This window comes from Rahnella contaminans (genome assembly GCF_011065485.1).
GTDB lineage: Bacteria > Pseudomonadota > Gammaproteobacteria > Enterobacterales > Enterobacteriaceae > Rahnella > Rahnella contaminans.
This window is the reverse complement of record NZ_JAADJS010000009.1, coordinates 1-84,426: the sequence shown is the minus strand read 5'-3', so window position 1 is coordinate 84,426 and position 84,426 is coordinate 1. Positions and strand designations below refer to the sequence as shown.

73 protein-coding genes, 1 tRNA gene and 4 pseudogenes are annotated in these 84,426 nt (G+C 50.8%); 61 read left to right on the top strand and 17 right to left on the bottom strand.

What is annotated here, in order from left to right:
- The 30 genes and pseudogenes from GW579_RS23320 to argG all read left to right on the top strand — a co-directional run.
- A pseudogene (locus GW579_RS23320) lies at positions 1–450 on the top strand (type VI secretion system ATPase TssH); the annotation flags it as partial.
- A 28-nt stretch (positions 451–478) separates the two neighbouring features.
- The gene (locus GW579_RS23315) at positions 479–1,120 is read left to right on the top strand and encodes a hypothetical protein (protein ID WP_165062144.1); all 642 of its coding nucleotides are present in this window, start codon (positions 479–481) and stop codon (positions 1,118–1,120) included.
- 894 nt (positions 1,121–2,014) lie between these two features.
- Positions 2,015–2,743, top strand: a complete 729-nt coding sequence (locus tag GW579_RS23310; protein WP_165062142.1) for a hypothetical protein — start codon at positions 2,015–2,017, stop codon at positions 2,741–2,743.
- A 148-nt stretch (positions 2,744–2,891) separates the two neighbouring features.
- Positions 2,892–3,230 carry a putative T6SS immunity periplasmic lipoprotein gene (locus tag GW579_RS23305; protein WP_165062140.1) on the top strand — a complete coding sequence of 113 codons (339 nt, stop codon included), beginning with the start codon at positions 2,892–2,894 and terminating at the stop codon, positions 3,228–3,230.
- Between the two features lie 88 nt (positions 3,231–3,318).
- Positions 3,319–3,801 carry a contractile injection system protein, VgrG/Pvc8 family gene (locus GW579_RS23300; protein WP_206739031.1) on the top strand — a complete coding sequence of 161 codons (483 nt, stop codon included), beginning with the start codon at positions 3,319–3,321 and terminating at the stop codon, positions 3,799–3,801.
- Positions 3,802–4,097: 296 nt separating this feature from the next.
- On the top strand, positions 4,098–6,581 hold the full coding sequence (locus GW579_RS23295; RefSeq protein ID WP_165062138.1) for a type VI secretion system Vgr family protein: 2,484 nt from the start codon (positions 4,098–4,100) through the stop codon (positions 6,579–6,581).
- 3 nt (positions 6,582–6,584) lie between these two features.
- Positions 6,585–8,204 (top strand): lipase family alpha/beta hydrolase, encoded by a 1,620-nt coding sequence (locus GW579_RS23290; RefSeq protein WP_165062136.1) that lies wholly within the window; start codon positions 6,585–6,587, stop codon positions 8,202–8,204.
- Complete coding sequence (locus GW579_RS23285) at positions 8,197–9,309, top strand: T6SS immunity protein Tli4 family protein (protein WP_165062134.1); 1,113 nt, start codon at positions 8,197–8,199, stop codon at positions 9,307–9,309. The genes GW579_RS23290 and GW579_RS23285 overlap by 8 nt, the downstream gene beginning before the upstream one ends.
- Positions 9,310–9,315: 6 nt before the next feature.
- Positions 9,316–9,405, top strand: a complete 90-nt coding sequence (locus GW579_RS24000) for a T6SS immunity protein Tli4 family protein (RefSeq protein ID WP_165062132.1) — start codon at positions 9,316–9,318, stop codon at positions 9,403–9,405.
- A gap of 291 nt (positions 9,406–9,696) precedes the next feature.
- The gene (locus tag GW579_RS23275) at positions 9,697–9,963 is read left to right on the top strand and encodes a PAAR domain-containing protein (protein WP_165062130.1); all 267 of its coding nucleotides are present in this window, start codon (positions 9,697–9,699) and stop codon (positions 9,961–9,963) included.
- A 2-nt stretch (positions 9,964–9,965) separates the two neighbouring features.
- Positions 9,966–11,090 (top strand): hypothetical protein, encoded by a 1,125-nt coding sequence (locus tag GW579_RS23270; protein WP_165062128.1) that lies wholly within the window; start codon positions 9,966–9,968, stop codon positions 11,088–11,090.
- Positions 11,087–11,350 (top strand): hypothetical protein, encoded by a 264-nt coding sequence (locus tag GW579_RS23865; RefSeq protein ID WP_235937456.1) that lies wholly within the window; start codon positions 11,087–11,089, stop codon positions 11,348–11,350. Before GW579_RS23270 ends, GW579_RS23865 begins: the two co-directional genes overlap by 4 nt.
- Before the next feature lie 66 nt (positions 11,351–11,416).
- Positions 11,417–14,515: pseudogene (locus GW579_RS23265) on the top strand (ImcF-related family protein); the annotation flags it as partial.
- Positions 14,515–16,116, top strand: coding sequence for a type VI secretion system protein TssA (gene tssA / locus GW579_RS23260; protein ID WP_165062126.1), 1,602 nt, complete (start codon positions 14,515–14,517; stop codon positions 16,114–16,116). The pseudogene GW579_RS23265 and the gene tssA, both read left to right, overlap by 1 nt.
- A 33-nt stretch (positions 16,117–16,149) precedes the next feature.
- Entirely contained in the window at positions 16,150–16,635 is a 486-nt protein-coding gene (locus tag GW579_RS23255; RefSeq protein ID WP_165062114.1) for a hypothetical protein, read from the top strand.
- A complete protein-coding gene (locus GW579_RS23250; RefSeq protein ID WP_165062112.1) occupies positions 16,589–17,812 on the top strand; it encodes an esterase/lipase family protein in 1,224 nt (407 codons plus the stop codon). Before GW579_RS23255 ends, GW579_RS23250 begins: the two co-directional genes overlap by 47 nt.
- The gene (locus GW579_RS23245) at positions 17,812–18,915 is read left to right on the top strand and encodes a T6SS immunity protein Tli4 family protein (protein WP_165062110.1); all 1,104 of its coding nucleotides are present in this window, start codon (positions 17,812–17,814) and stop codon (positions 18,913–18,915) included. The genes GW579_RS23250 and GW579_RS23245 overlap by 1 nt, the downstream gene beginning before the upstream one ends.
- Positions 18,916–18,987: 72 nt before the next feature.
- Complete coding sequence (locus GW579_RS23240; protein ID WP_165062108.1) at positions 18,988–19,227, top strand: hypothetical protein; 240 nt, start codon at positions 18,988–18,990, stop codon at positions 19,225–19,227.
- Positions 19,228–19,280: 53 nt separating this feature from the next.
- A pseudogene (locus GW579_RS23995) lies at positions 19,281–19,475 on the top strand (T6SS immunity protein Tli4 family protein); the annotation flags it as partial.
- 475 nt (positions 19,476–19,950) lie between these two features.
- Positions 19,951–20,019, top strand: a pseudogene (locus tag GW579_RS23990) (hypothetical protein); the annotation flags it as partial.
- A gap of 128 nt (positions 20,020–20,147) precedes the next feature.
- Entirely contained in the window at positions 20,148–21,770 is a 1,623-nt protein-coding gene (locus GW579_RS23230; protein WP_235937455.1) for a lipase family alpha/beta hydrolase, read from the top strand.
- A complete protein-coding gene (locus tag GW579_RS23225) occupies positions 21,767–22,870 on the top strand; it encodes a T6SS immunity protein Tli4 family protein (RefSeq protein ID WP_235937454.1) in 1,104 nt (367 codons plus the stop codon). Before GW579_RS23230 ends, GW579_RS23225 begins: the two co-directional genes overlap by 4 nt.
- A 164-nt stretch (positions 22,871–23,034) precedes the next feature.
- Positions 23,035–24,798, top strand: coding sequence for a type VI secretion system baseplate subunit TssF (gene tssF, locus GW579_RS23220; protein WP_152324887.1), 1,764 nt, complete (start codon positions 23,035–23,037; stop codon positions 24,796–24,798).
- Positions 24,762–25,859: a type VI secretion system baseplate subunit TssG gene (tssG, locus tag GW579_RS23215; RefSeq protein ID WP_206739030.1), complete on the top strand. Its 1,098-nt coding sequence runs from the start codon at positions 24,762–24,764 to the stop codon at positions 25,857–25,859. The genes tssF and tssG overlap by 37 nt, the downstream gene beginning before the upstream one ends.
- Positions 25,840–26,376 (top strand): type VI secretion system lipoprotein TssJ, encoded by a 537-nt coding sequence (gene tssJ / locus GW579_RS23210; protein WP_235937453.1) that lies wholly within the window; start codon positions 25,840–25,842, stop codon positions 26,374–26,376. The genes tssG and tssJ overlap by 20 nt, the downstream gene beginning before the upstream one ends.
- Before the next feature lie 2 nt (positions 26,377–26,378).
- Positions 26,379–26,804 (top strand): type VI secretion system baseplate subunit TssE, encoded by a 426-nt coding sequence (gene tssE / locus GW579_RS23205; protein WP_165062102.1) that lies wholly within the window; start codon positions 26,379–26,381, stop codon positions 26,802–26,804.
- 52 nt (positions 26,805–26,856) lie between these two features.
- Positions 26,857–27,327, top strand: coding sequence for a hypothetical protein (locus GW579_RS23200; protein ID WP_165062100.1), 471 nt, complete (start codon positions 26,857–26,859; stop codon positions 27,325–27,327).
- 115 nt (positions 27,328–27,442) lie between these two features.
- Positions 27,443–28,804, top strand: coding sequence for a VasL domain-containing protein (locus tag GW579_RS24030; protein WP_165062098.1), 1,362 nt, complete (start codon positions 27,443–27,445; stop codon positions 28,802–28,804).
- A 371-nt stretch (positions 28,805–29,175) separates the two neighbouring features.
- Positions 29,176–29,727 carry a cysteine hydrolase family protein gene (locus tag GW579_RS23190; RefSeq protein ID WP_268959682.1) on the top strand — a complete coding sequence of 184 codons (552 nt, stop codon included), beginning with the start codon at positions 29,176–29,178 and terminating at the stop codon, positions 29,725–29,727.
- 332 nt (positions 29,728–30,059) lie between these two features.
- Complete coding sequence (argG, locus tag GW579_RS23185) at positions 30,060–31,421, top strand: argininosuccinate synthase (RefSeq protein ID WP_112290320.1); 1,362 nt, start codon at positions 30,060–30,062, stop codon at positions 31,419–31,421.
- Positions 31,422–31,618: 197 nt separating this feature from the next.
- On the opposite strand, the gene GW579_RS23180 is transcribed toward argG, so the two are convergent.
- The 6 genes from GW579_RS23180 to xerD all read right to left on the bottom strand — a co-directional run bounded on the left by GW579_RS23180 (position 31,619) and on the right by xerD (position 38,055).
- Positions 31,619–31,692, bottom strand: a tRNA-Gly gene (locus tag GW579_RS23180).
- A 150-nt stretch (positions 31,693–31,842) separates the two neighbouring features.
- Positions 31,843–33,372: a lysine--tRNA ligase gene (gene lysS / locus GW579_RS23175; RefSeq protein WP_152324881.1), complete on the bottom strand. Its 1,530-nt coding sequence runs from the start codon at positions 33,370–33,372 to the stop codon at positions 31,843–31,845.
- Between the two features lie 9 nt (positions 33,373–33,381).
- A protein-coding gene (prfB, locus tag GW579_RS23170) for a peptide chain release factor 2 (protein WP_152324880.1) occupies positions 33,382–34,480 on the bottom strand; the annotation gives its coding sequence in 2 pieces (ribosomal slippage) (positions 33,382–34,404 and positions 34,406–34,480; 1,098 coding nt in all).
- A gap of 130 nt (positions 34,481–34,610) precedes the next feature.
- Positions 34,611–36,344: a single-stranded-DNA-specific exonuclease RecJ gene (recJ, locus tag GW579_RS23165; RefSeq protein ID WP_152324879.1), complete on the bottom strand. Its 1,734-nt coding sequence runs from the start codon at positions 36,342–36,344 to the stop codon at positions 34,611–34,613.
- Between the two features lie 6 nt (positions 36,345–36,350).
- The gene (gene dsbC, locus GW579_RS23160) at positions 36,351–37,070 is read right to left on the bottom strand and encodes a bifunctional protein-disulfide isomerase/oxidoreductase DsbC (RefSeq protein ID WP_152324903.1); all 720 of its coding nucleotides are present in this window, start codon (positions 37,068–37,070) and stop codon (positions 36,351–36,353) included.
- 25 nt (positions 37,071–37,095) lie between these two features.
- Positions 37,096–38,055: a site-specific tyrosine recombinase XerD gene (xerD, locus tag GW579_RS23155; protein ID WP_165062096.1), complete on the bottom strand. Its 960-nt coding sequence runs from the start codon at positions 38,053–38,055 to the stop codon at positions 37,096–37,098.
- 110 nt (positions 38,056–38,165) lie between these two features.
- On the opposite strand from xerD, the gene fldB reads away from it, so the two are divergent.
- Positions 38,166–38,684: a flavodoxin FldB gene (fldB, locus tag GW579_RS23150; RefSeq protein ID WP_152324877.1), complete on the top strand. Its 519-nt coding sequence runs from the start codon at positions 38,166–38,168 to the stop codon at positions 38,682–38,684.
- A 27-nt stretch (positions 38,685–38,711) separates the two neighbouring features.
- On the opposite strand, the gene GW579_RS23145 is transcribed toward fldB, so the two are convergent.
- Complete coding sequence (locus GW579_RS23145; RefSeq protein WP_152324876.1) at positions 38,712–39,164, bottom strand: protein YgfX; 453 nt, start codon at positions 39,162–39,164, stop codon at positions 38,712–38,714.
- On the bottom strand, positions 39,145–39,411 hold the full coding sequence (sdhE, locus tag GW579_RS23140; RefSeq protein WP_152324902.1) for an FAD assembly factor SdhE: 267 nt from the start codon (positions 39,409–39,411) through the stop codon (positions 39,145–39,147). The genes GW579_RS23145 and sdhE overlap by 20 nt, the downstream gene beginning before the upstream one ends.
- Positions 39,412–39,690: 279 nt before the next feature.
- Between sdhE and ygfZ the strand changes: the two genes are divergently transcribed.
- A complete protein-coding gene (gene ygfZ / locus GW579_RS23135; protein ID WP_165062093.1) occupies positions 39,691–40,683 on the top strand; it encodes a tRNA-modifying protein YgfZ in 993 nt (330 codons plus the stop codon).
- A gap of 75 nt (positions 40,684–40,758) precedes the next feature.
- Here the strand turns inward: ygfZ and GW579_RS23130 are convergent, their stop codons facing one another.
- Positions 40,759–41,289 (bottom strand): class IV adenylate cyclase, encoded by a 531-nt coding sequence (locus GW579_RS23130; RefSeq protein WP_152324874.1) that lies wholly within the window; start codon positions 41,287–41,289, stop codon positions 40,759–40,761.
- A gap of 184 nt (positions 41,290–41,473) precedes the next feature.
- Between GW579_RS23130 and pfkB the strand changes: the two genes are divergently transcribed.
- From pfkB to GW579_RS23115, 3 genes are all read left to right on the top strand, one after another.
- A complete protein-coding gene (gene pfkB, locus GW579_RS23125) occupies positions 41,474–42,418 on the top strand; it encodes a 6-phosphofructokinase II (protein ID WP_165062150.1) in 945 nt (314 codons plus the stop codon).
- Positions 42,419–42,577: 159 nt separating this feature from the next.
- Positions 42,578–43,018 carry a DUF1198 domain-containing protein gene (locus GW579_RS23120; protein WP_152324873.1) on the top strand — a complete coding sequence of 147 codons (441 nt, stop codon included), beginning with the start codon at positions 42,578–42,580 and terminating at the stop codon, positions 43,016–43,018.
- A gap of 125 nt (positions 43,019–43,143) precedes the next feature.
- On the top strand, positions 43,144–44,031 hold the full coding sequence (locus GW579_RS23115; RefSeq protein ID WP_165062091.1) for an AraC family transcriptional regulator: 888 nt from the start codon (positions 43,144–43,146) through the stop codon (positions 44,029–44,031).
- A gap of 63 nt (positions 44,032–44,094) precedes the next feature.
- On the opposite strand, the gene GW579_RS23110 is transcribed toward GW579_RS23115, so the two are convergent.
- Together GW579_RS23110 and GW579_RS23105 are read right to left on the bottom strand one after the other, a co-directional pair.
- Positions 44,095–44,430 carry a DUF2002 family protein gene (locus GW579_RS23110; RefSeq protein WP_152324871.1) on the bottom strand — a complete coding sequence of 112 codons (336 nt, stop codon included), beginning with the start codon at positions 44,428–44,430 and terminating at the stop codon, positions 44,095–44,097.
- A gap of 125 nt (positions 44,431–44,555) precedes the next feature.
- The gene (locus tag GW579_RS23105; RefSeq protein WP_165062089.1) at positions 44,556–45,752 is read right to left on the bottom strand and encodes an MFS transporter; all 1,197 of its coding nucleotides are present in this window, start codon (positions 45,750–45,752) and stop codon (positions 44,556–44,558) included.
- 302 nt (positions 45,753–46,054) lie between these two features.
- On the opposite strand from GW579_RS23105, the gene GW579_RS23100 reads away from it, so the two are divergent.
- A complete protein-coding gene (locus GW579_RS23100) occupies positions 46,055–46,351 on the top strand; it encodes an ElaB/YgaM/YqjD family protein (protein WP_152324869.1) in 297 nt (98 codons plus the stop codon).
- 139 nt (positions 46,352–46,490) lie between these two features.
- Here GW579_RS23100 and mngB read toward each other — a convergent pair whose 3' ends face one another.
- Entirely contained in the window at positions 46,491–49,118 is a 2,628-nt protein-coding gene (gene mngB / locus GW579_RS23095; RefSeq protein WP_165062087.1) for a mannosylglycerate hydrolase, read from the bottom strand.
- 57 nt (positions 49,119–49,175) lie between these two features.
- Entirely contained in the window at positions 49,176–51,104 is a 1,929-nt protein-coding gene (gene mngA, locus GW579_RS23090) for a PTS 2-O-a-mannosyl-D-glycerate transporter subunit IIABC (protein WP_165062085.1), read from the bottom strand.
- 189 nt (positions 51,105–51,293) lie between these two features.
- On the opposite strand from mngA, the gene GW579_RS23085 reads away from it, so the two are divergent.
- Positions 51,294–52,013, top strand: coding sequence for a GntR family transcriptional regulator (locus GW579_RS23085; protein WP_165062083.1), 720 nt, complete (start codon positions 51,294–51,296; stop codon positions 52,011–52,013).
- On the opposite strand, the gene pdxR is transcribed toward GW579_RS23085, so the two are convergent.
- Positions 52,014–53,465 (bottom strand): MocR-like pyridoxine biosynthesis transcription factor PdxR, encoded by a 1,452-nt coding sequence (gene pdxR, locus GW579_RS23080; RefSeq protein ID WP_165062148.1) that lies wholly within the window; start codon positions 53,463–53,465, stop codon positions 52,014–52,016.
- A 135-nt stretch (positions 53,466–53,600) separates the two neighbouring features.
- Here pdxR and GW579_RS23075 point away from each other — a divergent pair, with 135 nt between their 5' ends.
- The 6 genes from GW579_RS23075 to mgrA all read left to right on the top strand — a co-directional run bounded on the left by GW579_RS23075 (position 53,601) and on the right by mgrA (position 59,400).
- Positions 53,601–54,032, top strand: coding sequence for a carboxymuconolactone decarboxylase family protein (locus GW579_RS23075; RefSeq protein ID WP_152324865.1), 432 nt, complete (start codon positions 53,601–53,603; stop codon positions 54,030–54,032).
- Between the two features lie 289 nt (positions 54,033–54,321).
- The gene (gene nrdH, locus GW579_RS23070) at positions 54,322–54,561 is read left to right on the top strand and encodes a glutaredoxin-like protein NrdH (RefSeq protein WP_165062081.1); all 240 of its coding nucleotides are present in this window, start codon (positions 54,322–54,324) and stop codon (positions 54,559–54,561) included.
- A 10-nt stretch (positions 54,562–54,571) separates the two neighbouring features.
- Entirely contained in the window at positions 54,572–54,976 is a 405-nt protein-coding gene (gene nrdI, locus GW579_RS23065; RefSeq protein ID WP_152324864.1) for a class Ib ribonucleoside-diphosphate reductase assembly flavoprotein NrdI, read from the top strand.
- Complete coding sequence (gene nrdE, locus GW579_RS23060; protein ID WP_165062079.1) at positions 54,958–57,120, top strand: class 1b ribonucleoside-diphosphate reductase subunit alpha; 2,163 nt, start codon at positions 54,958–54,960, stop codon at positions 57,118–57,120. The genes nrdI and nrdE overlap by 19 nt, the downstream gene beginning before the upstream one ends.
- 20 nt (positions 57,121–57,140) lie before the next feature.
- Complete coding sequence (gene nrdF / locus GW579_RS23055; protein ID WP_120508967.1) at positions 57,141–58,124, top strand: class 1b ribonucleoside-diphosphate reductase subunit beta; 984 nt, start codon at positions 57,141–57,143, stop codon at positions 58,122–58,124.
- Positions 58,125–58,359: 235 nt separating this feature from the next.
- Positions 58,360–59,400 carry an L-glyceraldehyde 3-phosphate reductase gene (gene mgrA / locus GW579_RS23050; RefSeq protein WP_165062077.1) on the top strand — a complete coding sequence of 347 codons (1,041 nt, stop codon included), beginning with the start codon at positions 58,360–58,362 and terminating at the stop codon, positions 59,398–59,400.
- 51 nt (positions 59,401–59,451) lie between these two features.
- On the opposite strand, the gene GW579_RS23045 is transcribed toward mgrA, so the two are convergent.
- Positions 59,452–60,012: an NlpC/P60 family protein gene (locus GW579_RS23045; RefSeq protein ID WP_165062075.1), complete on the bottom strand. Its 561-nt coding sequence runs from the start codon at positions 60,010–60,012 to the stop codon at positions 59,452–59,454.
- Between the two features lie 191 nt (positions 60,013–60,203).
- Positions 60,204–61,559 carry a 2-hydroxycarboxylate transporter family protein gene (locus tag GW579_RS23040; protein WP_165062073.1) on the bottom strand — a complete coding sequence of 452 codons (1,356 nt, stop codon included), beginning with the start codon at positions 61,557–61,559 and terminating at the stop codon, positions 60,204–60,206.
- A 319-nt stretch (positions 61,560–61,878) separates the two neighbouring features.
- Here GW579_RS23040 and GW579_RS23035 point away from each other — a divergent pair, with 319 nt between their 5' ends.
- The 13 genes from GW579_RS23035 to emrB all read left to right on the top strand — a co-directional run bounded on the left by GW579_RS23035 (position 61,879) and on the right by emrB (position 76,939).
- The gene (locus GW579_RS23035) at positions 61,879–63,531 is read left to right on the top strand and encodes an ATP-binding protein (protein WP_152324859.1); all 1,653 of its coding nucleotides are present in this window, start codon (positions 61,879–61,881) and stop codon (positions 63,529–63,531) included.
- A complete protein-coding gene (locus GW579_RS23030; RefSeq protein WP_152324858.1) occupies positions 63,524–64,237 on the top strand; it encodes a response regulator in 714 nt (237 codons plus the stop codon). The genes GW579_RS23035 and GW579_RS23030 overlap by 8 nt, the downstream gene beginning before the upstream one ends.
- A 589-nt stretch (positions 64,238–64,826) precedes the next feature.
- Positions 64,827–66,023, top strand: a complete 1,197-nt coding sequence (gene proV, locus GW579_RS23025; RefSeq protein WP_165062071.1) for a glycine betaine/L-proline ABC transporter ATP-binding protein ProV — start codon at positions 64,827–64,829, stop codon at positions 66,021–66,023.
- Positions 66,020–67,216: a glycine betaine/L-proline ABC transporter permease ProW gene (gene proW, locus GW579_RS23020; protein WP_152324856.1), complete on the top strand. Its 1,197-nt coding sequence runs from the start codon at positions 66,020–66,022 to the stop codon at positions 67,214–67,216. Before proV ends, proW begins: the two co-directional genes overlap by 4 nt.
- Before the next feature lie 116 nt (positions 67,217–67,332).
- Complete coding sequence (proX, locus tag GW579_RS23015; protein ID WP_152324855.1) at positions 67,333–68,337, top strand: glycine betaine/L-proline ABC transporter substrate-binding protein ProX; 1,005 nt, start codon at positions 67,333–67,335, stop codon at positions 68,335–68,337.
- Between the two features lie 24 nt (positions 68,338–68,361).
- Positions 68,362–69,357 (top strand): glycine betaine/L-proline ABC transporter substrate-binding protein ProX, encoded by a 996-nt coding sequence (proX, locus tag GW579_RS23010; protein WP_152324854.1) that lies wholly within the window; start codon positions 68,362–68,364, stop codon positions 69,355–69,357.
- Positions 69,358–69,554: 197 nt separating this feature from the next.
- Positions 69,555–70,739, top strand: a complete 1,185-nt coding sequence (locus tag GW579_RS23005; RefSeq protein WP_165062069.1) for an MFS transporter — start codon at positions 69,555–69,557, stop codon at positions 70,737–70,739.
- Between the two features lie 175 nt (positions 70,740–70,914).
- On the top strand, positions 70,915–71,676 hold the full coding sequence (locus GW579_RS23000) for an AzlC family ABC transporter permease (protein WP_152324852.1): 762 nt from the start codon (positions 70,915–70,917) through the stop codon (positions 71,674–71,676).
- Positions 71,666–72,010, top strand: coding sequence for an L-valine transporter subunit YgaH (gene ygaH, locus GW579_RS22995; RefSeq protein WP_152324851.1), 345 nt, complete (start codon positions 71,666–71,668; stop codon positions 72,008–72,010). The genes GW579_RS23000 and ygaH overlap by 11 nt, the downstream gene beginning before the upstream one ends.
- A 175-nt stretch (positions 72,011–72,185) precedes the next feature.
- The gene (mprA, locus tag GW579_RS22990; RefSeq protein ID WP_152324850.1) at positions 72,186–72,707 is read left to right on the top strand and encodes a transcriptional repressor MprA; all 522 of its coding nucleotides are present in this window, start codon (positions 72,186–72,188) and stop codon (positions 72,705–72,707) included.
- A 23-nt stretch (positions 72,708–72,730) separates the two neighbouring features.
- Complete coding sequence (locus GW579_RS22985) at positions 72,731–74,185, top strand: efflux transporter outer membrane subunit (RefSeq protein WP_165062067.1); 1,455 nt, start codon at positions 72,731–72,733, stop codon at positions 74,183–74,185.
- A 25-nt stretch (positions 74,186–74,210) separates the two neighbouring features.
- Positions 74,211–75,386, top strand: coding sequence for a multidrug efflux MFS transporter periplasmic adaptor subunit EmrA (emrA, locus tag GW579_RS22980; RefSeq protein WP_152324848.1), 1,176 nt, complete (start codon positions 74,211–74,213; stop codon positions 75,384–75,386).
- A 17-nt stretch (positions 75,387–75,403) separates the two neighbouring features.
- Positions 75,404–76,939, top strand: coding sequence for a multidrug efflux MFS transporter permease subunit EmrB (gene emrB, locus GW579_RS22975; RefSeq protein ID WP_152324847.1), 1,536 nt, complete (start codon positions 75,404–75,406; stop codon positions 76,937–76,939).
- A gap of 90 nt (positions 76,940–77,029) precedes the next feature.
- On the opposite strand, the gene GW579_RS22970 is transcribed toward emrB, so the two are convergent.
- Complete coding sequence (locus tag GW579_RS22970) at positions 77,030–78,133, bottom strand: tRNA/rRNA methyltransferase (RefSeq protein WP_152324846.1); 1,104 nt, start codon at positions 78,131–78,133, stop codon at positions 77,030–77,032.
- Between the two features lie 243 nt (positions 78,134–78,376).
- On the opposite strand from GW579_RS22970, the gene trxC reads away from it, so the two are divergent.
- The 5 genes from trxC to GW579_RS22945 all read left to right on the top strand — a co-directional run bounded on the left by trxC (position 78,377) and on the right by GW579_RS22945 (position 84,231).
- Positions 78,377–78,796 carry a thioredoxin TrxC gene (trxC, locus tag GW579_RS22965; protein WP_152324845.1) on the top strand — a complete coding sequence of 140 codons (420 nt, stop codon included), beginning with the start codon at positions 78,377–78,379 and terminating at the stop codon, positions 78,794–78,796.
- A gap of 129 nt (positions 78,797–78,925) precedes the next feature.
- Positions 78,926–79,630: a tRNA-uridine aminocarboxypropyltransferase gene (locus tag GW579_RS22960; protein WP_152324844.1), complete on the top strand. Its 705-nt coding sequence runs from the start codon at positions 78,926–78,928 to the stop codon at positions 79,628–79,630.
- A 31-nt stretch (positions 79,631–79,661) separates the two neighbouring features.
- On the top strand, positions 79,662–82,382 hold the full coding sequence (locus GW579_RS22955; RefSeq protein WP_165062065.1) for a bifunctional acetate--CoA ligase family protein/GNAT family N-acetyltransferase: 2,721 nt from the start codon (positions 79,662–79,664) through the stop codon (positions 82,380–82,382).
- Positions 82,383–82,469: 87 nt separating this feature from the next.
- On the top strand, positions 82,470–83,822 hold the full coding sequence (pssA, locus tag GW579_RS22950; protein ID WP_420821560.1) for a CDP-diacylglycerol--serine O-phosphatidyltransferase: 1,353 nt from the start codon (positions 82,470–82,472) through the stop codon (positions 83,820–83,822).
- A 61-nt stretch (positions 83,823–83,883) separates the two neighbouring features.
- On the top strand, positions 83,884–84,231 hold the full coding sequence (locus GW579_RS22945) for a YfiM family lipoprotein (RefSeq protein WP_165062063.1): 348 nt from the start codon (positions 83,884–83,886) through the stop codon (positions 84,229–84,231).
- Positions 84,232–84,426: the final 195 nt, after the last annotated feature.

Here is an 84,426-nt window from a genome sequence, read left to right as displayed (position 1 = left end):
ACCGCCAACCTTGGCAGCGACCACATCATGCAGCTGCTGGAGGAACAACCGGAAGCCACTGACAGCGATTTGCAGGAAATGCTGCGCCCTATTCTGCGCGATCACTTCCAGCCCGCGCTGCTCTCCCGTTTCCAGACCCTGATTTACCGCCCGCTCGCGGCAGACGCGCTGCGCACCATTGTTGAGATGAAACTGGCGCAGGTCGCCAGACGCCTGAACAAACATTACGGCCTGCAAACCACCATCGAAGAAAGCCTCTACGACACGCTGGTCGCCGCCTGCCTGCTGCCGGACACCGGCGCGCGTAACATCGACAGCCTGCTCAACCAGCAGATCTTGCCGGTGCTGAGCCAGCAACTGCTGAGCCGCATGAGCGGGCAACAACGCACCACTTCACTGGCACTGGGCTGGGATGAAGAGGAAGGGATTACGCTGGAATTTAGTGAATGAATAGCGCTCTTATTAAAGGATAACAGCTATGGACAGTGCTAAAGATATAGCCAGAGAAATGCTGGATGCAATTAATATAAATAGTTCAGGTTTTTTGGAGGCAGCAACTAAAGGATTTATTTCTTTTCCTGTTGGGCTCGGTTATCTGGGTCGGGACTTTTTTGATACAGAGCACCGAAGAGAAAATCAGGATGATAAATACAGGTTGACCAGATTGATTAAAAAAACAACTTTGAATAAAGAAATCATTGAAATAGTTATTCAGCCCTTCATTGATGATTTCATTTCTCATATTGACATGAACAAACTGGCATCTTTTGCAAAAAACGTAGCAGGAACCCTATCTGGGAAATTTTTATTTTCACAAATCACCGGATATAGTATCGGAAAAGCGATTACATCTCAGGGGCTTGCATCATTTATTTCAGGAGGGGCCGTGGGTGCCCTTTTAGCTATTGGTGCGGAAGCTTCGAGAGCTATATACACATCAAGATATTTACGCGAGAAAAATCAGGCTATGTATACAAAACTGAATCGCATGGGAGACTTGGATCTTCTTTATTATCTCGTTGAAGATATTGTAAAACCTTACGAGAAAGCGTGCGAGATGGCTGAAACAGACCCCGGGAAATTTAATAAAGTTTGTGAATATTATTTTGGCGGCTTATGAGCATCAAAGATTTTTTCCTGATTATTGTTTCACGTTTTGTCGCCGGGGTAGGGATGATGATAGGTACTGCCAGCGTGGTTTATTCTGTCTGGTGCTTCTTTTTTTCTCACAAGCCTTACCATTTACTTTTTGGATGCGCAGGTATTCTGGTCTTTTTCATTGGCTATGGCCTTTATAAATTCGCACTTATTTACATTTATGACGAATGGGATCATTATCACTAGCCAATTATATTACCAGGAAAGCCCCCTGTTTTATTTAACAGGCCAAATTACACTCCCATTAATTACAAAAAAATGGACAGATAACTATCTGTTTCAGATCGAGTTCCAATATTGACTAGAGATCCCATGAGTATAAAAGAGTATTTACGTATTATTATTTCCACTCTTATGGCTGGAGCAGGAATGCTACTGGGACTAATTAGTCCAATTTTCTCCATCTGGAGCATATTTTTTTCCCCTAAGCCTTATCACTTCCTTTTGGGATGCGCGGGTATTATGGCCTTTTTTATTGGCTATGGTCTTTATAAATTCGCACTGACTTATATTTATGACGAGCGAGATCATTATCGCTAACCATTAATATCAACAAAAAAGCATAGCTACTTAATTTAATCTTATTATTTTCGGGGGTAGGTAAATATCCATCTGGGAAATATATCTGAAATGGCAGAGAAAGATAACACAACAGGTCAATACTTGAAATCATTGCGGAGTATTAATTTCTCAATACCCGGGTTCCCTGAAGGGCTGACATTTAGCAGATCCAGAAGAATAAAGGACGTTAATTTCCCAGCAGGAACTACCGTACGTTGCGTTATCAGTTCTTCTGAACCCATAAAAAATAATAAATAATGTCGCCACTCTTCTCCCAATCAAAGGATATAAATCGTTGCAACAAAACTCTACTTTCAAACTTGCCAATACCGTCAGTATTGAAACACTAATACAGCGACTATTACGTATGAACGATGCAAATGAGCATCCTTTTATATTGCAGAAGGATGGCAACGATATAGTTGCATCTTGGAACATTGTCGATGCTAAATGGTTGGAGTTTTTTGGCGCTGGAGGATTAAAAAAGCAATTCGAACTAAGGCTTATTTTTGATGATTTAAATAAAATTGTTAAATACAAAGAAAAATCTAGCGACCTCGAATGGGACGCCAGTATTAAAGCATTTAAGTTCAAGAAATCAGTTCAGTATGGCAAGCGCCTGGAGTTTGATATGGGAGCATCCTGGGGAATGAGGCAAAACGGAACTATTGGGAAAATATATGGCTATAAGTTTAATTCAACCGAAATAACTGATCCGGTTTTCGATGTCATAAAAGACTGCGGCTGGAATATTGATTTATCTGTTCTGGATAAAAAAATCTCTCGCAAAGCCATTCTTTGCGTCGTTATACCTCTAATAGTGGTTGCCTTTATTGCTCTTGGCGCTTTGCTGTTTACTTCTATGAGCGGTGTAAAAGATGCTGCCCGTGCGGAGGTTGATCTGCTTCGCAGCGGAAATGTCATCGAAGCCTATCAGCATAGTTCATCCGAATTACAGTCCAGAATCAGTAACTCAGACTTTCAGCAGATCATTCAATGGAACAACAGGCATCCCTTGTTTTAGACTACTGTTTCTTACGGGATTCAGGATATGTCATATGCCAAAATATTTGGGGAAATAACTTCTCGACTAAAGATGTTTATTACTCGGATGTCGATCTCTTGCGCATATATGAACGTGTTATAGGCTCTTTCCCTTCCCCGGAGGCTTTATGAAATTATTGCCATTGTTGCTGTTCCTACTATTGACAGGATGCCTCGGAGATAGGGTTCCATGGGATATTGCTGATGTAAAACAATCTGATGGCGCAGTATGTATTTATGTGCCAAACATCGGCAAAAACTTTGTTTATGAACGGGTGAAGATACAAAAATCGGGTGAGAAGGAAGAGTTCACTTCTGATTTTAAAGAAAAAACACAAGCGAAAAACACCTGTTTGCCTGCGGTGAATTATAAATTCATTTCTGAAAATGAATACAACGTTAGTTTTTCAGTTTTAGACATGAACAGCGGAGAAAGAAAAGTCTACGCTGCAAATTTCACAGATTAATAACCCTCTAATAATTCATTCACCGAAGGACATGCATTACAGGGAGGCATTTTCCTGTGCCGGGTAATGCAATGCAGAAGGAAGCATCATGAATCTTATTAATACATTAGCCGATGCAGCAAAATCACTTTCCGGAAGTTTGAACCGCTACCGTCTCGATGTTCAGGGTTGTGATGCCTATCTGGATGTAGAATCATTTAACGGACAGGAAAATGTAAGTTCCGGCTATCGCTACAAGATCGACTTCACGAGCAGTGACAAAGATATCAGTGTACAAACAGTGTTAAACCGCAGTACCACGCTCACAATGCAGACGGCCGGGGCTTTAATTCCGGGCATATCTGTACCTCAAGTACAAAAGGTCATTCATGGTGTAGTGACCCACTTTACCCGCCTGTCAGGCTCCGCTGACGAAGCGCATTACCAAATTACTCTTGAACCGTTCTTTACACTTTTAGGTAATCAGAAGCGTTCACATCGATTCTTCCTCAACAAATCAGTTCCGGAAGTGGTGGAACAGAATCCAGCAGAGTTTAATAAAATATGCGGGTATTTTTTGGTGGGTTTATGAATATAAAAATAATGGCAGTGGTCATTGCTTCATACTTTGCCTGCACCCTCGGCTCAACATTTGGCACTATAGGTGTGGCTATTTCTGTTTGGTACTTTATTGTTTTCGATAACGTAAACCGATTTTACTGGGAGGAGCAGGACTTCTGTTAGCTTGTATTGGTTATTGGATCTACCGCCTGTCGTAACAGGTGGGATGACTATTACTAGTCGCCTCTATTACTCAATGCTTATTCATTCTACAAATAAAATGTAATTCTAGAATGCAGGAAATAATAAAGAAAAAAGGATTTCAAAATGACTGGAACCACGCTTAACCGCTATACCCTGACTATTCCATCCTGCCCTCATCTTCTGGACGTAGAGAGTTTTGACGGGCTGGAGCAAATAAGTGAGCTTTATCATTACACGATTAAATTCACAACACTTCATCCTGACCTTACCCCGGAAATGTTACTGAATAAACCCGCCACCCTGAGCATGGGAATTGGTGATCTGTTCAGCCCGACCGAAGGGAAAGTGGTACACGGCGTGGTCACCAGCTTTCAGCGCCTTGCAGGATCCCGCGATCAGGTTCGGTATGAAATTATTGTTAAACCTTTCCTGGCACTTCTGGACAAACAGTTCCGCACCCACCGCTTCTTCGTCAATAAATCCGTGCAGGACGTCGTTGAACAGGTGCTTCAGGAACATGGCCTTAAAGGCTGGGAATATGAGTTTAACCTCAAGCAAACATATCCAAAGCGCGAGCAGATAAACCAGTATCAGGAAAGTGATCTGGCCTTTATCGAGCGCCTGCTTTCCGAAGTGGGGATTTTCTATTTCTTCAGCCTGCAACCTGATACGCAAACCGAAGTGATCCACTTCGCCGACAAGCAAAGCGCTTATGAGTTTGGTAAAACGCTGCCGCTTAACAGCCCGTCGGGCATGAGCGACAGCGGAGCAGAGTCGGTCTGGGGGCTGAACATACAGCAGAATGTAGTGCAGGCCAGCGTCACCGCCAAGGACTACAACTATCGCGAAGCGCAAAAAATACTGCAATCAGCTAAAGCTGATGCAACGCGTGGCGACGATGAAGGGATCAATTATGGAGACGTATATCACTATAAACCCCGCCATCTGGATACCGGCTCGAAGACCGATCCGGCCGCCGAAACCGGTAACTTCGTGGCGCAACTCGACCATGAGCGTTTTTTATCTCAGCAAACATTGATCACCGGCCGCAGCACGGGCTTCGCGCTACACCCCGCCCAGGTGCTCACCGTTATTGATACCACTATCCCGTCCACGTTGCCGGAACAATTGTCTCTGCCGATGGTGGTGATACGCACAGGATTTTTCGCCAGCCGCAAAGATGCGTTGGTAGTAACCCTCGCCGCTGTTCCCTACAGCGAAACTCTCTGCTGGCGTCCTGCCCTAAAGCCGCGCCCAAAAGTCAGCGGAACCATGATGGCTCGCGTCACCAGCGCGAAATCGAACGATATCTACGCCTGGCAGGATGCGTCCGGTTTATACCGTGTCAAATTCGATGCTGACCAGGATGATAAAGCACAGGGTCAGGAAAGCATGCCAGTCCGTCTTGCAAAACCTTATGGTGGCGATGTGTACGGTATTCACTTCCCGCTGATCCAGGGTACCGAAGTGGCGATCGCGTTTCATGACGGTGACCCCGACCGCCCTTATATCGCCCATGCCCTGCACGACTCGCGCCATGTCGATCATGTTACGGAAGCCAATAATACTCGCAACGTTATCCGTACCCCGGCAAATAACAAACTGCGGATGGAAGACAAGCGCGGCGAAGAACACATCAAACTCAGCACCGAGTACGGCGGCAAGACCCAGCTGAATTTGGGGCACAATGTGGATGCCGGGCGAGAAAAACGTGGTGAAGGTGCTGAACTTCGTACAGATAAATGGGTGACCATTCGCGGCGGAGCGGGCGTGTTTATTACTGCAGATCCGCAGTCATCTGCTAGCGGAATAATGCTGGAAATGTCAGCAGCTTTGAGCCAGTTACAACAGGCACAAAGTCTTGCCGAAGCATTAAGCAGTGCGGCAGAAACAGCGAAGGCAGAATTGGGCGATTTGCAAACACAGAAAGCCTTATTGAGTGATGCACTGACTGAACTAAAGAAATCAGCGCTTCTGTTGTCGGCTCCGGAGGGGATCGCACAGACCACGCCAAAATCGCTGCAATTGTCTGCGGGTGAAAACATCGTAGCAACGAGCGGCGGTAATACAGATTTCAGTGTAATGAAAAAACTGACAGTAGCAGCAGGAGAGCGCATTAGTCTCTACGCTCAGAAATTGGGTATAAAACTGTTTGCCAGCAAAGGTAAGGTGGAGATCAAGGCTCAGGGCGATGAAATGACACTTGATGCTCTGAAAGATATTCGTATCAGTAGCAGTGAAGGGAAAATCATAATCAGCGCCAAAAAGGAAATTATCCTAACCAGTGGCGGAGGCTACATCCGTATTGCCGACGGCACAGTGGAATGTGCTGCTCCGGACAAAATAATAGAGCGTGGTGCTGTCTGGCAGAAGTTTGGTGGAAAGAGTATCACTCAGGCTGCACAGGAGTGGGAAAGTGCTGATTTTGCTGTGACGCCGGAAGTCCGCTGGCCGCATGACAATTCACCTGTTGCCGGACAAGCGATCCGTTTAGTAAGCGGGGATGGCACTGAACAGACACTGACTACAGCTTCATCTGGGAGTGCACCACAGCAATCGGGTGTAAACGTGGATTCATTAAAAGCCTATTTACAGGATGAGGAGTAAGAGATGGGGGGTTCATCGAAAAATAATTTTGACTCCGACACGAGCACAGGAAGCGATTTTCAATATTACGGCTTAGAGATGGTTGAAAAGAGAAAGAATGCAAAAACCATCATCTATAAAACCCCTGACCGAGTAATACCGGTAGTTTTTTTGCCGGGCGTTATGGGAAGTAATTTAATGAATAAAGAGATAGATGGTGATTCGATTTGGAGGCTTGATAGTATTCCTAGCACATTTGTTTGGACTACTCGTGGGCCAGCTCAGCGGGGCAAACTGCTCGATCCTTCTAATACTTTTGTCGATCCTCGAGGTGAAGTCCAAGAAGAAAGTATGAAGGAAAGAAGATTATTTGGGTCAAGAAAAGACAGAGGGTGGGGTGAAGTCGGTTATATGAGCTATGGGGAATTTTTGCCGTGGCTTCAAAAAGTACTTAATGATAATGATGAGAAACAGGAAAATCAGCAAACAGGTAATGGGAAATTAACTGCGCGTGAAAAGCTCGAAAACTATAATCTCAATGCTGAAGTTGGTGAAACGAACCTCACCACTGATGAAGTAAATACAAGTTATAAATATCTTTTTCCTGTTCACGCAGCTGGATACAATTGGTTAGCTTCTAATGCAGAATCAGCAACGAATTTGAGTATTCGAATTAAAAAAATAATAAATGATTACAATAGCCGCGGAATGAAGTGTGAGAAAGTTATCTTGGTCACTCATTCCATGGGCGGACTTGTTGCACGACATTATTCAGAAATGTTAAAGGGCAATAATGGTGACAGTTTCGTTTTAGGAATTGTACATGGTGTAATGCCAGACTTGGGATCACCAATGGCATACAAACGAATGAAAATGGGTGAGGCTGGAACGACAGGGTTGGTGATTGGCGCCAATGGTGCGGAGATGACAGCTGTATTAGCAAATGCTCCTGGCCCCTTACAGTTACTACCTGGTGTTAGCTATGGTATGGGGTGGCTACATATTGAAGGAAAAAAAGAACTAGTACCTGAATCAAACCCTTATACTGAGATTTATACCAATCGTACTGCTTGGTGGGCACTTCGGGAGGAAAGATTTATTTCTTCTAACATTGATAATCCCAACCTTATTAATAATGAGTGGTTTTCTTATAAGGACATAATTAATTTTAAAGTAAAATCTTTTATTGAAGAACTTAGTGGTCATTATCATAAGAATACCTATGCTTTTTATGGAAATGATGGGGAAAAATATCCATCTTACGCAGAAGTGTTTTGGAAGGATATTTCCTCAGAAAAAAATTCTAGTTTAGATGATTCGAAGCTAGTCGATGAAGGGGTTATTTTCTATCCAGGAGATATCAATAATCAAACAACAAGATATATCGGTCTAATCACAAAAAATGATGGGAATGTTTATAAAAAATTTGAATTTATGCCACCTAAAGATCCCGGTGATGGCACGGTACCTTTATGTGCGGCCGTCATCCACTCATCCAATCTGAAGTCTCAAATTGGTTTAAGCATAGATCATGAAGGTGCATATAAAAAATTTGGTGACGTGATTGACTCACGATTATTCTCGCTAAGGTCAATCATTAAAATTGCATATGAAGTGAAAAAAACGAGTTTAGCTTATGTTTAATAAAAGAAACACTTCTATCATCCTTATATTAACTGTTTTAATTGCTTTTGTGCTGTGGAGAACTAATAACTCAAAGTCTTCGCTTAAAAAAATTGATTCATCACAGGAAATTGCCGTGGAAAACTTACTAAAGAATACGAAGACCCAATGCATTGGTCGTTATTTAATTGATATCCCTGCATCATTTAGAGTCAACCGAACACCAAGCTATTTTGTAAGTAACACATGGGATGCCGATATTTCTGGAGTCTACGAGTATAACAAGACCTATGTAGCGACACAAAGAATGTATTTTCCAGCATTTATTCAACTTATTCAACGCCGTGAAAAACAATTAAATGAAACCATCACTGTAAATTCTGAAAATATGCCTTTCAAGAAAAATAAATTTGTGTTGACTGATGGGTTGGAAGGCGTGATTTTTGAAAGAAATGAAAACGAGAGTACTGATGACGCCATTAGAGTATTGGAGGCTTATTTTTATAACAATGGTGTTGCAATTAAATTACAAACACAAAGCATTAATGACTCAGCTTCGCGCTATGAAACAGAGCGCGGAAGTGACCTACCAAGAAATAATGTACCCAGAGATATCGAGAAGATTAAGTCTCTTCTCGCCAGAATTAGTGGGCGAAACGAAAGTGAAATCCCAACTAAACCTGGTAACTGTATCCCTGACGCCTTTATCGCAGAAAATGGTATTGAAAAAGAAAATATTTCGATTAATTTGATTAGTGATGAAGTAAAAAACATAAACCTCATGATAAGTTCAGATAATTTCATTAGAGAAAAAAACGGAGTGCTTGATCGCGTCGATGAAATAGCTGAAATCATTAAGCAATCAAAAGGGCGTATTGAAAGAAAAGATTCATTCAAGCGCCATAATCTTTATGCTGAAGAGCTATTAGTGGTAGGTTTACAACAATCGAAGGATGAACCTCGTTACCAATTTGATCTGTACATAAATGAAACAACCACAAGTTATGAAAATCCAAACTTAATTCTGAGTTTAAGCAATGAAGGAAAGCCAGTACCAACTTATAACAAGGAAGAATTAATAGCCTTTTGGGATTCAATTACTCGCACTATCCGATTGCGTAAATAATAAAGAGTGAAGCATTCGCCTTACAATCAGGATGAAATCATCAGCTCCTGGGATGCTATCAGTCAGACATTGCGAGTTAGACCTAGTGTATTCTAATTTTTTAGCCGTGAATCAAAGATAGATTATTTTATTTTCTTGAAAATTACTTAACAAAATTCACATATCGCTATTAATCTTATTTAAAAACTGAATACTATTCGTGGCCATTACTTTGTTTGTTTTTTATCGGGTGTGCAAATCACTCCAACTCAATGATTTAAAAAAACATTATATTACTGGTATGAATCACACCTGTATCGATATTTATTGTTATAGGTTTTAATTTTGTATGGTGGTTAAAATAACTGGTTATGTTTAGGGCCGTCGGTGCTAATAAAGGGGAATTGAATGCTAGGAATCGTTTGTTTAGGTGATGCAACGACTCACGGAGGAAGGGTAGTTACTACCTCCTCTACGATGTTTATTAATGGAGTTCCGGTTGCTCTTGTAGGGGACATGGTCACCTGCCCTGTGCCAGGACATGGGATAAATAAAATTATTGAAGGGGCTCCAGCAGAAATGGAAGAAGGTGTATGTGTTGTTGTCGATAATTGTCTGTGTGCCTGTGGGTGTAAGGTTATCAGTTCTCACCCTGAAAACAGCGTAGAGTCATAATTATGGGCTGGCCTATTCCTGACATTCCTGAAAAATCAGTCATACCCGCACCACGTTATGTTTTTTGGAGCACCGTGCTGGCAATAATGGTGATAAGCGGTTCATTACTGGCTTTGTTTATTGGGCGGTTCAGCACATACGCACCGATACTGCTTTACGGTGTGTTACCTGCTTTTTTGTTGTGGCTTTGCATTATTGGTGTAGTACTTAATCGCCATGATCAATCTGGTGCGTCTGCATATTACTGGCATGAAGAAACAGAGATAACAAAAACGCAGTGGCAGCAATGGAGTCGGGAACAGCTTGCTGTCGTGGGGAATGTTTTACTGACCCCGGAGGCTGAAGGTGTCAACTCAGTTTTAGGGCCACTATCGAAAATCCCGATGTTTCCTCAAAAAGCACGACCACTATGGGGCGAGAAACAGAATTTATCATCACGGCTCAGTATGATTGATGCGCAACTGGAAAAGCAGGCCGATGGATACCGCCAACACTTATATACAGTTTATGTCCTATATTCCTCTGGATTACATCAGGAATCTATTCAATCATCAGTTTTCAAACAATGGCAGCTTATTCCTGAGTTTGTCGCCTCTGTTGATCAAATAAAAGAGCTGAGTTTTGATCATGAAGTTAAAGGTCTTGCCTTGATTTTATGCCTGCAGCACTGGCCTGAAAACAGACCACAGAAATTCAGCGAACTCAATTCTGCCCTATTAATTTGCTCTCCGAGGATTATTCGCGAGCATAAATATTCTCTTCTGGCCGGTTTAGGACGAATGATGCCATTGTCCCCGGATAATCTGCCTGACGATCTCGATATGCTTTTTGATTACAACACACTTAATGTCAATGATGTAGAGCATGTCTGGTTATCGGGTGATACTGAAAATACTTCAGTGGCTGTGTCAATATATGCTGAATCACACCAGTGGGTATTACCTAAAAAGAAACCTGTTCATTACATTGATCTCACTTTTGGCCCGCCGGGAGATCTGACCTTTGGACTGTCATTAAGCATGATGGTCCAAGCTGTAAGAACAACTTCCAGAAACCAACTTGTTATTTCCCAAAAGCCTCACTCTTCAGGCTGGCTATGTCTTATCACCAAGGAATTATTTTCATGAGTGACAAAAAAAAAGGAACGCCACCAGAAAACTACGGATTTTTTGGGTATTTTCTTTTTATTATTGGTCTTATTAGTATTGCTGCATTGTTATTGTTTATTTTTCAGGGGCAATTGAAACAGCATGGTGTTGAACCATCCTTTATCAGAAATATTCTGACTGCTATCTCTTCTGTTTTACTCGTTGGGATTTTGGTGATGAAATATTGGTGGCGGATCAAGCAAAGAGCCGATCATATTTTATTCAGGCCAAAGAAATGAATAGATGAACCGGTTAAAATCGCCACCATCTCAGACAGCAAAATAAATGTTGATATTAAATCATTCTTACGAAAGCATTACGGACGCTTCTGGTTCCGTAAAGTCCGTATTTTACTGCTCACTGGTAGTGCGGCTGATGTGGAGCTACTCACTCCCGGCCTGACGTCACAGTACTGGCAGGAAGACAGCGGCACCGTATTGCTGTGGGGCGGTGATTTAGGTGCACAGGCAGATTCAGCGTGGCTCAGCGCGTTGCGGAGTATCCGCCGCCGTCCGCTGGATGGCGTAGTCTGGGTGACATCTGCGCTGGCTCGAACTACAACTGTCGGTGTGCCTGAAAACAAAAATACGTTATCTGCGGATATGATGGACAGCGTTGCAAAAGCCTTCTCAGCCCGCTTCGAACTTCTGGGCTGGCGGTTGCCGCTGTACGTATGGTCACTGTATTCCAGCATAAAAGATCAGGAAGACCGCATCACGCAGCCCGTGGGTTGTTTGCTCCCTGCCGGATGCAAGCCCGATGAATTAAGCACTCAGCTTGCGGGGCTGATCCCTGTCCTGATTGAACAAGGTACGCAGCAGGTTGGCGCAAAAATCAGTCATTCCTTTTTATTGCAACTGGCAGACCAGTTAGCACATCTGCCGGAGTCAATCGCCGGGCCGCTGGCCGCACTGTTAAATCCGTACCGCCCTTCTCCGCTGACCGGTGTGATGTTCAGCCCTGCGTCAGTCGATGCGAAGCGTTCGGTGAAACACCATTGGGCGAAGGATAACCGCTGGGATTTGTTGATTGGCTCATTGCTTTCACTGCCTGCGGGTCTTGCCCCAAAAAAACTGGGATTTGCCTGGGGTAGATTGCTGGCGATAGTCACAACCGGCGCGATGGTGTTGTGGGGGGCAGGAATGGTGATGGCTTTTATGGTCAATCGCAACATCATCAATACCAGTGAATCACAAGTGAAACTGGCGGCAAATACACAGCAACCTCTTCCTGCACGCCTTCAGTCTCAGCTTGATTTACAACATACGCTGGACAGACTCCAGTTCCGCCAAATCAACGGTACGCCCTGGTATAACCGCTTTGGTATGAGCCAGAATGATACGTTACTGGCAGCACTCTGGCCGCACTACGGCGCAAGCGCTCTGCCTTTGCTGCGCGATGCCACCGCGCAGCATCTCTCGGCGCAGCTTGAGACCCTGACACAGCTTCCACCAAATTCCCCGCTGCGCGAAAAACTGATGCGCCCGGCTTATGACCAGTTGAAAATGTATCTGATGCTGGTACGCCCCGAAAAAATGGATGCCGCATGGTTTAGCAAAACGTTGCTGAGCGACTGGCCGCAACGTACCGGCGTACCGGATGGCGTCTGGCAAGGCAACGGGCCCGCCCTGCTCAATTTTTATGCCCGTAATCTTCCCCGACATCCCAACTGGCGTCTGACGCCCGATGAAAATTTGGTTAATCAGGCGCGCCCCCTTCTGATCCGCATGATGGGCGCGCGCAACAGCGAATCGTCGCTTTATCAGAAGATGCTGAGTCAGGTTGCGCATCAGTATGCCGACATGAGCCTGTCAGATATGACCGGCGATACCGATTCATCACGTATTTTCACCACCGAAGAAGTTGTGCCGGGTATGTTCACCCGCAAAGCCTGGGAAGAATCGGTAAAACCGGCAATTGAAAAAGTGGTCAGTGACCGCCGTGAAGAAATGGACTGGGTTCTGAGTGACAGCAAAACGGCTGTGCTGGAGCAGAACTCTCCGGAAGCTCTGCAGGCGCGGTTGAAAGAACGTTACTTCGCAGATTTCTCTTCCAGCTGGCTGGACTTCCTGAACAGTCTGCACTGGCAACCGGCGCAAACATTATCAGACGCTATCGATCAACTGACCCTGATGGCGGACGTGCGTCAGTCACCGCTGGTGGCGTTAATGAATACCCTGAGCATTCAGGGCAAAACCGGGCAAACCAATGAGGCGCTCTCAGACTCACTGGTGAAATCGGCCAAAAATCTGTTAAACCGCGATGAACAACCGGTTATCGATCAGCAGGCTGGTGCGCGTGGGCCACTTGATGCGACTTTCGGCCCGGTGATTGCCCTGACAGACAGTAAGTCAGGTGGGAATACCACTCTGAGTCTGCAAACTTTCCTGACCCGTGTCACGCAGGTTCGCCTTAAACTCCAGCAGGTCGTTAATGCCGCCGACCCGCAGGCTATGACGCAAACCCTCGCGCAGACCGTATTCCAGGGCAAAGCCGTGGATCTGACTGAAACACGTGATTACGGCAGTCTGGTGGCGGCAAGTCTGGGTCAGGAATGGAGTGGGTTCGGACAAACGATATTTGTTCAACCCATGGAACAGGCGTGGCAACAGGTTCTGGCACCGGCCGCTGAGAGCCTGAACGCACAATGGCAGACGGCGATTGTCAATGACTGGAACAGTGCATTTGGAAGTCGCTACCCGTTAAAAGATACCGGCAGTGAAGTCTCACTGCCGCTGATGGCACGCTACCTCAACAACGACAGCGGGCGCATTGCCCTCTTCCTGCAAACCCGCCTGAACGGTGTTCTGCATAAAGAAGGAAGTCATTGGGTTCCGGACAGCATCAATGCGCAGGGTCTGAGCTTCAGCCAGACATTCCTGGATGCCATGGATACGCTGAGCTCCCTGTCTGATGTGGTGTTCACCAACGGTGAAGCGGGTATGCACTTTGAGTTGCGTCCCGGCACAGCCAAAGATGTCATGCAAACGGATTTGGTTATCGATAACCAGAAGCTCAGTTATTACAACCAACTGCCCGTATGGAAACGCTTCACCTGGCCAAATGATACCGAAGCGCCGGGCGCCAGTCTGAGCTGGATCAGTACGCAGGCAGGGACACGCCAGTTTGCTGACCTGCCGGGTGCATGGGGGTTAATCCGCCTGCTCGATAAAGCGTCTGTTACGCCATATCAGGGTGTGAGCAGTAGTTTTAACATTACCTGGAAAGCACCCGATGGCAGGCCATTAAATTACACCTTGCGCACCGAAGCCGGAGAAGGCCCGCTGGCCTTGCTGAAACTGCGTAACTTCAAACTGCCTCCACAAATTTTTCAGGTAAAGGCGGTAGCGCTGGCACCGGCTGAAAAACCTTTTGATCCCGACGCAATCGCTGAGGAACAGTAATGGCCACATTAATCACATTGCAAAACGCTTGCTCTGCAAACCCGGAGTCACTGCTTGAGAAGGCACAACAACAGACCGCTCTTTGGGAAAACTGGCTTCAGCCGGTAACCACAGAAATGCCTGCTGGCGAAGACCCCGGCTACGATGATGACTTCCAGCAGATGCGTGAAGAGGTCAATAAACTCTCTGGCGCAGATACCACACTGACCTGTGAACTGGCCGAAAAACTGCTCACGTCGCACTGCAAAGATGTGCGCGTTGCCACTTACTACATCTGGGCACGCCTGCATCGCGACGGCGAAACCGGGCTGGCGGACGCACTCTCCCTGCTGGCCGGGCTGATTACCCGTTTTGGTGAAACCCTGCACCCGCAGCGCGCAAACAGCCGAAAAACGGCACTTGAATGGCTTTCGGGATCGCGCGTTCTGGATAGCTTGTCACTGTTCCCGGAGGTTAACAGCGCTGATTTTTCCCGCATCGTGGGCGCGCTGACACTCATCGAACAGAGGTTAAGCACCTGGGAAGAGTCTTCCAGACCGCAGTTGGGTGCACTATACGCTGCGCTGGAAAACCGTCTCGCGCAGTCCGGTGGCTTTGACGCCGTTGTCCCGCAAAACAGCACTTCGGCAAGCTATCCGACGGGAAACACGTCAGCAGACTCACCCACGCTTAAACCTGTCTCTTCCGGACGCGATTTACTTGAACAGGCCAAACTTCTGGCGAAATATCTGCGCGACCAGCCAGACGGCTGGCTCTCAGGCCATCACCTGATGAAAAGCATTCGTCTGGATACGTTACATGAATTGCCACCGCTGGCTGCCGATTCGCGCACCCGACTCGCTCCGCCAAAACCTGAAAACCGTGCGCTGCTCAAACGTCTTTATCTGCAACAAAGCTGGCTGGAGTTGTTAGAACAAGCCGACAGCCTTTTCTCACAGGGCGTGAACCATCTCTGGCTGGATTTACAGTGGTATAGCCATCAGGCGTTGCTGAAAGCCGGCGCGCCTTATGAACGCTGGACAGACATTATTCAACAGGACCTGAACGGCTTGTTAACCCGGCTACCGGGCCTCGAAGGGCTGGCTTTCAGCGACGGCACTCCATTCGCCGATGAAGTCACGCTGAACTGGATCCACCAGCAGGTGATGACCTCGTCTGAAAGCTGGAGTAACGAACCTTCAGCTTCTGCCAATGCAGCAGGTGATGACGACATTCTGCAACTGGAGCCGGAAGCACTGGCTCAGGCCGACAGCGATGGGATCGAAGCGGCACTGAACTGGCTGCAAAACCGCCCTGGCACCCGAACACCACGTCATCAATGGCTAATCCGCCTGTTGATGGCACGCGTCGCCGAACAGTACGGCAAGAACGATATGGCGCTGCATCTTCTCTGTGAACTGGATGGCAACGGAGCCCTGCTGACGCTGGCGCAATGGGAACCCGAACTGTTGTTTGAAGTGAAAGCCCGCCGTCTGAAACTGCTGCGCATGAAAGCCAGCCGCGCGGATACAGATAAACCTCGTTTACACGGTGAAATGGAAAGTTTACTCGCCGGACTTATCACCCTCGATCCGGCACGTGCTGCGGTGTTGTGCGGCTGATTAAAATTATATTTAAAGCATGAAATTCAATTTATGCCGGAAATACGTAACAGCGTCACATCCCTACCCGCCCTTGATGAAACAGGGAATTACAGTTATTCCATGGTGACTGGACGCTCAGAATCAAACCTGACGGCAATCTGCCATAAAATGCCCGACCGGCTCATACCGGTAATATTTATCCCCGGAGTGATGGGGACAAATTTAAAAAGCATTAGTGACAAGCCCAGACAAAACGGAGGGCTGTGGCGGCTGGATAATCCAGGTACTTTGGCCTGGTGGCTGAGCCGTGGTCCTGTAGTGAGGCGAAATCTCCTGTCGCCTTCGGTATCGGAAGTCGACGGTGGCGCCGTTATTGACCAGGAGAATGCCACCGATAACGCCCTCTTCCCATCCCGACGCGACAGGCACTGGGGGGAAGTGGCCTACATGAGTTATGGCAGCTTCCTCGTCTGGCTGCAGAATGCTTTAAATGATTTCGACCAATGTCAGGGGGGGGGAGCGGGACAGTTTGATTGATGCAGATTTAGAGGCAGTCTGGAACGAAATCCCGTTAACTAAAGATGATGTATCCCTGAGTTATAAATACCTTTATCCCGTTTACGCCTGTGGTTATAACTGGCTGGATTCAAACGTCGAATCAGCAACTAGGCTGGCTAAAAGAATCAAAGAAATCAAAAACACATATCTTGCGAAGGGAAATAAATGTGAAAAAGTGATCATCGTTACCCATTCGATGGGAGGACTGGTCGCACGTCACTATTCTGAGATCCTTAACGGTGCAGAGAATATTCTGGGTATTGTACATGGCGTTATGCCGTCGATAGGCGCGGCGGCTACTTACACACGAATGAAAGCCGGCACGGAGGGAAATGGCCTTGCTTCACATCTGGCGACCACTGTGATCGGACAAACGGGAACAGACAGCATTATGGAGGCTGTTGGCGCCAAAATTCTCGGTGAGAATGCGGCTGAAATGACAGCCGTTTTATCTCAGTCTCCGGGGCCACTACAGCTTCTTCCAGGAAAAGAATATGGCATGCACTGGTTAAAATTCCAGGCTGGAAATCAATTGTGCAGCAAGCCAGAAACGGATCCCTTTGATGATATTTATACCGTGAGGGGGAAGTGGTGGAGCATGTGTGAAGATCATTTAATTAACCCCAATAATGTTTCAAATAATAAAATTCAAATGGACAAGGATTGGGAGTCCTATTTTTTAATGCTGACAGAAAAAGTACAACCATTTATTGATGAACTAGCGGGAAAATTCCATAAAAATAGCTATGCATTTTACAGCAGAAGCGACAATTATTTGTCTTATGGAAATGTAATTTGGCGCGCAGTTTCGCCGATGGTTGAAGCAAAACAGCAGATGGATTCTTTGCTGGATGCACGCGGCGTTACACAGACTGATGTATCCAACACCCGTGACGCCGTTGGCGTAGCGACCTATACATCAGGTTCAGTTAATTTTCTGAGTACCTTCAAATTATCTCAACCTGAGGAACCGGGTGATGGCACTGTTCCCGTCCGTTCCGGAAACATCCCGCGTAACTATTTGCAGTCTTGTCTGGAGGTTGATGTGGGGCATGAACCCGCATACAAAGACAGCGACCGAGCAAGGGATTTTGTATTACGCGCCATAGTGAAAATAACCCGGGCGGTCAATGAAACCTCACTGGCATATAAATAATGAAAACCAAATTAGTGTTTATCGTAACAGGCATAGCAGTGCTGACTGGCGGTACCTTTTGCGGATGGCACAATAAAGAACCAGAACAGCAAAAAATAACCACGCTGAATGCGCAGGAGCAAAAAACAGTGAGCGAAATATTAACTAATAGAAAATCTTACTGTATAGGTAGTTATAGCATTGAACTCCCTGACGGAATGGCGCCCGATTCTACAACCAGGCCAGTCATTCGTTTCGATGATATTAATATCACCACTCAGCGTCTTTATCTCCCTTCTTTTGAACAGCGCATTCAGTTACGTGAAGATGAGCTCCGTAAAACAAAACCCGTCGATCCCATAAATGGCAGTTATCTAAAAGCTGTTTATTCATTAGAGAATAATGAAAAAGGCGTAGTATTCGAAAGAATGGAATCAGTTAGCGTTCCCGATTCCGCACGTATTCTTGAAACTCATTTATATAAAGACAGCGTCGCATTCACATTAGAGATGAAAGCGCGGAATGGTGAGAATGAGCGGTATGATAAATACAGGGACGAATACCCAAGACTATATATTAACAACGTCCCACAAAAACTAAATGAATTAAATAATATTATAAGCGGCATTGTTGATGCGAAAGATAATACTCCTTCCCGTTCCGGGGAATTATGCTTCCCTGGGTGGCGCATATTATCAAATAAAATAGAGCATAGAAATAACTTTATCGCCTTCTCACAAGTTTTCCCAGGCAATCCGGATCTTTACATAACACTTAAGTATGATAATTACATGAAAGCTCAAGAGAGCTTTGCTGATTTTAAATCCTATGATGAGTCTCTGATAGAAAAGAATGGCGGGGCTATTATTAAGAAGGGCTTTACCTTTGTTAACGGAATAAAAGCTGAAGAATGGTTATCTAAAGATATATTGCATAACGGAAATTACTTTTACGACTTTTACCTTGTTATTAATGGCAGAAAATCCTCTGAGAGTGAACCAAAACTCGTGGTCAATTTGTCGCTTGAGAACAAAAAAAATGCAAACCCACAAATGAGCGACGCTGAAATGTTCGCCATCTGGGATGAGATAATTAATACCGTTCAGAATCAGAAAACACCATAAATAATCTCACTGGCATACAAATAATGAAAAATAAATTATTGTTTGTCGTAACAAGCATTGCGGTGCAGACCGGTGGTGCCTTTTACGGATGGCACAATTAAAGAACCAGAACAGCAAACATTAAGCGCGCTGGATGCACAGGAGAAAAAATCAGTGAGTGAAATAGTAAATAAAAAAAAGCCTTACTGTATTGGTAACTATAGTATTGAACTCCCGGATGGAATGGTACCCAATCGTAAAACCGAACAAGTCATTCGTGTCGATGATATGAGTATTACCACCCAACGTCTTTACCTCCCTTCATTTGAATAGCGTATTTACTTACGTGAAAATGAGCTCCGTAAAAAAACGTCGATACCAGAGAGGGCAGTTATCTAAAAGCTGTCTACCCGTTAGCAGATGGTGAGAAAGGTGTCATATTCGAACGAATGGAGTCAGTTAGTATTCCTGATTCTGAGAGAGTGCTCGAGACTCATTTATATAAAGATAGCGTGGCATTTGTAATTGAAATAAATGCTAGAAATGAAACATCCGGGAAATATAATACTGAGGTAAAATAATATCCTGAATTGGGTGGAAACGATGCCCCTCAAAATAGCGATAGTTTAAATAGATTTATACAAAACATCAGTGGCAGGGAGGACAATCAACCACTATCAACTCTGGATATTTGTATGCCCATCGCCTCTATTTCCACGAATGGGCTGAAAGGAATGCAGCAAAACACCACCCTGACATTGGCCTCGAATAAGTACCCTCAATTGTCGGTGACTCTCGAATTCAGAAATCATAGCCCTGATGATCAGAGTTTACTGTCTTTCAGGCGCTATGCAGAACCCATTATTGAGAAAAGCGGGGGGCTATGTTATCAGGTCAGTACATCAATGGGCTGCCTGTACAGGAATGGCAAGCTAAATACTTTAAGCGGGGTGGTAAAGAGTATTTCGATTTTTACCTTCTCATTAATGATGAAGAAGCTTCAGAAACCAAACCTGTTCTTTTCGTTAATATTATGTGGAATAAAACCCGAAAGATGAAAAGCTCACAGATAATCAGGTTCTGGAGATATGGAATGAGATCATAAAAACCCTTCGATATCGTTAAGTTTATTCCGGTTATGGTTACTTCAAACCTCAGTTTGCTCACTAGAGAATGTGGCTCGTGACTTCTTCATCATGCCTTGGACCCGTACTGCCATTTATGAAACAGACAACACATTAAGGATAATGGGCATGTCAAATGCAAACACTACTTGCCACCTGCCCCAATGGGATGAAAACGGCAACGTATTCTGGGAAGGCGCTGCGCTTCAACCGACCGATAAAGATGTTAAAGCGATACTCCTCAAACCCCCGACGAAGGCGATACCGGTCATATTTCTCCCCGGTGTGATGGGGACAAACTTAATGTCTACTGAAAAATTTCATAAGGCAATATGGCGAGGTGATGATGATATCGAGACTTATTTTAGTTGGGTGAAAAAAGATGGAAAAGTACGCAGGGAATTACTAAATCCGGACAGCACAGACGTTGACGATCGCGGGAAAACCAACAAAAGCATTTATTCTCCTATCTCTGATGAAGGCCACCTGTTCCCGAGCCGTAAAGAGCGCAAGTGGGGTGAAGCGCTCTCTTTTTGTTACGGGGATTTTTTAACCGTTTTACAAGGCGCACTGTTGGATGATTGGCAGAGGGCTCTGATCAACGGATTACCGGGCCAGGAGGGGTGTGTAAAGGGAAGTGGCACACTCAGCCAGCTACTAGAAAAAAAGCTGGGTACTGAGGAACCCGCCGAGGCGGCTTTAACCCGCAGCGAAATTGATCATTTTGAGAAGTTTTTATTCCCGGTACACGTGTTTGGTTATAACTGGCTTGCGGATAATGCTGAATCCGCAAAAAAACTGGTTATCTATATTGATAAAGTAATCGATACCTATAAACACCTCCATGGGCATGGCGTGGCCGTGGAAAAGGTGGTTCTGGTGACACACTCAATGGGCGGGCTAATTGCCCGCTACGCTTCGCAGATATTAGGCGGGCAGGACAAAATATTGGGCATTGTGCACGGAGTGATTCCCGACCTCGGTTCCCCGGCTGCATATAGAAGAATGAAAATTGGGGCACGCCAGGAAGGGGCCGCGGGGATTGTATTAGGAAAATCTGCTACCGAACTAATGCCGGTCTTAGCCCGGGCACCTGCACCATTACAACTACTGCCATCAGCGAAATATATTGATGGAGCCCCCTGGTTAACGATTAAAGGGGGAGATGAAGATGGTAGTGATTTGATTTTGCCAAAAACAGGAGACCCGTTCAGTGAAATTTATCTCAATAAGACATTGTGGTGGCGGTTGTATGAGTCGGATATTATTGATAAAGATAGTGCAATCAGTGAAAATAACTGGTCTGAATATAGTGATCTTGTATCTACAACGGTACAGCCTTTTATTGAAGAGTTGGACAATACTTATCACTCGAATACTTATCTTTTTTACGGCAACGAAATTAAATCTGATAGATCTCTGACGTGGAATAAAACGTCAATAACCTATCCCAAAAATACCCATGAATACAATAAAAAGCTGCCAAATGATCATCGTGATATCCCTGGGAGTTTCCATAAATCTCAGATGTACCAACTTAAATCCTCAGAGACACCGGGCGATGGCACTGTCCCGGTAGAATCAGTAAGTGTTATTCGAAGTTACAATGGGATAAAAAGCGTACTTGCCACCAATGTTGGCCATCAGGAAGCTTATAACGTCGATAATATGGCGGACATTAAAAATCGGCCATCTTTGCAGTTTACGCTGCGGGCCATTGCAAAAATGGTGCAAGAGGTGCCTTCCACTTGATCACAAAGCTTAAATATAAACCGCAATTTTATGCATGTGCGATAGTGGTGGCAGGAATATTATTTACACAGACCGCACAGGCATCAATACTAAATAAAAAGGATAATTCGATGATAAATGCTCTGTTTACCAATATAAAAACCCAGTGCATCGGACGTTACTTGATTGATGTACCTGGATCATTTAATAACACACTTAAAGATATGATTTTTATTGATAGCTTCAGAATTGATAGCCAACTGTTATATAAGCCTGCGTTCCAGCAAAGAATTATGCTGAGGGAGAAGGCGCTGCTCGATGCTCCGGAAAATAAAAAAAGCAAATCTAAATACCCTGCATCTTTGAAGGAGGTGGTTCGGCTACCAGATGAACATGGGGTTATCTTTGATTATAGTAAATTGGGTACGCCAGATATATACAGAAAACTTGAAGCACATGTTTATTCAGGTATGACGGCATTTATTATTACCGCTAAAATTCGTGATTTTTCAGCCCCCAAAGACCACGAAAAAAAAGCTAAATATTTAAGATTGGGCTTCACAGAAGCTCAATCAAATACCAAACCCGCAATGTTATCGGAGATGAAATCTTTGATTTCAAGATTAAGTGGCCGTAAGGATGAGGAAATACCGACAGAAAAAGGAGTTTGTATTCCGAACGGTTTTATTAAGGACGATGGTGGACCTCACAAAGAAAAAATCTCATTTACCTATGAAGTAAATGATTTTTATTTTTCCATGGGTACAGATAATTCCTATGTCGGGTCAGACAGTACATTACTGAGCCGGCGTGTTGCCATTGAAGAGGAGCAGGCCGACGCACATTTTCATACCGTTAAATATGGTGAATTACACCCCAACGAGATCCCGGCTCAGGAATGGCTGAGTACCGGAATGCAGAAAAGTAACAGCATCGAAGGGACATTCCCCATTTATGACTTTACTTTAAATGCTAACGAAATGATTGCCAGCCCAACAAAACCCTGGATAGATGTGGGATTAGGTAATACCGATAAGCTGACCCAATACTCGGAATCTGAGATGGTGGAAATCTGGGACGGGCTGGTGAAAACGATACGCTACCGACCAAATGCTTTTTGATAAGCGCAGAAAATATGGCGGGTGCGGGATACTAATTTTGTGGTAGCTATTTATGAAATCCCATCTGGACACATCAATCATAAACTTAAAGCTAATTATGTGTCCTGATGCAGTCCTTACTTTCTATTCAGTAATATTGTTGTTTACTTTTTATGGGCACACACATGAAAGATCAAACCCTGCGTTATTACGATGCTGAAATGCGCTATTTGCGTGATGCAGCTAAAGAGTTTGCACAAACTCATCCTGACCGGGCGGCGATGCTCGATCTCGATAAACCCGGAATCCCTGATCCTTACGTAGAACGTCTCTTCGAAGGTTTTGCCTTTTCGATGGGCAGACTACGCGAAAAAATTGATGACGACTTGCCGGAGTTTACCGAAGGACTGGTGAGCATGTTGTGGCCGCACTATCTGCGCACCATTCCCTCACTTTCTATCGTGGCACTTACGCCTGATGTCCCCGCAATGAAAATGGACGAGATTGTTCCCGTCGGCATGGAGGTTTACTCCCGCCCTGTCGGGCCCAAAAACACTGTCTGTCAGTATCGAACGACACGCGACGTCGTACTTAATCCGCTGGTTGTTTCTAAAGTAACGATGGCAACGGAACCTGATGGGCGTTCTGTACTCCGTCTGCGTCTGACGTGCAGTTCACAGGCCGACTGGTCACAGGTCGATTTGCGACACCTGTGTTTTTATCTGGCAAGTGATGCGCCGGTCAGCAGTGCGCTGCATCTGGCGCTCACCCGCTCCCAGGCGGCACTTTATCTGCGCCTCCCCAATCAGGATGACCGGATAAAACTGGATGGCTGGTTCGCTCCCGGCGGTTTTGCCGACGAGGATCTGCTGTGGCCAAAAGGTGATAGTGCATTCAGCGGCTATCAGTTACTGCTGGAATATTTCACCTTCCGCGAAAAGTTTATGTTTGTACACCTTAACGGGCTGGAAGACATAACGTTGCCTGCCGGCATCCCTTATTTTGATGTCGAAGTTGTGTTGAACAATCAGTGGCAAAGCGATTTACCGGTGACTGACGATGCCCTTCAGCTGCACTGCGTACCGGTCGTAAACCTGTTCACGCTGGAAGCTGATCCGCTGATTGTAAACGGGTTGGAAAATGAGTATCTGCTTCGCCCGCGCCGTTTGCAGGACGGCCACACCGAAATCTATTCCGTAGACTCAGTAATCGGATCGCAACGTACGGCAGACGCGACTTATGTCCCGTTTACCAGTTTCCGTCACCGCGGCGGCATGCAAAGACGCCATGCACCCGAGCGCTTTTTTCATACCCGCGTGAAGCGTGGCGTAACAGGATTGCACGATACTTGGCTGATTTTGGGCGGGCAGCAATGGGAAGCTGACAGACTCTTTGCACGTGAGGCGGTTTCGCTCAAAATTACGGGCACCAACGGTCAGTTACCCCGTAAAGCATTGCAAAGCACCCTGCTCGACCGGTGTGAAATGGTGCTCCAGACTCCCTTAAAAGTGCGCAATCTCTGCAAGCCAACACTGCCCTCGTACCCGCCCGCCGAAGATCATTTCCAGTGGCGTGTACTGAGTCACCTAGGTTCCAGTTATCTCAATCTGATGAGCAGCGCGGAAGTATTGCGAGGGACACTTGAACTGTATAACTGGCAAGGCGACGAAATGAATAACCGCCGCCTGGATGCCATCCAGCATGTTCAGCATCACCAGATTCAACGTTTTGAAAAAGGTTTTCTGCTGCGCGGTATCGATATCGAAATCACATTGGACGGAAATGGTTTTACCGGCGATGGCGATATCCATCTGTTCGGCGAAATGCTCAACCGTTTCTTCGCTCTTTATGCTGATATTCATTTATTCAATCAGTTAACCCTCATTGTCCAGCCTGCCGGGAAATGTATCCGATGGAAAGAGAACCACAATCAGCGCCTGCCAGGCTGATCGAGCAACTGAGAGATTCGCTCCCTTACACTCAATTTTATCGCTTCTGCCAGTTGATTGAGCAAAGTCAGCCTGAAGCACCCGCATTGGGCAGCCACTGGCAGGTCCGGCATGATCCGGTCCGTTTTCGTCCGCATCCGGGAATGGGATTTCCCGCCAGTGAATTCAAACGGGTCGAAATACCCGATCAACCGCATCTTCCCCCCACTATCCGGACCACATTTATGGGGCTGTATGGTGTGGAATCGCCGCTGCCGACATCGTATATCGACGATATAACTCAGCGCCGCGAAGGGTATGAGGCCGTCAGCGATTTTTTAGATATTTTTAACCACCGTCTGATCACCCAGTACTACCGCATTTGGCGAAAGTATTCTTATCCGGCGAGTTTCACCACTGGCGGTACGGACAAAACGTCGAAATACCTGCTCAGCCTTTGTGGCCTGGGTATTGAGGGTTGTGCGCATAACATTGCTACACCCGTCTCACGTTTTCTGGCGCTGACCAGCATGATGAGGCTGCCCACCCGAACCAGCGAAGGCATTATCGCGCTGGTGCAGTTGCTGGCACCGGATACAGAGGCCAAAGTCATACCCCATGACCACTGCCGTATTCCCCTGCATAAACCGCTGACTATGTGCGCGCGTCAACCGGTAAATATGAGCAACAGCCCGGTGATGGGCAATTATGCGACAGATGTTAACAGTCAGGTATTACTACAACTGAAAACTGATAACCCCGATGAATCAAGAGAGTGGTTGCCTGGCGGGCAATTGCATACCGACTTACTGGCTTTATTGCAGGTGTATCTGGGATCACGGTTACATGTACGTTTACAGTTGTCCGTTTTGCGAACTTTATTACCTGATGCCCGGCTTTCTTGCCAGCCCAAAAGTTCTGGCATTTTGCTTGGCAGAACCGCAGTGATGCGTTCGCTGCGAACTCGTTCAGCGCTGCAAATCAAAACCGAAATGATCACAATTAATCTTGGCCGCTATCAGCGCATTCAGGAAAATATTCACCGAAGGGAGACCGATGAACATGGCGATTACCGCTGGTAAAACCCGCTTAGCGTTACTGACACTTGCAACAATTTCAATGCTGAGCGGGTGCGGGCTGACACAAAAAATCAGCGATGGCACTGTGTCCATGACCAAATCTATTTTCTACAAACAGATAAAAACTCTGCACCTGGATATCAGGGCACGGGATGCCATCAACAACAATGATAGCGGTGCTCCGCTGGCAACTGTGGTGCGTATTTATCAGTTAAAGGACAGAAAAGTCTTCGACGGCACGGATTATCCTTCTCTGTTCGCCGAAGACAGCCAGGCAATCAAAGCCGATCTGATCTCTGAAAAAGATATCCGAATTCGTCCCGGCGCTGCCGTTACGATTGATGTTCCAATGGATGAAAAAACTGAGTTCGTCGCCATCGCCGGACTTTTCCTGGCACCCGATATTGCTAACAATACCTGGCGCGTGGTGCTGAGCCGTGAAGATCTTGATCCGGATAAAGCTCGTGAGATTGAGCTGAACAATCATGGACTCACGCTTGTCCCTCTCAAGGATGACTAACTATGTCTCAACCTTCTCTTTACGAAATGCTGCTGGGCAATTTCGCCGGCGGCCTCGATCTTCACCATGTGAGCGAAAAGAATCAGGTGATTCTCTCGGTTCTCGACAATATGCAGCGCATCCTTAACTGCCGCGCAGGCACGCTCAGTCATTTACCCGACTACGGCTTACCGGACATGAGTAAGATTTTGCAGGGAATGCCCGGCACAGCACATTCCCTGATGAACGTTCTGTCAGAAACACTGCTGAAATACGAACCTCGGGTAAAGAGAATTAACGTCATATTACTGCCCCAATCCCGGCCAGGTCAGTTGGAATATGCCATTGACGCAGAGCTTAAAGAGTTCGGTTTAATTCGATTTGGTACAGAATTTATGCCGGAAGGTCGGGTACTTATGCGGCATATGAAACAGCAGAATTATGTGTGATAGCCAGATTTTATTCTGAATATCACCTCTAATCATCAATGACAGAGGAAATATGTCAGCAAAAGAACGTTTTTTAAAAAAACTACAGGACAAACAGCCGGGCCGTAACGTATTTGAAAATAGAGCTCAGGCTGACATCGCAGAGTTTCAACAACAGATGAGTCAGCTTCAGGAGAATATGGAGACATGGTTGACAGGCACGGGTATTCAGACTCAAAGCACTTCCGTTTCATTGGTTGAATTGCTTATAGGCGGGAAGACCTTCAGCATTCCCGGGATTCAGCTTCAATATGAAAACAGAATGGTGAAATTCACGCCTGTTTTTTTATATGGCCAGGGCGTAACGGGATGTGTGGAAGCCAGTCTCTGCGGTGAGGGGATTCCTACCTCCCTTTGTCGTTTGTTTATGCGGTCCACAGAGCAAAATCACTGGACATGGCGTCCGGCGGGTTGGTCTACACAACCTGGAGGAGTGTTCAGTGAGGACGTATTTTTCAACATGATTGAAGGCTTATTGTCGTGACCCTTAACTCCATCATCTGAACACTTAAATCCACTGGCCTTCGGGAATATCGCGGAAGGCCAGTGCAAATACATCAAATAAGACAGCAGAATTACATCAGTTAAGGAAAACGCCCATGTCTATTGAACGCCAGCTGCGCACCGGTGGCGACCCTCGCGCGCTGGCTGATTATGCCATTTTACGCGAAGAACTGAGCAAGCTGACTCATCCTGCCCGTCCGGATGTGAACTGGCAGAAAGTTGAACAACTGTGCCTGCACCTGTTTCAACAAAACGGAATAGAGCTGCAAACTGCTTCATGGTATACGCAAGCCAGATTGCAACTTACCGGCCTGGCCGGACTGAATGAAGGGCTGGCTATTCTCGAAGCATTGGTTTCCCGGCAATGGTCCAGTTTATGGCCGCAGCCTGCACATGCCCGTGTGGAGATACTGTCCGGCCTGAGCCAGCGTCTGCACCAGTCATTGCGAAGCATGACACTGGAATATCGCGATTTACCGCAAATTTATCAGGCGGAGAAGTTGATCGTCGCACTGTGCGATACGTTGCAGCGTATAGAACTTAAGCACGTTAGCCAGCTGGAAACATTGAGCAGTTTTATGCACGGCGCAGCCGTCAGGCTCGAGAATATGTATGCCACAAATGACTCAACTATCGTGCTTTCTTCAGCAGCGATAGAAAAAGCCGAAAAAGAGTTACCTGCCCAGCCGCGTGAACAGTGGATTTATGTCGCACAAGCAGAACCGGAAGAGTCGCAAATTATGATTAGTTCCCCGGTGCCAGCAAAACGCTCAATTCAGTGGAAAGGATTTGTGGCCGGTATTGGGGCAACGCTGCTGGCTGGCGCAGGGATCTTCACGGGCACCACAGCGTTCCATCACGCTGACGCGGGTCAACCACTCATGGCGCAACTTACGGTATTACCTAAACCGTTAAATGCGCACGCACTTGAAACGTTGAAAGTACAGCAGGCAGACATACTACAACGTGATGCCCCAAAGTTTATTGCCGCAACGCAACAACAGATGTCTCGCCTCGCGTCGCTTTCGCCACGTTGGGCGCAAGACACAGGTATACAGTTGGTGAAGCAGGCAAAAACCTTATGGCCAGATAACCCGGAAACTGACCGCCTGGCAAAAAACTGGACGCAACAACTTAATGCCAATGCTATTCCAATGAATGATCTCAATGGCTGGCGTGATGCGAATGCGCAACTGCAGCAACTGGCAGACAAACTCAACGGACTGGATGAGCAACGCGGAAAATATATGACCGTCTCCCAGCTGAAATCATCGGTATTTACCCTCCAGCAGACACTTAACAATTCTCCACCCGTTGAAGAATCCTTGAGAAAACTGGCCGAAATAAAACAACAAAATACTGAGGTTCCGCCAGCACTGACGATTCAACTGGATAATCAGTTTTCTCAGTTAATAAACAGGTATGCATTACTCACTCTGGGGCAGGCTAAGCCTTAACTTAAGTTCCAATCAACAAAGCGGCCAGGGAAGGCTTTTATAGAGCATTATTTAGAGGGCATTTTGAACAGTGGGAGAACCCATCTAAGCGCAATTGGAGTGACACTCTGAATTTGCAGCTTGAATAAAAGTTACATCATCAGCCAGAGCCAATCTTGCTTCAGGCAAAAAAAATTGACGCACAACAGGCGCTTTTATATTGTCAGGTGATGAAAAAATTCCTGCGCGTCACCCGGACAACAACGACCACAACCCCGTTAACGGGTTGTCTGGATGCTGTGCGTTAGAAAAACTGAATCCAACCACCCGCTCGCAATGGCCGGGTTATCATTTTTTCTCCTGGCCAAAACGGCACTTTAAGGAGAAATATCTTGTCTGATCCCCTGATAAAAAAACGTGCATTATTAATTATTGATATGCAGGTCGGCCTGTTTAACGGCGCGGATAAACCCCACGATGCCCTGCGGGTGCTCGCCAATATCAATCGCCTGATTGAAAAAGCCCGCCACTCACAAATACCCATTTTTGCTGCCCGCCATACCGGGCCCGCAGATTCCCCCTTTGCGCCGGGCACACCACTGACACAATTAGTGCCGGAGCTCAAAATTGATAACTCACACGATAAAATTTTCGATAAAACCCGTCCGAGCTGCTTTTCGGGAACCGGGTTAGGAGACTGGCTGCATCAAAAATCAATTGATGAGCTGGTTATAGCGGGGATGAAAACCGAATTTTGTATTGATACAACTTGCCGTGCGGCAGCCGATCTGGGATTTCGCCCTGTTCTGATTTCAGATGCGCATACCACAATGGATACGCCCATTTTGCCCGCCCCGGCAATTATTGCTCACCACAACCGGACGCTAAACGGCCCGTTCGTTAAGCTGATTTCAACCGATGAATATGAATTCTGGCACCAGTAAATAGTTTTCAAAATTAATAGTTTGAAGACACTTGGCATAGGTGATGGATGTGTCATCAGAGTAAAACCCACGTCTAAACGCTGGTTTACTTTGGTGGCTTCCCGCTTTAGATTTTAACCTCATAGCTGCAAGACAAAACCCGTAAAAATATCGCATCAACATTTTAAGAGATTTTGAATGAAACAACGCTTCCCACGCGTGATTACTAAATAGTCATGCAATTAAATGCGCATAAATATGCAAAATTTCTTTTACCCGACGCCGGTTTTGCGATATTAATATAGGCATTGAGACCTTTACCAGACTGACCTAATTCATACAGGATTTTATCGATGACAACTATTCTTAAGCACCTTCCTATCAATCAGCGTGTGGGTATTGCATTCTCCGGCGGTCTGGACACCAGTGCCGCGCTGCTTTGGATGCAAAAGAAAGGAGCGATTCCTTATGCCTACACGGCAAACCTGGGCCAGCCTGATGAAGAAGATTACGATGCCATTCCGCGTAAAGCGATGGAGTACGGTGCCGAGAAAGCTCGCCTGATTGATTGCCGTAAACAGCTGGTTGCCGAAGGCATTGCCGCTATTCAGTGTGGCGCATTCCACAATACCACTGCCGGTGTGACTTATTTCAACACCACGCCGCTGGGCCGTGCTGTGACCGGCACCATGCTGGTTGCCGCAATGAAAGAAGACGGCGTGAATATCTGGGGCGACGGCAGCACTTATAAAGGTAACGATATCGAACGTTTCTATCGTTACGGCCTGCTGACCAATGCTGAACTGAAAATTTATAAACCGTGGCTGGACACCGACTTTATCGATGAACTGGGTGGTCGTCATGAGATGTCTGAATTTATGATTCAGTCCGGTTTTGACTACAAAATGTCGACCGAAAAAGCTTACTCCACTGACTCCAATATGCTGGGCGCGACGCACGAAGCCAAAGATCTGGAATTCCTGGATTCCGGCGTCAAAATCGTTAACCCGATTATGGGCGTAAAATTCTGGGACGAGAATGTGGTCGTCAAAGCGGAAGAAGTGGTTGTCCGTTTTGAACGGGGTTATCCGGTTGCATTGAATGGCGTGACCTTTGACGACAGCGTTGAGCTGATGATGGAAGCCAACCGCATCGGCGGTCGTCACGGTTTGGGTATGAGCGATCAGATTGAAAACCGTATTATCGAAGCCAAGAGCCGTGGCATTTACGAAGCTCCCGGGATGGCACTGTTGCACATCGCTTACGAGCGTCTGCTGACCGGTATTCATAACGAAGACACCATCGAGCAATACCATGCGAATGGCCGTGTGCTGGGTCGTCTGCTGTATCAGGGCCGCTGGTTCGATCCACAAGCTCTGATGCTGCGTGACTCCGCTCAGCGTTGGGTCGCCAGCGAAATCACCGGTGAAGTCACTTTGGAACTGCGTCGCGGCAACGACTACACCATCATGAATACCGTGTCTGAGAATCTGACGTACAAACCAGAACGTCTGACCATGGAGAAAGGTGATTCTGTATTCTCTCCTGATGACCGTATTGGTCAGCTGACCATGCGTAATCTGGATATCACCGATACCCGTGAGAAGCTGCAAAACTACGTAGAGACAGGTTTACTGACCTCATCTGCTTCTACCGGTTTACCGCAGGTGGATAACAATAATCTGCCACGCGGCTTGCAGGTAAAGAATAAGTAATTTTAGCTAAAACGAGTTTGCTGGAACTTACATGAATCAGCCCCCTCTCCTTCGCCGGTGAGGGGGCTGATTTGCATCGTTTTATATTCTGGTATCAAAATTTAGGCAGCTAAAAACGTCGTACGGGAAATACGAATAAACGGGATTAGGGAGCAAATTTTTTTGGGGTAATAAAGAGGTTTAGAGAAGGAAGTTTTTGGAGCGGGTGAAGGGAATCGAACCCTCGTATGCAGCTTGGGAAGCTGCCGTTCTACCATTGAACTACACCCGCATCGGTGTGCGACTGGCATTATAACCGGTTACGGCGGCGGAGCAAGGCGTGATTGCGGATAAGCGCTGGAGTTTTAAGCAGTTAGCGCATCGCGTGATCTGCCGCATGAAAAAGGGCGCCGGAGCGCCCTTTTGTTGTTTCTGAGGCAACTTATTTCTGTGTCTGCGGACGCATCGCCGGGAAGAGGATAACGTCACGGATGGTATGGCTGTTGGTGAACAGCATAACCATACGGTCGATACCAATGCCCAGACCGGCAGTCGGTGGCAGGCCGTGTTCCAGCGCTGTCACGTAGTCTTCATCAAAGAACATCGCTTCGTCATCGCCGGCATCCTTCGCAGAAACCTGGTCAGCAAAGCGCTGTGCCTGGTCTTCTGCGTCATTCAGCTCGGAGAAGCCGTTACCGATTTCACGACCACCGATGAAGAATTCGAAACGGTCAGTGATTTCAGGGTTCTCATCATTACGGCGCGCCAGCGGAGAAACTTCTGCCGGGTACTCGGTAATGAAGGTTGGCTGGATCAGTTGCGCTTCGGCGGTTTCTTCGAAGATTTCAGTCACGATACGACCCAGACCCCAGCTCTTCTCGATTTTGATACCGATAGATTCAGCAATCGCGGTCGCTTTCGCCAGATCGTCGAGATCGGCAACGTTGGTTTCAGGACGGTATTTGCAAATCGCTTCACGCATGGTCAGCTTGGCGAAAGGCTTGCCGAAATCGAAGGTCTGGTCGCCGTACTGCACAACGCTGCTGCCCAGAACGGATTCTGTCAGGGTGCGGAACAGAGTTTCGGTCAGAACGATCAGGTCTTTGTAATCCGCGTATGCCATGTAGAGTTCCATCATAGTGAACTCTGGGTTGTGACGCGGAGAAACGCCTTCGTTACGGAAGTTACGGTTGATTTCGAACACGCGATCAAAACCACCAACAACCAGACGCTTCAGATACAGTTCCGGCGCGATACGCAGGTACATGTCGATGTCGAGTGCATTGTGGTGAGTGATGAACGGACGAGCCGCTGCGCCACCCGGGATCACCTGCATCATCGGGGTTTCGACTTCCATGAAACCGTTTTCCACCATGAAGCTGCGGATGCCTGACATGATCTGAGAACGGATCTTGAAGGTTTTACGGGAATCTTCGTTAGCGATCAGGTCGAGGTAACGCTGACGGTAACGCGCTTCCTGATCCTGCAGGCCGTGGAATTTGTCCGGCAACGGACGCAGTGCTTTGGTCAGCAGACGCAGTTCAGAACAATGGATCGACAGTTCGCCGGTCTTGGTTTTGAACAGTTTACCGGTCGCACCCAGGATATCGCCCAGATCCCATTTTTTGAATTGCTCGTTGTAGATACCTTCGGCGAGATCATCACGCGCAACGTAAAGCTGGATACGGCCACCCACATCTTGCAGGGTCACGAAAGACGCCTTGCCCATGATACGGCGGGTCATCATACGGCCACCGACAGTGACTTCGATGTTTAAGGCTTCCAGCTCTTCGTTAGTCTTTTCGCCGTATTTCGCATGCAATTCATCAGAGATGCTGTCACGACGGAAATCGTTAGGGAAAGCGATACCGGATTCGCGCAGTAAAGCCAGCTTCTCACGACGAGATTTCAGCTCGTTGTTAAGATCTGGTACGGTTTCTGCGCTTTGCGCTGCTGGTTGTTGCTCAGACATTTTGGTTCCTCATAACCCGGCTTTCAAACTTGCCTCAATGAATTTATCCAGGTCGCCATCCAGTACGGCCTGCGTATTTCGCGTTTCGACGCCCGTGCGTAAATCTTTGATACGGGAATCGTCCAGCACGTAAGAACGAATCTGGCTGCCCCAGCCGATGTCAGACTTGTTGTCTTCGAGCTGCTGTTTGTCCGCATTTTTCTTTTGCATCTCATACTCATAAAGCTTCGCACGCATCTGCTTCATGGCCTGATCTTTGTTTTTATGCTGGGAGCGGTCGTTCTGACACTGAGTCACAATATTGGTCGGAAGGTGGGTAATACGTACCGCAGATTCCGTTTTGTTGACGTGCTGACCACCCGCACCGGACGCGCGGTATACGTCGATACGCAGGTCGGCAGGGTTAATTTCGATTTCGATATCGTCATCCACTTCCGGATACACAAACGCGGAACTGAAAGACGTATGGCGACGGCCACCGGAGTCGAACGGGCTCTTACGCACCAGGCGATGAACGCCGGTTTCAGTACGCAGCCAGCCGAACGCATAATCACCGATGATTTTGATGGTCGCGGATTTAAGCCCTGCGACTTCGCCGTCAGATTCTTCAATAACTTCGGTTTTGAAACCCTTGGCTTCTGCCCAGCGCAAATACATACGCAGCAGCATGCTCGCCCAGTCCTGTGCTTCAGTACCGCCAGAACCCGCCTGAATGTCGAGATAGCAACTGGCGCTGTCGTATTCGCCGGAGAACATGCGACGGAATTCAAGCTGTTCCAGCTTGCCGGTCAGCACATCAAGTTCAGCGATGGTTTCGTTGAAAGTGTCTTCATCGTCGGCTTCAACAGCCAGTTCCAGCAGGCCGGTAACATCCTCGGCACCCTGCAACAACTCATCAATGGTTTCAACGATAGCTTCCAGAGAGGAACGTTCTTTACCCAGCGCCTGTGCGCGTTCAGGTTCGTTCCAGACGTCCGGCTGTTCCAGCTCGGCGTTTACTTCTTCGAGGCGTTCTTTCTTGGCATCATAGTCAAAGATACCCCCGAAGAACGACTGTCCGCTCGGACAGGTCCTGAATGCGGTTTTTAACCGGATTAATTTCAAACATGATTTTTCGCGTCTTACGTTAGATTCGGAGTTGGCCCAATGCCATTCGAACCGCCGATTCTAACGGAATTAGCGGTCTTTTTATAGCAACGAGCCGTTTTTTTGCAGGGTTTATTGCGGGTGAAAATCGCTTATTTCGGCCATAAATGCTCGATGATCAACTGAACGCTGCGATTTCCCCGAAATTCATTGATATCCAGCCGGTATGCCAGCTGCACTTCGCGGATACTGCTGTCCGGCCAGAATGTCGGATCGATGTTAAACGCGATGCCGTCGAGCAGCGGGCCGCCGCCGACAGGTTCGATCATCAGCTTCAGGTGGCGCTCTTTCAGTAATTTCTGTTGCAGGATACGAAAGGTGCCGTCAAACGTCGGTTCCGGGAATGCCTGTCCCCACGGGCCGCCATTGCGCAACATTTCTGCGGTATCAATCGTCAGCTCATGCCCGGAAAGTTCGCCGTCCGACCAGACCACGCCTTCAAGATGTGACGGATCCAGCCATTCACCCACCAGTTCAGCAAAACGATCGCGAAACTCGTCGAATTTGCCTTCTTCGAGTGACAAACCTGCCGCCATCGCATGACCGCCAAACTTTAACATAAGACCGGGATTGAGCGTATCCAGGCGCTCGAGCGCATCACGCATGTGCAAACCCGCAATTGAGCGACCAGAACCTTTGAGAATACCGTCGCCCGCTGGGGCGAACGCGATCACCGGCCGGTTAAAGCGTTCTTTCAGGCGCGAAGCCAGAATACCCACGACGCCCTGATGCCATTCCGGATGGTACATCGCCAGCCCGAAAGGCAATGCGTCGGTGCTGCGCTCAAGTTTGTCGCACAGCGCCAGCGCTTCAACCTGCATGCCCTGCTCTATTTCACGACGCGTCTGGTTCAGCGCATCCAGATCGCTGGCCAGCGCACGTGCCTGACCGATATCCTCGCTGAGCAATAACGCCACGCCGACGGACATATCATCGAGGCGACCGGCGGCATTGAGCCGTGGCCCGAGCGCAAAACCTAAATCACTGGCGCACAATGTGCGGGCTTCGCGCCCCGCCACTTCGAGCAAAGCGCGGATCCCTGCCCGGCATTTTCCGGCACGGATTCGGTTAAGGCCCTGATACACCATGATGCGGTTGTTGGCATCAAGCGGCACGACGTCCGCGACCGTGCCCAGCGCAACCAGATCTAGGTGTTCCGCAAGATTCGGAACCACCAGATTGTTTTGCTCAAACCAGCCGCTTTCACGTAATGCACTTCGCAGCGCCAGCATCAGGTAGAACGCGACGCCAACGCCCGCCAGAGATTTAGACGGGAACTCACAACCGTGCAGATTGGGGTTAATGATCGCTTCGGCGTCCGGCAACGTTTCGCCCGGCAGGTGATGGTCGGTAACCAGCACCTGAATGCCTTTGGCGTGAGCAAGCTCCACACCGGCGTGCGATGAGATCCCGTTATCGACGGTCAGGATCAGCTCCGCACCGCGCGATGCAGCCTGTTCCACCACTTCCGGGCTGAGGCCGTAGCCGTCTTCAAAACGGTTCGGCACCAGATAATCCAGATTACCGCATCCCATACTGCGCAAAGAAAGCAGCGTGAGCGCCGTACTTGTTGCGCCATCGGCATCAAAATCGCCGACGATAATAATGCGCATCCGCTCGCTCAGGGCTTTTTGCAGCAATTTCACCGCAGTAGCGATGCCATCAAGTTGCTGATACGGCAGCAAACCTGCTGCGCTACGCTCCAACTCTTTGCTCTGCTTAACGCCACGGGCCAGATATAACCGGCGTAATAACGGGGAAAGTTCAGCGGGAAGATCCACGCCAGTTGCCACCTCACGGCGGCGAAGTTGAGTCTGCAAGGTCACGAAAAATCAACCACCGGTTTTATGTGAAGGATCACGCTGGTCAAGCATCGCGGCCATTTCTTTTGGCGGCTGATAACCCGGGATCAAAGTACCGTCTTCCAGCACAATGGCCGGAGTGCCTGTGACGCCAAACTGCACGCCCAGCTCGAAATGTTTCGCGATATCGCTGCTTTTACAGGTCGCCTGCGTGATGTCATCTCCACGCATCGCCGCATCAAAACTGGTTTTGCGGTTGCCGGTACACCAGATGGATTGCATATCTTTTTCAGTTTTGGAATTCAGCCCCTGACGCGGGAAGGCCAGATAACGCACGGTAATGCCGAGGTCGTTATAGTCCTGCATTTGCTGATGTAGCTTGTGGCAATAGCCGCAGGTGATGTCTGTAAAAACGGTGATCACATGCTTCTCGTTTTTGGCCTTGTAGATAATCATCTCGTTTTGCAGCGCATCGAGCTTTTTCACCAGCGCTTTATTGGTCACATTAACCGGCTGGCTGCCGCTGACGTCGTACATCGGACCCTGTAAAACGTGTTTACCATCATTAGTGATGTAAATGACGCCGCTGTCCGTGGAAACCGCGCTCAGGCCGGTGACCGGCGTCGTCTGAATTTCGGCATTGTTCATTCCCAGCTTGTTCAGCGTGGCTTTGATTGCAGCATCGTCAGCCTGCGCTGCGGAGCTTATACACGCAGCCAGAAGGGTCAGCAGCATTAAACCTTTTTTCATCATTTCGTCCTTTTTCCCTGGCACGTCACGCGCGGGGATGATGTTGTTGATGTAGCAGTTTGAGTCGTTCAGTCGCTACATGGGTATAAATTTGAGTTGTTGATAAGTCACTGTGGCCTAACAACATTTGCACAACGCGGAGATCTGCACCGTGGTTTAACAAGTGGGTTGCAAATGCGTGGCGCAACACGTGGGGGGATAACCGCTCCGCATCAATACCGGCAAGGATCGCATAGTGTTTGATGCGATGCCAGAATGTCTGCCGCGTCATTTTCTGCGCCCGGTTGCTGGGGAATACAATATCCAGAGACTGACCGTTCAGCAGCCACGACCTTCCGTGCTCGAAATAATTCTCCAGCCAGTACACCGCTTCTTCGCCCATCGGCACCAGCCGTTCTTTATTACCTTTACCGATCACCCGCACCACGCCCTGCCGAAGGCTGATATCGCTGAGCGTCAGCCCTACCAGTTCGGAGACACGCAAACCGGTGGCATAGAGCAATTCGAGCATGGCTTTATCACGCAGCTCAAGCGGAACATCCACCACCGGCGAGGCCAGCAGCGCATCAACCTGGGCTTCACTCAGATCTTTGGGCAAACGCTGCGGAAGTTTCGGCGAGGACAACAGCGCCGTCGGGTCATCCTGCCGCACCGATTCGCGGTTCATGTACTGAAACAGGCGACGCATCGCACTGAGCAGGCGCGCGGAGCTGGTCGCTTTATAGCCACCTTCAATGCGCTCAGACAGAAAAGATTGTAAATCTTCGGCGCTGACGTGCAGCAAATCTGTTTCGTTATGATGCAGCCAGCCCAGCAGCGATTTCAGGTCCTGACGATAAGACGAGAGCGTATTTTCTGCGAGATTGCGCTCAATCCAGAGCATATCGAGAAACTGTTCCGTCAGACCCTGATCGGCCTGATTGACAGCTTGCGCAGCCTGTTCAGGCGTTAACTCCTGATGGCCTGCATTATCTTGTTTTGGCATCCCGACTCCTGTTGCTTGCGTACAGACTACACCCGCCATTATGCCTTTCATTCGCCCAAATCTGCTACACTGCCTGCCATTCGTATTCTGATGACGTTATGGCAGCAAGCATGAAAATTGGACTTTTCTACGGTTCCAGCACCTGTTATACCGAAATGGCCGCGGAGAAAATTCGCGATATTTTGGGCGAAGAGCTGGTTGATCTGCACAACATTAAAGATGTTGATCCCGATAAGATGGAAGACTACAGCATCCTGATCCTCGGCATCCCGACATGGGATTTCGGCGAAATTCAGGAAGACTGGGAGGCCGTCTGGAATGAGCTGCCTACGCTAAAATTGCGCGGGAAAATTGTCGCCATGTACGGCATGGGCGATCAGCTCGGTTACAGCGAGTGGTTTCTCGACGCGCTCGGCATGCTTTACCATCAGTTGCTCCCGATGGGCGTTCACTTCATCGGATTCTGGCCGACGGAAGGTTTCGAATTTACCAGCCCGAAACCGCTCAGCGCCGACGGTAAACATTTTGTCGGCCTCGCGCTCGACGACGTAAACCAGTTTGATCTCACCGATAAGCGCCTGCAACAGTGGTGCGAGCAGATCCTGCTGGAAATGGACGCCCTGCTGTAGCCGTTCGCCAACGAACCAGTAATTACCTCAGCCCGGTTCAGCCGGGCTACGGGGATCTCCGCTCAGCAAGATCTGGCGCAAGTGCCGCCATTCATCCGGCCCCATACTGTCAGACGCCAGCCATAGCCGCTGTCTTGAGCTGCGCATCGCCTGCGCCAGCCCGCCTTTGCGTTTTTCACGACGCAATGTCAGCAGCACACCGCTGCTGATCATCCAGACCGGCTGCTTAATTTGCCATTCATGGCCACGCCACAACAGGCGGTTATCCTCAAGCAGGACAATTTCGCCGGTACGGGCCGTAATACGGCGTTGGCTGCGGATGCATTCAAAGAGCACCAGCAAAAGTAATGTCATCCATACCGGCCAGTAGCCGGCAGGCCAGGGTGCCAGCAAAATCAGTAACATCACACCACCGTAAGACCCCAGTGAAATGAGCTGACTGCGCCAGGACACCCTGAGATCACATCGCCACAGGGCCACGGGCTTTGTTTCTAGTCTGAATGAGGGCCACCATGCGCTGCAATTCTGTGTCTTGCGGCTCGCCGTGATTCATCAGCCAGTTGAACAAATCCGGATCGTCACAGGTCAGCAGACGGGCAAACAGTTCTTTGTCGGCATCGGGCAGCGAATCATATTCATGTTCGAAAAACGGCATGATGGAGATATCCAGCTCGCGCATACCGCGGCGACAGGCCCAGTGAATACGGGAACGGTTATTGATATCCAGTTGGTTTTTGCTTTCCATAATGAGACTCTTTTTTTGGGATACAGAATGAGAATTCTTTTATATAGAAAGCGATTCTATCAGCCGTCAGCCGTCATAAGTAACTTTTCAGTGCCCTGTTTTGTCAATCTACGTGATGTGCCGTAAAACCTGCTGCAAACCTGTCACTGGCTTTACATTCTCTGGAAAGCATCCCGTAAAAGGCACCAATAACTGTTTTCAAAGGCGGTAGGCTCTTTTACCATGAAGCATCAGTCACATTTCATTGACCGGGATAAGAAAATGGCTAACGCATTCCCCTTTCCACCGCAAAAACCTTCAGCGTCTTCGCATCTGCCGCTGACCCTGATTTCACTGGAAGACTGGGCTTTGGTGACCATGACCGGCGCCGATACGGTGAAATACCTGCAAGGTCAGGTGACGGCAGACATCGATGCCCTGCCGGTCGATCACCACATTCTTTGCGCCCACTGTGACGCCAAAGGGAAAATGTGGAGCAACCTGCGTCTGTTCACGCGTGGCGATGGCATGGCCTATATCGAGCGCCGCAATCTGCGCGACACGCAGCTGAATGAAATAAAGAAATATGCCGTGTTTTCGAAAATTACGTTTACCGCCGATGATGACGTGGTGCTGCTCGGTGTGGCCGGTTTTCAGGCCAGCGCTGCGCTGACGGGGTTATTCTCGACGCTGCCAACAGCAGAACAGCCGGTCATACAGCAGGATGAAACGACTCTGCTGCATTTCTCCCTGCCCGCGGAACGTTTTCTGATTGTCACCAGCCCGGAAAAAGCCCGTCAGGTAGTGGAAGAACTGGGTGAGCAGGCACAGCGCAACGACAGCCAGCAGTGGCTGGCGCTGGATATTGAAGCCGGTTTCCCGGTTATTGATACCGCCAATACTGCGCAGTTTATCCCGCAGGCCACCAATATTCAGGCGCTGGACGGGATCAGTTTCACCAAAGGTTGCTACGCCGGTCAGGAGATGGTCGCACGGGCAAAATACCGTGGCGCGAACAAGCGCGCGCTGTACTGGTTATCCGGTAAAGCCTCAAAAGTACCGGCTCCGGCTGACGATCTCGAACTGCAACTTGGTGAAAACTGGCGTCGAACCGGCACCGTGCTGGCGGCAGTTCAGCTCAGTGATGGCACCGTCTGGGTTCAGGCCGTTCTTAACAACGACCTGGAAGCCGACGCCAGCCTGCGCGTTCGCGATGATACAACCAGCCATTTAAGTATCCAGCCGCTGCCGTATTCGCTGGAAGAGACTAAGTAATCCGAAAGCTCGCTGCCGCCCTCTTCATGACCGAACGGTTAAAAGAAGGCGGCAATTCTCAACGTGATATCCGGCTTAAGCGTGGTGATGTTTGCCTTTCTGATTAAGCAAATCGACATACGCCTGATCCACCAGTTCCTGCCGGTCGATCCCCAGCCGTTCAAGCAAATCCTCAGCAATCGCAATGCCCTGCTCCGGTGTTTCGCTATCTTCGAGCACCACTTCAAACTCCAGATAATCGCCCAACCCTTTTACGCGGTCGAGATGCAGACGGGTTTGGCCGAGCATAAAAAGCGTGCGCTGCTTGATAACCCTGCCTGCCGCACCGTAGGCCAGTGTGAGCGTTTCACGCAGACTGTCAGGATCGTGCGTTTCAGAAAGCATATAGAAGCTGGTTTTCGGCCCTGCCTGATCGGGTCGCTGATAGAAGATCAGTTCGCCACGATCCGCCGCCAGCGTGCGCAGTTTCAGGCGTCCGTGCGGGCAGATAAAAAAGGTATCATCCTGCCCGATAATGTCCGGCAGTCCGTCGGATATCAGCGCAATCTTTTCGTACAGCGAGGAAAAATCATCAACCTTCGCTTTAATCTCAATATTTCTGGCCATCGCTTACTCCCTTAAAGTTGACTCTTTTTTACGTGTCTTTGATGAACATCCGTTGACCTTACCGTGACAGAATGCTCCGCGGCAAGGAGGTTTGATCTCGCTTACTAAATACGCAATAAGAGGCTGCAAAATCGGATCAGGGTGCTAACCTCATGGGAGTTTTTGGAAAACTGAGGGAACGATGATGACCAAAATTTTTACGCTGACTCTGGCACCTTCACTCGACAGTGCCACACTAACACCCAAGATTTATCCCGAAGGGAAACTGCGTTGTACCGCGCCGGTCTTTGAGCCTGGGGGAGGCGGCATTAACGTTGCCCGCGCCATTGTCCACCTTGGCGGGCAGGCGACGGCGCTGTTCCCGATTGGCGGCCCGACCGGAGAGCATCTAAAGCAGTTACTTCTTGATGAAGGGATAGCCACCGAAACAGTAGAAACCCAGGACTGGACGCGGCAAAACCTGCATGTCCATACCGAAAATACCGGTGAGCAATACCGGTTTGTCATGCCCGGTGCGCGGCTGACAGAATCTGAATTCGCCAGCCTGAGTGCAAAAATCGAAAATGTTCCTGCCGGTTCAATACTGGTGATCAGCGGCAGTTTGCCACCCGGCACGCACATTAACGCGCTCACCGATCTTATCCGCAAAGCTCAGGACGCCGGTTTGCGCTGCATTCTCGACAGTTCAGGTGATGCACTGGCCGCGGGCCTGAAACTGGGTGGTCTGGCGCTGGTGAAACCAAACCAGAACGAGCTTTCTGCGCTGGTCGGGCGGCCTCTGGAAAATCCGGGCGACGTGCTGGCCGCGGCGCAGAAAATTATCCGCGAAGGCGGAGCCGAGCGCGTCGTGGTTTCACTCGGGCCGCAGGGTGCACTGGCCGTTGATGCGCAAGGTGCATTCCAGGTGGTTCCGCCGCCGGTGAAAAAAATGAGTACCGTCGGTGCGGGTGACAGCATGGTAGGCGCGATGACGCTCAAACTCGCCGCCGGTGCTGATCTGCACGACATTGTGCGTTTCGGCGTTGCCGCGGGCAGCGCAGCGACGCTGAACATCGGCACACGGCTGTGTTCGGATAAAGATACTCAGCAGATTTATAAGTATTTATGCCAGCAAACACTGGCACATTAATTCCCTGAATGCGTTCCGCGAGGTCTCCCGGCGTCGCGGAGCGTAAATTCTTTGTCACACCTTCACGTATTTCCTTTCATTAGCAGATAAACTCGCAGCATCGGGTGTTGCATGCACCTTTCACATCACGCCAGAAAAGGCCGGAGGCCAGAGTCCAGAATGATATGGATTATGCTTGCTGCAATTGTTGTGGTTTTTATTGTGGGTTATTGGTTTATGACGGCAGACACCCGTAAAGCGAACGCTTCTCTCGCCAGTCTGTTGAAAATTAAACCGGTTTACATTGATTCAATGCTGCTGGAAATGGGCAAAAGACAGAGCCAGATGTTTATCCGCTCCATCAGCGGTGGCTATGCTGAAGAGATCCGCAAAGCGGCCTACGTTGTTTTTATTTATCAGACATTTATCAAAGATGCTTCGCCGGAAAATATTGTCCGCTGGCGGAACATTCTTGTGCGCGCGCACCTGCCGCCTCAGCTCAGCAGTGAGCACGCCGAACTGGCGCTGTTCTACTTTGCTGAGCTGGATATTGAGCCTTTCGAACTGGCGCAGTTTCGTCGCGATTACAACGAAACCTACAATCAGATCCATCTGGTCTGATGTTCAGAAGTGTTTCACCCATGGCCCTGGCGGGGCCATTTTTTTTGCCTTCACGATGAAAAAGCAATCTCAGTCAGGAAAGCCCGCGGCGACCCGTGCAAAGTAAGTGCCTTGAAGGAGCGGAAATGAATCACGAAAAAACTCATCTTTATCAGCGGCGTTTTCAGCAGGTGTTTGCTTATATTGAGGCGCATCTGGACAGCCCGATGACGGTTGAACAGCTAAGTGAAGTGGCATGCTTTTCGCAGTTTCACTTTCACCGCCAGTTCAGCCAGTTTTGCGGCGTCAGCGTCAGCCGTTACATCACGCTGATGCGGCTGAAAAGAGCCTCTTTCCGGCTGGTGCAAAATCCGCAGGAGAAGATCATTGAGATTGCGTTTGATGCCGGATTTGAAAATCCGGAGTCGTTTTCCCGTGCCTTCAGGAACACTTTCGGCCTGACGCCCAGCGAGTTTCGCAAAGCTCCCGTCTGGGTTGACTGGCATGTGCATTTTCAATTTCCCGGCAGGGAAAATCAGCAGAGGCTGGAAAATATGGATGTGAAAATTATTGAGGTTGCGCCAGTGAGCATTGCGGTGCTGGAGCATCGCGGTGACCCGATGACGGTGAACAATACCGTCGCGAAATTCATTGAATGGCGAAAAGCGTCGGGGCTGTCGGATTACACTGTACGCGGGACATACGGTATTCCCTACAACGATCCGCTGGTGACGCCGGGTGAAGATTTTCGCTTTGACGTTTGCGGGGAGTTAAACCCTGAATCGGGCGGGCGTGTGCCCGAAAATCCACAAGGCGTGGTGGCGAAAAGCCTGCCGGGCGGGCGTTGCGCCGTGGTCAGGCACGTCGGAGCGTATGACCGCATCAGCGACAGCGTGTATTATCTTTACCGGGAATGGTTGCCGCAAAGCGGAGAGGAATTACGGGATTTCCCGGTGTATTTCCGCTATCTGCATCTTGATCAGGAATTACCGGAACATGCGCAGCAAACCGATATTTTGCTGCCGTTGAAGTAAGTAAAGGAACATCAGGCAGCGCTGCCTTGGCTGATACTGAACGGCAGCGCTGTTTCTTCCGGATTATCTGAACACGTTATCCAGATAACTGGCCAGGATCTGCCGCGAGCTGAAACCGTGGCAGATGCCATAATACGTTTCGTTGTCGCTCGAGACATCCAGAGGGAAGTTTTTATACGCATCACTGCTGCGAAACGATGCCGTCGGTTCGGCAAAACGTTCGCTGCGCTCTTTCAGCGCCGGGTGTATTACCAGGGCAGTCCGGCCAAACCGCGCTTCCCGGTTTACATACACATAGTGTTCGCCACGGCGATAACCGTATGCTTTATCATCAATATAATCGCGTTCAAATCCGGATGTTTCCAGAACGCGTGCCACTTCATCTGGCCGTAAATACATGGTTGCTCCTCGCTTCTTTAACCGCAAGGCGACCTTACCGCAATAACTCTGCCAAACAATGCCTAAATCCTGAGTTTTGGCGTATTTAGGATTTATCTAAACCCCAAAACCCTGCTATGAAAAGGCTATTCGGCGGGTTTTTTGGTGCCGGTTTGCATCCATAATTTGAGGGTGAGCAGCCACGCCACTACTACCATAAAGGCCGCCGCCAGATAGATAGAAGGCGTGCCGAGATGGGAAATAATCAGACCGGCAACAGGCCCGGTGATGCCCAATCCGAGATCCAGAAACGCGGAATACAGCCCCAGCGCCGTGCCCTGATTCTGCGGCGGAACCTGTTTCACCGCCTCGACGCCCAGCGCCGGAAAAACCAGTGAAAAACCAGAACCGGTGAGGAACGCACCAAGCTGAACAGACAGCGGATCGTGCCCCTGCCAGATCATCAGTAAGCCCGCGATTTCAAAGACGAAAGACACCAGCGAAACCCGCAGGCCGCCAAAGCGGTTGATCATGTTGCCGAAAACCAGACGCGCACCCACAAACCCGAGGCTGAATAATGTGAGGGTAAACGCCGCGCCGCTCCAGCCTTTGTCCGCATAATAGAGCGTGATAAAGGTGGCGATAACGCCGAATCCGATGGTGCCAAAACCGAGCCCGAGGCCGTAAAGCCAGATGCGCCCGACCACTGCCTTGAAGGCAATCCGTTTGCCAGCGGTGACAGAAATCGCAGCTTTCAGGCAGGCCAGAACGGCGGCAATGGCTGCGGCAACCACAATCAGCACGGCCACGCCCATCAGGCCAAACGCATGATTGAGCATGACGCCGAGCGGCGCGCCCACGGCCATCGCGCCGTAGGTCGCCACGCCGTTCCATGAAATCACCCGCGCGGTGTGTTTCACGCCCACCGCGCCAATTCCCCACAGCGTGGTGCCGGTGCTGCCAAAGCTTTCACCTACGCCAAGAAAAACGCGCGCCAGACACAATAAAAGCAGGCTCGCCAGCGGCCAGTCAGTCAGGAAAAATGCCGCAGCGTAGAAAATGCCGCTCATTGCGCAGCAAATCAGGCCGAAAATCACCACCCGTTTCGGCCCAAGAAGATCGGCATAGCGACCGGCATGCGGACGGCTGATCAGGGTCGAAAAATACTGAACACTGATGACCAGACCGGCCAGCACGGAGTTAAACCCCAGCGTGTTATGCACAAAACCGGGCAACACCGCGAGCGGCAAACCGATGGTCAGATAGACGACGAAAGTAAACAGCATGAACGACAGAATGCGTTTGTTGAGCATTGCGTTAGAGCGAAATGTACTTAAAAACATGGGCAGAACCGGGATGAAAACGCTGCGAGTGGAATCAATAGCATAAACAGGTTTCGGAGAGGATCAAACGTAAAACGGCGCAAAAAATGTTATTGGCTGTAACGCTCAAAAGCATTTGCAGAGAAATCTGAGCCGCATCACGCAAAGCCGCGCCACACCTGATTTCTCCTGACAGCTACATGACCTGAAAACACCCCCAGTCATAGCCCGATGTTCTCAAAGAGCCCTCCGGTACAACATTTTGGTCTATGCTTTAGTCATTAGCAAAACGAAAGCTACAGTTCACAACAAGGAGAGACAGAATGGCTAAGAAATCAGAACAGACAATCGATCAGGACGTAACCCTGCTGGCTGACACGCTGGATGAAGTGCTTCAGTCTGCCGGAAATAAATCCAAGGACGAACTGGATAAACTCCGCAGCAAAGCTGAAGGCGTGTTACGCGACGCCCGTTCACGTTTCAACGGTGAAACACTGACGAAGCATGCCCGTGACGCCGCCGCGTCCGCGAACGACTACGTAAAAGATAACCCATGGTATGGCGTGGGTGCCGGTGCAGCTATCGGTATTGTTATCGGTGTCCTGCTGGGACGTCGGTAACACAAGAGGCAATTTGCGGTGTTTCATTCCTGTGTCGGGATTATCTGAAACATCCGCGTGGCTCCCTCATTGCCGCGCAATTGCTAAAAAGACGACGGAGCCCCCGGGCTCCGTTTTCTATTTGTGGCTTTCGCTGAAATTAAAAGCGAATGCGAAAACTTTTTGACTGACAGGGCTTAAATTCGCCCATTTGCCCGCCACTATTTTCGGTGTTTACCCTCGTTTCATCCATGCTGACTTCCTGCCATCCGCTAAGTGTCGCATTGACCTGCAGGCTGTCTTGCAGACTTTGCGTTTCGGAGGGGTTATAAACCCGCACAATCAACGCTTCGTCATCTTCGGCTTTTTTCAGCGCACTGAGCACCGAACCCGAAATACATTTTTGCATCAGGCTGAAGCGCGAAGGCGTTTTGTTGTCCGTCAGGTTTAGCTTCATCGCGTCGTACGGAATTTTGTTGAAGGTGCGCACCGGCGTCAGGTAATCACGCGCATGTTGCATCACGCTGGCCTGGATGTGATCGCCGCTGAAACCGAACAACGCAAAACGATAAAGCTGTTTGCCGGGCATCTGAGAATCCGGCGTCGGCATTTTGATGCCTGAAGGGCGACCCGGGCGCAGCAGCAGGTTTTCTTTCCCGAGTACGCCGACAGCGCGGAACAGCGTCAGGGCGAAGGTATCGCGCTTTTCGCCCACCACTTCGAACTCGCGCAACCCTTCTGTAAAAAGCGCCAGCCCCTGATGACCGTCCTGCAACGCCGCAAAATTCATGAGTTGCCACACCGGCACCGGCGCTTCTTTCCAGCCTTCCGCCTCCCAATTTTTCATTGCCGTATCGTCCACAGGGCGGGTGATGCAGCCGAACTGATTGTCGGCCACCACCGTCTTGCTGGCAAACGGTGTGGGGATGAGCACGCGCAGCCGGTGATCTTCGGCGTGGTTCTCAAGAGCCAGTTCAATCTCAATCCGTCGGCTGTTTTTCGGAAGCGTTACGTTAACGGTCACGGGAATTTCACTGTTGAGAATGCGCATTGCGCGATCTTCCAGCGTGCGCGGCAGCGGCATTTTCAGTGAAATGACCGCGGTACTTTGCCACGGCTGATGCTGATAACTCACGTCTGCCTTTAGCGCGCCAGAGGTCAGCCGCCATTCCTCGCGCGCCGGGGAATAATCGTATTCATCGCCATCGTCGGAACCGTTTTCCAGTTCCAGAACCTGCTGATAGCGGCGGAATGTCTGCTTATCGAGAATATCCAGCGTGCCGTTCGGATTGACCGTCACACGGTAATAATCGTTTTCCAGGGCGTCCTCACCCTTCGGCGCAGGCAGCAAAATCCCCGGCTGGTGCGGTGTGACGTTTAACGTCACGTAACCCATCGCCGGCAGGGTGGCGCAAAGCTGAATGTCGTATTCCATGAACGGATCGTAATTGCCGTAATGCACAATTTGCCGGTCCACCAGACCCGGGTCGATCTCCCGCGTTCCGCGGATAAAATAAGGTACAGGATGCCCCTGGTCGTCAGTCAGGCTGAAAGATGAGGCACGGACCCTTAAGGTGGTATTAATGGTTTCCTGACGCGGATGCAGCGAGAAATTAAACAGCCCCAGCCGGTCAGCGGTGTGACCGTCAGGTTGCAGGTTGTCGATAATTTTACGCAGCGTGAACTGAATGAGGTTTTCGGCCATGTCATCGGCAAGAATAAAGCGCGACATAATTTCCTGATGAACCTTGTCGCTGCAACAACAACCGATGCTGTCGTGCGCGTGGTTCTTCATGATTTCCTTCCACATTTTTTCAATCAGACCATGGTGATAATCAAAACCTAAGCGCCAGGCAATGGAACACAGCGGCTCAAGCACATTGACGATTTTGTTCTCAATCGCTGCATTGGCCTGTTTGATATCCATGCGGGTCGATGAAATGGTGCGGTGAACTCGCATATATTTGCCATCATTAAATTCTCCACGCAGCAGCGCCAGCTGAGGTCTGATGGCGTCAATACGTTGAAATATGTCTTCAAAACGGCTGAGCTGGAAACTGCACTGCGGGTAAATGCGGCGCAGCATCTCCATGATGGTAAAGATATTTTGCTGGAGCGGCATCTGGTCATGACCGTTGGGCAGCAGGATATCGCCGGTCAGTGACGCGGCTTCCAGCACCGGCAGATATTTATCCAGGCGTTCGCGCAGCGCATCTTCATCCTCCGGCAAGTATTTGCCAATGGCATAACCCAGCGGCAGCACCTGCGCGGTGACTTCACTGCCGTCATTACTTTGCCAGCGGAATTCCGTTTTATCCGTGCCATGACGCTCCGAGCACCCGCGCCAGAACATGGCATGTTGCAGGCCAAAGCCGTTAAAGATATGCGGTAGCTGGGAAGACATGCTGAATGAATCCGGCAGATAGCCGATTTTCATAGGCTCACCAAACTCGCGGCAATCACGCATGCCGTACAGCAAATTACGCAGGATGGACTCGCCGCAAACCACCATCGTGTCGGTCTGTGTATACCACGGCCCGATGATAAGCTTACCGGCTTTTACCAGCGCCTTCACGCGCGGGCGGTTGTTCGGGCAAACCGCAAAATAATCTTCGAGGATCGCCGTTTGTCCGTCCATCACATAAAACGGATAGTTGGGGTCATTCTCCAGACGATCGAGGATCTCCGCCATATTGTTAACCAGCAGGATCCTTGAGGCCTCGGTGGTGAAATACCATTCGCGATCCCAGTGCATATGCGGCGTCAGATGAACGCGGGAAACTGTCATAAAATCTTTCCTTTCATGCCCTGCAAGGCAGGGCGCAATGTGAATAAATGAGGGAGTTTAAGAAGAAGGAGCGTCACCGGAGAACTGCCCGCGGCGTACGGCGTAGCCCCGCCAGCTCAGCAAAACCAGCGTGGAAATCACCGTGCCTGCCAGCGCTGCGCCCAGCCAGACTGCCGCCGCCTGCCAGCCGCCTAATCCGCCGTCGTGGAGCAGAAACAGGGAGAAAATGCCCGCACCCGGCGTGGAAAGGCCGATCCCTGCCGCGCCGACAATCGCGCCCGTGACAACGGATCCGGTCAGGAAGGAGCCGATAACACGCAGCGGATCTTCAATTGCCATCGGGATCGCCCCTTCAGTGATCCCCGCCAGGCCGAGCAGCCAGGTGGATTTTCCGGTTTCGACTTCAAAGGATTTGAACAGGTGTGGCGCGAGCACAGTTGAAGCGGTCACGGTGAAAGCCGAGACCATTTTGGTGGCCCCGAAAATGGCATACGGACCGTAAACGCCGTTTGCCATCGCACCAAGACAAAAAGCGTAGGCCGCTTTGTTGACAGGCCCGCCCAGATCGAAAGAGCACATGAAAGCAATCAGCGCGCCAAGGACAATCGCGTTACTGCCGGATAATCCGTTCAGCCACGCGGTCAGGCTGCTGTTGAGCAACGCGACGGGTTCACCAATCACAAAGAGCATTATGCTGCCGGTAATCAGCGTTCCGAATACCGGATAAAGGTAAAACATCAGGAAGCCGTTGAAACTGGCACTCAGTCGGACGTGCTTTTTCATCCAGCGCATGACGTAACCGGCAATCAGCCCGCCCGCCACACCACCGAGAAATCCTGCGCCGATCATGTTGGCGCACAGTCCGGCGGCAAATCCCGGCGTCAGGGCCGGTTTATCCGCCAGCGAATACGCCGTGTAAGCCGACAACACGGGCACCATCAGAATGCCCAACATACCGCCGCCAAGCTGGCGGTACATCCACAACCACGACTCTTTTTGCGCGTAAAGTTCCTGCCAGCCAAACAGCTGTGCGATCAGCACTGTCACCGCCAGCACCGATCCGCCGGCCACAATCATCGGTACGGCAAAGGAAATACCGCTCAGCAACGCCTGCTTCAAATCTGCCTTCACGCTGTTTTCCGGCGGCTTTACCGGCGCGGATCCCAGTGTTTCGCCGGGTTTACGCTGCATCGCCAGCGCCTGTCGCAGCACGGCTTCAGCACGGCGGATCGGCTCTGCCACCGGCACCCTAATGCACGGGATCCCGTCGAAGCGCTGACTGTCTTTGACTGCCACTTCGGCGGCGAAAACGCAGGCCACGGCGCGGCAGCACTGAGCGGCAGTGATGGGATCTTCAATGCCGTTAGCGCCCTGCTTTTCAACATGTACGCGAATACCCAATTTTTTAGCCGCCTTTTCCAGATATTCAGCCGCCATATACGTGTGCGCGATGCCTGCCGGACAGGCGGTCACACAGACCACCAGCGGTGTCTCTTCAGGCAAAGCCTGCGGGTCATCAATTTCAAGCGCAGCCTCTTCCCGTAATAATGTCAGTACCTCCTGTGCATCGCGCGCTGCCAGCAATGCAGCACGGGTTTCATCATCCACCAGCCGCGTGGTCAGCGCCGTCAGTAACTGCATGTGAGTCGATCCCGCTTCGGCTTCAGGGATCGCCAGCAGAAAGATCATATTCACCGGCTCATCGCCATCCACACCCTGCCAGAGCAGCGGTTGCCGGAGTGTCGCCAGCGCAAAAGCGGCACGCTTCACACTGGCAGATTTACCGTGCGGAACGGCCAGCCCTTCGCCCAGCGCGGTCGGACCTTCAGCTTCGCGTTCAGAAACTGCATGCAGGAAATCCTGCGCATGATTAAGGATCCCCTGCTGATCCAGCCGCTGAGCAAGAAAAGCGATCGCCTGTTCGCGGCTGGCAAAAGTGGTGTTGAGATGTATCAGTTCGGGTGAGGTCAGTAATGTCAGATCCATAAAGTTGTCCTGTCAGAATCGATGAAACACCAATATTTGTATTATTGTTGTATTGTATTTGTATTAAACAACAAAGAGGCATGGACTGACTGTGATCCAGATAGAAGATTTTTCGTTCAGTTGTATTGTTTTTGCCGGGACGGACGAACTGCTACACTCTGCCTAAACTGCTCTGAAGGAACCTGAAACGTGAGTAATCAGCCACTTTACCGCCAGATCGCGACGCAGATCCGCGATCAAATCCAGCGCGGAGAAATCAAAACAGGCGACGCGCTGCCAACGGAATTACGACTGCGCGAGCAGTTTGGCGTCAGCCGGGTGACGGTACGGCAGGCGATTAAGCTGCTGGTGGAACAGGATGTGCTGGAAAGTGTGCAGGGCAGCGGAACTTACGTGAAGGAAGCAAAGGTCAATTACGATATTTATCAGCTGACCAGCTTTGATGAGAAGTTACAGCCTCTGGACAGGCCGTCGCACAGCGAGGTGCTGGCATTCTCCATCCTTAAGCCGCCGATCGGTATCGCCGAAGCGCTGGCGTTATCTGAACAGGCGCGGGTTTATTACATTAAACGGCTACGCTTTATTGTCAGCAAACCCGTCATACTGGAAGAAACCTGGATGCCGCTGGAACTCTTTCCTGATCTGACCTACGAAGTGATGCAGGGGTCAAAATATGCCTGGATGGAGCAGACCAAACATCTGGTGATTGACCGCAGCGAACAGGAAATTATTCCGTTGATGCCGACCAAAGAGATGGTGTCACTGCTGGGCGTGGCGGCTGATCAGCCGATTTTGCAGAAGATCTCGAAGGGATTTTTGGCGGATGGCACGGTATTTGAATTCAGCCGCAATACCTTCCGCACCGATGATTATAAATTTACCCTGATCGCCCGACGGATGCCGCACTGATCAGCGGCTGTTTTCAAGGACGTCGGCCAGACGCTGCACCAGCCCGCTGGCTTGCTCCTGCGAGCTGATATTCGGAAATCCCATCAGCAGTCCGTTCGGGCGCAACGCGTCGCTACGCTCACGCCACTCAACCTGCCAGTCGGAAAGCGCCTGTACCGCCAGTCCCTGTTCGCGGGCGTTTTTGGCGATCAGAGAATCATCGAGATGAGCACTCAGACTGGTGGATAGCTGGATGCCGCCAGCCTGCTGATTCACCCGCAATATGTCCGCCGGAAACTTCGCCGTCAGCGCCTGTTCGAGATAACCACGACGTTCAGCATACAGCTGGCGCATACGTTTCAGATGCCGGTAGAAATGTCCCTGTTCGATAAACTCCGCAATGCTGCTTTGTATCAGAGGTGGCGTGCCGCAAATTCGCAGCGGGCAATAGGCCTCGATTTTTTCCACCAGACTTTCCGGCACCACCACATAACCGCAACGGAGCGCCGGAAACATCACTTTGCTGAATGTTCCTGCGTAAATAACCCTTCCCTGCGTATCCAGACTTTTCAGAGAAGGCAGCGGCTGGCCGTGATAACGGAATTCGCTGTCGTAATCATCTTCGATAATCCACGCCTGCTGTTTCGCTGCCCAGTCAAGCAGCGCCATGCGCCGCGCTAAACTCATGGTCACACCGGTCGGACTCTGATGAGCGGGCGTAACGACGGCAAACCGTGCAGCAGAAAACTGCTTCACGGCCTGCGGAACATCCATGCCCTCATCATCGACTTTCACCGCCCTGGCAACCGCCCCTGCCGCACGAAAGAATGCCTGTGTCACCGGATAACCGGGGTCTTCCAGCCACACGCCATCACCGGGTTGTAACAGGCTGCCGATGATCAAATCCAGCACCGGTGCGTATCCGCCACAGATAAAGACCTGTTCCGGGCGGCAGGTAAATCCGCGGGAAAGTTGCAGATAGCGGGCGACCGCATTACGCAATCCGTCGGTGCCCGCCAGCGGCGGATGGCCTAAATCATTCATGCTGGTGTGACGGTTTTGCCTTGAGACAATGCGCGACCAGATAGCACGCGGGAACGCATCCAGCGCCGGAAGGCCGAGCTGAAAAGGCAGCGAAGATACTGAAGGCAACATCGGGTTGATGGGATTAGATGCGGCATTCTTCCTGACCGGCGCTGGCGCGGGGACGGATAAGCTTTCCGGCGCGCTGACCACCGTTCCGGCCTGTCCGCGGCTTTGCAAAAAACCTTCCGCCATCAGCAGGCCATAGGCATTTTCCACCGTCGCGCGCGCCACGCCGAGTTCACTGGCCAGCGCCCTCACCGACGGCACGCGGCTGTCACGCTTGAGTTGCCCGGCCATGATCGCCTGTTTAACCCGCTGATAAATCTGGCGGTAAAGCGGTGCTTTGCGCCGGGGATCGAGCTGAAAGGAAAGACTGAAGCCGCGCATCATGACCTGCTTAAAAAGGTACTTTATGGCCCTGTAGTATAGACCATACGAAGCGTAAAGTAGCGGTCACTGAGACGCACGATGCGTCACTCTTTGCTGAAAAATTTACTTCAAAAAATCCCAGAGGAAATCATCATGACTGCACTTCGCCTGCCTTACTATTCTCTGTCTTCTTCCGTGATGGAGCCGATGAAAGCGGCGCTCGGCGCACTGGAAAACGGTCCGCTGGATAACGTGATTATCGAACTGGCCTTCCTGCGCGTTTCGCAAATTAACGGCTGCGCCTATTGCCTGGATATGCATTCCAAGGCGCTGCGCAAAATGGACGTCGCGCAAACTAAGCTGGATCAGCTGGCGGGCTGGCAGGTCAGCCATGCGTATTCAGAACGTGAACGTGCGGCGCTGGCCTGGTCAGAATCGCTGACGCTAATTGCCGCCACCGGTGCACCTGACAGCGCGTTTGAACCGCTGAAAGCACATTTCAGCGACGTAGAAATTTCAGAACTGACTTTTGCTATCGGCCTGATGAATGCGTTTAACCGTCTTGCTGTGGGTATGCGCCAGTAAGTTTCACACTTTGCGCAGTGCATTTTTTAAACAATCCGTTGCGCAAAAATCTGAACCAAAAAAGTTTCTCCCCGCCAGCCCGCTTCCTGCGGGCTTTGTCGTTTTTGCAATAAGCAAAACTGGAAAAACTACATATTGTGTGGTTGAAAATTTAAATCACCACATCTAGTATTCAATCCATCGGGACGCCACGATGGCACCGACTCTCGCGCCTTTCCCCGGCTGAAACAGCCGTACAGCGGACAGGCAAAAATTGTCTCTGATTTCTTACTAGATGGAAATACGAATCATGAGCATTATTATTTACAGTAAACCAGACTGTGTCCAGTGCAACGCGACTTACCGTGCATTAGATAAACAAGGCATCGCTTACCAGGTTGTCGATCTGACTCAGGATGATCAGGCGCTCGGGAAGGTCCGTGCGATGGGTTATCAGCAGGTGCCGGTGATTGTGGCCGGTGACGACCACTGGTCTGGTTTCCGTCCGGATAAGATCAGCGCCCTGCGCCAGCTTCAGAACGCGTTCTGAGGGCAGGCGGATGAATCCGTTGGTCTATTTTTCCAGCAGTTCAGAAAACACCCATCGCTTCGTCGGCAGAACAGGATTGCCGGCGATCCGCATCCCGACAGACAGACAGCCTGAAAAATTGCGCGTTGACTCACCGTACATTTTGGTGGTGCCGAGCTACGGCGGCGGATCGGCCAAAGGCGCGGTGCCCGCACAAGTGATCCGTTTTCTGAACGATGAACATAACCGTTCACTCATCCGCGGTGTTATTGCCGCCGGAAACACCAACTTCGGCGCAGCGTATTGCATTGCCGGCGACATTATTTCCCAGAAGTGTCAGGTGCCTTACCTGTACCGCTTTGAATTGCTGGGAACGCCGGAAGACGTTGCAAAGGTCAGACAGGGAGTAACAGAATTTTGGCAGCGACAGAACTAGCAATCACCGACCCCGGCACCCGCAGCCCGGACTATCACGCGCTCAACGCGATGCTGAATCTGTTCGACGCGAACGGTCAGATCCAGTTTGATAAAGACCGCCTGGCCGCGCGCCAATACTTCCTGCAACACGTCAATCAGAACACGGTGTTCTTCCATAATCTGGCGGAGAAACTGCGTTATCTGGTTGAGGAGGGCTATTACGAAGCCGCCGTGCTGGATCAATATGCTTTTGAAGACATTAAGGCGTTATTCAAACAGGCTTACGCCAAAAAGTTCCGCTTCCAGACCTTTCTGGGCGCATTCAAGTATTACACCAGTTACACGCTGAAAACCTTCGACGGCAAACGCTATCTGGAACGTTACGAAGACCGCGTATGCATGGTGGCGATGACACTGGCACGCGGCGATATTCAGCTCGCCCGCCATTTTGTCGATGAGATAATTTCCGGCCGCTTCCAGCCTGCTACGCCGACGTTCCTCAACTGCGGCAAAAAACAGCGCGGCGAACTGGTTTCCTGCTTCCTGTTGCGCATTGAAGACAACATGGAATCCATTGGTCGCTCGGTGAACTCGGCGTTGCAGCTTTCCAAACGCGGCGGCGGCGTGGCGTTTATGCTGACCAACATCCGTGAAGTCGGCGCGCCAATTAAGCGTATCGAAAACCAGTCATCCGGCGTCATTCCGATCATGAAAATGCTGGAAGATGCCTTCTCTTATGCCAATCAGCTGGGTGCACGTCAGGGCGCGGGCGCGGTGTATCTGAACGCCCATCACCCGGATATTCTGCGTTTCCTCGATACCAAACGCGAAAACGCCGACGAAAAAATTCGAATTAAGACCTTGTCGCTTGGCGTGGTCATTCCGGACATTACCTTTGAACTGGCGAAGAACAACGAAGATATGTACCTGTTCTCGCCTTATCACGTCGAGAAGGTCTATGGCGTGCCGATGTCTGAAATCAGCATCAGCGAGAAATACCGCGAAATGGTGAATGACAAACGCATTCACAAAAGCAAAATCAACGCGCGCGAATTCTTCCAGGTGCTGGCGGAAATTCAGTTTGAATCCGGCTATCCGTACATGATGTTTGAGGACACGGTAAACCGCGCCAATCCGATCAAAGGTCGCATCAACATGAGCAACCTGTGTTCGGAGATTTTGCAGGTGAATTCGCCGACCCTCTACGGCGAAGACCTGTCTTATCAGGAAATTGGCAAGGATATTTCCTGTAATCTCGGCTCACTGAATATTGCCTCAGCCATGGATTCCCCGGACTTCGGCAATACCGTTGAAATGGCGGTACGCGCGCTGACGGCGGTGTCGGACATGAGTCACATCCGCTCGGTGCCGTCTATTGATCAGGGGAATCAGGATTCCCACGCCATTGGCCTCGGGCAGATGAATTTGCACGGCTATCTTTGCCGCGAACGTATTTACTACGGTTCAGAAGAAGGTCTGGATTTCACCAACATCTATTTCTGCACTGTGGCTTTCCATGCGATCCGCGCGTCGAACCAGATCGCTATCGAACGTCAGCAGTCATTTAAAGGTTTCAAAGATTCAACTTACGCCAGCGGCGCTTATTTCGACAAATATGTCGATAAGGCATTGGCCGCGAAATGGCAGCCGAAAACTGACCGCGTGCGTGAGCTGTTTGCTGACGCCGGAATCGCGATTCCGACCACCGCAGACTGGGCAGCGCTGAAAGATTCTGTGATGCAGCACGGGCTGTATAACCAGAATTTACAGGCGGTGCCGCCCACCGGTTCGATTTCTTACATCAATAATTCGACCTCGAGTATTCACCCGATTGTGTCCCGCGTGGAAATCCGCAAAGAGGGCAAAATTGGCCGTGTGTATTATCCGGCAGCGTTTATGACCAACGACAATCTGGATTACTACCAGGATGCGTACGAAATCGGTCCGGAAAAAATCATTGATACCTACGCCGAAGCGACGCAGCACGTCGATCAGGGGCTGTCGCTGACGCTGTTCTTCCGCGATACCGCCAGCACGCGAGACATCAACAAAGCGCAGATTTACGCCTGGCGAAAAGGCATCAAAACCATTTATTACATTCGTCTGCGCCAGATGGCGCTGGAAGGCACCGAAGTTCAGGGCTGCGTTTCCTGCACGCTGTAACTGACTGAAAGGACTTAAAAATGAGCGCAGTAAAACAATTGTTAGTACCGCAGCCGGTCAGCAAAGCCATCAACTGGAACAAAATTCAGGATGATAAAGACCTCGAAGTGTGGAACCGTCTGACGTCGAATTTCTGGCTGCCGGAAAAGGTGCCGTTGTCGAACGATATTCCGTCATGGGCGACGCTGAGTGCGCAGGAGAAACAGCTGACCATCCGCGTGTTTACCGGCCTGACGCTGCTCGATACCGTGCAGAACGTGGCCGGCGCACCGACGCTGATGAAAGACGCGGTGACGCCACACGAGGAAGCGGTTTACTCGAATATCTGCTTTATGGAAGCGGTGCATGCGCGTTCTTACAGCTCGATTTTCTCGACGCTGTGCGCCACCGTGGACGTGGATGAGGCTTATCGCTGGAGCGAAGAAAACGTCGCGCTGCAAAATAAAGCGGCGATCATTTTGTCGTATTACGACGGCGAAGATCCGCTGATGAAGAAAGTCGCCAGCGTGTTCCTCGAATCGTTCCTGTTCTACTCCGGTTTCTATCTGCCGATGTACTGGTCGAGCCGTGCCAAGCTGACGAATACCGCGGATCTGATCCGTCTGATCATCCGCGATGAGGCCGTTCACGGTTATTACATCGGCTATAAGTTCCAGAAAGCGCTGGCGCTGGAAAGCGAAGAACGTCAGCGGCAGATCAAAGAGCAGGCGTTTGATCTGATTCAGGATTTGTACGACAACGAGATCCGCTACACCGAAGAACTGTACGACGGCGTGGGCTGGAGCGAAGACGTGAAAAAATTCCTGCATTACAACGCCAACAAAGCGCTGATGAATCTGGGCTACGAAGCGCTGTTCCCGGCCAGCATGGCGGATGTGAATCCGGCGATCCTTTCCGCGTTATCGCCAAACGCCGACGAAAACCACGACTTCTTCTCCGGATCCGGATCGTCGTATGTGATCGGCAAAGCCGTGAATACTGAAGACGAGGACTGGGATTTCTAAACAGCTCCTTGCGAAGGGCTGCTTGTGCTCCTTCCCCTCACACGAGGGGAAGGTTGGGATGGGGTGTTGGTTCGCAGACGACGCGGCGACTGAGAAGCCATTAATACCCCACCCCCGCCCTCCCCTTCGCAGGGGAGGGAGCTAAAACCTCACTTTCTGATGTTGCCGTTATTTTTCTCAGCGTTAGTATAGAAACAGTGTTTCAAAACCCTACGCTATTAGAAAAGGAAACATCATGTTGTATCAGCCCTCAACTTCACGCTATGAAACCATGCAATTCCGCCGCTGCGGTCAGAGTGGTTTAAAACTCCCTGCACTTTCTCTCGGTTTATGGCACAGCTTCGGCCATGTCAGCCCGCTGGAGTCCCAGCGAGCCTTGCTGCAAAAAGCCTTCGATTTGGGCATCACGCATTTTGATCTGGCGAATAACTACGGGCCACCTCCGGGTTCTGCCGAAGAGAATTTTGGCCGGTTGCTGAAACAGGATTTCGCCCCGTACCGCGATGAACTGATCATTTCGACTAAAGCCGGTTATGACATGTGGCCGGGTCCGTACGGCTCCGGTGGATCACGTAAGTATCTGCTGGCGAGTCTTGATCAAAGCCTGCAACGCATGGGGCTGGATTACGTTGATATCTTCTATTCCCACCGCGTGGATGAAGAAACGCCGATGGAAGAAACCGCGGCTGCGCTGGCGTATGCGGTGCAAAGCGGCAGGGCGCTGTATGTCGGGATTTCGTCTTATTCGCCGGAACGTACGCAGAAAATGGCGGAACTGCTGCGCGAGCTGAAAGTGCCGCTGCTGATCCACCAGCCGTCTTACAATCTGCTGAACCGCTGGGTGGATAAAAGCGGCCTGCTGGATACGCTGAAACAAAACGGCGCGGGCTGCATCGCGTTCACGCCGCTGGCTCAGGGGCTGCTGACCGGTAAGTACCTTAACGGGATCCCGGACGGTTCGCGCATGCAGGTGGAAGGCAATAAAGTGCGCGGGCTGAATGCAAAAATGCTGTCAGAAGAGAATCTGAACAGTCTGCGGTTGCTTAATGAAATGGCGCAAAGGCGCGGGCAGACGATGGCGCAGATGGCGTTGAGCTGGTTACTGAAAGACGATCGCGTGACGTCCGTGCTGATTGGTGCCAGCCGTCCTGAACAGCTGGATGAAAACGTCAGGGCGCTGGAAAACCTGCGCTTCACCACCGAAGAGCTGGCGGCGATTGATCAGCATGTCTCAGACGGTCAGTTAAATTTGTGGCAAACATCGTCAGATAAATAATCAGTAATTAAAGGGCGGAGAGTATTAATCCGCCTTTTTAATTTATAAGTGTTAACTCATTAATTCCAGACGTCGCGCTGTTTCATAATGGTTGACCCAATACTGATTATCCAGTGACGATATCGTCACCCCTTCAATTTTAGAAGCATGAATAAACTGATTATCGCCAATATAAACACCCACATGGCGATCGGCCTCTGTTGTTTTGAAAAAGACTAAATCACCGGGCTGAAGGTTATCTTTATTCACCTTTTTGCCATTTTTAATTTGCTCAAACGTTGTGCGTGGCAACGGATGATGCAGGGAGTCATTGAACAGATGCTGCATCAGCGCTGAGCAGTCCACGCCTTTGTGGGTCGTGCCACCCAGATGGTACTGAGTGCCTTTCCAATGGGAATACTGAGATAATAATGCCGTTTTAATTTCATCAGGATTGCCATTATCACCGGATAAAGGCGCTTCGTTATGTAATTTAAAAATTTCTTTATGGGAATAATTCTTTTTCCCAAGAGACGTGAATTCCTTTGGCAATTCGAAGGCAAAGGAATTAATGCTAAAGAATGAAGAGACTATCAATAATAAAAAATAAACCAGGGTTTTAATGCGAAACATACGAACGTTCTTTTTTCAAAAATAGATTTTATCCTTACCTGTAGACCAGCGAACGGGGCGGGTGACTCTTCGTTGAGTGCGCAAATAATAACCGATGAGCAAAAAATAACCACCCCAAAACGAGTCCAAAATGAGACTTTCTAATTTTTGCAGGTTTGCCCCCTTTAACGGAAAAAGGGGGCGGAAGGAACTCAGGAGAAGAACTTCGCCAGCACGAAAAGCCCGACGGAAACGTTGATCGCACCGCCGATACGGGTGGCGATTTGTGCGAAAGGCATCAGCGTCATGCGGTTGCCGGACGTCAGAATTGCCACGTCGCCGGTGCCGCCCTGCCCGCTCTGGCAACAGGAAACAATCGCCACATCAATGGGATGCATACCGATTTTTTTCCCGACGTAAAAACCGGTGCCGACCAGCGCCAGCACGGTGGTCACGATCACCAGCAGATTTTGCACGGTAAACGCGTTGATCAGTTCCTGCCAAGGCGTAATCGCCACGCCCACCGCGAACAGCACCGGATAAGTCACCGCGGTGCGGAAGAATTTATATACCGTCATCGAGCCGTGCTGAATGGTCGGTGACACGCCGTTAGCCAGTTTCACCAGCACTGCCGCAAATAACATACCGACCGGCGCGGGCAGGCCGATCCATTTCTGTCCGAGCATCCCGACCATGTACAGAAGGATCGCCAGCAGCGCACCACAGGCCAGCGCATTCACGCCCGGATTTCCTTCGAATTCATCAGTCCCGCTGCTGAGTTCACCTTTCTTCGACGGCATCAGCTGACCTTCGCCGGTGAGATGCGGATAACGTTTTCCCAGCTGGTTCAGTACGCCCGCCAGCACAATCGCCGTCAGGCCGCCGAGCATAACGATCGGCAGAATACGCCCCAGCGCCACGCCCTGCTCCATATGCAGGATAGTCGCGTAGCCCATCGACAGCGGGATCGCGCCTTCACCCACGCCACCGGCCATGATCGGCAGGATCAGGAAGAAGAAGGTTTGCACCGGCGGTAAACCTAACGCGGTACCCATCGCCATTCCGGCGATCATCCCGACCACTTCCCCGCACAGCATCGGCACGAAGATCCGCATAAAGCCCTGGATCAGCACCTGGCGATTCATGCTCATGATGCTGCCGACAATAATGCAGCAGATGTAGAGATAGAGAATGTTGGTGGATTTATAGAATTTGACCGTGGAATCGACCACAACGTCCGGCAGCAGGCCGTAATGCACCATCGCGGACGGAATAAAGGTGGCGCAAATCGCCGCCGCGCCGAGTTTGCCGACCACCGGCAGCCGCTTTCCAAATTCGCCACAGGCAAAGCCGAAGAAGGCCAGCGTCGCGACCATCACAACGATATCGCTGGGCAGTTTGCCGTTCAGGCAATCCAGCAGGATCAGCACGCCCGCCAGCAGGAAAAACGGCAGCGGAATAATCCCTATCTTGTAGTTATCCAGAATGTGCCACCATTTTTGTCTGGCAGACAGGCCGGAAGCTTTTGTTTTGTTGACAGCGATGTAGGAATCGTCGGTTGTGCTCATGGCATTGCCTCTTTCTTGGTAATACTTTTCTTATTGATGATCTGAGCATATGAAAATGGCCGGTCAGGCGGATGTGAGGTTGTTCAAATTAAGGCCGCAGGGATAAAGGTTGTTATGGTGTTTATGGAGTTAATGCGTCCAAATTTATAAGGATTATCAGATAAGTAGTAAAACCCGCAATTAACCTTGCAATCACTGTGTGAATTACATTCTATTTATCTTCTTCGTTCACAACTTCGCTTATGTCAGATTACGGCAGCGTTTTCGCCGTGATAGGCTTATTCGATGTGTGTGTCAGGGCTGGCTTTTGGCGGGATGTATGAAATTAAGATTACCTTTTCAGGTAAAGCTCTTTTTATCTCTGGTGGTATTTTCCTGCCTGTTGCTGGCGCTGCTGGGCGCTATTTTATTTCATATTATTGACCGCCAGCTGCATCACGACCTGGGACAACGTGCCAAAGTTCAGGCCAGCGAAATCGCGCTGATGCCGGGGCTGGCGCAGAAAGTCGCCCGTCGCGATGTGCCGGGAATTGCCCGTCTTATCCAGCCGTTACGCGATAAGAGTGATGCGAGTTATATCGTGATTGGTGACGTCCGCGAGCGGCATCTTTATCACTCGGAATCCCCGGACAGAATAGATCTGCCGATGATTGGCGGCGATAACGCGGAGGTGCTGGCCGGGAAAACCATTATATCGGTGCGTCAGGGCGGCATCGGTGTTTCATTACGCAGCAAAGCGCCGATCCTCGACGAAAATAATCAGGTCATCGGCATTGTGTCGGTCGGCTATCTCACGTCTTACATCGACAATATTAACGGTCACCGTCTGGCGCAGGCCGGTTTATACGGTCTTCTTCTTTTATTACTGCTGTTTATTTTCTCGTGGATGTTTACCCGCAACGTCAAAAAACAGATGTTCTGGCTTGAACCCAAGGATATTGCGCTGCTGGTTCGCCAGCAAAAAGCGTTGCTGGAAGCCATGTATGAAGGCGTATTTGCGATTAATGCTGAGAAGCAGCTGATTTCCATTAACCGCGCCGCCCGGGAATTACTCGATATCCGTCAGCCGGAAAACGAGCTGATTGGCAAACCGCTGGAAGAAGTGCTCCATACGCCGCCCGCGTTCTTTACGCAAAGCGGTCTTCAGGACAATAGCAGCCGCCATGATCAGATAACGGTGCTCAACCAGCGTCAGGTAATCATGAACCGCGTGCCTATTGAGCTGGAGCCGGGCAAAGAAAGCGGCTGGGTGTTCAGTTTCCGCGATAAAAATGACATTAATACGCTGAGCAGCCAGCTGAGTCAGGTGAAACGCTACGCCGATAGCCTGCGCATCATGCGCCATGAACAGCTGAACTGGACGGCGACGCTGGCCGGTTTGCTGCAAATGCAGCGTTACGATGATGCGATGCACTATATTCAGGCACAGTCAGAAGGTGCGCAGGCGGTGCTGGATTTCGTGTCGGCACGCTTCACGTCGCCTGCCCTTTGCGGGCTGCTGTTGGGAAAATTCGTCAGTGCGCGCGAGAAAGGCGTGGAGCTGGTGTTTGACCCGGCCTGCCAGTTAATCCGTATTCCGCCGGTCATCGGCGAAACCGAGCTGATGTCGGTGATCGGCAATCTGCTTGATAACGCCGTGGACGCCACGCTGAAAGCCGGCGCACCGATTTCGCCGGTAGAATTGTATATTTCAGACAGGAACCGCGAGCTGCTGATTGAGGTGGCCGATCGCGGTGGCGGCGTCGATGACGCCCTGAAGCCGAATCTGTTTGAGCAGGGCGTCACCTCGAAGCCTTCCGGCGGCGATGAGATGACCGGCGCGGAACACGGCATCGGGCTTTATCTGGTGGCCGGTTACGTCCGTCAGGCGGGCGGCAGCATCGAAATCTCAGACAATGCGCCTCAGGGTACGATATTTTCAGTGTTTATCCCGTATCCGTCAGAGAGGTCAACAGGACAGCAACATGAATAACAGCAGCGCACTCGATGTCGTGATTGTGGAAGACGAGCCGCATCTGGCCGGTCTGCACCGTGATTTTATCGAGCAAAACTTTAACCTGCGCGTGGTCGGGATTGCCGCCACGCTGGAACAGGCCCGTTCGTTATTGCGGCAGCATCAGCCGAGGCTGGTGCTGCTGGATAATTACCTGCCAGACGGCCAGGGCGTGGATCTGATCGACAGCCCGCTGCTGAAAAGCTTCGACTGCTCGGTGATTTTCATTACGGCGGCCAGCGATATGCAGACGTGCAGCCACGCCATGCGCAGCGGCGCGTTTGACTACATTATTAAGCCGGTGTCGTTTCACCGCCTGCGCAGCTCGCTCGAGCGTTTCATGCAACTGGTGCAAACCCTGCGCAATGTGAAAGTGGTCGATCAGCGGGCGCTGGACAAACTGTTTAACCTCCCCGCCAGCGACACGCCGCCAGCCCCTTCTGCAAAAGGGATTGAGCCGAATACGCTCGAACTGGTTCAGCGGGTGTTCACCGCGAAACCCGACGTCAGCTGGTCAGTGGAACAGGTGGTTGAAGAGGTTGGGATCAGCAAAACCACCGGCCGCCGGTATCTGGAATATTGTGTGGAAATTGGCTTTATCGGCGTCGAGATGCAGTACGGAAATATCGGCCATCCGAGGCGTCTTTACCGGAAAATAGTGACTGAGGAAAAATCCGCCTCCTGAACCCGAATTATGGCGTTCTGCCCCTCTGAATTTCGCCTTCACGGCCAGCGGTTCCGCTGGCCAAATTCCCACATTTCACCCCGCACAGTGCGATTATTTCCACAAATATTCACCTTTCAGACAACCGGTAAATTCAGGGCTTTCAGTGCAAGCTGAAATCACTATTTACACATTGCAAATCCCGCCATGGAATTTGCATTAAATCCCCCTGAATCACGCTATTTAAACCACTAAAAACCCCACAAAACAAGAAGGCATTAAATCATTAAAAATCAACTAATTAATTATATATTAAGCAAAATGCACGCATCAGATAATTAGGCATACAACAATAAACACAGCGCCCTTAAAATTGTCATTAAATGTCAACCTGCGCTGACGTAAATTAGACACGCACAATACATAAAAATACGCCACCAGAAACACAACCATGAATATTCATGAGAAACATTGAGACTTGTCTCAGAATTTTGGTGTGTTAGGGTATAAAGCGTTCACTATTTTGTAACAGGCAAAAAACTATACGTTTCAACAGAAAAATTAGACATCAAGCCGATACGGCTATTTATATCCAAGGAATGCATATTGCATGGCAATTAAAATCGAAGTAAAAAATCTTTATAAGGTGTTTGGCGAGAACCCGGAACGCGCTTTCAAGATGATTGACGCTGGCAAGGGTAAAGAAGAAATTTTCGAGAAAACCGGTCTGTCACTTGGCGTTAAAGATGCCAGTCTGGCCATTGAAGAAGGCGAGATTTTCGTCATCATGGGGTTATCCGGTTCCGGTAAATCCACCATGGTACGCCTTCTCAATCGTCTGATAGAGCCCACCCGCGGCGAAGTGCTGATTGACGGCGAAGACATCGCCAAAATCTCAGAATCAAAATTACGCCAGGTGCGTCGCAGTAAAATCAGTATGGTGTTTCAGTCATTTGCGCTGATGCCCCACCTGACCGTGCTGAATAATACGGCGTTTGGTATGGAGCTGGCCGGTGTGCCGGTGGAAGAGCGAAATGCCAAAGCGCTGGATGCGCTGCGTCAGGTCGGGCTGGAAAACTATGCCAATTCTTATCCGGATGAATTGTCCGGGGGGATGCGTCAGCGCGTCGGCTTAGCCCGTGCGATGGCCAATAACCCTGACATTCTGCTGATGGATGAAGCCTTCTCGGCGCTCGATCCGTTAATCCGTACCGAAATGCAGGATGAGCTGGTGAAGCTGCAAGCGCAGCATCAGCGCACCATCGTGTTTATTTCCCATGACCTCGACGAAGCCATGCGCATCGGCGACCGCATTGCGATTATGCAGGGCGGCGAAGTGGTTCAGGTCGGTACGCCGGAAGATATCCTCAATAATCCGGCCAATGACTATGTCCGCACCTTCTTCCGTGGCGTCGATATCAGTCAGGTCTTCAGTGCTAAAGACATCGCCCGCCGTCGTGGCGCGCTTATTCGTAAAACCCCCGGTTTTGGTCCACGTGCCGCACTCAAGCTGCTCGAAGACGAAGACCGCGAATATGGTTATGTGCTGGAACGCGGACAGAAATTCATCGGCGTCGTGTCGATTGAATCCCTGAAAACCGCGCTGAAAGCCAATCAGCCGCTGGAAAGTGCCCTGCTGGAATCTCCGGCACCGGTGCATGCAGATATGCCGCTCAGCGAACTGATTTCTCATGTGGCCGCCGCGCCTTGCGCAGTACCGGTGATCAATGAGGACAATAACTATATCGGCATTATTTCCAAAGCCATGCTGCTTCAGGCTCTGGACAAAGAAGGGGGTAACGAATGAGCAACTCAACCATAAACAATACAGTTCTTCAGCACGCGCAGGCGGCTCAGACTCAGCCACTGGATGCATCCGTTGATCCGTGGAGTGCCGATAACGCCAGCGGTGGCATTGCGCCTCAGCCTGACGCAGCAGCCAGTTCCGCACCTGCCGATGCCGGTGGCGATCCGTGGGGCGGTGGCAGCGATGCCGCAACCAGCGCACCTGACACCACACACCACGCCGCCGCACAGGCCAACGACTGGCTGAGCGTCGCACCTGAACAGCATCAGCATTTCAATATTCTGGATCCGTTTCACAGCACGCTGATCCCGCTCGACCACTGGGTAACCAACGGGATCGACTGGCTGGTTGGCAACTTCCGTCCGGTATTCCAGGGGATCCGCGTGCCGGTCGATTTCGTGCTGAGCGGTTTTCAAAGCGGGCTGGAATCATTACCAGCACCCATTGCGATTCTGATTTTCGCCCTGCTCGCCTGGCAGATGGCGGGTTTAGGCATGGGTGCTGCTACGCTGGTTTCTCTGGTTCTGATCGGCGCAATCGGCGCGTGGTCACAGGCCATGGTGACGCTGGCGCTGGTTCTGACCTCGCTGTTCTTCTGTATTCTGATCGGTTTGCCGATGGGGATATGGCTGGCGCGCAGTCAGCGGGCGGCAAAAATTATCCGGCCTCTGCTCGATGCCATGCAGACGACACCGGCGTTCGTGTATCTGGTGCCGATCGTCATGTTGTTTGGTATCGGTAACGTGCCGGGCGTCGTGGTCACCATCATCTTCGCCCTGCCACCGGTCGTGCGTCTGACGATTCTGGGGATCAACCAGGTACCGGAAGATCTGATCGAAGCCGCGAAATCCTTCGGTTCCAGCCCGAGTCAGATGTTGTTTAAAGTTCAGCTTCCGCTGGCGATGCCGACCATCATGGCCGGTATTAATCAGACGCTGATGCTGGCGCTGTCGATGGTGGTTATCGCCTCGATGATCGCCGTCGGGGGTCTGGGTCAGATGGTACTGCGCGGGATTGGCCGTCTGGATATGGGCCTCGCGTCGGTCGGTGGTGCGGGTATCGTTATTCTCGCCATCATCCTCGACCGCCTGACACAGTCTATGGGCCGCGACAGCCGCAGCAAAGGCGGCCACCGCTGGTTCACCCGCGGACCGGTTGGTCTGGTGATGAAGCCTTTCGTCAAAAAAGCCTGATTCACACACTGCACTTTTCCCGGCGGTTCGCTGCCGGGAACTCTCAAAAGCTAAAACAACGCAGTCCACTCTTACGTATTCATAAGCCACAAACTTAATAAGAATAAGGGTTCACCATGCGCACAATTCAGAAAAAAGCACTCATCCTCGCATTATCCATTGCGACACCCGCCGCTTTCGCCGCTGATTTACCGGGCAAAGGCGTGGTCGTGAAACCTTTGCAAAGCACCATCGCAGAAGAGACTTTCCAGACGGAACTGGTTAACCGCGCCCTGCAAAAACTGGGCTACGACGTTCAGCAAACCGGTGAAGTGGATTACAACGTCGCGTACACCGCCATCGCCAGCGGCGATTCGACGTACATGGCGGTGAACTGGGAACCGCTGCAAAAAGACATGTACAACGCCGCCGGTGGCGATCAGAAATTTTACCGTCAGGGCACCTATATCAGCGGCGCGGCGCAGGGTTATCTGATCGACAAGAAAACAGCCGACAAATATCACATTCATGATTTGTCGCAGCTGAAAGATCCGAAGATAGCCAAACTGTTTGACGCCGACGGTGACGGCAAAGCCGATATGGCCGGCTGTAATCCGGGCTGGGTATGCGGCTCCGTCATCAATACGCAGATTAAAGCCTACGGCCTGAGCGACACCGTTACCCAGAACGAAGGCAACTATTCGGCGATTATTGCCGATACGCTGACCCGCTATAAATCCGGCAAACCGGTGCTGTATTTCACCTGGACACCTTACTGGGTGAGCAACGAGATGAAACCGGGCAAAGACGTGGTCTGGCTGACCGTGCCGTTCTCGGCCAATCCGGGCTCGCTGAAAGACATGGATACCACGCTGCCGAACGGCAAAAACTACGGTTTCCCGGTCAACAACGAACACATCGTGGCGAACAAAGCCTGGGCTGAGAAAAACCCGGCCGCCGCGAAACTGTTCGCCATCATGAAACTGCCGCTGGCGGATGTGAACGCGCAAAACCTGAAGATGCACGAAGGGGAATCCTCTTCTGATGATATCCAGCAGCACGTTGACGGCTGGATCAAAGCACATCAGGCCACGTTTGATGGCTGGATCAAAGAAGCGGCCGCCGCAGCCGCCACGAAATAACCGATGAAAATCTCAGAGGAATTTATGAAAAAGACAGGAATCTGGGCGGTTGCCGCCCTCACCACATTTGCCACAGCCACAACGTTCGCCGCCGATCTTCCGGGTAAAGGCGTCAGCGTGACACCGATTCAAAGCACCATCAGCGAAGAAACCTTCCAGACGGAACTGGTGAATAAGGCGCTGGAAAAACTGGGCTACGACGTTCAGCCGACCCGTGAAGTGGATTACAACGTCGGCTACACCACCATTGCCGCCGGTGACGCCACGTTTACCGCCGTGAACTGGTCACCGCTGCATGATGAAATGTACAAAGCCGCCGGTGGCGATAAAGTTTTCTATCGTGAAGGGACGTATGTGACCGGCGCAGCGCAGGGCTGGCTTATCGATAAGAAAACCGCCGAGCAGTATCACATTACCAACATCGAACAGCTTAAAGATCCGAAACTCGCCAAGCTGTTTGATACCAACGGCGACGGCAAAGCCGATCTGACCGGTTGTACGCCGGGCTGGGGCTGTGAAGCCGCACTGAACGAACAGCTGAAAGCGTACGGTCTGGAAAAAACCGTGACACATAATCAGGGTAACTATTCCGCGATGATCGCCGACACCATTACGCGATACAAAGAAGGCAAACCAATTTTCTATTACACCTGGACGCCGTACTGGGTCAGCAATGTGCTGATCCCGGGCAAAGATGTGTTGTGGATGCAGGTGCCGTTCTCCGTCGTGCCGGGTGATAAAAACGCCGATACCACACTGCCAAACGGCAAGAACTACGGTTTCCCGGTGAGCACTATGCATATCGTGGCAAACAAAGCCTGGGCTGAGAAAAACCCGGCCGCCGCGAAGCTGTTTGCCATCATGAAATTACCGCTGAAAGACATCAATGCGCAGAATGCTGCGATGCACGCCGGTAAAAACTCGGATGCTGATATCGATGCACAGACCGACGGCTGGATTAAAGCCCACCAGGAAGAGTTCGATGGCTGGGTGAAAGAAGCTGCTGCGGCCGCGAAGTAACGCAGGAACAGACTCAGTAAAACCCGCGGGCGGAGAGAAATCTCCGCCCGTTTTTTTTTGGGGAGCGTATTGAAATAAGCGCTATTGCAAAACCCAATAGTTGCCATGAAAACTATTCATTGGTTTAATATTTTAACTCAAACGATAATCGTTTTTCGCATTCCCCTGCTTATTCAATAAGATCTGTTATCCCCATTATGAAAAAAACGACCACACATTCCTCCCTCAGCCCCGCGCTGATTATTCTGATGGCAGTCGCCACCGGGCTCGCCGTCGCCAGTAACTATTACCCGCAGCCGCTGCTGGAAACCATTGCGCGTGCGTTCAGCCTTTCCGTTAATCAGGCCGGTTTTATCGTCACCGTGGCGCAGCTGGGTTACGCCTGCGGCCTGATGTTTATCGTGCCGCTCGGCGATATGTTTGAACGTCGTAACCTGATTGTGCTGATGACACTGCTTTCCGCCGCCGGATTGCTGATCACCGCGATGGCACCGACGCTGACTATCATGCTGGTGGGGACGGCGCTGACCGGGCTGTTCTCGGTGGTGGCGCAGATTCTGGTGCCGCTGGCGGCGACGCTGGCTGAACCGGAACGGCGCGGCAAAGTGGTTGGGCTGATTATGTCCGGCCTGTTGCTGGGAATTCTGCTGGCCCGGACGGTTGCCGGTGCACTGGCGACACTCGGCGGCTGGCGGACGGTGTACTGGGTTGCCAGTGCGCTGATGATTATCATGGCACTGGTGTTGTGGCGAAAACTGCCAAAACATCAGCAACATACGGATCTTAATTATCCGCAACTGCTTAAATCCATTTTCACCCTGTTTATCCACACGCCAGTTTTACGCACCCGCGCGCTGATTGGTATGTTCTGTTTTGCCAACTTCAGTATTCTGTGGACGTCGATGGCGTTCCTGCTGGCCGGTCCTGCGTATCACTATTCCGAAGGGGTGATTGGCTTGTTTGGTCTGGTCGGCGCAGCGGGCGCACTGGCGGCTACACGCGCCGGACATCTGGCCGACAAAGGCAAAGCGCATCTGACAACAACGGCGGGGCTGGTGCTGCTTTTACTGTCCTGGGCGGCGATTGCTTACGGTCAGCATTCGGTGATCTCCCTGATCGTCGGCATCATCGTTTTGGACCTTTCGGTTCAGGGTGTACACATCACCAATCAAAGTGTGATTTATAAATCGATGCCGGAAGCGCGTAACCGCCTGACCGCAGGCTACATGACAACGTACTTTATTGGCGGCGCGGTAGGGTCTCTGGTGTCGGCTTCGGCTTATCAAACGGCGGGCTGGTATGGGGTCTCGGTGGCAGGCACCATCATGTGCGTACTGAATTTACTGGTCTGGCTGAAAGGGTATAAACACAAGCTGGCCTGATAACGTACGAAATTACATCAGGAGGGAATCATCACCCCTCCTGATTAGCTTGCGAATAATCATATTAGAAATTTATTTGAACCAAAGGGTGTTAACAATACTTACAGTCTGGTAATGTTTACGCCATAAATTATTCGCCGGCATCCTCCCGGTTTTCACAATGTTTTAAATACCCATGCACAGCAACCCTGATCTCGAAGCGCCTGACCCCGTTCGCGTTTCCACTTTCGCACAAGGTATTACCGATAGCCTTCCTATCGTGATTGGTTATCTTCCTATCGCTTTTGCGTTCGGCCTCAGCGCCGTCAAACTCGGTTTCACGCCCGCTGAAAGTCTGCTGTTCTCCATACTTATCTACGCTGGCGCCAGTCAGTTTGTGATCACCGCGCTGCTCAGCGCCGGGATGTCTCTCTGGGTTTCTGCTCTGACCGTGATGGCCATGGACGTTCGCCATGTACTCTACGGTCCTTCGCTGCGTAACCGTATTGCGGGAAAACTCAGCGGCAAAAAAACCGCACTCTGGGCGTTTGGCCTGACCGATGAGGTCTTTGCCGCCGCCACCGCCAAACTCGTCCGTGATAAACGCAGCTGGAGCGAGAACTGGATGTGTGGCATCGCGCTTTCTTCCTGGCTCTCGTGGGTTTTCGGCACCGCCGTCGGCGCACTTTTCGGCAATGGTCCGCTGGAAAATTACCCTGCCATTGAAGCTGCGCTCGGATTCATGTTGCCCGCCCTTTTCCTGAGTTTCCTGCTCGCCGCTTTTAAGCGCCAGCAAAGCATGGTGTTTGTCGCCTCGCTGGCCGGTTCGCTCGGCGGACTGTTGTTCTGGTCGATCCCTGCCGCTATCGGATGCGGCCTCGGCGCCGGATGTCTGGCCGCCCTGCTGCAACCCGCAGCCTCAGCGGGCACCACGGAGGTCACCCCGGATGAGCACTAATGTCATTCTGGTTTGCCTGCTGGTCGGCGCCGTCAATTACCTCTTTCGATATTTGCCACTGCGCATGGGCGCGCGGCAGAAGTCGGGGACACTGAAAAGCGGCCCGCTATCCCGCGTGCTAGACAGCATCGGTATCGCCTCAATCTGTGCATTACTGGTGGTGTCCAGCACTCCGGAAATTCTTCGTGATCAACAAAAACTGCTGCCTTCACTGGCCGGTTTTGTGGTGCTCGCGATCATTTTCTGGCGAACCAAAAGTATCATTATGGCCACGCTGTCCGGCGCTCTGGTGTACGGGCTGGTGTTCAAGGTGATGCTGATGGCCGCAGGCTGAAGACCATTTTTTACCGCAGAGTAACAGCAGAGCAAACTCTGCCGAATACTTTAAACATCGAATAATTCACTGGAGTTATGAATCACACTAATTGCTAAAGAATTGGTGATTCATGACATTGATATTATTAATTACCATCGTTACTATGTCATCTGTAACTAATGAGGCTTCTCATATGGACAGTTCGTTCGCGCCAATTGAACACATGTTAAATTTCCGGGCTAAAAAGCAAAAAGATTTCCCTTATCAGGAAATCCTGCTGACGCGCCTGTGTATGCACATGCAAAGTAAATTACTGGAAAACCGCAATAAGATGCTGAAAGCGCAAGGCATCAACGAAACGCTGTTTATGGCTCTGATCACACTTGATGCGCAGGAAAGCCACAGTATTCAGCCTTCGGAGCTAAGCTCAGCGCTGGGTTCTTCCCGCACCAATGCCACCCGTATTGCGGATGAATTGGAAAAACGCGGATGGATTGAACGTCGTGAGAGCGACAATGACCGTCGGTGTCTGCATTTGCACCTGACGGCCGATGGTGAAGCTTTTATCCAGAAGTTACTGCCGCCTCAACATAAGAGCCTGCATTTTCTCTGGTCAACCCTGGACGCAGATGAGCAGAAGCAGTTAGAAACCCTGACGCGCAAACTGTTAACTCGCCTTGATCAGATGGATGCGACAGCACTACAACAATTCTAAATTTCTGTTCAGGTAAACCACACATGTCACTCCAAGCTCGCTGGAGGCTTACGCCGCTGTTTGCCGTTTTGATTTTGGCTGGCTGCGCCTCCAGTAATAATATTGCTCCTCAGTCGTCGCTGCTGGATACCCAACAGCTTCATCTGCAGCAGGCAAAAGTCAGTTCTCTGACCATCGGCCCACAGTGGTGGCGTAGTCTTAATGATCCGCAGCTTGATAACCTGATGACCACGACGTTGCAAAACTCGCCGTCATTGCGTCAGGCCGCGGCTCGTGTGCGCGAAGCGCAGAGCGTGATGGGCGAAGCAGATGCAGCCAATGGCCCCTATCTGGATTTGAATGGTTCGATGCGACGTGAACGTGTGGCTAAAAACACGATCCCGCCGTTCCTGACCAGCTATCCGGAAGCGCCAATCTACGATAACAGCAACAGCCTCGGGCTGAATCTGAGCTATGAGTTTGACTGGTGGGGTAAATACCGCAATCAGGTGAATGCCGCGAAAGCACAGGTGGATTCCGCCCGCGCCGAGCAGGCAGAAGCCGCGCTGACGCTGACCAGTTCGGTGGCGTCAGCCTATTATCAGTTGCAGGCCAATCTGGCTTTGCAGGATGTTCTGCAACATGAAGTGGATAACAATCAGCATCTGGCGGATTTGCGCAAAGCGCAGTATCAGGCCGGTGTCTATGGCATTGAAATTCCGCAACAAACCCAGGCGCAGGCCGACAGTGCTAAACAGCAAATCATCAACCTGAAAGCCCAGACCGAACAGCTGAGACATCAGCTTTCCGCGCTGGCGGGTCAGGGGCCTGATGCGATGAACGGACTTCACGCCGTGGCATTGCCACCGGCTGAAGCGCTGGCACCGAAAGGCGAGCTGACGCTGGATTTGCTGGGTAAACGCCCGGACATTGCTGCACAGCGTGATCTGGTGGAATCTTATTCCCAGCGCGTCAGTGCGGCCAAAAAAGAGTTCTACCCAAGCCTTTCCATCAGCGCCTTTGGCGGTCTGACGACCACCAACTACGGCGGCACCAGCCCGAATCTTCTGGAAGCAGCCAGCAAGGCCTGGAATATCACGCCAGCGATTTCGCTGCCGATATTCCACGCAGGCGCACTGCGTTCCAAACTGGGCGAAGAGTCCGCGTTATATGATCAGTCCGTTGAGTCATATAACCAGACCATCCTGAACGCCATCCAGCAAACTGCGGATGCCATTACCCTCTCGAAAAGCGGCGTTGAACAATTGCAGCAGGCTTCTTCTGCCGCTAAATCGCTGGAAGAGGTGTATCGCGTTTCGGATGCAAGATACAACGCTGGCGTCATCGGACGGGATGAGCTGTTAAGCAGCCAGTCAGCGCTCCTGCAACAGCAACAGGCGCAACTTACCGCCAGCAGTCAGCTGATGCAGGCAAAAATCAGTCTCATTCGTGCGCTCGGGGGTGGCTATCAGGCCCCGGCTGCGAACCAAAAATCATAATAAAAGACTCAGTGTGGAGAAGACCATGAGCGCAAATGCCGAAACTCAGGCAACGCCGCAAGCTCCGAAAAATAAGAAGAAAACGCGCAAAGTCGCGATGCTCTTGTTAACCGGGATTTTCATTCTTATCGCCATCGCCTACCTGTTCTACTGGCTGCTGGTGTTACGTCATTTCCAGTCTACCGATGATGCGTATGTTGCCGGTAATCAGGTTCAGATTATGGCGCAGGTGTCAGGCAGCGTGACTGACGTCAATTTCGACAGCACCGACTTTGTCAAAAAAGGCGATGTGCTGGTGACTATTGATCCGACCGATGCGGAACAGGCGTTTGAACGTTCTAAAACGGCGCTGGCTAACAGCGTCCGCCAGACGCATCAGCTGATCATCAACGGCAAACAGTATCAGGCAAATATCGCACTGCGTGCGACACAACTACAACAGGCGCAGTCTGACCTGAAACGCCGTATCGTGCTGGGCAACGTTGACGCGATTGGCCGTGAAGAACTGCAACACGCCCGTGACGCCGTGGATACCGCGAAAGCGCAATATGATGTCGCCGTACAGCAATACAACGCCAATCAGGCGATGATTCTGGATACGCCGGTCGATAAACAACCGCAGGTGATGCAGGCCGCGGCACAGGTACGTGACGCATGGCTCGCCCTGCAACGTACCAAAGTGCGCAGCCCGATTGACGGTTTTGTTTCCCGTCGCGCGGTTCAGATCGGACAGCAAATCAGCCCGACCACGTCTCTGATGGCCGTTGTTCCTGCTCATCACATCTGGGTTGATGCCAACTTTAAAGAAACTCAGCTGGCGAATATGCGTATTGGTCAGGTCGCCACCGTCGTCAGCGATATGTACGGCGATGACGTGAAATATCACGGCAAAGTGGTCGGTATGGATATGGGCACCGGCGGCGCGTTCTCGCTGCTTCCTGCACAAAATGCGACCGGAAACTGGATCAAAGTGGTTCAGCGCCTGCCGGTGCGTATTGAGCTTAACGATCAGGAAGTGGCGGAACATCCGCTGCGCATTGGTTTGTCCACGCTGGTGACGGTTGATACTCAAAACCGTGATGGCCTGGTGCTGGCTGATACCGTGCGTTCCGAACCGCTGTACCAGACTTCGGCTCTGACACTGGATCTGGCCCCGGCTAATGCCATCATTGCTGATGTTATTCACGCAAATGCGGGCTAAAACCTCCGGAGGCCTCTGTGGCAAATAAACCGCTGGTAGGCGCCCCGCTGGCCTGGATGACGGTGGCTTTGTCTTTGGCCACCTTTATGCAGGTGCTGGACTCGACGATCGCCAACGTGGCGATCCCGACCATCGCCGGGAATCTGGGTGCCTCGAACTCACAGGGCACCTGGGTGATTACGTCGTTCGGGGTGGCAAACGCCATCTCGATCCCCATCACCGGCTGGCTGGCAAAGCGCATCGGTGAGGTCAAACTGTTCCTGTGGTCCACGATACTGTTTGCGCTTGCGTCCTGGCTTTGCGGGATGTCCAACAGCCTGGAAATGCTGATCTTCTTCCGTGTGCTGCAAGGCGTGGTAGCAGGTCCGCTGATCCCGTTATCACAAAGTTTGTTACTGAATAACTATCCGCCGGCCAAGCGAAGTACCGCGCTCGCGCTCTGGTCGATGACGGTGATCGTCGCCCCGATTTGCGGGCCGATCCTCGGCGGTTATATCAGTGATAACTTCCACTGGGGATGGATCTTCTTCATCAACGTACCAATCGCCATCGTGGTCGTTGTGCTTACGCTGAGAACCCTGAAAGGCCGCGAAACCGCCACGCAGATCCGCCCGATCGACAGCGTCGGGCTGGTGTTACTGGTGCTGGGCATTGGCGCATTGCAGGTGATGCTCGACCGGGGCAAGGAGCTGGACTGGTTTAACTCGACGGAAATTATTGTTCTGGCGGTCGTGGCGGTGATCGCATTGTGCTTCCTGGTTGTCTGGGAGCTGACCGATGACCACCCGATAGTTGATCTGTCACTGTTTAAATCCCGAAACTTCACCATCGGCGTACTGTGTATCAGCCTGGCCTACATGCTCTACTTCGGCGCGATTGTTTTGCTGCCGCAGCTGTTGCAGGAGGTCTATGGTTATACCGCGACCTGGGCGGGTCTGGCGTCCGCGCCGGTGGGTATTCTGCCGGTGCTGATGTCGCCGATTATTGGCCGCTTCGCACACCGTCTGGATATGCGAAAACTGGTGACGTTCAGCTTTATTATGTACGCCTACTGCTTCTTCTGGCGTGCGTATACCTTTGAACCGGGGATGGATTTTGGTGCTTCTGCATGGCCGCAGTTTATTCAGGGCTTTGCGGTAGGCTGCTTCTTCATGCCGCTGACCACCATTATTTTGTCGGGATTACCGCCGGAACGTATGGCGGCAGCCTCCAGTTTGTCGAACTTTATTCGTACGCTGGCGGGGTCTATCGGGACGTCAATCACCACGACGATGTGGTCAAACCGGGAATCGCTGCACCATGCGCAGCTGACCGAAAACATCACACCGTACAACCCGGCGGCGACGCAGACTTATCAGCAGCTGGAAGGGATTGGCATGAGCCATCAGCAGGCTTCCGGCTGGATAGCGCGGGAAATTACGAATCAGGGGCTTATCATCTCTGCTAACGAGATTTTCTGGTTATCCGGCGGGGCATTCCTGGTACTGCTGATCTTAATCTGGTTCGCCCGTCCGCCATTCAGTAGCGGCGGTGGCGGCGGAGGTGCGCACTGATTTCATGTGGTCAGTTAACACGAATCAGTAAACATCAGAAAGCAAAACGGACGCTCAGGGCGTCCGTTTTTTATGGGTGAAAATCAGGATTTACGCCTGATTCTGACGCCACCATTCAGCCAGCAAAATACCGGTCGCAACGGAAACGTTCAGGCTTTCCACTTTGCCCGTACCGCCGATAGACACGCTCAGGTCGCCCTGCTGCCATGCGCTGTCGGACAGGCCGTCGCTTTCTTCACCCAGCACCAGCACCATTTTGGCAGGCAGCTCAGCTTTGCCGAGCGCCGTCCCTTTGTGGCTGGACGTGGTCACGATGGTGTAACCGGCTTTACGGAAGGTCGCCAGCACATCAAGGAAGTTATCCGCACTGATAGCTTTAACGTGTTCTGCGCCGCCTTCAGCGGTACGCACGGCTGCACCGGATTCCAGCTGAGCCGGATCCTGAACCATCATCCCGTTGATACCAAAATGCGCACATGAACGCATGATACCGCCGAGGTTGTGCGGGTTACCGACGTTTTCCAGCGCCAGCACACAGTCTTTCGCAGGAGCAGATTGCAGATAGGTTTCTGCATCCAGACCCTGACGTTTTTTAATCAGGAAACACACGCCACCATGGTGCTCGGTGCCGGAAGCTTTCACCAGCTCTTCGTCTTCAACCACGTGATACGCTTTGCGGTTTGCCGCCATCCAGCGCAGCGCCTCGCGGAAACGTGGCGTGACTGATTGCACAAACCACGCGCGAACAATCGCATCAGGACGGCTGGCAAACAGCGCCTGACAGGCATTCTCGCCGTAAACGCGGGTTTCTTCCTGACGCTGACGACGCAGCTGTTCAGGGTCGATGAAACTTTTACCGCTGATACCACCGTGATCCGGTACGGATTCATCCGCCGGTGCACGGGAAACGGTTTTCCATGGTGAGGAGTACGGACCGTCGTCTTCACGTGCCGGACGACGCGGGCGATCATCACCACGACGAGGTGCAGGGCCGCGTGAATCGCCACGGGAATCGCTGCTACGACGCTCATTGCGGCGGGCATCGTCAGGACGGGAACCCTGGCGAGGTTTATCGCCCGGACGTCCTTTATTGTTGGAAGGACGTTTATCGTTGTTGCGGTTATCGCCGTCGTCGTCACTACGGACGTACATCACTTTGACTTTGCCGTTCTTGCCACTGAATGAATCGTTCATTTTTCTCTCCACCTACGCGCAGGGCGCGAAGATTACCTGATGTCTGTGAGCTAAGCCACAGGCTTTCGACCAAAAGCTAAAAACTATCGTATTCATTGAATAAACCGCGTTGTTTCCGTGACGCGGTGCCTCCATACTTACAACATACAAGTAACATATCAGCCGCTTTATTAACCATTTTTAAGGGTAAAAGCGGGTTTCTGGTTGATACCCTTCTCACGTTAAGCAATGTAGAGGCTATTTATGAATACGGTTTGTTCATCATGTCAGGCCACCAACCGCCTGCCTGAGGATCGTATCGACGACGGCGCGAAATGCGGCCGCTGCGGTCATGCACTTTTTGAAGGCGATGTAGTTCACGCCACTGCCGCCACGCTGGACAAATATCTGCAGGACGACCTGCCGGTTGTCATCGATTTCTGGGCACCGTGGTGTGGCCCGTGCGTGAACTTCGCGCCTATTTTTGAAGATGTTGCGCAGGAACGTGCCGGTAAAATCCGTTTCATTAAGGTTAATACCGAAGCAGAACCTGAACTGAGCGCGCGGTTCCGTATTCGCAGTATTCCGACCATTATGGTGTTTAATGAAGGCAAAATGGTCGATATGTTGAGCGGCGCAATGCCTAAAGCGCCTTTCAACACCTGGCTTAATGAATCATTGTAACGCATAAGCCGTTATAAAGCCCTGCCGATGGCCCGCCTCAGCGCGGGCCTTTTTGTACGTTCAGCAGATGCTGCTTGCCAGCGAACGGCGGGTGATTAAAATAGCCGCTTTTCGAATACCGGAATGCTTATGTCAGACAACGCCGTCCTTCGCCTGCGTGAGCAGCGTTTAGCCCGATCGACCCGCCCTTTTCTGGCCCGGGGATCCCGTGCCATTCGTTGCCAGGCATGCCTGTTACCTCAACGTCATTGCATCTGCGCCACGCGTGAGATCCATCAGGCGAACAGCCGTTTCTGTCTGGTGATGTTTGACACCGAGCCGATGAAGCCCAGCAATACCGGTCGCCTGATTGCGGATGTTTTGCCGGATACGCAGGCATTTCTGTGGTCGCGTACGGAAACCGATCCGGCGTTGCTGGATGCCATTTCTGACCCGTCGCGCCAGCCTTACGTGGTTTTTCCGGCGTCTTTCGCAACGCCGCCGCGTCAGGTCTTTACCGAAGTCCCCGAGGGCAGTAAACCGCCGCTGTTTATCATGCTGGACGGCACCTGGAATGAAGCACGCAAGATGTTCCGCAAAAGTCCGTATCTGGATAATCTGCCGGTATTCTCTCTGGATGTAAGCGCCAGCTCCGGCTATATCCTGCGTGAAGCCTCGCGTCCGGAATTGCATTGCACCGTTGAAGTGGCCGCCGCGTTGCTCGAAAAAGCCGGCGATACACAGGCGTCGGCGGGTTTATCACGACATTTTACGCATTTCCGCACGCAATATCTGGCAGGAAAACCCCATCATCCGGTGCATCAGCTCACAGCAAAGAACGAAGAAAGCCTCTAGAATCATGGGAACATGATGAATCGGAGAGACGATGAGCCAGCGCGGACTAGAAGCACTATTACGACCTGAGTCGATTGCCGTGGTCGGCGCCAGTAATAAACCGGGGCGCGCCGGCTATCTGATGATGCGCAATCTGCTCGACAGCGGCTTCAACGGCCCTGTTTTGCCGGTCACTCCGGCTTATCGCGCAGTCTGTGGCGTTCTGACCTGGCAGGATGTCGCCAGTCTGCCGATGTCGCCTGATATCGCCATTCTCTGCACGCACGCAGACCGTAATATGGCGCTGCTGGAACAGCTCGGCGAGCGCGGCTGCAAAACTGTCATCGTGCTTTCCTCTCAACCCGGTCAGTTCGCGGAACTGAAAGCCTGCGCCCAGCGTTTTTCAATGCGGCTGCTTGGGCCAAACAGTCTCGGCATTCTCGCTCCCTGGCAAAAGCTGAATGCCAGTTTTTCTCCGGTGCCGATCCTGCCGGGAAAACTTGCATTTATTTCGCAATCGGCCGCCGTGGCTAATACCATTCTTGACTGGGCGCAGCAGCGTGCCGTCGGATTTTCGTATTTTGTCTCACTGGGAGACAGCCTGGATATCGACGTTGATGATCTGCTTGATTTTCTCGCCCGCGATTCAAAAACCAGCGCCATCCTTCTTTATCTGGAGCACATCAGCGATGCCCGGCGTTTTCTTTCTGCTTCGCGCAGCGCATCACGCAACAAGCCTATTCTGGTCATCAAAAGTGGCCGTAGCGGACAGGCTCAGCAGCTACTGAACAGCCCGCTCAGCCTCGACGCGGCCTACGATGCCGCCATCCAGCGTGCGGGTTTGCTGCGCGTACAAGATACGCATGAACTGTTTTCGGCCGTCGAAACCCTGAGCCATATGCGCCCGTTGCGCGGTGAGCGCTTACTCATTATCAGTAACGGCGCTGCACCGGCGGCGATGGCGTTAGATCAGCTGCTGTTGCGTAACGGCAAACTGGCAAAGCTGGGGAATGAAGCGAGCAAAGCGCTGACTGGCATTCTGCCGAAGAACATTACCGCCTCTAATCCGCTGGATTTGCATGATGACGCCACGCCTCAGCTATATCAGTCGGTGATAATGGCGCTGCTCGACAGTACAGATTACGACGCCCTGCTGGTGATACACGCCCCGAGTGCCGCAGCGCACGGCACAGTGACAGCAAGCGGGGTGATAGATGTCGTTCGAAAACATCCACGCGGAAAATACATCACGCTGCTGACAAACTGGTGCGGGGAATTCTCCTCGCAGGAAGCGCGCAAGCTGTTCAGTACCGCCGGGATCCCGACTTACCGCACCCCGGAAGGCGCGGTAACGGCGTTTATGCATATGGTGGAATATCGCCGGAATCAGAAACAGCTGAAAGAAACGCCTGCGCTGCCAGCAGACCTTGAACAAAATACCGATCAGGCTCACAAACTGATTGCACAAACGCTGGCAGAAGGCACCACGCAGCTTGATACACATGAAGTCCGCGCGATTTTGCATGCGTACAGAATGAATGTGTTGCCGACGTGGATCGCCAGTGACAGCGCTGAAGCCGTAAATATTGCCAGCCAGATTGGTTATCCCGTTGCGCTGAAACTGCGTTCGCCGGACATTCCGCATAACTCTGAAGTTCAGGGCGTCATGTTATATCTGCGCACCGCCAGCGAAGTGGAACAGGCGGCGAATGCGATATTTGACCGCGCCAGAGAGGCATTTCCGCAGGCGCGAATTCTGGGTCTGCTGGTACAGACGATGGCTAACCGCCCGGGCTCTCAGGAATTACGGGTAGTCGTAGAGCAGGATCCGGTCTTCGGCCCGCTGATTATGCTGGCCGAAGGCGGAAATGACTGGCGTCCGGAAAGGCAGGCAGCCGTTTCGCTTCCGCCCCTGAACATGACGCTGGCGCGCTACCAGGTCGTGCAGGCATTGAAGAGCGGTAAAATACGCGGTCGCAATGCGTTACATCCTCTCGATATTCCCGCCCTGAGTCAGCTTCTGGTTAACGTGTCTAACCTGATTATTGATTGCCCGGAAATCGAACGGCTGGATATTCATCCTTTGCTGGTGTCCGGTAATGAACTCAGCCTGCTTGATGTTTCCATGCAGCTTTCTGCACATTCTGCCGGGGCACCATCACGACTGGCAATCCGTCCTTATCCGCGTGAACTCGAAGAGCACGTTATACTGAAGAATGGACTGCCTGCACTGTTCCGCCCGATTCTTCCGGAAGATGAGCCGCTGCTGAAAGCTTTCATCCTGAAGGTCACTAAAGAAGACCTGTATTACCGCTATTTCAGTGAGATTAATGAGTTCACTCATGAAGATTTAGCGAACATGACGCAGATTGATTATGACCGTGAGATGGCTTTTGTCGCCGTGCGTACAGAAAATGAAGAAAGTGAAATTATTGGGGTCACGCGAACCGTTTCGGATCCCGACAATATCGATGCCGAATTCTCCGTACTGGTACGATCTGATTTGAAAGGTCTGGGGCTCGGGCGACGTCTGCTGGATAAGATGATTGATTATGCCGCAGAGCACGGCCTGCAACGTCTTACAGGCATCACGATGCCGAATAACCGCGGCATGATTACACTGGCTAAAAAACTGGGATTTGACGTCGATATTCAGATTCAGGACAGTATTGTTAATCTGTCTCTGGCACTGGAAAAGCGCCGAAATTCACAGCAGAAAACCGTGAGCCTGAGCGATGAACAGGCAAAAGATGCGCACATGCGGCAGGACTAATGGTATTATCGACCGATTGTGCGGTCACCACAGTTTGTCTGTGCCGCTAAAATCATTACCTGAAGAGAGAAGAAGCGCACTGTGATGTTGTCAAAATTCAAACGTAATAAACATCAACAACACCTTGCTCAACTGCCAAAACTCCCCCAAACAGTTGGTGCTGTAAAAACGCTCTACTGCCCTACCGATTTCCGTAAGGCACTGCTTGAAGCCATTGCCAACGCCACCCAACGGATTTATCTGGTTGCTCTCTATTTAGAGAACGATGATGGTGGTCGCGATGTGTTGTCGGCGCTGTATGATGCCAAGCAGCGGCGTCCTGAACTGGAGATTTGCGTGCTGGTTGACTGGCACCGCGCTCAGCGTGGGCGTATCGGCGCAGCTGCGGCCAATACCAATGCTGACTGGTATTGTCGTATGGCGAAAGAGCATCCTGAGATTTCCGTACCGGTCTATGGCGTACCTGTGAATACCCGTGAAGCCCTGGGCGTTTTGCACCTCAAAGGCTTTGTTATCGACGATCAGGTCATTTACAGCGGCGCGAGTCTTAATGATGTGTATCTGCATCGTCATGAAAAATATCGTTATGACCGTTATCAGTTGCTGACAAATACTACGCTGGCTAACACGATGATCGACTTTATAAAGAAATCGATCCTCACTGCCGCAGCGGTTCAGCGTCTCGATCGTGAAGATCGCCCGAAAAGTATTGAGATTAAAAACGAAACGCGTCAGTTTCGGCAAACCCTGCGCACCAGTGGTTATCATTTCAAAGACAGCGCCGGTAATGATGAACTGGCGGTCACGCCAATTGTAGGCCTGGGCAAGCAGAATGAATTGAATCGTACGATTCACCATTTAATGGCCAGCACCGATCATAAGCTGACGCTGTGTACTCCTTATTTCAATATGCCTGCAATGCTGGCGCGCAATATCATTCATTTGCTGCGCCGGGGTAAACAGGTTGAAATTATTGTGGGTGATAAAACCGCTAACGATTTCTATATTCCGCAAGATCAGCCTTTTAAAATCATCGGCGCCTTGCCTTATTTGTATGAAATCAATCTGCGCCGCTTCCTGAGCCGTTTGCAACGCTTTGTCGACAGCGGGCAATTAATTGTCCGGTTATGGAAAGATGGGGACAATAGTTACCATCTGAAAGGTATGTGGGTGGATGACCGCTGGCAGCTGATCACCGGTAATAACCTCAACCCACGCGCCTGGCGTTTGGATCTGGAGAATGCCATTTTGATCCACGATCCGCTTAAAGAGATGGCGGTTGAGCGTCAAAAAGAGCTGGAACAGATCCGTCAGCATACGCAAGTTGTCTCTCATTATATGGAACTGGAAAGTATTCCTAATTATCCGGTTAAAGTACGCAAACTTATTCGCCGTCTGCGGCGGATTCGAATCGACAGATTAATCAGCCGAATTCTGTAATTGGCTATACTGAAAGCCTGATCATCCTGATCGGGCTTTTTTATATCTGGAATTCCATTTTATGACGCCATTACTCCCTTCTTCCGTAAAACTCTCCGTCATCAGCCTTATATTTTTTTGCAGCGGTTGTACCCATTTCGCCAATGACCAATGGACCGGTAAGGACAAAGCCGGGCACTTTGTTGGCTCTGCGGTATTAGCGGCAGCAGGCACAGCCTACGCAGATAATCAGGGCAGGAATGAAGCGCGCAGTCGTTCATTCGGCTTATTATTTTCAGTCGGCCTGGGGGCTACAAAAGAGCTTTATGATAGCCGTGCGGGAGGAAGTGGCTGGAGCTGGAAGGACTTTAGCTGGGATATTGCAGGAGCGGCTGTCGGATACAGCGCTTATCACCTGACGCACTATTAATAAGCAACCATTTACCGTGAATATGTTGAGACTGAACGCGATATATTGCCTTCAAAATTCACGATGCTTCACCCAAATCTCCCATAGCAAAAAGCCCTGTACGTCAGTACAGGGCTTTCCACTTATTTGATGCCTGGCAGTTCCCTACTCTCGCATGGGGAGACCCCACACTACCATCGGCGCTACGGCGTTTCA

Bases quoted from the DNA above. Each gene is read 5' to 3' on its own strand.
- GW579_RS23315 (WP_165062144.1), top strand. From the start codon at position 479: ATGGACAGTGCTAAAGATATAGCCAGAGAAATGCTGGATGCAATTAAT.
- GW579_RS23305 (WP_165062140.1), top strand. From the start codon at position 2,892: ATGAAATTATTGCCATTGTTGCTGTTCCTACTATTGACAGGATGCCTC.
- GW579_RS23300 (WP_206739031.1), top strand. From the start codon at position 3,319: ATGAATCTTATTAATACATTAGCCGATGCAGCAAAATCACTTTCCGGA.
- GW579_RS23295 (WP_165062138.1), top strand. From the start codon at position 4,098: ATGACTGGAACCACGCTTAACCGCTATACCCTGACTATTCCATCCTGC.
- GW579_RS23290 (WP_165062136.1), top strand. From the start codon at position 6,585: ATGGGGGGTTCATCGAAAAATAATTTTGACTCCGACACGAGCACAGGA.
- GW579_RS23285 (WP_165062134.1), top strand. From the start codon at position 8,197: ATGTTTAATAAAAGAAACACTTCTATCATCCTTATATTAACTGTTTTA.
- GW579_RS23275 (WP_165062130.1), top strand. From the start codon at position 9,697: ATGCTAGGAATCGTTTGTTTAGGTGATGCAACGACTCACGGAGGAAGG.
- GW579_RS23270 (WP_165062128.1), top strand. From the start codon at position 9,966: ATGGGCTGGCCTATTCCTGACATTCCTGAAAAATCAGTCATACCCGCA.
- GW579_RS23865 (WP_235937456.1), top strand. From the start codon at position 11,087: ATGAGTGACAAAAAAAAAGGAACGCCACCAGAAAACTACGGATTTTTT.
- tssA (WP_165062126.1), top strand. From the start codon at position 14,515: ATGGCCACATTAATCACATTGCAAAACGCTTGCTCTGCAAACCCGGAG.
- GW579_RS23255 (WP_165062114.1), top strand. From the start codon at position 16,150: ATGCCGGAAATACGTAACAGCGTCACATCCCTACCCGCCCTTGATGAA.
- GW579_RS23250 (WP_165062112.1), top strand. From the start codon at position 16,589: ATGATTTCGACCAATGTCAGGGGGGGGGAGCGGGACAGTTTGATTGAT.
- GW579_RS23245 (WP_165062110.1), top strand. From the start codon at position 17,812: ATGAAAACCAAATTAGTGTTTATCGTAACAGGCATAGCAGTGCTGACT.
- GW579_RS23230 (WP_235937455.1), top strand. From the start codon at position 20,148: ATGTCAAATGCAAACACTACTTGCCACCTGCCCCAATGGGATGAAAAC.
- tssF (WP_152324887.1), top strand. From the start codon at position 23,035: ATGAAAGATCAAACCCTGCGTTATTACGATGCTGAAATGCGCTATTTG.
- tssG (WP_206739030.1), top strand. From the start codon at position 24,762: ATGGAAAGAGAACCACAATCAGCGCCTGCCAGGCTGATCGAGCAACTG.
- tssJ (WP_235937453.1), top strand. From the start codon at position 25,840: ATGGCGATTACCGCTGGTAAAACCCGCTTAGCGTTACTGACACTTGCA.
- tssE (WP_165062102.1), top strand. From the start codon at position 26,379: ATGTCTCAACCTTCTCTTTACGAAATGCTGCTGGGCAATTTCGCCGGC.
- GW579_RS23200 (WP_165062100.1), top strand. From the start codon at position 26,857: ATGTCAGCAAAAGAACGTTTTTTAAAAAAACTACAGGACAAACAGCCG.
- GW579_RS24030 (WP_165062098.1), top strand. From the start codon at position 27,443: ATGTCTATTGAACGCCAGCTGCGCACCGGTGGCGACCCTCGCGCGCTG.
- argG (WP_112290320.1), top strand. From the start codon at position 30,060: ATGACAACTATTCTTAAGCACCTTCCTATCAATCAGCGTGTGGGTATT.
- lysS (WP_152324881.1), bottom strand. From the start codon at position 33,372: ATGTCTGAGCAACAACCAGCAGCGCAAAGCGCAGAAACCGTACCAGAT.
- dsbC (WP_152324903.1), bottom strand. From the start codon at position 37,070: ATGAAAAAAGGTTTAATGCTGCTGACCCTTCTGGCTGCGTGTATAAGC.
- xerD (WP_165062096.1), bottom strand. From the start codon at position 38,055: ATGCCAAAACAAGATAATGCAGGCCATCAGGAGTTAACGCCTGAACAG.
- fldB (WP_152324877.1), top strand. From the start codon at position 38,166: ATGAAAATTGGACTTTTCTACGGTTCCAGCACCTGTTATACCGAAATG.
- ygfZ (WP_165062093.1), top strand. From the start codon at position 39,691: ATGGCTAACGCATTCCCCTTTCCACCGCAAAAACCTTCAGCGTCTTCG.
- GW579_RS23130 (WP_152324874.1), bottom strand. From the start codon at position 41,289: ATGGCCAGAAATATTGAGATTAAAGCGAAGGTTGATGATTTTTCCTCG.
- pfkB (WP_165062150.1), top strand. From the start codon at position 41,474: ATGACCAAAATTTTTACGCTGACTCTGGCACCTTCACTCGACAGTGCC.
- GW579_RS23120 (WP_152324873.1), top strand. From the start codon at position 42,578: ATGATATGGATTATGCTTGCTGCAATTGTTGTGGTTTTTATTGTGGGT.
- GW579_RS23115 (WP_165062091.1), top strand. From the start codon at position 43,144: ATGAATCACGAAAAAACTCATCTTTATCAGCGGCGTTTTCAGCAGGTG.
- GW579_RS23110 (WP_152324871.1), bottom strand. From the start codon at position 44,430: ATGTATTTACGGCCAGATGAAGTGGCACGCGTTCTGGAAACATCCGGA.
- GW579_RS23105 (WP_165062089.1), bottom strand. From the start codon at position 45,752: ATGTTTTTAAGTACATTTCGCTCTAACGCAATGCTCAACAAACGCATT.
- GW579_RS23100 (WP_152324869.1), top strand. From the start codon at position 46,055: ATGGCTAAGAAATCAGAACAGACAATCGATCAGGACGTAACCCTGCTG.
- mngB (WP_165062087.1), bottom strand. From the start codon at position 49,118: ATGACAGTTTCCCGCGTTCATCTGACGCCGCATATGCACTGGGATCGC.
- mngA (WP_165062085.1), bottom strand. From the start codon at position 51,104: ATGGATCTGACATTACTGACCTCACCCGAACTGATACATCTCAACACC.
- pdxR (WP_165062148.1), bottom strand. From the start codon at position 53,465: ATGCGCGGCTTCAGTCTTTCCTTTCAGCTCGATCCCCGGCGCAAAGCA.
- GW579_RS23075 (WP_152324865.1), top strand. From the start codon at position 53,601: ATGACTGCACTTCGCCTGCCTTACTATTCTCTGTCTTCTTCCGTGATG.
- nrdH (WP_165062081.1), top strand. From the start codon at position 54,322: ATGAGCATTATTATTTACAGTAAACCAGACTGTGTCCAGTGCAACGCG.
- nrdI (WP_152324864.1), top strand. From the start codon at position 54,572: ATGAATCCGTTGGTCTATTTTTCCAGCAGTTCAGAAAACACCCATCGC.
- nrdF (WP_120508967.1), top strand. From the start codon at position 57,141: ATGAGCGCAGTAAAACAATTGTTAGTACCGCAGCCGGTCAGCAAAGCC.
- mgrA (WP_165062077.1), top strand. From the start codon at position 58,360: ATGTTGTATCAGCCCTCAACTTCACGCTATGAAACCATGCAATTCCGC.
- GW579_RS23045 (WP_165062075.1), bottom strand. From the start codon at position 60,012: ATGTTTCGCATTAAAACCCTGGTTTATTTTTTATTATTGATAGTCTCT.
- GW579_RS23040 (WP_165062073.1), bottom strand. From the start codon at position 61,559: ATGAGCACAACCGACGATTCCTACATCGCTGTCAACAAAACAAAAGCT.
- GW579_RS23035 (WP_152324859.1), top strand. From the start codon at position 61,879: ATGAAATTAAGATTACCTTTTCAGGTAAAGCTCTTTTTATCTCTGGTG.
- GW579_RS23030 (WP_152324858.1), top strand. From the start codon at position 63,524: ATGAATAACAGCAGCGCACTCGATGTCGTGATTGTGGAAGACGAGCCG.
- proV (WP_165062071.1), top strand. From the start codon at position 64,827: ATGGCAATTAAAATCGAAGTAAAAAATCTTTATAAGGTGTTTGGCGAG.
- proW (WP_152324856.1), top strand. From the start codon at position 66,020: ATGAGCAACTCAACCATAAACAATACAGTTCTTCAGCACGCGCAGGCG.
- proX (WP_152324855.1), top strand. From the start codon at position 67,333: ATGCGCACAATTCAGAAAAAAGCACTCATCCTCGCATTATCCATTGCG.
- proX (WP_152324854.1), top strand. From the start codon at position 68,362: ATGAAAAAGACAGGAATCTGGGCGGTTGCCGCCCTCACCACATTTGCC.
- GW579_RS23005 (WP_165062069.1), top strand. From the start codon at position 69,555: ATGAAAAAAACGACCACACATTCCTCCCTCAGCCCCGCGCTGATTATT.
- GW579_RS23000 (WP_152324852.1), top strand. From the start codon at position 70,915: ATGCACAGCAACCCTGATCTCGAAGCGCCTGACCCCGTTCGCGTTTCC.
- ygaH (WP_152324851.1), top strand. From the start codon at position 71,666: ATGAGCACTAATGTCATTCTGGTTTGCCTGCTGGTCGGCGCCGTCAAT.
- mprA (WP_152324850.1), top strand. From the start codon at position 72,186: ATGGACAGTTCGTTCGCGCCAATTGAACACATGTTAAATTTCCGGGCT.
- GW579_RS22985 (WP_165062067.1), top strand. From the start codon at position 72,731: ATGTCACTCCAAGCTCGCTGGAGGCTTACGCCGCTGTTTGCCGTTTTG.
- emrA (WP_152324848.1), top strand. From the start codon at position 74,211: ATGAGCGCAAATGCCGAAACTCAGGCAACGCCGCAAGCTCCGAAAAAT.
- GW579_RS22970 (WP_152324846.1), bottom strand. From the start codon at position 78,133: ATGAACGATTCATTCAGTGGCAAGAACGGCAAAGTCAAAGTGATGTAC.
- trxC (WP_152324845.1), top strand. From the start codon at position 78,377: ATGAATACGGTTTGTTCATCATGTCAGGCCACCAACCGCCTGCCTGAG.
- GW579_RS22960 (WP_152324844.1), top strand. From the start codon at position 78,926: ATGTCAGACAACGCCGTCCTTCGCCTGCGTGAGCAGCGTTTAGCCCGA.
- GW579_RS22955 (WP_165062065.1), top strand. From the start codon at position 79,662: ATGAGCCAGCGCGGACTAGAAGCACTATTACGACCTGAGTCGATTGCC.
- GW579_RS22945 (WP_165062063.1), top strand. From the start codon at position 83,884: ATGACGCCATTACTCCCTTCTTCCGTAAAACTCTCCGTCATCAGCCTT.